Consider the following 113,494-nt stretch of genomic DNA (forward strand, 5'->3'; position numbering starts at 1 on the left):
GCACCGCGTGGTCGATCACCATGGTCGGTCGGGTGGAGCCGGGCGGCAACGGCGGCGCGGCGGGGGCCTCGGCCGCGGCGGGCGCCGGCGGCGCGGGGGGCGGCGGCGCCAGCGGCACGTCCTCATCCTTGCCGCCGGCGGCGCGCAGCGGCGGCAGGCCGGCGCCCTGGGCGGCGGCGCGCAACTCCGGCGTGCCGCCGATGGTGCCGATCGGCGTGATCTCGATGCGGCGCAGTTCCGCGGCGAGGCCGGCGAAGTCGATGTCCTGCGGCGCCGCCTGAAGATCGTCCAGCCCGATGACCAGCGGCGCGAAGCGCAGGAAGCCGGGGGCTCGGCGGAACTGATCGGCGATGGCCGGAACGATGACCTCGGTTCTCGGGTCCAGCAGCCGCAGCACCAGCAGATTGAAATTGGCGCCGCGCAGCCGGAAGGGCTCAAGGCGGGGTGTGGCGGCGGAAGCTGGCATCGGGTGCTGGAGCGATCCTGGCTGGCGGCAACAAGGCCTGGTGGTCGGTCGTGGCTCGCAGGCCGGAAGCGCGAGGGGCGAGGCCGCCCTGCGCAAACACCCTGCCCGCCAGCGATTCTTACCATATACAGAAGCCGCACCGCTTACAGAAGCCGTGCCTTCGCAAACCCGCACCACCGCTGGAGACATCTGCCATGGGAAAGACCCTGCCCCGTCGCGCCGATTACCGATTCTTCATCGAGATCCCGACGCGCTGGGCGGACCAGGATGCCTATGGCCACGTCAACAACGCCGTCTACTACACCTATTACGACACGCTGGTCGCGACCTTCCTGGGCGGCGTGGGGCTGGATGCGCGGGAAGATGGCCTTGGCGTGGTGGTGGAAACCTTGTGCCGCCACCACAGCCCGGCCTTTTTTCCCGACATGCTGAGCGCCGGCCTGCGCGTGGGCCGCATCGGCACCACCTCCGTGCGCTACGAGATCGGCCTGTTCCGCGCCGGCGAGGACACGCCCTGCGCGGAAGGCCATTTCATCCATGTGCAGGTGGAAGCCGACCGGCAGGACCGGACGCGCCCGCTGCCGGAAAAGCTGCGCATGGCGCTGGCGCCGCTCCTGGTGCCGCCTGCGGAGGGTTGAAGGCGGTGCCCGGCCGGGAGAGGCGGGTGCCTCTCCCCCGGTGGTTCAGCCGCGGGTGCCGGCTTCGGCGGATTTCCGCTCGATCAGCTCGATCTTGTAGCCATCCGGGTCCTCGACAAAGGCGATGACCGTGGTGCCGAACTTCACCGGGCCGGGCTCGCGCGTGATCTTGGCGCCTTCGGCACGCAGCTTCTCGCAGGTTGCGTAAACATCGGGCACGCCGATGGCCAGGTGGCCGAAGGCATTGCCCATCTCGTATTTCTCGACGCCGTAATTGTAGGTCAGCTCGATCACGCCGGCGCCGCTGCTTTCCGGGGCGTAGCCCACGAAAACCAGGGTGTACTTGCCGTCCGGCACGTCGTTGCGGCGCAGTTCCTTCATGCCGAGGAGGCGGGTGTAGAAATCGACGCTGCGCTCCAGGTCACCCACACGGATCATGGTGTGCAGAAAGCTGCTCATGCGCGCTGTCTCCTTGTTGAGGCCGGCGGATTCAGGCCGACGGTACCCAGGCGGGATCGTGCGGGTCGAGGGCGATCAGGAACAATCCCGCCGCCTCTGCCGCCGCGACCGTGGCCGCACGATCCACGATGATGGTGCCCTTGGCCTCGATGGCAATACCACGCAACCCGGCTTCGGCGGCGCCGGCCACCGTGACGGGCCCGACGGTGGGCAGGTCGATGCGGCGGTCCTGGCCGGGCTTCAGGATCTTCACCAGCACGCCGCCCGGCCCTTCCCGCCGCTGCTGCCCGGCGCGGGCGAGCATGGCGTCGGTGCCCTCAATGGCTTCAACCGCCAGCACCAGCCCCTGCTGCACCACGCAGCACTGGCCCACATCGACGGCGCCAAGGGCCCGCACCACGGCGATGCCGCGGGCGATGTCCCGGCGTGCCGCCTCGTCCGGCGCGAGGGTGGTGAGCTGCGTCGGCGAGTCGATCAGCAATTCGGACAGCACGGCCTGGGCCGGAACCGGCTCGAAGCCTTCTTCCCGCAGCACGCGCAGAACGGCCTGCAGCAGCGAATCATCGCCGCCAAAGGCCCGCATGCCGATGCGCGGCAGCAGGCGGGCGGCGCCGGCATCCGGGCGCAGGGACAGGAAGCTCGGCCGGGTGACGCGGCCGGCCAGCACCAGGTCCCGCACGCCCGCCGCCCGCAGCCATTCCAGCATCCGCCCCGCGGCGCCAAGGCGGCAGGTGATGGAGGGGTAGGCGGCATAGTCGGCCGGGTTCGCGAAGCCTTCCAGCACCACCACATGCGGGGCGCGGCCGGCGGCGGCGGCGGCGGCGGCGGCGCGCTGCGGCATGTCGCCAGCCCCGACGATCAGGCCAAGCGGGGCGATCATGACGCTCAGGCCTGCGCCTCGGCGTCATCCTCCTCCAGCGGGGCCACACGGCGGGCACGGCACAGGCCGCGCTTGCTGTCGCCACGAATAAAGGCGAGGATTTCCTGCACCGCCGGCTGCGCGCCATATTCGGCCTCGGCCTGGGCCAGGCGGTGCTGGAACACGCCGGCCCCGCGGAACAGCAACCGGTAGACGGCACGCAGCTGGTGGATGTCCGCGCGCGAGAAGCCGCGGCGCTTCAACCCGATCAGGTTGAGCCCGGTCAGGCGCGCGCGGTTGCCCAGCACGGCGCCGAAGGGGATCACGTCGGCCTCGACGCCGCTCATGCCGCCGATCACCGACTGGCGGCCGATGCGGACGAACTGGTGCAGCGCGGCGCCACCGCCGACGAACACCGTGTCGGCGATCTGCACATGCCCGCCGAGCATGACGTTGTTGGCCAGGATCACGTGATGATCCAGCGTGCAGTCATGGCCCACATGGGCGTTCACCATGATCAGGCAATCAGCGCCTACCGTGGTGATGCCATGGCCGCCGACGCTGCCGCGGTGGATGGTGGCGTGCTCGCGCACCATGGTGCGGGCGCCGATCACGGTGCGGGTCGGCTCGCCCTTGTATTTCAGGTCCTGCGGCGCGAGGCCGATGGAGGCGCCATGGCTGAGCTGCACCCCTTCGCCCAGATGGGCGTGGCCTTCGATGACCACATGGGGGCCGACCGAAACGCCGGCTTCCAGCACCGCCGCCGCGCCGACCTGGCTGAAGGGGCCGATGCGACAATCAGGGCCGATCGTCGCGCCGGCGGCCACGATGGCAGTGGGGTGGATCTCGGCCGAGGCGTGGATGCGGCCGTCGCCGGCTGCAAGACGTGAATCAGGCACGGTCATCCGATCAGTGGCCCATGATCATGGCGGAATAGGTGGCCTCGGCCACCGTCACGCCATCGACCCGGACATTGGCGTTGAACTTCCAGACGTTGCGGCGCGCCTGCTCTTTCTTGATGTGGATCCGCAGCTGGTCGCCGGGACCAACCGGGCGGCGGAACTTGGCGTTCTCGACGCTCATGAAATAGACCACCTTGCCCCTGGCATCGGCGCCCAGCGTTTCCACCACCAGCACGGCGGCGGTCTGCGCCATCGCCTCGATGATCAGCACGCCGGGCATCACCGGATGGCTGGGGAAATGGCCCTGGAAGAAGGGCTCGTTGATGGTGACGTTCTTGATGCCGATGGCGCTTTCGCCCAGCACCATGTCCACCATGCGGTCGATCAGGAGGAAGGGGTAGCGATGCGGGATGGCCTGCATGATGCGGGCGATGTCGCAAACTTCCATCATCCGCGGCGCTTCCACCGCCCCGGGGGCGGCCTGTTCCTGCTGATCCATACCCATTAGTCCGTCTGTTCCGGCCGCCCGCGGGGCGGCTCCTTCTGTTCTGCCATGGGCTGCCCGCCTTCCGGCCGCATCGCCTGCGGGCGCCCCTTCCGGGCACCAAGCTGCCGGAGGTGGAGCGCCACGCGCAATGCGTCCTTGACCGGCATGGCAGGCGAGCCCGTCACATCCTGGCCAGCCGGCACATCGCTCTGAACACCGGCCTGGGCGCCGATCCGCGCCTTGGAGCCGATATTGAGGTGTCCTGTCAGCCCGGCCTGCCCCGCGATGGTGACAAAGTCGCCAAGCCGGGTGGAACCGGAAATGCCCACCTGCGCCACGATCACGCAACCCCGGCCGGTCGAAACGTTGTGGCCGATCTGCACAAGGTTGTCGAGGCGCGTCCCCGGGCCGAGAACCGTGTCGCCCAGGGCGCCCCGGTCCACGCAGCTATTGGCGCCGATCTCCACCTCGTCGCCCAGGCGCACGCGGCCCAGCTGCGGAATGGTGACGAAGCGCCCTTCCGGGGTCGGGACGAAGCCATAGCCCTCCTGCCCCACCCGCGCGCCCTCATGCAGGGTGACCCGGTCGCCGGCGAGGCAGAACATGGCGGAGGCGTGGGCATGGACCCGGCAATCATCTCCGAACACACAGCCCGGCCCGATCACCGCATGCGGGCCCACCCGGCAGCGGGCGCCAAGGCGCGCGCCAGCGCCGATCACGGCATAAGGGCCGATCTCGCAGCCTTCCCCCAGCACCGCGTCGGGCGCGACCACGGCGGTCGGGTGGATGCCGGCGGCGAGAGGGGGAAGCGGATGGAACAGGCCGGCGATGCGGGCAAAGGCCAGATGCGGCGCCGGGCTGACCAGGGCGGCGCAGCCGGGCGGAACCTCGGCCGCGAGGTCCGGCGCCACCACCACCGCGCCCGCCCTGGTGGCCCTCAGGGCGGCCAGATGCCTGCGGCCATCAAGGAAGGCCACCTCATCCGGCGCCGCGCCGTCCAGCGGCGCGACATCCCGCAGCAGGCGGGTGCCGTCGCCCACGGCCCCGGCCCCGGCCGCTTCCGCCAGCCGGCTGAGGGTGAAGGGGCCCGCGGCGGGGTGGAAGCGCGGATCGGCGGACAAGCGCTCAGTTCCGCCGCGGCGCCTGATCCTGGGCGGGCCGGGCGGCGGCCGGCGTGGCGCCTTCCGGCGGCAGCGTCACCGACTTCAGGATCTTGTTGAGCTGGGTCGTCACCTCCGGCGAAAGGTCGAAGGGCGGCTCATTGTAGATCACCAGGGGACGCGGCAGCACCAGGTTCACCTTGCGGCTGGCCGCCACCTGCCGGATCACGGTGGCCAGGGCCTGCTCGATCTCCTGCAACCCCTGCTGCGCCGCCTGCTCGATATCACGCGAGCGGTCGCGGAACACGCGCTGGGCGTCCTGCACACGCTCCTGGAGGTCACGCTCCTTGTTGCGCAACTCCTCGGGCGAGGCGGTGCTGCGCTGGTTGGCGAGCTGCTGCTGTTCCTCGCGCCAGCGGGCCTGCTCGCGCTGCAGGTCGTCATTCAGCTTCTGGCGGCGCTTCTCGATTTCCTCGCGCACCGTGTTGAAGGCGGTGGAGTCGCGCTGCACGGCGGGCACATCGACAATGCCGATCACGGCCGCCGGCGGCGGCTCGCCCGGCGGAAGCGGCGCCGGGTTGGGCTGCACCGCGCGCTGCGCCGGGCGCTGCTGCGGCTGCTGCGCCGGGCGCTGCTGCGCGGCGGGCGCCTGCTGGCGCGGCTGCTGCTGGTTGGGGACGAACCATTCCTGCTGCTGCTGGGCCAGCACAGGGCCGGCCGCCAGCAGGGACGCGGTCAGAAAGGTCGCCGCAAGCGCGGTCGGGGCGGCGCGTCGTGCCATGAAACTGAACTCCGTAGATCAGAAGCGCGTGCCGAAGCCGAAGCGGAAGACCTGGGTATCGTCGTAGTCCTCCTTCACCACGGCCTGCGCCAGATCGATGTTGATGAGGCCGAAGGGGCTGCGCCAGGAGATGCCCACGCCGGCGCCGACACGTGGCGCCGAGTCATCCACCACGCCCGCCCCGCGATCGACGCCGCTCAGCGAGCCGACATCCACGAAGGCACGGCCGATCAGCCCCAGCTCGGACGGAACCGGCAGGGGGAAACGCATCTCGGTGCTCTGGGTCCAGATGGTGCGGCCGCCCAGGGAGTCATCCGTTCTGATGTCGCGCGGGCCGGCCCCGGCCACGGCGAAGCCGCGAAGATTCTCGCCGCCCAGGAAGAAGCGGTCGAGAATGCGCTCGCGCTTGTCGCGGTCGCCATAGCTGGCCATGTGGCCGACACTGGCGGAGATCGCCAGCACATAGTCGGGATCGCCCAGCAGCCGCTCGAACGGCACGAAATAGGTCCCGTCCAGGCGGCCGCGAAGGTAGTTCACGTCGCCACCCAGGCCCGCCACATCGGTGGCGAGGCGCAGCACATAGCCGCTGCGCGGATCGAGGCGGGAATCACGGGTGTCATAGGTCAGCGTCTGGCCGATCTGCGACAACACCGTGACGCCCTGCTGGTCCTTGACGTAGATGCTGGCATCGGGGTCGATGTTGAACAGGTTGCGGCGGGACAGGGTGTAGTTCCAGCTCTGCCGCAGCCTTTCGTTGAACTCGTAGCCGGCGCGCAGGCTGAAGCCGGCGCGGCGCTCCTCATAGCCCGAGTAATCGGTCAGGTCGCGGACGATGTAGAACACGTCGGCGCCGACCGACAGGTTGCGGTCCAGGAAGGACGGGTCGGTGACCGACAGGTCCACCTGCGAGCGCCGCTGGGCGATGGTGGTGTTGATGCGGGCATCGACGCCGGTGCCGAGCAGGTTGCGCTCCCGCAGGCCCAGATCGGCCAACGCGCCGGCATCCGTGGAATAGCCGCCGCCCAGCGAGATCTCGCCGGTGGCCCGCTCGCTGACGCTGGTGTTCAGGACCACCCGGTCCGAGGCGCTTCCAGGCACCGGCGAAATCTGCACATCGTTGAAATAGCCAAGGTCGCGGATGCGCTGGCGGGAACGCTGCACCGCGGCGGAGTTGAAGGCGTCGCCTTCCGCCAGGCGCATCTCGCGGCGGATGACGCGGTCCTGGGTGCGGGTGTTGCCGATGATGTCGATGCGCTCGACATAGGAGCGGTTGCCTTCCTTGACATCGAATTCGATGTCCACCCGGCGCTCCGCGGCATTGCGGGTGATGCGCGGCTCCACCTCGACAAAGGGCGCGCCGGCGAGGTTGGCCTGGTCGATCAGCGTCTGGTTCATGGTCTCGACGGCATCGCCATCGTACCAGTCGCCTTGCCGGATGCTCATCACCGGCTGCAGCTGCGCCGCCGTGACGTTGCGCAGGCTGGAGTTGAGCTTCACCTCGCCCACGCGGTAGCGCGGGCCTTCCTTGACCGTGTAGGTCAGGAAGAAGCCGGAACGGTCAGGCGCCAGCTCGGCCGTGGCGTCGGTGATCTCGACATCGGCATAGCCTTCCCGCTGGTAATAGCGGCGCAGCAGCTCGCGGTCGAAATTCAGCCGCTCGGGGTCATAGGTGTCGGCCGAGGAAAACAGCCGGTACCAGGCGGATTCGCGGGACGCCACCACTTCCTTCAGCCGGCTATCGGAGAAATTCTCGTTGCCGACGAAGTTGATGCGGCTGATCAGGGCCGACTCGCCCTCGGTGATCTCGAACACCACATCGACGCGGTTCTGGTCACGCTCGATCACCTTGGGCTCGACCCGCGCGGCGAAACGGCCGCGGCGCGCATACAGCTCCAGCAGGCGCTGCCGGTCGGCCTGCGCCGTGGCCGGAGTGAACACCGCGCGCTCCCGCAGGGTCAGGATCGGGCGCAGCGTGTCGTCCGACAGGGCGCTGTTTCCCTCGAACGCCACCTGATCGACGATCGGGTTCTCCTGCACCTGCACGGCGAGGCGGTCGCCCTGGCGGCTGATGCGCACATCGCGGAACAGCCCGGTCGCGAACAGGGTGCGCAGGCTGCGGTCCACAGCATCGGCGCTGTAGGCGTCGCCCGGCTGCACCAGCATGTAGGAGCGGATGGTGTCCGCCTCGATGCGCTGGTTCCCCGTCACATCGATGCCCGCGACCACCGCATTGCTGGCCGGCCGGGCGCCCTGCGCCGGCGTCCGGCGCGGCTGGGCGGAGGCATCGGGCGGCAGCAGCACGGGCACGAGGCAGGTGGCGGCAAGCAAGAGGGCGCGGGTGGCGTGCAAGGTTCGAATCCGGGCCAGTGGATGGTCGAGCGGTGAAAAGGCCGGAAAGTGCCGGCTGAGACCCCCGAAACCGCGGCGTCTCGGGCGGCGGGAGACTAGCCGGGAACGCCACACCCCGCCACCCCTCAGCGCCCCGCCCCGGCTTTCAGGTGATCGCTTGATGTTTCAGGACGTTGCAAGGCGAAGCATGATCGCCCTGCAAAGCACGCCTCAACCAGCAAACCCGCTGACCCAGCGCACCACCCCGAGGCTCGAAAGATCGTTCCAGGTGGCGAAGACGAACAGGGCGATCAGCAGCGCGAAGCCCGCCCGGAAGCCGTATTCGATGGCGCGCGGCGGCAAGGGCCGGCCCCGGATCGCCTCGGCGGCGTAGAACAACAGGTGGCCGCCATCCAGCACCGGGATGGGGAACAGGTTGATCAGTGCCAGGTTCACCGACAGGATCGCCATGAAGGACACCAGGCTGGCGACGCCGAGCTGCGCCACCTGGCCGGAGATCTGCGCGATGCGCAGCGGCCCGCCCAGTTCCTCCGTGCCACGCTCCCCGGCGATCATCTGCCACAGCCCGGCCAGGGTCTGCACCGTCACGTCCCAGGTCTGCGCCGTGCCAGCGGCCAGGGCGCTGAGCGGGTTCAGCCGCTGGAACTCCACCGCGCCCCCGGCGATGCCCAGGACCCCCGTGGTGGTGGCGCCAGCCTCCCGCGCATCGGGGGTCGCGGTCACCTCCTGCTCCGTGCCGTCGCGCTGGAGGCGGATGACCACCGGCTGCCCGGCGCGCGGCAGGATGTGGCGCTGCACCTCCTCGAAGCGGGTGATCGGCGCCCCGTCCAGGCTGAGGAGGCGGTCGCCCGGCAGCAGGCCGGCGCGCTGGGCGGCGCTGCCTTCCACCACCGTGCCGATGCTGGTGGTGGGCTGCGGCTGGCCCACCGTCATGTAGAGGCCGCCGAACAGCACGGCGGCGAGCAGGAAATTGGCCAGGGGCCCCGCTGCGACCACGATGGCGCGGTCCCGCACCGGCTTGTCGTGGAAGGTCTGGCCCGGCCGCCACCGCGCCCTCACCTCCGGCGCCGCATCCTCCGGCCCTTCCTGGCCATGCAGCTTCACGAAGCCGCCGAGCGGCAGCCAGGACAGCCGCCATTCCGTGCCATGCCGGTCCGTCCAGGCGCGGATCCGCTTGCCAAAGCCGATGGAAAACACTTCCACATGCACGCCGCGCCAGCGTGCCGCCAGGTAGTGCCCCAGTTCATGAATAAAGACGAGCACGCCCAGCACGATGATGAAGGCGAAAATGGAGCGCAGGGGCTCGGGCAGCAGATCCAATGTCATGTTCTCCTGCCCGGCCATTCGGGACCGGGCGTGTTCAACCGCCATCCGGCCGGTTCAGGGGCCACAGCATAGCATATCCGCCACTTCAGGCGGTGCGTCGCGCGGCCCGCTCCGCGGCCACCTGCCGCGCCTCGGCGTCCAGCGCCAGCACGGCATCGAGGTCGGGCGCCGCCGGGGTTCCGAGCGCCTCCAGGCAATCCTCCACCACCGCCGCGATGTCGAGGAAGCCCAGCCTTTCCTGCAGGAACAGGCCGACACCCACCTCATTGGCGGCATTCAGGATGGTGGTGGCCCCCTGCCCCGCACGCAAGGCCTGGCGGGCCAGACGCAGCGCGGGAAACCGGTCCGGCTCGGGCGGGAAGAATTCCAGCCGCGCCAGGGCGGCGAGGTCGAGCCGCGGCACGTCCGCCATCATCCGCTCCGGCCACGCCAGGGCGTGGGCGATCGGGGTGCGCATGTCGGGCGTGCCGAGCTGGGCCAGCAGCGAGCCATCGGCATATTGCACCAGCCCATGCACCGCCGATTGCGGGTGGACCAGCACCTCGATGCGGGCTTCCGGCACCGGAAACAGCCGTGCCGCCTCGATCAGCTCCAGACCCTTGTTCATCATGGTCGCGGAGTCGACGCTGATCTTGGCGCCCATCGACCAGACCGGATGGCGCACGGCTTCCCGCGGGGTGGCGCGGCTCATCGCCTCCCGGGTCGCGGTGCGGAACGGCCCGCCCGAGGCGGTGAGGATGATTTTCTCCACCGCCGCCGGATCGCGCCGTTCCAGCACCTGGAAGATGGCGTTGTGCTCGGAATCGACGGGCAGCAGCGTGGCGCCGGCTTCGCGCGCCGCGGTCAGCACCACCTCCCCGGCGCAAACAAGCGCTTCCTTGTTGGCCAGCGCCAGCGTGCCGCCACGGCGCAACGCGGCCAGGACGGGGCGCAGGCCGGCGGCGCCAACAATCGCCGCCATGGTCCAGTCCGCCGGGCGCGCCGCCGCCTCCAGCACCGCTTCCGGGCCACAAGCCCAGGCGATGCCCGAGCCCCGCAGCCGTTCCGCCAGGGCGGGGCCGGCATCGGGATCGGCCAGCACGGCGATCTCGGGGCGCAGGCGCAGCGCCTGCTCGGCCAGGGCGGCGGCGTCGCGGCCTGCGACCAGCGCCACAATGGCGAAGCGGCCCGTGGGAGCGGCATCCAGCAGGGCAACCGTGCTGCGGCCGACCGATCCGGTGCAGCCCAGGATGCTGACCCGGCGCGGGCTTATCGCCGGCTCGTTCACCGCCACAGGGGCACGCCGTAGCCGACGCTGAAGGCCAGCAGCGCGGCCACCGGCGCGGCCGCCATCAACCCGTCGAGGCGGTCCAGGAGCCCTCCATGGCCGGGGATCAGCATGGAACTGTCCTTCACCTTGAAATGGCGCTTTACCCAGCTTTCCAGGAGGTCGCCCAGCTGCGTCGCGATGCCGAGGATCGCCGCCACCCAGAGCACCTTCAACGCGGGGGGATTGCCCCAGACGAGCCAGTCCGCCGCCAGCCAGCCCACCGCCATGGAGGACAACAGACCTCCAGCCGCACCCGACCATGTCTTGCCTGGCGAGATGGCGGGCGCCAGCTTGGGGCCGCCGAAGATCCGGCCCGCCACATAGGCACCGATGTCGCTGGCCCAGACCACGAAGAACAGGAACAGCACATTGCCGCGCCCGGCATCATTGTCGTGCCGCAGGCTGATCAGGGCGATGCCGGCGATGCCGATATACAGCACGCCCATCGCCAGCCAGGAGGCGGGCGGCGGCGGTCCGGCCCGGCGCCGCAGCCGGGGCGGCGCCAGCCAGGTGGCGACAAAGCCCACCAGCAATATCCCGAGGCCGATCAGCGGCTGGCCGTTCACGGCGGCGGCGCAGGCGAGGAACACCGTGGCGGGAAGGGCCATGCCGGGCCAGAGATGGCTGCGCAGGCCGCACAGCCGCACCCATTCCCAGCACAGCACCGCCACGGCCACGGCCATCAGCGCGGTCCAGGCCTCCGCCCCGAGCCAGGCGCAAAGCAGCGCCCCGGGCCCCAGAACCGCCGCGGAGATGGCGCGCTTCTTCAGGTCACGCCAGCGCTTGCCCGGGCTGGGCGCCGGAACCTCGGTCGCAGTCATCTCAACTGCTGCCGACACCGAAGCGCCGCACCCGGCGGCGATACTCGGCCAGCGCCTGATCCAGATGAGCCGCCTCGAAATCCGGCCACAGGACGTCGAGGAAGACGAACTCGGCATAGGCGGCCTGCCACAGCAGGAAGTTCGACAGCCGCTGCTCGCCGGAGGTGCGGATGATGAGGTCCGGATCCGGCATGTCCTGTGTCGCCAGGTGCCGGGCCAGCATCGCCTCGTTGATGGCATCGGGGGCCAGCCGGCCGGCTGCGACCTCGGCCGCCAGGCTGCGCGCGGCGCCGGCGATTTCCGCCCGGGCGCCATAGGACAGGGCCACGGTGAGGTTGAGGCGGGTGTTGCCGGCCGTTTCGGCTTCCGCGGCCTCGATCGCGGCAACGGTTTCCGGGCCGAAGCGGTGCCGCTCCCCGATCACGCGAAGGCGAACCCCGTTCTTGGCGAGGGTACCGACCTCCCGCCGCAGATAGATGCGCAGCAGGCCGGTGAGGTCCCTCACCTCATCCGCGGAGCGTTGCCAGTTCTCCGAGGAGAAGGCGAACAGGGTCAGCCAGCCAATGCCGGAATCGGCGGCGGCCTGCACGGTGCGGCGCACGGCATCCACGCCGGCCTTGTGGCCGAGGGCGCGCGGCAGCCCACGGGCCTTCGCCCAGCGGCGATTGCCATCCATGATCAGGCCAACATGCAGCGGAGAGGGCTGCGGTCCACCCGGCTCCGGCATCACGGCAAGCGGTTGGTTCAAGGGGGCGACGCTCATCGAGGCGCGGAAAGATCAGACGGCCTTGATATCCTTTTCCTTTTCGGCAAGGGCATCGTCGATCTTCTTGATCGTGGCATCGGTGATCTTCTGCACCTCGTCCGACCAGTTCTTGGCCTCGTCCTTGCCGATCTCGGACTTCTTTTCCCAGGCCTTGATCTGCTCCATGCCGTCCCGGCGCACCGCACGGGCCGCGACCTTGGCGGCCTCGGCGTATTTGGCGGCCTGCTTGGCCAATTCGTTGCGGCGCTCCTGGGTCAGCGGCGGCAGGGGCACGCGGATGGTCTGGCCCTCGGCCTGCGGGTTCAGGCCGAGGCCGCAGTCACGGATGGCGACCTCGACGGCCTTGGCCGCCTGCCGGTCCCAGACCTGCACCGACAGCATGGACGGGCCGGAAACGGACACGTTCGCCACCTGGGAAAGCGGCTGGTTGGCGCCGTACACCTCGACCCGGATCGGCTCCAGCAGCGCCGGAGAGGCGCGGCCGGTGCGCAGGCCGGAGAATTCCTTTTTCAGCGCATCAAGCGCGCCGTCCATACGGCGCGCCAGATCCTGTTTGAGGGTGTTGAGATCCGCGGGAGCTGCCATGGCCAGGCTTCCTTCTTATTGATCCACAACCGTGGTGAAGCGACCCTCACCCTGCATCACCGCGGTGAAGGCGCCCTGCTCGTGGATATTGAACACGATGATCGGCAGCTTGTTCTCCCGCGCCAGGGAAATGGCGGCGGCGTCCATCACCGCCAGATCGCGGGCCAGCATGTCGAGATAGGTGAGCGTGGTGTAACGCTCGGCATTCGGGTTCTTGCGTGGATCGGCGGAATAGACGCCATCCACCTGCGTGCCCTTCAGCAGCACGTCGCAATTCATCTCGGCCGCGCGCAGGGCGGCGGCGGTGTCGGTGGTGAAGAAGGGGTTGCCGGAGCCGGCGGCGAACACCACCACCCGTCCCTTCTCCATGTGGCGCTGGGCCCGGCGGCGGATGAAGGGCTCGCAAACGCTGCTCATGGGGATGGCCGATTGCACGCGGGTATCGACCCCGGCCTTCTCCAGCGCGTTCTGCATCGCGAGGGCGTTCATCACGGTCGCCAGCATGCCCATGCTGTCCGCCTGGGCGCGGTCCATGCCGGCGGAGGCCCCGGCGACGCCCCGGAAGATGTTGCCACCTCCCACCACGACGCAGACCTCGACGCCCAGCCGGACGACGCCACGGATATCCTCGGCGATGGCGCGGACGGTGGCGGTGTCCAGGCCATAATCCCGTTCCCCCATCAGGGCCTCGCCGGAAAGCTTCAGCAGGGCACGCTTGTAGATCGGGGTGGGCATATACGGATTCCGGTAACTAAGGGGGCGTCAGAACAGCGTGCCGCACGATAGGGACGGCACTTCGTCCCGGCAAGCACACGTCCTGGTCAACAGCAGAGCCGGCGCTGCGATTTGCAGCGCCGGCTCCGCGAACCTCGCCCGCCACGGGGCGGGCCCGGCCTGGATCAGGGCGTGCCGGCCACGGCGGCGACCTCGGCGGCGAAGTCGCTGGTTTCCTTCTCGATGCCTTCACCGAGCTGGAACCGCGCGAAGCCGGTCAGCTTGGCGCCCGCCTTCTGCACGATGGCCCGCACGCGGCTTTCGCCGTCATGCACCCAGACCTGCTCCAGCAGCACCACTTCCTCGTAGTACTTGCGGACCCGGCCCTCGACCATCTTCTCGATGATGTTGTCCGGCTTGCCGGAAGCGCGCGCCTGCTCGGTCAGGACCGCCTTCTCCCGCTCCAGCGCGGACGGATCGACAGCCGAAACATCCAGCGCCTCGGGGCGGGTGGCGGCGACATGCATGCCGATCTGCCGGCCCAGGGTTTCCAGGGCCTCCAGCTCGGACGCCGCCTCCAGCGCCACGACCACGCCGATCTTGCCCAGGCCCGGCTTCACCGCCGAATGGACATAGGTGGCGACGGCGCCGGACGGGACGGACAGCCGCTTGGCGCGGCGGATCGTCATGTTCTCGCCGATGGTGGCGATCAGGCGGGTCAGCTCGTCCTGCACCGAATGGCCGGTGCCAGGATAGGTGGCGGCCTTCAGCGCCTCGACGTCGTCGCCGACCGAGAGGGCCAGCCCCGCCACCTCGGCGACGAAGTTCTGGAACATCTCGTTGCGGGCCACGAAGTCGGTCTCGGCGTTCACCTCGACCATGGCCGCGACCTGCGGGCCGGTCGCGGTGCCGATCAGCCCTTCGGCGGCCACGCGGCCGGACTTCTTGGCGGCGGCGGCGAGGCCCTTCTTGCGCAGCCAGTCGATGGCGGCTTCGGCGTCGCCATTGTTCTCCACCAGCGCCTTCTTGCAGTCCATCATGCCCGCGCCGGTCTTCTCGCGAAGATCGCGGACCATCGCGGCGGTCACGTCAACCATGGGATCGCTCCTGTCTCGATGGTTCGGTTCAGGCCTGGGTCGGGGTCACGGGGGCATTCTCGCCCACGATCGCATCGGCCTCGGCCAGGGCAGCGCCCTCGACGCCCTCGGCCGTTTCCACCGGCAGGTCCTCGGCCGGCAGATCCTCAGCAGGCAGGTCCTCGCCCGCGCCGATATCCACGCCGGAGGCCTGCAGCTCGGCGGAGATGCCGTCGAACACGGCGGCGGCCACCAGGTCGCAATACAGGTTGATGGCGCGGATGGCGTCGTCATTGCCCGGAATCGGGAAGGCCACGCCCTCGGGATCGGCGTTGGAGTCGACCACGGCGACCACCGGGATGCCCAGCTTGTTGGCTTCCTCGATCGCCAGCTTCTCCTTCACCACGTCGATGACGAAGATGATGTCCGGCAGGCCGCCCATCTCGCGGATGCCGCCCAGCGCGCGGTCGAGCTTCTCGCGCTCGCGCGTCAGCATCAGGATCTCCTTCTTGGTGAGACCCTGGGTGTTGCCGCCCAGCTGCTCGTCCATCTGCTTCAGGCGCTTGATGGAGCCCGTGATGGTCTTCCAGTTGGTCAGCATGCCGCCGAGCCAACGGTGGTTGACGTAGTACTGGCCGCAGCGGGTCGCGGCATCGGCCACGTATTCGGCCGCGGACTTCTTGGTGCCCACGAACAGCACGCGGCCGCCGCCGGCCACCACGTCACGGATGGTGCGCAGCGCGCGGTCCAGCAGGGGAACGGTCTGCTGCAGGTCCAGGATGTGCACCTGGTTGCGCACGCCGAAGATATACGGCGCCATGCGCGGGTTCCAGCGGCGGGTGTGGTGGCCGAAATGGACACCGGCCTCAAGCAGCTGGCGCAGGGAAACTTCTGGCATCGCCATGGTGGCGGTCCTTCCTTCAATGGCAGTCCGGTTGAGCCTCCGCGGCGCCGTGCCCGATGAACCGGGACCGGACCCTGCACCATGAGGGTGGAAGGGTGCGCCGCGTGCGGATTTGCACGGCGCGAAATCATCCCGCGCCGGACGCGCGCCCTATGCCACAACCCGCCCACCTGGGGCAAGCCCGGGCACAGCATCGGGCCATGGCCTCAGCCGGCTTCCACATGGGCGACGCCCGGCAGCACCTTCATCACCTGGGCCAGCCTGGGCGAAACATTGTAGGTGCCGGGCAGCACCATCTCCAGTTCCCGCCCCGGCCCCAGGCGGGGGACCAGCGACACCCGGCCGCGCGCGGGCGCGCCGCCCTGCGCCGCGCCTTCGCGCCGCAACAGGTCGCGGATCGGGGCAATGGCGCCCTCGTCCTCGATGAACAGGCGCAGCGTCTGGCCCACGCCGGCCGCCGCCTTGTCCAGCCCTTCCAGCCCCTGGGCGGTCAGGCGCAGCGTTTCGCCCTCCATCCGCGCCTCGGCGGTGACCAGGATGGCATGGCCTTCCACCAGCAGGGGGCGGTTCTTGAGCAGCACCTCGGAGAACAGCGTCACCTCGGTGCTGCCGCTGGCATCCGACAGGCGCACCCAGGCCATGCGGCTGCCGGTGCGGGTGGTGCGCTCCTTGCTGTTCACCACCGTGCCGGCGATCTTCAGCACGCCGACCCCGGCCTCCGCCCGCATCTGCAACTGGGCGATGGGCGTGACGCGCAGCTTGGCCAGCACTTCCCTGTAGGTGTCCAGGGGGTGGGCGGAAAGGTGGAAGCCCACCGCCTCCGCCTCCTGCGACAGGCGCTCCAGCTCCGGCCAGTCCGGCACGGCGGGCATGCGCAGCGGCTCGGGGCGGGAATCGCCGCCACCGAACAGGCCGATCTGGCTGGAGGTCCGCTCCTCCGCGCTGGCCTGTGCGCGGCGCAGGATGACCTCGGCGGCCATGGTCATGCGGGCCCGGTTCTTCTCCAGGCTGTCGAAGGCGCCGGCGCGGGCGAGGTTCTCCAGCTGCATCTTGTTCAGCAGCTTCGGATCGACCCGCCCGGCGAACTCCGCCACCGAGGCGAACGGCCCCCGGGCGTCGCGAGCCGCCACCAGGTCCTTCATGGCCTGTAGGCCGACGCGCTTCACAGCGGCCAGGGCGAAGCGGATGGCGGGCTTGCCGTCCTCGGCCACATCCACCTTGAACTCGGCCGCGGAGCGGTTCACGTCCGGCGGCAGCACCGGGATGCCGAGGCGGGCCGCCTCTTGCATGTGGTTCGCCAGCTTCTCCGTCTTGTCCATGTCGAGCGTCATGGAGGCGGCGAGGAAGGCGACCGGATGGTTCGCCTTCAGATAGGCCGTGTGATAGGCGACCAGCGCATAGGCGGCGGCGTGCGACTTGTTGAAGCCGTATTCCGCGAACTTCTCCATCAGGTCGAAGATCTCGCCCGCCTTCCCCTCGGGCACACCGTTCTTCACGGCGCCATCCACGAAGATCTTGCGCTGCGCCTCCATCTCGGAGCGGATCTTCTTGCCCATGGCGCGGCGCAGCAGGTCCGCGCCGCCAAGGCTGTAGCCCGCCACGTCCTGGCTGATCTGCATGACCTGCTCCTGATAGACCAGGATGCCATAGGTCTCCTCGACAAGGTGGCGCATCGCCGGATGCACCGGCTCCCAGGGCTCGCCATGCTTGCGGGCGCAATAGGCCGGGATGTTGGCCATAGGACCCGGGCGGTAGAGGGAGACGGCGGCGATCAGATCCTCGAACCGGTCGGGGCGCATCATGCGGAGGCATTCGCGCATGCCCTGACCTTCGAACTGGAACACCCCGGCGGAATCGCCGCGCGCCAGCATCTCGTAGGTCTTCTGGTCGTCAAGCGGCAGGGTGGCGAGATCGATCTCGGTTCCCTGCCCGCGCAGGATCTCCACCGCGCGCTCCAGCACCGTCAGCGTCTTGAGGCCGAGGAAGTCGAACTTCACCAGCGAGGCGTTCTCGACGTATTTCATCGAGTACTGCGTCACCAGCATGTCGGAGCGCGGATCGCGGTAGAGCGCCACCGTGTCGATCAGCGGCTTGCGCCCGATCACCACGCCGGCCGCGTGGGTGGAGGCGTTGCGGTAGAGCCCCTCCAGCACCAGGGCAGTCTCCATCAGCCGGGCCACCGTCTCGTCGGCCTCGCGCATCTCCTGCAGGCGCGGCTCGCCGTCGATGGCCTGCTGCAGCGTCACGGGCTTGGCCGGGTTGAAGGGGATCAGCTCGGCGATGCGGTTCACCTGGCCATAGGGCATGCCCATGACGCGGCCCACATCGCGCACCACCGCCTTGGCCTGGAGGCGGCCAAAGGTGATGATCTGCGCCACCCGGTCCTCGCCATATTCGCGGCGGACATACTGGATCACCTCGTCCCGCCGGTCCTGGCAGAAGTCGATGTCGAAATCCGGCATCGAGACGCGCTCGGGGTTCAGGAAGCGCTCGAACAGCAGGCCGAAGCGCAGCGGGTCCAGGTCGGTGATCAGCAGCGCCCAGGCGGCGACGGAACCGGCGCCGGAGCCACGCCCCGGCCCCACCGGAATGCCCTGCTGCTTGGCCCACTGGATGAAGTCGGCGACGATCAGGAAATAACCCGAGAAGCCCATCTTCTCGATGATGTCGAGCTCGAACTCCAGCCGCTTGCGGTAAGGCTCGCGCTCGGTGGTGTTCTGGGCATCGAGCCGCGCCTCCAGGCCGCGCCGGGCCATGTCCCGCACCGTCTCGGCCTCGGTCATGCCGGGCTGCACCTTGGGGCAGAGCGGCAGCTCGGGCTTGCGCGTTTCCGCCATGACGGCGCAGCGCCGCGCGATGGCCAGGGTGTTGTCGCAGGCTTCCGGCAGGTCGGCAAACAGGGCGCGCATCGCCTGGGCCGATTTGAAGTAATGCTCGGGCGTCAGCCGGCGGCGATCCGGCTCGGCCAGCGTCCGGCCCTCGGCGATGCAGAGCAGCGCGTCATGCGCCTCGTACATCGCGGCCTTGGCGAAGTAGATGTCGTTGGTGGCGACCAGCGGCAGCCCCGCCTTGTCGGCCAGTGCCACCAGGGCCGGGTCCAGGCTGCGCTCGATCTCGGCGCCGTGCCGCGTCAGCTCCACCGCCAGCCGGTCGCCGAAGCTTTCCTTGAGCGCGTCGAGCAACTGCATGGCCGCGTCGCGCCGCCCTTCCACCAGCAGCCGGGCCAGTGGCCCACAGCCGCCGCCCGTGAGCAGGAACACGCCTTCCGCATGCTGCTGCAGCAGTTCCAGGGTGATGGCCGGCTTGCCACTGGGATCGTCGCGCAGGAAGCCGTGGGAGGACAGGCGCTGCACATTCTCCAGCCCCTGCGCATTGGTGGCGAGCGCCACCACGACATCAGGGGCGAGGCGCGCCACCTCCGGCCGCGGATCGGCCGCCGAGCGGCTGAGCCAGAGCTGGCAGCCCATGATCGGCTGCACGCCCTTGCCGGAACAGGCCTTGGCGAATTCCAGCGCGCCGAACATGTTGGCCGTGTCGGTCAGCGCCAGGGCCGGCATCCCCTCCGCCCTGGCGAGATCGGCCAGCTTGTCCGCCTTGATCGCTCCCTCGGCCAGGGAATAGGCGGAATGGGTGTGGAGATGGACGAAGCTGCCGGTCATGGCCGGCTTCTAGCACGCCGCCGGCCACGCCGCAGCCATCCAGCGGGATTGCCCTGAGCCCGCAGATGGCGGCACCTTCCCTGCTTCCGCCTCCGCGAGGATTTCTGCCATGCGACTCCGTTTCTCCTTTCTGCTCGGCCTGTTGGCGCTGGGCGTGACCGCCCTGCCCGCCACGGCGCATCCGGGCCATGCCGAAGGTTCCTCCCTGGCGCTGGGGCTGATGCACCCGCTGTCCGGCGCGGATCACCTGTTGGCGGCGGTGGCGATCGGCCTTTGGGCGTCCCGCATCGAAGGGCTGCGGGCCTGGGCGCTGCCGGGCGGCTTCCTGCTGGGCATCGTTGGCGGCGCGCTGCTGGGCATGGCCGGCTTCGTGCCGGGCTGGATGGAACCGGGCATCGCCGCCAGCGTGCTGCTGCTGGGCGCCGCCGCCGCGCTGCTGCCGCGCCTGTCCCTGCCGCCGATGCTGGCCGCTGTTGTGGTGTTCGGCGTGCTGCATGGCCTGGCGCATGGCAGTGAGGTGCCGGAAGCGACCAACCCGCTGGTCTATGGCCTTGGCTTCCTGGCCGCCACGGCCGCGGTCCATGCCGCGGCGCTGCTCAGCGCGCGGGCGCTGCGGTGGCTGGCCGTGCCGGGCGGCGCGGCGATCGCGGCCAGCGGGCTGGTGCTGCTGCTGGGCTGAACACGCTCCGGGGAAGCCGAGCTTCCCCGGTTCCTTTCCGGCCAGCGCTCAGCCCGCGACGATGCGTCCTTCGCGCAGTGTCACCACCCGGTCCATGCGCGCCGCCAGATCCGGATTGTGGGTGGCGATCAGGGCCGCCACGCCGGCGCCGCGCACCGCCTCCAGCAATTGCGCGAAAACCCGCTCCGACGTCGCCACGTCGAGATTCCCGGTCGGCTCATCCGCCAGCAGCAGGCCGGGGCGATTGGCCAGGGCACGGGCAATGGCCACGCGCTGCTGCTCACCCCCCGAAAGCCGGCCGGGACGATGGTCTTCCCGCCCCTGGAGGCCGAAGCCCGCCAGCAACTCCCGCGCCCGCGCCGCCGCCGCCTGCTCGGACGCGCCATTCACCATCTGCGGCAGCACCACATTCTCGAGCGCCGTGAATTCGGGCAGCAGATGGTGGAACTGGTAGACGAAGCCGATGGAGCGGCCCCGCAGGCCGCTGCGCGCCTCATCCCCCAGCGTGCCGGCGGCTTTGCCGTCGATGAACACCTCGCCCGCATCCGGCCGCTCCAGCAACCCGGCCAGGTGCAGCAGGGTGGACTTGCCCGTGCCGGAGGGCGCGACCAGCGCGACGATCTCGCCCGCGTTCAGGGTCAGCTCGGCACCGCGCAGCACCGGAAGCTCTCCGGCCTCGGTACGGAACCGGCGCTCGACCTTGTCGAGGCGGAGGCGCGGCTCACTCATTGCGCAGCGCCTCGACCGGGTCGGTCTTCGCCGCGCGCCAGGACGGATACAGCGTCGCCAGCAATGACAGGCCAAGGCCCATCAGCACCACCTGGACCACCTCGTTCGGGTTTACCACCGCCGGCAGGCGGGTGAGGAAATACACTTCCGGGCTGAAAAGCTGGGTGCCGGTCAGCGATTGCAGAAACTGCCGGATGCTCTCGATGTTGAGGCAGAACACCAGGCCGATGATGAAGCCGATCAGCGTGCCGAGCACGCCGATGGAGGTGCCGCACAACAGGAAGATCCGCATGATCGCGCCGGAGGTCGCGCCCATGGTGCGCAGGATGGCGATGTCCCGCCCCTTGTCCTTCACCAGCATGATCAGCGACGAGACGATGTTGAAGGCGGCCACGATGATGATCAGCGTCAGGATCAGGAACATCACGTTCCGCTCCACCTGCACCGCTGCGAAGAAGGAGGAGTTGCTGGCCTGCCAGTCCAGCACGCGGAAGGGCATGGGCTGCAGCGCGCGCACGATCTCCTGCGTCACCGGGCGCACCTGATCGGGGTTATCGACAAACACTTCGATCTGCGAGGCGGCGTCCCGAAGCTGAAAATAGATCTGCGCCGCCGGCAGGGGCAGGAAGACATAAGATGAATCGTATTCGTTCATCCCCGCCTCGAACATGGCCACAACCGTGTAGGCGCGCAGCCGCGGCACGGTGCCGATCACGGTGGCGCGGCCCTGGGGCGACACCAGCGTCACCTTGTCGCCGATCCGCACGCCCAGCTTCTGCGCCAGGCGGGTGCCGATCAGGATGGCGTCCTCGCCCTGGAAATCATCGAGACTGCCAGCGCGGATATTGCCGGCGAGCAGCGGGCGCTGCCGCAGATCCTCCGGCTTGATGCCGCGCGCCAGACCACCGGTGGCGCCGCCGGCCTCGCTGGTCAGCAGTACCTGCCCTTCCACGATGGGCGTGGCGGACAGCACCCCCGCCAGCTTGCGCACCCGCTCGGCAATGTCGTCATAGTTGCGCAGGCCGTTGGAATCCGCGGCATAGATCCCGAGATGCCCGTTCAGCCCGAGGATGCGGCCCAGCAATTCCTGCCGGAAGCCGTTCATCACGCTCATCACGATGATCAGAGTGGCGACGCCCAGCGCGATGCCCACCAGTGAGAAGGTGGCGATCACCGAAACGAAGCGTTCGCCCTTGCGCGCCCGCAGGTAACGGAACGCGACCTTCCGCTCGAAGGCTCCGAACATGCTCAGCGGTCCCTCAGTGCCCCTGGGGCGCCGTGTTGATCCGCCGCAGCGCTTCCTCGACCGACACTTCCTCGCGCTCGCCGGTGGCGCGGCGCTTCAGCTCGATCTTCTCCGCCGCCGCGCCGCGCGGGCCGATGATCGCCTGCCAGGGATAGCCGGCGAGGTCGGCGTCGTTGAACTTGACGCCGGCGCGCTCGTTGCGGTCATCCAGCACGGCATCGCCCGGCAGGGAAGCATAGAGCTTCTCGCACAGCGTGTCGCAGCCCAGGTCGCCCGGCTTCAGGTTGAGGATCGCGCAGCGGAACGGCGCCACGGCATCCGGCCACTTGATGCCGGCCTCGTCATGGTTGGCCTCGATGATGGCGCCAAGCAGGCGGGACACGCCGATGCCGTAGGAGCCCATCTGCGGGGTGACGGGGTTGCCGTCCGGCCCGGCCACGCTGAGGCCCATCGTCTTGGAATACTTGTCGCCGAAATAGAAGATGTGGCCCACCTCGATGCCGCGCGCCGAAACCTGGTTCTCGGCGCCGATGGCGTTCCAGGCGGCCTCGTCATGCATCTCGTCGGTGGCGGCGTAGCGGCTGGTCCAGAAATCGACCACCGGATCGAGGCTGCCCTCGTAATCCGGCTTCTGCGCCAGCACGTCGAAATCCAGCAGGTCCTTGTGCAGGAAGACCTGGCTTTCGCCGGTTTCGGCCAGGATGATGAACTCGTGGCTGAGATCGCCGCCGATCGGGCCGGTATCGGCGCGCATCGGGATGGCCTTCAGCCCCATCCGCGCGAAGGTGCGCAGATAGGCGACGAACATCTTCTTGTAGGAAAGGCGGGCGGCCTCGGCGTCGATGTCGAAGGAATAAGCGTCCTTCATCAGGAACTCGCGCCCGCGCATCACGCCGAAGCGGGGGCGGATCTCGTCCCGGAACTTCCACTGGATGTGGTACAGGTTGCGCGGCAGGTCACGGTAGGACTTGGCGTAGGATTTGAAGATGTCCGTGACCATTTCCTCGTTGGTCGGGCCATACAGCATGTCGCGCTCATGCCGGTCGGTGATGCGCAGCATCTCCTTGCCGTAATCGTCATAGCGGCCGGACTGGCGCCACAGATCCGCGCTCTGGATCGTCGGCATCAGGATTTCCTGGGCGCCGGCGGCGTCCTGTTCCTCCCGCACGATCTGGCTGACTTTTTGCAGCACACGGAGACCGAGCGGCAGCCAGGCATAAATGCCGGCCGAGGTCTGCCGGATCATGCCCGCGCGCAGCATCAGCTTGTGCGAGGCGATGGCGGCCTCGGCGGGAACTTCTTTCAGGGTGGGCAGGAAGGCGCGGGAGAGGCGCAAGGCTCGGGCTCCGGTGAAACAGGCGCGCGGAAGGTAAGGGCGTGGCCCCGGATATGCCAGGGGTGATGCGATCCTCTCGGCGCAGACAAAAAAAGGGCCACACCTGAAGTGCGGCCCGAGTTTAGGGAGGAAACGCCAGTCACACGGCAGGAAGAGAACCAGCTCTCTTCCTGTTCCCGATCCTGCCGCCCAGCCGATTTTGCCGCAATGCAAAAACAGAATATTCAGATGATAAAATGGGCACGGAAATCCACCATGCCCGAGTAAGGGGCAACTCCTGCTCCAGAACGCCTTATTGTGCCTTATCAATGGTCATTGACAGACTGCCGCCGGGACGGAAGCTCAGCCAATCACTGCTCACAAGAGCAAAAATGCCCAGAAAGATCAGCACGGACGCCACGGTGGTCCAGATCAGCTTGCGCCCGATATTCGGTGCGCGCGGCGTGCCGCGCCACCCGCCGGTGGCCGCATCCCCCTCGGCATCCGTCTGCACGCCGATGGGGAGCATGGCGAACAACACCACCCACCACACCATCACAAACACCATCACACCCGTGAACCAGTTCATGGCCTGACCCTCTTTCCACCGCTTGCGGATGGAGATAGGCCTTGCCCGCCGCCCAGGCCAGGGCGGCGCGTGTGTCGCTGCGGCGGCGTCCTGATGGGCGGCACCTTGGCGGCAGGGCAGCGTCAAGGGGCTCCCCGCCACCACGCCCCAGGGCACGAAGACGCGCATGGCGCCGCTCCGGATTCGGGCGGGCCGTCCCTGGCCTCAAGGCGCGGACCGAGGCGGCCATCATCCGCCTGCCGCGCCCTAACCCGGCCGAGGATCTGCCTTCGGGCCCTCCCCGGCCGCCGGAATCGGGATTTCATGACCACCAACTCCTCTCCCCGGCTCGTTGAACTGGATTCGCTGCGCGGCATCGCCGCCATGATCGTGGTGCTGCACCATGCCTATCTCTCGATCCTTGGCGCCCCCTCCTGGCTGCACTGGCTGGTCATGGAAACGCCGCTGCGCCCCGTGGGCACCGGGCGGCAGGCGGTCATCTTCTTCTTTGTGTTGAGCGGCTATGTGCTGACCCTGGCCCTGCAACGCCAGGAGGCGAAGCAGCGGGGCGGTGCCCTGACCCTGCCCGGCTGGGCGCAATATGCCCTTCAGCGGGCGGTGCGGCTGGGCTTGCCGGTGCTGGCAGCGGTTCTGGTGTCAGCCGCGCTGCAATGGGCCTTCTGGCGCGGCCCCCTGCCGGAAGGCACGCCACACATCCTGGGCGGCGCCGGATGGCGGGTCATGTGGAGCTGGTCCGACCTGCTCAGCCAGGTTCTGCTGCTGCGCAGCGGCGATGGCTTTCAGCTCAACCCGGTTCTGTGGTCGCTGGTGCATGAATGGCGGATCGCGCTGCTGCTGCCCCTCGCCTTGCTGTTCCGCGGCCGCGTGGCGCTGCTGCTGGCCGTGGCGCTGCTGGGGGCGGCGGTGGCGCGGCTGGCCGGCATGCCGGAAGGCCAGGTGGCGCTGGGCCAGAGCCTGCCGGGCAGCTTCGCGGCCAGTGCCGGCTTTCTGCCGGCCTTTGCCGCGGGCGCGGCGCTGGCGCTGTGCCCACCGCCGCGGCTCAGCCGCAGCCACTCGCTGGCCGCCGGCATCTCGGTGGCGGTGATGGCGATGGCGGCGCATGACTACGGGATCATCGCCGCCTCGGTGCTGCTGATCCTGCTGGCGCAACGGGGCGCGACCTTGGCACGGCTGCTGCGGCGGCCGGTGCTGCTGTGGCTCGGGCGGATCTCCTTCAGTCTCTATCTGGTCCACATGCCGCTGCTGCTGGCGCTGACGCATCTGTGCTTCGGCGTGCTGCCGCCCTGGCTGATCGCCGCTCTCGCAGTTCCGCTGTCGCTGCCCCTGGCGGAGGCCATGAACCGCCTCGTCGAGCAGCCGGCGCATCGCCTGGCGCGCAGGATCCCGCGCCCAGGCGGGCCGCAGCCGGCGTTGGGGCGCACATAAGAAAAGGGCCGGGGATCGCTTCCCGGCCCTTCGCGTCATTCCGCCGCGTTCAAACGCGCAGCACATGAACCTCCACGCTGGGCCGCTTGCGCAGGCGGCGGCTTACCGCCTTGCGCAACGCGGTGCGCGCGGCATCCCTCAGGAGGTCGTCGGACTCCTTCAGCGGCGCCGGCAGATCGGTCACGGCACGGGCCAGTTCGTCGGCCAGCTGGCCGGGTTCCAGGTCGCCCATCTCGAACAGGCCGGGCGCGGAAAGCTGCGGCGTCCCGAGGACGCGGCCATCCTGGTCCACCGCGAGGGACGCCACCACAACACCGTTGAACAGCATCTTGCGTCGCGCGCCGAGAACCGCGCCTTCCAACGGCAGCAGGCGGTCGCCATCGACCACAAGCTGGCCGGTGGGCACGCCTTCCACCACATCCGGCGCCGCATTGCCGGAAAGCGGCGCCAGGCGCAGCACGTCGCCATCCTCCACCAGGACCGGGGTCGCGCCCATCTCCTTGGCGAGAGCGGCGTGTTCCTGCAGGTGGCGCCATTCGCCATGCACCGGCACGGCGAAGCGGGGCTTCACCAGCGAGTAAAGCCGCTTCAGCTCGTCCCGCGCCGGGTGGCCGGACACATGCACCATGTGGTCATCGGCCGTCATCACGCGGCAGCCACCCCGCGCCAGCTCATCCTGCATGCGCAGAATGGCCTTCTCGTTGCCCGGGATCATGCGGGAGGAGAAGATCACTGTGTCCCCTTCCCCGAGCGAGATGCGCGGGTGGGTGTCGGCGGCGATCTTGGCCATGGCCGACCGTTCCTCGCCCTGGCTGCCGGTGCAGATGATCAGCAGCTGGTCATCCGGCACGTCATCCGCCTCATCCTCGGACAGGAAGGGCGGCACGTTCTGGAGATAGCCGCATTCCCGCGCCGCCGCCTCGGCATTGCGGAGGGAGCGGCCGAACAGGGCAACTTGCCGTCCTGCCGCCTTGGCGGCCAGGGCGATGGTTTCCACCCGCGCCACATTGGTGGCGAAGCAGGTGACGGCAACACGGCCCTTCAACTGGCGGATCAGCGCCGTCATGGAACGGCGCACATCGGCCTCGGAGCCGGAATGACCTTCCACCAGGGCATTGGTGCTGTCGCAGACCATGGCCAGAACACCGTCGCGGCCAAGCTGCGCGAAGGCGGCCTCGTCAGTTGGCTGGCCGATCAGCGGATCGGGGTCCAGCTTCCAGTCGCCCGTGTGCAGCACCGTGCCGTAGCGGGTGGTGATGGCGATGGATTGCGGCTCCGGCACCGAATGGGTGACGCGGATGAAGCGGATGCCGAACGGCCCCAGCTCCAGCGAGCCGCCGAGCGGCACGGTGATCAGCTTCACCTGCCCCATCAGCCCCGCCTCGCCCAGCTTGCGGCGCAGCACGGCCGCGGTGAAGGGGCTGGCATAGATCGGGCAGCGCAGCTGCGGCCAGAGCGGCGCCACGGCGCCGATATGGTCCTCATGCGCATGGGTGATGATCAACCCGACCAGCTTGTCACGCCGGTCGGCCAGCCAACCGGGATCGGGCACCATGACCTCGGCCTCGGGATTGTCGGCGCCGCCGAAGCCCAGGCCGCAATCCACCGCCAGAAGCTGGCCGTCGCAGCGATAGACGTTCAGGTTGAGGCCGATCTCTCCCGTCCCGCCCAGAGGTATGAAGGCGAGGTCGTTGTCACTTTGAATCAGGTTCATTCTTTCTCACTTGTTGTTCTTGTTTCAGTCATGCGGAACGGATGCGGCCCGGACGGGCAAAGGTCATGGCCCTCGCGCCTCGCCGATTGCGGGGCCGGCGCGTCAGGCAAACTTTCACGGTAACAAATAGGATGGTGAGTCCGTTGCGCCAACAGGCGGACCCGAAGGATACTGGGAAATCGTTCCTCCGGCCCGGCCGCCAGAGAAAGGGCGGATGCGATGCCTCAGCCCGCGATCTCCCCGGAAACAAAGGCCCGGGCCGTGCCGCCGACATCCAGCAACAGGCGGCCATCATCGGCCAGGCCCAGGAAGCGGCCGCGATGCGCCTCGCCCCCCCGCCGCAATTCAAGCTCGCCGCCGATGGCCGGGCCATAACCCAGCCAGGCCTGCCTGACGCAGGCGAAGCCCAGCCTCGCCTGCCGCTGCCGCCACTCGGCCAATGTTCGCAGCAATGCACCGGCGAAGCGGGCGGGGTCAGGCGGCGGTAGCCCGGCCTGGGCGAAGCTGGCGGTGGGCCGGTCAGGAAGCTCCGGCGCATGCGCCAGGTTGACGCCCAGCCCGAAGACCACCCAGGCAAGCCCTCCCTCCGCATCGGCGGATGCGTCGGTCAGGATGCCGGCGCATTTGGCGCCCCCCAGCAGCAGGTCATTCGGCCATTTCAGCGCCAGCGGCGCACCGTCCGGCAGAAAGCCGCGGGCGCATTCGGCCAGCGCCACGGCGGCCATCAGCGACCATTGCGGCAGGTCGCGGATGGCGCCACCCGGCCGCCAAAGCAGCGAAAGGTAAAGATTTCCGGGTGGCGAGCGCCAGGAACGGCCCTGGGTGCCGCGGCCGGCGGATTGCCGGCGGGCCAGAATGGCGAGCCCTTCCGGCTCGCCATCGGCCGCCGCGGCCAGCACCGCATCCTGGGTGCTGGCCAGTTCATCATGGACGCTGAGGCGCCACGATCCGGAAGGAAAGCTCAACCCACCAGCGCGGCCACGGCCGCCTGCGCCGCCGCAAGGAAGGGTGCCGGGAACAGGAAGAAGAACACCGTGAACAGCCCCGTGCCGGCCAGCACGATGGACAGGCTGTTCGGGCGCGGGTCCAGCGCTTCCCCGGCATCGAAATACATCACCTTGATGATGCGCAGGTAGTAATAGGCCGACACGGCGGAGGACAGCACGCCGACCACGGCCAGCGTCCAGTAGCCGCCCTGCACCGCCGCCAGGAACACATAAAGCTTGCCGAAGAAGCCAGCCAGCGGCGGGATGCCGGCCATGGACAGCATGAACACCGTCATGGCCAGGGCCATGGCCGGATCGGACTTGCCGAGGCCGGCGAGGTCGTCCACCCCCTCCAGCGCGCGGCCCTTACGGCGCATCGCCACCAACACGGCAAAGGCGCCGACATTGGTGAACAGGTAGATCGCCATGTAGAGCAGCAGGCCGCGGACGCCGAGCTCGCTGCCCACCGCCAGGCCGATCAGCGCGTAGCCCACATGGCCGATCGAGGAATAGGCCATCAGCCGCTTGATGTTGCGCTGCCCGATGGCCGCCAGGGCGCCCAGGATCATGGAGCCCAAGGAGGCGATCAGCAACACCTGCTGCCACTGCACGGCCAGTTCGGCGAAGGGACCGGCCACAACGCGGGTCAGCAGCGCGATGGCGGCCACCTTGGGCGCGGTGGCGAAGAAGGCCGTGACCGGGGTCGGCGCGCCCTCATAAACGTCCGGCGTCCACATGTGGAACGGCACGGCGGAGATCTTGAAGGCCAGGGCCGCCAGCACGAAGACCAGGCCAATCACCAGGCCGAAGGGCGCGGTTTCGCTGCTGGTGATGGCATTCGCGATACCATCGAAATTGGTCGAGCCAGAGAAGCCATACACCAACGAGGAGCCATACAGCAGCAGGCCGGACGCCAGCGCGCCCAGCACGAAGTATTTGAGGCCCGCTTCCGCGGAACGCTCGCTGTCGCGGTTGAAGGCGGCGATGACGTAAAGCGAGAGCGACAGCAATTCGAGGCCAAGATACAGCGCGATCAGGTCATTGGCCGAGACCATGACCATCATGCCGACCGTGCTGAGCAGCAGCAGGACGGCGAACTCGAAGCGCGCCAGGCCTTCCTTGCGGTTCCAGTCCATGGCCAGGAGCAGGCCAAGGGCGGCACCGGCCAGCACCAGCAGCTTCATGAACTTGGTGAAGGCATCGGAAACGTATTGGCCGAGGAAAGCCTCGCCGTCCGGCTGCGCCACCACCAGCACGCCCGCCAGCAGCAGCGCACCCAGCGTCGCCATGCTGGCGGCGAAGTCGGTGTCGCGCTTCGGCAGCACCGCGATGGCCAGGATCACCAGCCCGGCGACCGCCAGAACCAGTTCGGGGAGGATGAGGGTCCAGTTCATGCCACTCACATCCCGGCCAGGCGCGGCAGGGCCATCGCGGCTTCATGCCGCGTGACGAGCGCCGCCACGCTGGCCTCGAAGAAGGAAAGGAAGGAAGACGGGTAGATGCCCATCCACAATGTCAGGAGGATCAGCGGCGCGAAGGTGACGTATTCGCGCGGGCTGAGATCGAGCAGGGCCTTGAGGTCCTCGCGGCTGATGCGGCTGAACACCACCCGCCGGTACAGGTAAAGCATGTAGCCCGCGCCCAGGATCATGCCCAGCGCGCCGCCAAAGGCGACCCAGGGATTGGCCTGCCAGGCGCCGACGATCACCAGGAACTCGCCCGGGAATCCCGCCGTGCCCGGCAGCGCGATGGAGCCCATGGTGAACAGCATGAACACCATGGCGTAGGACGGCATGATCTTGGCAACGCCGCCATAGCGCGCGATCTCGCGGCTGTGGACCCGGTCGTAAAGCACGCCGACGCAAAGGAACAGCGCGCCGGAGACGATGCCGTGGCTCAGCATCTGGAAGATCGCGCCGGACAGGCCCTGATGGTTCAGGGTGAAGATGCCCATCGTCACGATGCCCATATGGGCCACGGAGGAATAGGCGATCAGCTTCTTCATGTCCTCCTGCGCCAGCGCCACCAGGGAGGTGTAGACCACGGCGATGACGGACAGCGCGAAGATCAGCGGCGCGAACCATTCCGTAGCCTGCGGCAGCAGCGGGAGGGAGAAGCGCAGGAAGCCATAGCCGCCCATCTTCAGCAGCACGCCGGCCAGGATAACGGAACCGGCGGTCGGCGCCTCGACATGCGCGTCCGGCAGCCAGGTGTGCACCGGCCACATCGGCACCTTCACGGCGAAGGAGGCGAGGAAGGCCAGGAACAGCCAGACCTGGACGGAGGGATCGAGCTGCAGGTTGAAGATCTCGGGGATCGAGCTGGTGCCGGCCTCGTACCACAGCAGCAGCATGGCCAGCAGCATCAGCAGCGAGCCGAGCAGCGTGTAGAGGAACAGCTTGTAGGCGGCGTAGACGCGCCGCGCCCCGCCCCAGATCCCGATGATCAGGAACATCGGGATCAGCACGCCCTCGAAGAAGATGTAGAACATCACCACGTCGAGCGCGCAGAACATGCCCACCATCATCGTCTCCAGGACGAGGAAGGCGATCATGTACTCACGGACCCGGCTCTGCACCGCCTCCCAGGAGGCCAGGATGCAGACCGGCACCAGCAGGGTCGAGAGCAGCACGAACAGCACCGAGATGCCGTCCACGCCCATGTGGTAGCCGAGGCCGAATTCCGGCATCCAGCTGATCTGCTCGACGAACTGGAAGTCCGCCGTGGTCTTGTCGAACTGGAACCACAGGATCAGCGACAGGCCGAAGGTGATCAGGCTGGTCCACAATGCGGTCCAGCGGGCATTGGAGGCAACCACCGCCTCCTCCCCCCGGATGAACAGGATGATTCCCGCGCCCACCAGCGGCAGGAAGGTGAGCAGCGAGAGCAGGGGAAAACCCGCGGCGTTCATCGGCCGACCCCGAAGACGAAGATGGACACAAACAGGACAAGCCCGATGATCATGGCGAAGGCATAGTTGGCGACGCGGCCCGATTGCAGCCGCACCACCCGGCCGGAGGCATGAACCGTCAGCGCCGCCGCGCCATTGGGCATGCCGTCGATGATCTTGACGTCGCCAACCTGCCATAGCTTGCGCGCCAGGGAGCGGGCCGGGCGGACGAAGATGCGGTCATACAGCTCGTCGAAATACCACTTGTTCAGCAGGAAGCGGTACAGCCCCGGGACCGCCGCGGCGATCCGCCCCGGCAGCTTCGGCATGAACATGTAGAGCGCATAGGCCAGCGCTATGCCGGCGAGGCCAACCACGGTCGGCGCCAACGGCACCCACTCCGGCACCTCATGCGCGTCGTGCATGATGTGGTTGTGCGGGGCATTGACGATGGAGCCGTTCCAGAACTCCGCCCAATGATGGCCGACGAACTGGTCGTAGAAATACGCGCCGGTGAACAGTGCGCCCACCGCCAGGACCAGCAGCGGGATCAGCATGACCGCCGGGCTCTCATGCACGTGCTCCATCGTGTGATGGTCGGCGCGCGGGGTGCCGTGGAAGGTCATGATGATCAGGCGCCAGGAATAGAAGGCGGTCATGAAGGCGGCCAGGATGCCGCAGATGAAGGCGTATTTGGCGGTCCAGCCATGGCCGGCGAAGGCTGCCTCCAGGATCATGTCCTTGGAATAGTAGCCGGCGAAGTAGGGCACGCCGGCCAGCGCCAGGGAGCCGATCCAGAACAGTGCATAGGTGACAGGGATCTTCTTCCAGATGCCGCCCATCTTGCGGATGTCCTGCTCGTCCGACATCGCGTGGATCACTGAGCCAGCGCCCAGGAACAGCAGCGCCTTGAAGAAGGCGTGGGTGAAGAGGTGGAACACCGCCGCCTGATAGGCGCCGACGCCCACCGCAAAGAACATGTAGCCGAGCTGCGAGCAGGTCGAATAGGCGATCACCCGCTTGATGTCGTTCTGCACCATGCCGACCGAGGCGGCGAACAGCGCCGTGGTGGCGCCGATCACGGTGACGAAGCCCAGCACGTTGGGCGCGTATTCCACCAGCGGCGACATGCGCGCCATCAGGAAGACGCCCGCGGTGACCATGGTGGCCGCGTGGATCAGCGCGGAAACCGGCGTCGGGCCTTCCATGGCGTCCGGCAGCCAAGTGTGCAGGCCGATCTGCGCCGACTTGCCCATGGCACCCAGGAAGAAGAACAGCGCGATCAGCTCCAGCACCGGCATGCCGGCGAAGGTGGACTGACGTGCGGCCTCGACACCCTGGAAGATGCCGTTGAACTCGATGGTGCCGAAGGTCCAGAAGGTCAGCGCCATGCCGAGCATGAAGAACAGGTCGCCCACGCGGTTGACGATGAAGGCCTTCATCGCGGCGCGGTTAGCGCTTTCGCGCTCATACCAGTAGCCGATCAGCAGGTAGCTCGCGAGACCGACGCCCTCCCAGCCGAAGAAGAGCTGGAGCAGGTTATCGGCCGTCACCAGCATCAGCATCATGAAGGTGAACAGCGAGAGGTAGGCGAAGAAGCGCGGCTGCGTCTCGTCATGGGACATGTAGCCCACGCTGTAGAGATGGATCATGGTCGAGATCAGCGTGACCATGCCGACCATCATCGCCGCTAGCGTGTCGTAGCGCAGCGCCCAGGAAAGCTGCAGCCCGCCGACATCCAGCCAGGTGACGATATCCACCGTGGCGGGGGCGTGGTTGAAGCCCACCTGGATGAAGGCCGAGATCCCGCACAGCGCGGCCAGCGCCATGCAGACCACGGTCACCCATTGCGCCAGCTTGTCACCCAGCCAGCGGCCGAAGAAGCCGCAGATGCAGGCCCCGAGAAGCGGAAAGAAGACAGCACCGACATACATGGCTTCAGCCCTTCAGGGTGGAAATGTCTTCCACCTCGATGCTGCCGCGGTTGCGGAAGTAGATGACAACGATGGCCAGGCCGATCGCGGCCTCGGCCGCCGCGACCGTCAGCACGAACATGGCGAAGACCTGCCCGGTGAGATCCTGCAGGACGGAGGAGAAGGCCACCAGGTTCAGGTTCACCGAGAGCAGGATCAGCTCGAGCGACATCAGGATGACGATGATGTTCTTCCTGTTCAGGAAGATGCCGAAGATCCCGAGCACGAACAGGATCGCGCTGACCGTGAGATAATGGCCGAGGCCGATGCTCAACATCAGTGATGCCCCCCGTGATGGCCGCCATGGCCGTGGTCATCCTGCGCGACCGCCTTGGGCTTGGGCGGCTCGGGCAGCTTGCGGCGGATGATGCCGAGGGTGCCGAGGCCGGCACCGGCCGGAACCTTGGCCAGCGGCACAGCCTCGGCGCGGGCGATCTGCGTGCCGATGTCCTGGCGCTTGCTGTTGGCCGGCTTGTCGCGCAGCGTCAGCACGATGGCGCCGATCATGGCGACCAGCAGGATCAGCCCGGAGATCTGGAACAGGTAGATGTAGTCCGTATAGACCAGCCGCCCCAGCGCCTCGGTGTTGGTGACGGTGGGGTCCGCCGGCACGGCGTTCATCCGCAGCGTCGCCGCATCCGGCGCGAACTGCCAGGAGCCGTAAACGAAGAGCAGCTCCAGGAACAGGATCGCCCCGATCACGGCGCCCAGCGGCGCGTAGCGCTGGAAGCCCTGCCGCAGCTGCGCGAAGTCGATGTCCAGCATCATGACGACGAACAGGAACAGGACCGCGACCGCGCCCACATAAACGATGACCAGGATCATCGCCAGGAACTCGGCGCCCGCCATCAGGAAGAGCGCCGAGGCGTTGAAGAAGGCCAGGATCAGGAACAGCACACTGTGCACCGGGTTCCGGCTGGTCACCACCATGACCGCGGATGCGATCAGGATGGCCGCGAAGATGTAGAAGGCAAGAGCGGCGATCATCGCGGCCCGCCCGCGTGCAGATGCTGCATCATGGCACCGTTCCAAGAAAAGGGCCGCCCAGGCAGGAGGGCGGGGCCGTGCTGAAAGGCTGCGGGGATGTCACGGCCGGTTCCATGCCCGCAGCGAAGCTCAGCGGTAAGGGGCGTCGAGTTCGAGCCGCTTGGCGATCTCAGGCTCCCAGCGGTCACCGTTCGAAAGCAGGCGGTTCTTGTCGTAGAGCAGCTCGGCCCGCGTTTCGGTCGCGAACTCGAAATTAGGCCCCTCGACAATGGCATCCACCGGGCAGGCTTCCTCGCACAACCCGCAATAGATGCACTTCGTCATGTCAATGTCGTAGCGCGTGGTGCGGCGCGATCCGTCCTCGCGGGGCTCTGCCTCGATGGTGATGGCGAGCGCCGGGCAGACCGCCTCGCACAGCTTGCAGGCGATGCAACGCTCTTCCCCATTGGGATAGCGGCGCAGCGCATGCTCGCCCTTGAAGCGGGGAGACAGCGCCGTTTTCTCGTAAGGGTAGCTGATGGTCGACTTCTTGCTGAAGAAATACTTCAGCGTCAGCGCCATGCCCGAGACAAGCTCGGTCAGCAGCAGGCTGCGCGCCATGCGGTCAAGCGATGCCATCTCTCACCTCGTCGCGCGGGGCAGGCCCGCGCCGATCGTCTTGAAACAGGTCATGCCGGCAGCCACCCCGCGAGCTTCAGCACGGCGGCCGTCAGCACCAGCCAGACCAGGCTGAACGGCAGGAACACCTTCCAGCCCAGCCGCATCAGCTGGTCATAGCGGTAGCGCGGGAACGTCGCGCGCACCCAGACGAAGGTGAACATGCAGAGGCACACCTTCAGGATGAACCAGATGGGGCCCGGCAGCCAGTTGAAGGGCGCGATGTCCATCGGCGGCAGCCAGCCACCCAGGAACAGGGTGGTGGTCATGGCCGACATGAGGAACATGTTGGCGTATTCGCCCAGGAAGAACAGCGCGTAGGTCATGGAGGAATATTCCACCATGAAGCCCGCCACGAGTTCGGACTCGCCTTCCGCCAGGTCAAAGGGCGGGCGGTTGGTCTCGGCCAGGGTCGAGATGAAGAAGATGATGAACATCGGGAAGAGCGGGATGAAGAACCACACCGTCTTCTGCGCCAGCACGATCTCCGTCAGGTTCAGCGAACCTACGCAAAGCAGCACCGTCACGATCACGAAGCCCATCGAGACTTCGTAGGACACCATCTGCGCCGCCGAGCGCAGCGCGCCCAGGAAGGCGTATTTCGAGTTCGACGCCCAACCGGCGATGATGATGCCGTACACGCCGAGCGAGGAAATCGCGAAAAGGTAGAGGATGCCGACATTGATGTCGGCGATCGCCCAGCCCTCATTCACCGGGATCACCGCCCAGGCGATCATCGCCAGGATGAAGGTCAGCACCGGACCGAGGATGAACAGCGCCCGGTTGGCGCCCGAGGGGATGATCGTTTCCTTCAGCAGCATCTTCGCGGCATCCGCGAAGGGCTGCAGCAGGCCGAGCGGCCCCACCATGTTCGGGCCGACGCGCATCTGCATCGCCGCCATGATCTTGCGCTCGGCATAGGTCATGTAGGCGACCGCGATCAGCAGCGGGACCAGCATCGCCAGCGTCTGCAGGACGGTGATGATCAGCACCCCGATCGGGGAGGCAAGGAAGGCTTCCATCGGGGCTTACTCCGCCGCCAGCCGCGGCGCGGGGTCGTTGTAGATGCGGCTGCACTGCGCCATCGTTTCCGAGGCGCGGCTCACCGCATCCGCCAGCCAGTAATCGCTGATCGGCAGGGTGAAGGCGGCCTCGCCCAGGGCGCCGCCGGCCTGCGGGCCGGCGGTGTCGGCGCAACCCCCGGCCATCCGGCCATCGACCGCGCCGAAGATCGGGTTGAAGGCGACCATGCGTTCGCGCAGCGCGTCCAGCGTGTCGAAATCCAGCGCCACGTCCAGCGCGGCGCCGGCGGCGCGAATGATGCGCCAGTCCTCCTTCGCCTCGCCGGGCGGGAACAGGGCCAGGCGGCCCCGCTGCACCCGCCCCTCGGTGGAGACGTAGGTGCCTTCCTTCTCGGTATAGGCCGCGCCGGGCAGGATCACGTCGGCGCGCGCCGCGGCCTTGCCGCCGTGATGGCCCTGATACACCACGAAGGTGCCCGCGGGGATCGCAGATGCCTCGATGTTGTCGGCGCCCAGCAACCACAACGCTTCCAGCCCGCCCTGCAGCATGCCGGCGACGTCGCGCCCCCCCTCGCCCGGCACGAAGCCGGCATCGAGGGCACCGACCTGGCCGCCAAACAGGTGCAGCACGTTGAAGCCGTGCCATTCCGGCGTCAGCCCGCCGAAAGCATTCGCCAGATCCCAGGCAGCGGCCAGCACCGCCGCGCCATCCGGCCGCGCCAAAGCCGCCCGCCCGACGATCACCATCGGCTTGCTGGCGGCCTTGAGCGTTTCGGCGAAGCCGAGGCTGCCATCCATCAGGCCGGCGATCGCCGCCGGCCCCTCGCCCAGATGCTCGGTATTGTAGGTGAGATCGAGGCCCTTCGGTCCGATATGCGCCACCTTCAGCGCGCCGGAGGCCCAGCGCTTGCGGATGCGGGCATTCAGCACCGGCGCTTCCTTGCGCGGGTTGCTGCCGATGATCACCAGCGCGTCCGCCTCCTCGATCCCGGCGATGCCGGTGTTGAAGAGGTAGAAATCGCGGCGCGAGGTGTCGATTGCGGCGCCGTCCTGCCGGCAATCGGTGTTGGCCGAACTGAGGCCGCGCATCAGCGCGCGCAGCGCGAAGGCGCTTTCGGCATCCACCAGGTCGCCGGCAATGGCGCCGACCTGGTCGCCCTTCAGGCCCTGCATCTTCTCGCTGATGACGGCGAAGGCTTCCTCCCAGCTCGCCTGGCGCAGCTTGCCGTCCTTGCGGACCCAGGGGCGGTCGAGGCGCTGCCGCTTCAGCCCGTCAAAGGCGAAGCGGCCGCGATCGGCCATCCATTCCTCGTTCACGTCATCATTGACGCGCGGCAGGATGCGGACCACCTCCGGGCCCCGCGTGTCGACGCGGATATTGGTGCCGGTGGCGTCTAGCACGTCGATGCTGTCCGTCTTCCGCAGCTCCCAGGGGCGCGCGACATAGGCATAGGGACGGCTGGTCAGCGCGCCGACCGGGCAGATGTCGATCAAATTGCCGGACAGCTCGGTGGTCAGCGCCTTCTCGACATAGGTGCCGATCTGCATGTCCTCGCCACGGCCGGTCGCACCCAGCTCCGGCACGCCCGCGACCTCGGTCGCGAAGCGCACGCAGCGGGTGCACTGGATGCAGCGGTTCATGATCGTTTTGACCAGGGGGCCGAGGTACTTGTCCTTGACGGCCCGCTTCTCCTCCCGGTAGCGGCCGCCCTGCCCGCCATAGGCCGTCGCCTGGTCCTGCAGGTCGCACTCGCCGCCCTGGTCGCAGATCGGGCAATCCAGCGGGTGGTTGATCAGCAGGAATTCCATGACGTTGCGGCGGGCGTTGCGGACCATCGGGCTGTCCGTGAACACCTTCATGCCGTCCGCCACGGGATAGGCGCAGGAAGCCACCGGCTTCGGCGCCTTCTCCACCTCGACGAGGCACATGCGGCAATTGCCGGCGACGCTCAGCCGCTCATGGTAGCAGAAGCGAGGGATCTCCTTGGCCGCGGCCTCGCAGGCCTGCAGCACCGTGGCGCCGTTCGGGACCTCGATCTCGATCCCGTCAACCGTGACCTTTGCCATGGCTTACTCCGCCGCCAGCGGAACGGTGCCGCCGGCCCTCTTCGCCTTGTACGCGGCGATGCGCTCTTCCATCACCGGCCGGAAGTGCCGGATCAGCCCCTGCACCGGCCACACGCCGCCATCGGCCAGCGCGCAAATGGTATGGCCCTCGATCTGGCGGGTGACGCTCTCCAGGACGTCGATCTCCTCCAGCTCGGCGCGGCCCTCGACCATGCGGGCCATCAGGCGCTTCTGCCAGCCCATGCCCTCGCGGCAGGGGGTGCACTGGCCGCAGCTCTCATGCTTGTAGAAATCGGCCAGGCGGGCGATCGCCTTGATGATGTCGGTGGACTTGTCCATCACGATCACGCCCGCCGTGCCGAGGCCCGATTTGTGCTCGCGCAGCGCGTCGAAATCCATCAGCACGTCGTCGCAGATGTGCTTCGGCAGCAGCGGGGTCGAGGAGCCGCCGGGGATGACGGCCAGCAGGTTGTCCCAGCCGCCGCGCACGCCGCCGGCATAGCGCTCGATCAGCTCCCGCATGGGGATGCTCATCTCGGCTTCCACGTTGCAGGGCTTGTTCACATGGCCCTGGATGCAGAACACCTTGGTGCCGCTGTTCTTCGGGCGCCCGAAGGAGGCGAACCAGGAGGCGCCACGGCGCAGGATCTCCGGCACCACGGCGATGGTCTCGACGTTGTTCACAGTCGTCGGGCAGCCATACAGGCCCACCGCCGCCGGGAAGGGCGGCTTCAGGCGCGGCATGCCCTTCTTGCCTTCCAGGCTCTCGATCAGCGCGGTTTCCTCGCCGCAGATATAGGCGCCGGCGCCGCGATGCACGTAAAGGTTGAAATCCCAGCCGCTGCCCGCGGCATTCGGCCCGAGCAGCCCGGCCTCATAGGCCTCGTCGATAGCGGCCTGCAGCACCAGGTGCTCGTTGTAATACTCGCCGCGCACATAGATGTAGCCGGCATGCGCGCCCATGGCGACACCAGCGATCAGGCAACCTTCGATCAGCGTGTGCGGATCGTTGCGGATGATGTCACGGTCCTTGCAGGTGCCCGGCTCGGACTCGTCGCAATTGACCACGAGGTAGGAAGGACGCCCATCCGGGCTTTCCTTCGGCATGAAGCTCCATTTGAGGCCGGTCGGGAAGCCGGCGCCGCCACGGCCGCGCAAGCCGGACTGCTTCATCTCCTCGATGATCCAGTCCCGCCCCTTGGCGATGATGCCGGCCGTGCCGTCCCAGTTGCCGCGCCGCCGCGCCTCCTTCAGCCCCCAGTGATGGATGCCGTAGAGGTTGGTGAAGATGCGGTCCTTGTCGCTCAGCGCCATGGCGTCACTTCTCCTCCGCCAGCGGGATATCGAGCAGCGTCTCGGGCCCGCCTTCCGGCGCGCTGCACAACCGCCCCTTGGCGCTGCCCGGCTCCGGCCGCTCGCCGCGCTTCAGCGCCTCGATCAGCTTCACCGCGCTGTCGTAATCCAGGTCCTCGTAATAATCGTCATCCACCTGCAGGATCGGCGCGTTCACGCAGGCGCCGAGGCATTCCACCTCGGTCAGGGTGAACAGCCCGTCCTCGCTGGTGTCGCCATAGCCCTTCAGCCGGCCGGCATCCTTGCAGGCCCGCAACACCTCGTCCGAACCCCGCAGCCAGCAGGGCGTCGTTCCGCAGACCTGCAGGTGGTGGCGGCCGATCGGCTTGGTGTTGAACATGAAATAGAAGCTGGCGACCTCGTAGACGCGGATCGGCGCCATGCCGAGGCGCAGCGCCACCTGGTCCATCGCGACGCGCGGCACCCAGGCGCTGCCGGTCTGCCGGCCCATCTGCTTCTGCACGACGTAGAGCAGCGGAATGACACCGCTGGCCTTCTTGGTTTCCGGATACCGCTTCAGGATCTTGACGATCTGCGCTTCGCTTTCCTCGTCGAAAGCGAAGCTCACGGGCTCCTGGTGCTGCGGGGCGCTCACCGGTCGATCTCTCCGAACACGATATCCAGGCTGCCGATGATGGACACGGCATCGGCCAGCATGTGGCCCTTGGACAATTTCTCCATCGCCTGCAGATGCGCGAAGCCGGGCGAGCGGATCTTGCAGCGGTAAGGCTTGTTGGTGCCATCCGCCACCAGGTGCACGCCGAACTCGCCCTTCGGCGCCTCGACCACCGTATAGGTCGAGCCTTCGGGAACGTGATAGCCCTCGGAATACAGCTTGAAGTGATGGATCAGCGATTCCATCGAGCGCTTCATGTCGGCGCGCGTCGGCGAGGCGATCTTGCTGTCCAGCACCTTGATCGGACCGCGCGGCATCTGCGCCAAGCATTGCTTGATGATCTTATGGCTTTCCCGCATCTCCGCAATGCGGACGAGATAGCGCTCGTAGCAGTCGCCATGGCTGCCGACCGGGATGTCGAACTCCAGCTGGTCGTACACGTCATAAGGCTGCGAGCGGCGCAGATCCCACGCGCAGCCGGAGGCACGCAGGCAGGGACCGCTGAAGCCCCAAGCCATGGCGTCCTCGGCGCTGATGATGCCGATATCCACGGTGCGCTGCTTGAAGATGCGGTTGCCGGTCAGCAGCCGCTCGATGTCATCGACGAATTTCGGGAACTGCTCCGCCCATGCCGCGATGCGGTCGGTCAGGCCGGGCGGGAGATCCTTCACCACGCCGCCGGCGCGGAAATAGTTCGCGTGGTAATGCGAGCCGGAGGTCGCGTCATAGAATTCCAGCAGCGCCTCGCGCTGCTCGAAGCCCCAGAGGCTGGGCGTGGTCGCGCCCACATCCAGCGCATAGGTGGTGATGTTCAGGATGTGGTTCAGCAGGCGGCTGATCTCGGCGAACATCACGCGGATGTATTGCGCGCGGACCGGCACCTCGATGCCCAGCAGCTTTTCCTGCGCCAGGACGTAGGCATGCTCCATGCACATCGGCGCGACGTAATCCAGGCGATCGAAATAGGGGTTCGTCTGAAGATACGTCTTGTACTCGATGAGCTTCTCGGTGCCGCGATGCAGCAGGCCGATATGCGGATCGGCACGCTCCACAAACTCGCCCTGCAACTCCAGCACGAGACGCAGCACGCCATGCGCGGCCGGATGCTGCGGGCCGAAATTGATGGTGTGGCTGTCGATCTCGACCGTGCGGGTGTTGCCGGCGGCCGGGGTGTCTTCGGTGCTGAGGCTCATTCGCGGGTGATCCGGTTGAGATGCACCTTCTCGTCCCCGGGCAGCGTGGTCATGCCTTCCCAGGGGGAGAGGAAATCAAAGTTGCGGAAATCCTGCTGCAGCTTGACAGGCTCATACACCACCGCCTGCCGCTCGGGGTCGTAGCGGACCTCCACATAGCCGGTCAGCGGGAAGTCCTTGCGCAGCGGGTGCCCCTGGAAGCCATAGTCGGTCAGGATGCGGCGCAGATCAGTCTGCCCCTCGAACACCACCCCGTACATGTCCCACGCTTCCCGCTCCCACCAGGTGGCGGACGGCCAAAGATCGGACACGGTGGGGATCGCCTGCACGGCATCCGTCATGGTGATGACGCGGATGCGGTGGTTATGGGTGAGCGAGAGCAGGTTGTAGACCACGTCGAACCGCTCGGCGCGCTGCGGCCAGTCGACGCCGCAGATGTCCATGCATTGCTCGAAGGCGAATTCCGGCTTGTCGCGCAGGAGCTGCAGCACGGCATGCACGGCGCCGCGCCGCACGCGGATCTCGGGCTCGGCACCGCGGGCGAGGCTGGAATCGATCACCACGCCATCCGGAAGCGTCGCGAGCACGGCGCTCAGAAGCGCCTGCTGCGGGCTTGGCCGCGCCGGCTCGGCCGGCAGGTTCTCGGACAGGTCAGCCACGGAGGATGCTCCCGGTGCGGCGGATCTTCTTCTGCAACTGCAAGATGCCGTAAACCAGCGCCTCGGCCGTCGGCGGGCAGCCCGGCACATAGACATCGACAGGCACGATGCGGTCGCATCCCCGCACAACGCTGTAGGAATAATGATAATAGCCGCCGCCATTGGCGCAGCTGCCCATCGAGATGACGTAGCGCGGCTCAGCCATCTGGTCATAAACCTTGCGCAGGGCGGGGGCCATCTTGTTGGTCAGCGTGCCGGCGACGATCATGACGTCCGACTGGCGCGGCGAGCCGCGCGGGATGACGCCGAACCGGTCGAGGTCGTAGCGCGGCATATAGGCATGGATCATCGGCACGGCGCAGCAGGCCAGACCAAAGGTCATCGGCCACAGGCTGCCGGTGCGGGCCCAGTTCACCACCTTGTCCAGGTTGGCGACGATGAAGCCCTTGTCCTCCATCTCCTCGGTGACGCCCTTCACCACGGCGTCCTGCTCCGGCCCGGGTTGAAGCGCCTGCTTGTTCCAGGCAAGGTCGTTGCTGCTGGTGCTGCTCATCGGGCTCACTCCCAGTCCAGGGCGCCCTTGCGCCATTCGTAAAGGAAGCCCACCGTCAGGACCGCCAGAAAGCCCATCATCGACAGGAAGCCCAGCCAGCCGATGTCACCCAGGGCGATGGCCCAGGGGAACAGAAAGGCAACCTCAAGATCGAAGATGATGAACAGAATGGCGACCAGGTAGAAGCGGACGTCGAATTTGCGACGCGTGTCGTCGAAGGGCTCGAAGCCGCACTCATAGGCGGAGACTTTCTCCGCATAGGGCTTCTGCCGGGCGGCAAGCAAGCTGCCCCCCACCATGGCCACAGCGATCACGGCAGCAATCGCCAGGAAGACCAGGATCGGAAAATAGGTCGCCAGCAGGGGCTGGGTCATGATGTGTCCGTCCCTTGGGCCCGGGTGGCCCAGTAAAGCCACGCGCCAGGGAAGCACATGGCGATCGCGCTACGGGGCATGCCGCAATGCAATGTCGCGGCGGACATTACCCCCCCGACGCGCATCCCGCCATAGGCCGCCAGAGGATTCGCGCCACATCCAAAGGGTTGTGGAGCAAAAGCAAGAAAAGCCATCCAGGTTTCCTGGATGGCTTTTCTTGAAGCGCTGTGGCGCGAGTGACGGGGCTCGAACCCGCGACCTCCGGCGTGACAGGCCGGCGCTCTAACCAACTGAGCTACACCCGCTTGCGGCGTGGAGGGGGAATTACGGCGCCTGGATCACCCTGTCAATCGCAGAAAATGGCTTCGGTGAAGATTGTCCGCAGAAGACCAGGGCGGCGCCGGATGGAGGGGCGGAATGGGCACTGACGGATTCGAACCGCCGGCATCCTCGGTGTAAACGAGGCGCTCTACCGCTGAGCTAAGTGCCCTGAGGCGCGGGCGAAGCGATGCCCGCTTGCGCCACGCGGCGCAAGCGGGAAATCAATCCAGGCCGTCGCGCAGCGTCTTGCCCGGCTTGAAGCGCACCGTTGTCGAGGCCGGGATCTCGATCTCCTCGCCGGTCCGTGGATTGCGGCCCTTTCCCGCCTTGCGGCGCGCCGTGGAGAAGGTGCCGAAGCCCACCAGCCGCACCTCCTGCCGGGCCTTGAGGGAGCCGCCAATGGCACCAAACACGGCCTCCAGCACCTCCGCGGCCTTGGCCTTGGAGAGTTCGCCCGTTTCGGCCACCACAGCCACCAGATCCTGCTTGTTCACCCGTTCTCTTCCTGCTCTGTGCTGCCTGGCCGGTCTCCGCTGGGACACCGTGCTCCGACACTAGGCAAGCCACTTTTCGAGCGTCAACGTTTGGGTGCCTCGGTACCGGCCATCGCCATGAAAAAGGGCCGGAGCAAATGCCCCGGCCCAGCTTTCAGCCCGGTTCGGCCAATCAGTGTGGCAGGCTGGCCGCCGTTCCGGCACGGCCATCGGCACCGGCCGGCGGCGCCTCATCCGCCTCGCTCCAGCTGATCGCCTCCGGCGCGCGGGTCAGCGCCTTGGCGATCACCTCATCCACATGGGAGACAGGAAGAATGGTCAGGCCCTTCTTCACGTTGTCCGGGATCTCGGCGAGATCCTTCTCGTTGTCCTTCGGGATGAAGACGGTGGTGATGCCGGCGCGCAGGGCGGCCAACAGCTTCTCCTTCAACCCGCCGATCGGCAGCACCCTGCCCCGCAGCGTCACCTCGCCGGTCATGGCGACATCCTTGCGCACCGGGATGCCAGTGAGCACGGAAACGATCGAGGTCGCCATGGCGATGCCGGCCGAAGGTCCGTCCTTGGGGGTCGCGCCTTCCGGCACATGGACGTGGATGTCCCGCCGGTCGAACAAGGTGGGCTTGATGCCGAAGCTCACCGAGCGGCTGCGGACATAGGACAGCGCCGCAGACACGCTTTCCTGCATCACGTCGCCCAGCTTGCCGGTGGTCTGCACCTTGCCCTTGCCCGGAACCATGACGGATTCGATGGTCAGGATTTCCCCGCCCACCTCGGTCCAGGCAAGGCCAGTCACCACGCCCACCATGTCCTCGGCCTCGGCCTCGCCATAGCGGAACTTCCGGACGCCGGCATACTTCTCCAGGTTCTTGCGGTTGATCGCGACCTTCTTGGCCTTCTTGGCGACGATCTCCGTCACCGACTTGCGGGCCAGGCCACCGATCTCGCGCTCCAGGTTCCGCACCCCGGCCTCGCGCGTGTAGTAGCGCACCAGGTCCAGCAGGGCCTCGTCCGTGACGCTCCATTCCTCCGGCTTCAGGCCGTTCGCCTCGGTCACCTTCGGGATCAGGTGGCGCTTGGCGATCTGCACCTTCTCATCCTCGGTGTAGCCGGGGATACGGATGATCTCCATGCGGTCCAGCAGCGGCTGCGGCATGCGCAGGCTGTTGGCCGTGGTGACGAACATCACGTCCGACAGGTCGTAATCGACCTCCAGGTAGTGGTCACCGAAGGTGGCGTTCTGCTCCGGGTCCAACACCTCCAGCAGGGCCGAGGACGGGTCGCCGCGCCAGTCGGCGCCGAGCTTGTCGATCTCATCCAGCAGGAACAGCGGGTTGGAGGTCTTGGCCTTCTTCATGCCCTGGATGACCTTGCCCGGCATGGAGCCGATATAGGTCCGCCGGTGGCCACGCACCTCGGCCTCGTCCCGCACGCCGCCCAGGCTCATCCGCACGAAGTTGCGGTTGGTGGCCTTGGCGATGGACTTGCCGAGCGAGGTCTTGCCGACGCCCGGCGGGCCGACCAGGCACAGGATCGGGCCACGGATCTTGGGCGAGCGCGACTGCACCGCCAGATACTCGATGATCCGTTCCTTGATCTTGTCCAGCCCGTAATGGTCGGCGTCGAGCACGGCCTCGGCCGCAGCCAGGTCATTCTTGACCTTCGACTTCTTCTTCCAGGGGATGGACAGGATCCAGTCAAGGTAGTTGCGCACCACCGTCGCCTCGGCGCTCATGGGCGACATGGAGCGCAGCTTCTTCAGCTCGCCCAGCGCCTTGTCGCGCGCCTCGGGGGACAGCTTGGTGGCCTTGATCTTGGCTTCCAGCTCGGCCAGCTCGTCCTTGCCGTCCTCGCCCTCGCCCAGCTCCTTCTGGATCGCCTTGAGCTGCTCGTTCAGGTAGTATTCGCGCTGCGTCTTCTCCATCTGCCGCTTGACGCGGTTCCGGATGCGCTTCTCCACCTGAAGAACGCCGATCTCGCTCTCCATATGGGCGAAGACCCGCTCCAGGCGCTGCGAAACACCGGTGATCTCCAGCAGTTCCTGCTTCTCGCTGATCTTCAGGTTCAGGTGGCTGGCCACCGTGTCAGCGAGCTTGGCCGGATCGTCGATCTGGTTGATCGAAACCAGCACCTCGGGCGCGATCTTCTTGTTGAGCTTGATGTATTGCTCGAACTGCGTGACCACGGTGCGCGCCAGTGCCTCGACCTCGGGCGGCTCCGCCTCGGTTTCGTCGATGGGCGCGGTGAAGGCCTCGAAATACTGATCGGTTTCCTTGAAGCCCAGCACGCGGGAACGCTTGCCGCCCTCCACCAGCACCTTGACGGTGCCGTCGGGCAGCTTCAGCAGCTGCAGAACCGTGGAAACGGTGCCCACATCATACAAGTCATCGGCAGATGGATCGTCCTGCGCGGCGTTGCGCTGGGCGACAAGCAGGATCTGCTTGTCTTCCCGCATCACCGCCTCCAGGGCGCGCACGCTCTTCTCCCGACCCACGAACAGCGGCACGATCATGTGGGGGAATACAACAATATCGCGCAGCGGCAGCACGGGCAGCAGCTCACCGCTGGTTAGTTCAGGCTTCTTATCCGCCATTGGGGACCTCACTCAGGACAGCCGGCGTGGACGCGCCCGATGACAGCACGCGCCCTCGCCACGGGGTTCTCCCATGAGATGGGCCCGGCCTGGCGGCAGGGCAAGCCACGCGAGCCTGCCATGCCATCAGGGCCGGGCAGATCTCACGCGGAAGTCTGCTCCGCCGCTCGTTCACCATAGATGAACAATGGGGCGGCACGGCCTTCGGCCACCTCCTTGTTCACGACGACTTCATCGACATCCTCAAGCCCGGGCAGGTCGAACATGGTGCCGAGCAGAATGCTTTCCATGATGGATCGCAGCCCGCGGGCGCCGGTCTTGCGCTGGATTGCGCGGGTCGCGACGGAGCGCAGCGCGTCCTCGGTGAAGGTCAGCTTGGTGGCCTCCATCTCGAACAGGCGCTGGTACTGCTTGACCAGGGCGTTCTTCGGCTTGGTCAGGATCTCGATCAGCGCCTTCTCGTCCAGATCCTCCAGCGTCGCGATCACCGGCAGGCGGCCGATGAATTCGGGGATCAGGCCGAACTTCAGCAGATCCTCGGGCTCGACCTCCCGCAGGATGGCGCCCATGCGGCGCTCATCCGGCCCGCGCACCTCGGCGCCGAAGCCCATGCCGGAACCTTTGCCCTTGGCGGCGATGATCTTGTCCAGCCCGGCGAAGGCGCCGCCAACGATAAACAGGATATTGGAGGTGTCGACCTGCAGGAATTCCTGCTGGGGATGCTTGCGCCCGCCCTGCGGCGGCACGGAGGCGACGGTGCCTTCCATGATCTTCAGCAGGGCCTGCTGCACGCCCTCCCCGCTCACGTCGCGGGTGATGGAGGGGTTGTCCGACTTGCGGCTGATCTTGTCGACCTCGTCGATATAGACGATGCCGCGCTGCGCCCGCTCCACATTGTAATCCGCGGCCTGCAGCAGCTTGAGGATGATGTTCTCCACATCCTCGCCGACATAGCCGGCCTCGGTCAGGGTCGTGGCGTCGGCCATGGTGAAGGGGACGTCCAGGATCCGGGCCAGGGTCTGCGCCAGCAGCGTCTTGCCCGAGCCCGTGGGCCCCACCAGCATGATGTTGGACTTGGCGATCTCGATGTCGCCGGTCTTGCCGCCATGCGCCAGGCGCTTGTAATGATTGTGCACCGCAACCGACAGCACGCGCTTGGCGTGCTCCTGCCCGATCACGTAATCATCCAGCACCTTGCAGATCTCGCGCGGGGTCGGCACCCCGTCGCGGGACTTCACCAGATGCGTCTTGTGCTCCTCACGGATGATATCCATGCAGAGTTCGACGCACTCGTCGCAGATGAAGACCGTCGGGCCGGCGATGAGTTTGCGGACCTCGTGCTGCGACTTGCCGCAGAACGAGCAATAAAGGGTGTTCTTCGAGTCGCCGGACTTGCTCATGCGCGCTCCTGGACCCCCCGGCAACGGGCCGGCGGATCATGCGGGACTGTAGCCCCCCTGCCCTGCAGGGGAAAGCGGGACGGGTGCCGGGCGGCCCGCAGCCGCCGGCCGCCGCTCAGGCGCCGGGAGGAACGATCCGCCCGGCACCGTTTCATGCCTTGGGGGCCTCGGCCGCCGGACCCGCCGGGCGTTCCTCGACCACCTCGTCGATCAGGCCGAAGGCCTTCGCCTCCTCCGCCGACATGTAGCTGTCGCGCTCCAGCTTGCGCTCGATCTCCTCGATCGGCTGGCCGGTGTGCTTGACGTAGATCTGGTTGAGCCGCTTGCGCAGCGACAGGATCTCGCGCGCCTGGATCTCGATATCGGTCGCCTGGCCCTGGGCACCGCCGGAAGGCTGGTGAACCATGATCCGGCTGTTCGGCAGCGCGAATCGCTTGCCCTTGGCGCCGGCGGTCAGCAGCAGGCTGCCCATGGAGGCGGCCATGCCCAGGCAAACCGTGGACACCGGCGCCCGGATGTACTGCATGGTGTCGTACATGGCGAGGCCGGCGGACACCACGCCACCGGGGCTGTTGATGTAAAAGGCGATGTCCTTGTTGGGATTCTCGCTTTCCAGGAACAGCAGCTGGGCGCAGATCAGCGACGACATCTGGTCGTAGACAGGCCCGGTCAGGAAGATGATCCGTTCCTTCAGCAGGCGCGAATAGATATCGAAGGCGCGCTCCCCCCGGGCGGTCTGCTCGATGACCATCGGGACGAGGTTGTTGTAGGTTTCGACCGGATCACGATCCCGCATCTTGCATCCTTCCGCGGTGGCGGGGCTCCCGGGCCACGGAAAAGGCCCCTGCCGATTCCGCCCCGGCCGCTCCCGGCCGCCGTCCACCCTAGACTTCAATTGTTAACATGGTGCAGACGCCGCGCGGGGGAAAGAGGGGGCGCGGAGATGGTTGCGCGGCGGAATCAAGATTCATCCCTGCCGCTGGTCTCCGGGCGGCGACACCCTCCCGCTCCGGGGCGCCCCAGGCGGGCGCCCCGGCAGGCCGGCCTCAGACCGTCGGGTCGGCGGACAGCTCGCCGGCCGGAACTTCCTTTTCGGTGACCTTGGCGAGCTCCAGCATGAAGTCCACCACCTTCTCCTCGAAGATGGGGGCGCGCAGGCCGTCGATCGCCTGCGGGTTCTTCTGGAAGAACTCGAAGACCTGCTTTTCCTGGCCCGGGTAGCGCTGGGCCTCGGCCTGCATGGCGCGGGACAGTTCTTCGTTGGTCACCTGGATGTTGTTGGTGCGGCCAATCTCGCTCAGCAGCAGGCCCAGGCGGATGCGGCGCTCGGCGATGGCGCGGTAATCGGCCTTCAGCGTGTCCTCATCCTTGCCCTTGTCCTCCTCGTCCAGGCGGCCGGCCTTCAGGTCAGCCTCGACCCGCTGCCAGATCTGGGCGAACTCGGATTCGACCATGGAGGCCGGAACCTCGAAGGAAGCCTGGGCGGACAGCGCGTCCAGCAGCTTGCGCTTCACGTTCAGGCGGGAAAGCTGGTCGTACTCGCCCTGCAGGCTCTCAGTGACGCGCTTCTTCAGCTCCTCGACACTGTCGAGGCCGAGCTTCTTGGCGAAGTCCTCATCCACCGGCGAGGGCACGGGCTTCTGCAGCTTCTTGGCAGTCAGCTCGAAGCGGGCCGGCTTGCCGGCCAGCTCGGCGGCGCCGTATTCGGCCGGGAAGGTCACGTCCACATGGCGGGTTTCGCCGACCTTGATCCCTTCCAGGCCCTCGGCGAAGCCGGGGATGAAGCCGGCGCCGCCGATCTCCACCGGCATGTCGGTGCCGGTGCCGCCGGGGAAGGCTTCGCCAACGGTCGCGGCGGCACCACCCTGGCGCAGGCTCGCGCCCGTCACGGTCAGGCTGGTGTCGTCCTTCCGGCCCAGCGTCAGCCGAACGCTGACACGCAGGGCGCCCTTTGCGCCCTCCGGCACGGTCCAAGTGGCATCCACCGCCGATTCGGCCTCAGCCGGGTTGGCGACCGGCACCTCGCCGGACTGCACAGTCTTGCCCGCTTCGTCCAGCAGATCGAAGAACACCACCGCCTTGGCGGCCTCGGCCGGCGCGGCATCGGAGGTCCAGCGGAAAGACAGGGTCAGCGGCTCACCGCCCTCGACCGCCAAGCCTGAGGCGAAGGTCACGCGCGCCGCATCGGCGCCGGACAGCTTCGCCACCGCACCGCCTTCAGCGGCCTCTAGGCTGCCAGTGCCACCGGCCTGCGACAGCTTCCAGGCCTCGGCCGGGGCGCCCGACAACAGCTCCTTGCCTTCCACCAGGCGGCCGATGAAATCCGTCACCACCACATCGCCCTGGGCCGCGGCGCGGTCCTCGGTGACGTCCTCCATGGTGCGGTTGCGGGCGGCGATGCCCTCCAGCGCCTTGGTCACGTCCTCGTCGCCGACCTTCGCCACCGGCTTCTCCAGCTCGATGGCGGCGAAGTCGGGAAGCTGGATCTCCGGCATCTGCTCCAGCTCGATGCGGAACTCGAGGTCGGCATCGTCCTTGAAGGACACCAGCTCGATCTTCGGCTGCATGGCCGGGCGCAGGCCGCGCTCCTCGACCACGGTGCGGGTCACGGACTGGACCTGCTGCTCCAGCACCTCGCTCATCACGGCGGAAGCATAGCGCTGCTTCACCACGGCCATCGGCACCTTGCCGGGGCGGAAGCCCGGCAGGCGGATGTCCTTGGCCAGCGACACCAGGCGCTGATCGCGCGCCGCGGCGATGTCAGCCGCCGGAACCACCACGGTAAAGGCCCGCTTCAGCCCCTCGGCTGCCAGCTCGGTCACCTGCATCGCCACACCAACGCTCCTAGAGAAATCATCAGGTCGTTTGCCGGCACGCTTCGGGGAGGGCCAGGATGGTGCGGGCGGAGGGACTTGAACCCCCACGGCTTGCGCCACTGGAACCTAAATCCAGCGTGTCTGCCAATTCCACCACGCCCGCCCAAGACCCACGACGCCCACGCGCCAGGCGTTCATGAGCCGGCGCGTTTAGCGCAGTGGCGGCCGCATTGAAAGAGCGCAGCCGCCCGCGGGCTGTCTTGCATGCCCCGGGCGGCGGCGTCACACAGGATGCGGCCGGCCCTTCGCCGGCCGTTTCGCGCCCGAGGTTCCCGCCCCCATGAGCGTCACCGCACCCCTCCGCCACACCTTGCCGGCCACCCCGCTCGACGACCTGCCGGACCGGATCAGGGCCCTGTCGCTGAACCAGATCGCGGAGGTGGCGGATCTCGGCCGGGAGGACCCGGACGTCATCAAGCTCTGGATCGGCGAGGGCGACCTGCCGACGCCGCCCTTCGTGGTGGAAGCCGCCGCGGCGGCAATGCGGGCCGGCCACACCCGCTACACCTACGCCCATGGCCTGCCCCGGCTGCGCCAGGCGCTGTCCGACTACCACCGGCGGCATTGGGGGGTGGAGGTGCCGGCGAGCCGCTTCACCGTCACCGCCGGTGGCATGAACGCCATCATGCAGGCGATGCAGGCCGTGCTGAGCCCGGGCGACGAGGTGATCTTTCCCGCGCCGCACTGGCCCAACCTGGCCGCCACGGTGCAGGTGATGGGCGGAGTCGCGGTTCCGGTCGGGCTGGACCGCGGCGCGGATGGCGGCTTCAGCCTGCGCCTGCAGGCGATCGAGGCGGCGATCACGCCGCACACCCGGGTCATCGCCATCAACTCCCCCTCCAACCCCACGGGCTGGGTGATGAGCAAGGCTGAGATGGTGGCGCTGCGGGATCTCGCCCGCGCGAACGGTCTCTGGATCCTGTCAGATGAAGTCTACAACCACTTCACCTATGGCAACAGCATCGCCCCCTCCTTCCTGGAGGTATGCGAGCCGCATGACCGGCTGCTGGTTTCCAACACCTTCTCCAAGAACTGGGCGATGACCGGCTGGCGCGCCGGCTGGCTGATCTTCCCGGAAGGGCTGGCGGAGGTTTTCGACAATCTCAGCCAGTACAACACCACCTCCATCCCGACCTTCATCCAGCACGCCTGCATCGCCGCGCTGGAGGAAGGAGACGACTTCATCCGCGCCATGGTCGGGCGCTGCCGCGAAAGCCGCCGCGTCTTCGCGGAGGGTCTGGCGGCCATTCCCGGCATCACCGTGCGGCCGCCGGAAGGCAGCTTCTACCTGATGTTCTCGGTGGCGGGCGAAACCGACGCCAAGGCCCTGGCGATTCGCCTTCTGCGCGAAGCCAAGGTGGGGCTGGCGCCGGGCACCGCCTTCGGCCCCGAGGGCCAGGGGCAGCTCCGCCTGTGCTTTGCGGTGGACAGGGCGCTGGCGCGGGAAGCCATGCGGCGCCTCGAAACCTATTTCCGGGGCCGCGCGGAAGGTTAGTCCCGCAACCCGAAGCGGCCGATGCCGGCTTCCAGCCGCAAGGCCTGGTTGACCACCGCCGCCTGGACGGGAGCGCAGGGGAAATTGCCCAGGAAGTCGCCGGTCCCGAAGGCGAAGCCCTCGGCATACAGCCCCAGATCATTGGCGCGGCCCAGCAGCCGCTCGAACAGGGCCCTGGCGGCGCGGGTCCGTCCCGACAGGGCCAGGCAGCCTGCCAACCAGAAGGAAGCAGCCACAAAGGCGCCTTCCCGTTCCGGGAGGCCCTCATCGGCGTCATGGGGGCGCATCAGGTCGCCTTCCGCCAGTTCGCGCAGGATGACCTCCAGCGTCGCGGCGATCCGGGGGTCCTGGGGCTCGAAGGCGCCATGCAGCACGGCGCGCAACAACGCGGCATCCAGCCGGTCTGAGCCATAGGCCATGGCGAAGGCGCCGCGCCGGATGCTCCAGCCGCGGCGGTGATATTCCTCGCGGACCCCCGCGGCCACCTCGTTCCAGCCCGCCACGGCCGCCTCATCCTGGCCCAGGGCCCGGGCGCAGCGGGCGGCGGTGTCGAGCGCCCGCCACAGCATGGCCCTGCTGTGCAGATGGTGCAGCGGCGGCCCATCCAGGGCCCAGAAGCCGTGATCCGGTTCATGCCGGGATGCCAGCGCCCGCTCCGCCAAGGCCCGCATCCATTGCTCCGGCCGGCGGCCGAGGCCCTGCGGCACCCTTCCGGCGCGGCCGGCCTGGAGATGCAGCAGAAACAGAAGCTCGCCATGGGTGCCATGCTGCCACCGGTCCTGGTGGACCTCGCCGATGCGCACGGGGCCGGAACCGCGATGGCCTTCCAGATGGGCCAGCACCTCCCCCGCTCCGCCGTGGCCGCCGATCGCATAGCGCGGGAGCGGCCTGGAATCCCCGGTGGCGGCACGCAGGAAGCGGAGGAACTCGGCGGCCTCCCGCCCATAGCCGAGCTCAGCGAAGGCGCTGGCCGTGGCGCTGGCGTCGCGCAGGCAAGCCAGGCGACCATCGCCGCCGCCGCCCTGCACCCCGGGAAGCCCGGCGGTGGCAGCGGCGATCATGGCGCCGCTGGATGCATCGCACAGCAGCTTCAAGCAAAGCGCGCTGCGCAGCACCACTTCCCGGTAGGGGCCATGGCAGCGGCAGCGGGCGCTCCATTCCTCCCAGTAACGGCGCGTCCGCGCCAGCCGGTGCGCCACGCCCTCGGCCGGGGCCGAGGGCTGCCCCGCGGCCAGACCAGGGGTGAGCACCAGAAAGGCTTCCTCCCCCTGGCGCAGGGCAAAGGGGATCCAGGCTTCGTTGCCCCGCTGCTCCGGCGGCGCCGAGCCGGCGGCGTGCAGCCGGTGCCCGCCGGCGGTGAACAGGATGCCCCCGGCATCCGCCTGCGCCCCCGCCTGAAGGCGGCCATAATCAAAGGCGGGACGTATGCGGAACCAACCGCTGACCGTGCCCGAGGCGCAACGCAGCAGCCGGATCAAGCGGCCCTCCGCTTCGCCGTCCGGTCCTTCGGCGGGAAGGAAGGGAACAGGATGAAGCGGCATGAAGTCGGTCAGCACCGCTTCCCCGCCCGCCATGGCCAGCCGGGTTTCCAGGATGTTGGTGCCAGGCAGGTAGCGTCGGCCGGCCGGGCGCGGCTCGCCCTGCCCCGGGCCGCCTTCCAGGGTGCAAAGCCCGCCCCGCAGGTCATCGAGGATGCGCAGGAACAGGGCCGGGCTGTCATGGCGCGGCCAGCACAGCCAGTCCACCGAACCATCCGGCGCGATCAAGGCGGTGCTGCGCGTATCACCCACAATGCCGTAGTCGCTGATTGGCCGGTATCGGCCGCGGGTCGCGCGGGGCATGGGGCCGGCCTAGCCTCCCGCCTCCGGCCCGGCCCCGCGCCCGGCGCCGGATCGGTTGCCGCCGCCGGTCACGTCAGGACCTGGAGCGCCGGAGCCCGGCCAAGGGTGGCGCGGCAGGACCGGCATGGGCGGCCCCCGCCTGCACATCGCTGACCGGCTCGGGCCGGGATGGCTTGCCCGGGCGGCGACACTCCCGGCGACAACGGAAACCGGGGGCGGATCGTCACCCCTGGGGTCGCCCACCCGACCTTCCATGCCTCAGTGCCCGAGCAGGGCCTGGGCGCAGGCATCCAGGATGGCCTCCCTGTCCAACTCGTATTCACGATAAAGATCCGGGATGTCCCCCGCCTGGCCGAAGCGGTCGACACCCAGCGGCACGACCCGGTGGCCATGCACGGCGCCCATCCAGGCATGCGCCGCCGGATGGCCGTCCAGCACGGAAACAATGGCTGCGTCGCGGGCCAGCGGCGCCAGCAGCGCTTCAATGGTTGAGGGCGGGTTGCCCGGGCCACGCCGCGCCGCGCGGCGCGCCTTCAACCATTCGGCATGCAGCCGGTCGGGGCTGGTGATGGCCAGCAGCCCCGCCCCCGGCTCCTCGGCGCGCAGTTCCTCGAAGGCAGCCAGGGCTTCCGGCGCCACCGGGCCCTGATAGGCGATGGCGATGCGCGCGCCTTCCGCTGGCGGCACCGCCCAGTAGCCGCCGGCGATCACCGCCTGCGGATCGAGCCGCCGCTCCGGCTGCGCGATGGAGCGGGTGGACAGCCGCAGCCATACCGCCGAGCCGTCCGGCTGCTGCATGTGGTGGAAGGCATGGCGCAGCAGGATCGCCAGTTCGTCGGCATGCGCCGGCTCATAGGCGGCCAGCCGGTCCTGGGCCATGCCGATCAGCGGCGTGTTGACGCTCTGGTGCTGCCCGCCTTCCGGCGCCAGGGTGAGGCCTGAGGGGGTGGACACCAGCAGAAAGCGCGCATCCTGGTAGCAGGCATAGATCAGCGCATCGAGGCCGCGGTTGACGAAGGGGTCGTACACCGTGCCCACCGGCAGCAGCCGCGCCCCGTGCATGCGGTCGGCCAGGCCCAGCGCGCCCAGCACCAGGAACAGGTTCTGCTCGGCGATGCCAAGCTCGACATGCTGCCCCTTGGGCGACATGCCCCAGCGCTGCGCCGAGGCCAGCTTGGCGTCGCGGAACACGTCGTTCTTCAGGTGGCGGTCGAAGATGCCGCGCCGGTTCACCCAGGGGCCGAGGCTGGTCGACACCGTCACGTCGGGGCTGGTGGTGACCACGCGCGAGGCCACGGCGGACCATTCCTTCTGGCCCCGGCCGATCTCGGCCATCAGCTCGCCAAAGCCCGCCTGGGTGGACAGCATTCGGCTGGGCGGCAGGCGGGGCGCCGGCAGCAGGGGCGGCACTGGCACGGGCGGCGCCACCAGGCTGCGCCCTTCCGGCGCCAGGGGGGCGGCGAAGGGAATCTCCCGGAGAAAGGCTTCCAGTTCCGCCTCGGGCAGGCCCAGCCCCTCGAAGCGGTCCCATTCATGGCCCTCGCGGATGTTCAGTTCGGCGCGGAAGGCTTCCATCTGCTCCCGCGTCATCAGCCCGGCATGGTTGTCCTTGTGCCCGGCGAAAGGCAGGCCCATGCCCTTGACCGTGTAGGCGATGAAGCAGGTGGGCTGGTCGCCCGCCGCCTCCTGGGCGCGGAACGCCTCGCACAGCGTCTCGATGTCGTGGCCGCCGAGATTGGTCATCAGCGCGCCGAGTTCGGCGTCATCCAGCGGATCGATGATGGCGCGGATGCCGGGGATGCGGCCCAGCTCGGCCAGGATGGCGCTGCGCCACGCCGTTCCGCCCTGGAAGGTCAGCGCGGAATAAAGGCTGTTCGGGCAGTCATCGATCCAGCGGCGCAGATGCTCGCCATCGGGGCGCGCGAAGGCGGCTTCGAGCTTGCGGCCATATTTCAGCGTGACGACGTTCCAGCCCATGTCCCGGAACAGCCCCTCGATGCGGCCGAACAGCCGGTCGGGCACCACGGAATCCAGGCTCTGGCGGTTGTAGTCGATCACCCACCAGACATCGCGGATGTCGTGCTTCCAGCCTTCCAGAAGCGCCTCGTAGATGTTGCCCTCGTCCAGCTCGGCATCGCCGACGATGGCGACGTGGCGGCCGCGCGGCATGCCTTCCCGTGCCAGGCCGTGCAGGTGCACGTAATCCTGCACCAGGGAGGCAAAGGAGGTCAGCGCCACGCCCAGCCCGACCGAGCCGGTGGAGAAATCCACCTCCGGCCCGTCCTTGATCCGGCTGGGATAGGGCTGGATGCCGCCGAACTGGCGCAGCGTCGCCAGCTTCTCGCGCGTTTGCCGGCCGAGCAGGTAGTTGATGGCGTGGAACACCGGCCCGGCATGGGGCTTCACCGCCACCCGGTCCTGCGGCCGCAGGATGTCGAAATACAGCGCCGTCATGATCGCCGCCACCGACGCCGAGGATGCCTGGTGCCCGCCGACCTTCAGCCCGTCGCGATTGGGGCGGATGTGGTTGGCGTTGTGGATGGTCCAGGCCGACAGCCAGAGAAGCTTGCGCTCCACGGCACGCAGCAGCTTCAGGCGTCGGGTGGGATCTTCAGCCGGGCGCAGCCCACGCGGGTCGGGAGTGGCGTTCATGAGGGCTTCCTTGCTGCTTCGTTCCTGGACCCGGACAGGCTAGTGAAAACCTGCGCCGGCACCAAGCCGGGCACCTTCACGAGATGGCAATCGATTTGGCGCAACGTCGCCGCTTTCAAGCCGGAGCGTGATCCGATGGCCGTCCCCCCTTCCGCCGGATGCCAGGGCTGCCGAAGGCCGGCATCGGCCCTGCCGCCCCTGTCGATGGCGTTCCAGCCCATCCTGCGCTCGAATGCCGCGGGCCGGCGGGTTTATGCCTATGAGGCGCTGGTACGGGGTCCCGCGGGAGAAGGCGCCGGCGGCGTGCTGGGCACAGTCACCGAAGCGAACCGCTACGCCTTCGACCAGGCCTGCCGCGTCCGCGCCATCGAGATGGCGGCCGCGCTGGGCCTGACCGAAACCGAAGCGCGGCTGTCCATCAACTTCATGCCCAACGCCGTCTACGAGCCACGCGCCTGCATCCGCGCCACCCTGGCCGCGGCCGAGCGCACCGCCCTGCCGCGGGACCGGCTGATCTTCGAGTTCACCGAGAACGAGGCCATGCAGGACCCGGCGCATCTGCTGCGCATCCTGGCCTGCTACCGGGAGATTGGCTTCCGCACCGCCATCGACGATTTCGGCGCCGGGCATTCGGGGCTGACCCTGCTGGCCGACTTCCAGCCCGACGCGGTCAAGCTCGACATGGCGTTGGTGCGCGGCGTGGACCAGGATTCGCGGCGGCGCAGCATCATACGCCACATGGTATCGCTATGCGCCGATCTCGGCTGCGACGTGGTGGCGGAAGGCATCGAAACGGAGGCCGAGTTCCGCGTCCTCCAGGATCTCGGCATCATGCTGTTCCAGGGCTACCTGATCGGCCGCCCCGGCTTCGAAACCCTGCCCCGCCTGGCCCTCGCCGCGTGAGGCGCGTCACTGCGGCCCGCCGCGCGCCAGCCTGCGCAGCGCGGCCGTGGCGGCCCGGCTGCCCTCGCCTACATAGGCCTCGTGGTAATCCTCGATCTTCGCCGGGTCGTAGAGATAGTTCACCATGAAGCCGAGGCTTTCGCGCATCCCCTTCTCGGAGACGTCGCCGCGCCAGCAGATGCGCTCAACCCGCGCGCCGTTGGACAGGTGGAAATGCCCGACCGGATCGCGGGCCCGCTTGCCGCCGCGCCCCGCCTCGCTGATCAGGTAGCGGGCGCAAAGCCGGGTCAGCACGGGCTCTGCCTTCAGGCCCCAGCTGCCGGCGAGCGCGCGTGGTCCGGCCAGCAGCGCGCGCAGCGCCGCGTCGCCGCTTTCGAGCCCTGACCATTCGACGAGTTGCTTCGCTTCCTCCTCCGTCAGCAGCTTCGGCTCGGCCTCGCTGGTGCGCTCCTCCAGCCAGCGGCGGAACCCCGGGATCGGCGACAGGGTGGAGAAGGTCTTCAGGTTGGGCAGTTCCTCCCGCAGCAGCGCCACGACCCGCTTGATCAGGAAGTTGCCGAAGGAGATCCCGTCCAGGCCGCGCTGGCAGTTGTTGATGGAATAGAAGATGGCGGTGTCGGCGCGGCGCGGGTCCTGCACCGGCGCCTTCTCGTCCAGCAGCTTCTGCACCGAGCCGGACAAGCCCTGCACCAGCGCCACCTCGACGAAGATCAGCGGCTCCTCCGGCATGCGCGGATGGAAGAAGGCATAACAGCGCCGGTCGGAATCGAGGCGGTTTTTCAGGTCCCGCCAGGTGCGGATGCGGTGCACCGCCTCATAGCCCACCAGCTTCTCCAGCAGCGCGGCCGGCGAATGCCAGTCGATGCGGCGCAGCTCCAGGAAGCCGATGTCGAACCAGTTGGCCAGCAGGCCGCGCAGATCGGCATCCAACGCTCCCAGCATCGGGTCCTTGCCCATCAGTCGGTTCAGGTCGGCCCGCAGATCGACCAGGAACTTCATGCCATCCGGGATGGTGGTGAACTGCGTCAGCAGGCGCACCCGCGGCGGTTCCAGCGTGCGGCGCAGCTTCGCCTTGGCGCTGGCCCGCGTGGCGGCGTCACGGGCGGCGCTGACCTCGCGCATGGCCATCTCCACCGCCGCGGCATCGGAGTCGAAGCCCGCCAGGGCGCGGAAGAAATCGGCGCGGCCCGCCTCATCCAGCGTCAGGTAGGATTGCGCGAGGCTGGCGGCGCGGTTGCGGGCCGAAACCTCGCCACCGCGTGCTTCCAGGCAGTCGCGCATCCGCGTTTCCCAGGAGGCGTTCTCGGCCGGGCCGCTGACGGAGGCCGCCATGTCGCGCCACAGCAAGGTGACACGCTTCAGCGCCCGGTCGAACAACCCCTCGGATTCCGAAGGAAGAATGGCGATGTCGGACATGCAGTTCCTCGACCCTCGGGCTCGGACCCCAGATTGGTAATCTGCAGAAATATCTGGTGATCAGTTTGGCGCAGTCCAGTCTTATCCGGGAAGTGCCGAAGCGATGGCGGGGCCAATTTCCGGCAACACATCTTCGGCAATCAAAGGTTGATCCGGCGGCCCGCCGCGCAAGGCGCGTGACGCGGCGGCGCCGTGCAGCCATGCGGCGGCGGCGGCGGCCTCGAAGGCCGGCATACCCTGCGCCATCAGCCCGGCCACGAGGCCGGCCAGCACATCACCGCTTCCGGCGGTGGCCAGGGCAGGCGGCGCGTTGCCATTGATCGCCATCCGCCCATCCGGCGCGGCGATGATGCTGTCGGAGCCTTTCAGCAGCACCACCGATCCGCACAACGCCGCCGCCGCGCGCGCGGCTTCGGGCCGGTTATCGCCGATCGGGCCGAAAACCCGGGCGAACTCGCCGGCATGCGGTGTCAGCACCGCGGCGCCCCGCAACCGGTCCGGCGCGCCGGCGGCGGCGGTCAGCGCCCCGCCATCCGCCACCACAAGCCGCCCGGCCCCGGCCAAGTCGCGCAGCAATTCCAGGATGTCCTTCCCCGGCGGGGCGCCGGGGCCAAGCAGCCAGGCATTGCGCCGCGCATCCCCGATCAGCGCGCCGGGCGGATCGTCGCGCACCAGCAGGCCGGGCTCGGCGCCACGCAACAGGGCGGCGGTGGCGCCATCCGGCGCCGCCACCGTCACCAGCCCCGCGCCGGCCCGCCGCGCCGCCGCCGCCGCCAGCCGCGCCGCGCCCGGCATGGCGGCACCGGCCACCAGCGTGACATGGCCCAGGCTGTATTTGTGGCTGCCGGCATCGCGTCGCGGCAGGTGCCACAGCGCCGGACCATTGCCGAAGCTGCGGGGCGCGATGCCCTCCAGCACGGCGTCCGGCAGGCCGATGGGCGCCAGCACCAGTTCCCCGCACAGATCGCGGCCCGGCAGCAGCAGATGCCCCGGCTTGCGGCGGAAGAAGGTGACGGTCAACGCCGCGCGGAGCGCGAAGCCGCGCACCTGCCCGGTGGCGCCGTCAACGCCGGACGGCACGTCCACCGCCACCACAGGGGCGGTGACGCCGCGCAGAAGGTCCACCAAGCCCGGGTCCAGGTCGCGTTGCAGCCCGGCGCCGAACAACGCGTCGATCACCAGCCCGGCCCGGGCGATTTCTCCCGCCGTCAGGGCATGGCGCGGGCCGCGCCAGGCGGCGGCGGCCAGGGCGGCGTCGGTGCCGGGACGCGGCGGCGCCAGGGCGGCCACCGCCACGGGCCAGCCCGCCTGCTCCAGCAGCCGCGCCACCACATAGCCATCGCCGCCATTGTTGCCGGGCCCGGCCAGCACCAGCACGCGGCAGGGCCGGAAACGGGCGCGCACCGCGCGCGCCACGGCGGCGCCGGCGGCATTCATCAGCCCCAGGCCGGACAGGCCGGCGGCTATGGCGGAGCGATCAGCCTCGGCCATCTGGGCCGGGGTCAGCAACTCGGAACCGTTCATCGGATCATGGTCTGCAGGCGGCATCACCGCAGCAACACCCCCCGCGCTGCGCCGTTGCGCGGATGGGCCCCGCAACGGCGCGGAACATCCCTGCGGGCAGGGTCCGGTGCAACCGCCGGACGCTTGCACAGCGGCCTGCGCCCCGCCACGCTGCTGGTGCGGCGATCCGCCGCCTTCGGGGAGGACTCACGAACCATGGTGCAGCGACGCCACCTGCCCGCCCTCGTGGCTGGGATTCTCGCGGCTCCTTTGGCGACGCCACGCATCGCCCGCGCCCAGTCGGCATCGGTGACGCTACGCCTGCATCATTTCCTGCCGGCGGTGTCCAACATCCATCGCAACTTCCTGCAGCCCTGGAGCAAGGAAATCGAGGACGCGACCGATGGCGGGCTGAAGATCCGCCTGTTTCCCTCCATGCAGCTCGGCGGCGCGCCGCCACAGCTCTACGACCAGGCGCGCGACGGCGTGGCCGACATCGTCTGGACCCTGCCCGGCTACACCGCCGGCCGCTTCCCGAAGATCGAGGTGCTGGAGCTTCCCTTCATCGCCAACAAGGACGGCGTGTCCAATGCGCGCGCATGCCAGGCCTTCGCCAGCAAGCATCTGGCCGAGGAATTCGGCGAGGTGCAGCCGCTGGTGTTCTGGGCGCATGATGCGGGGCTGATCCATTCCCGCCGCCCGGTGCAGGCCATGGAGGATCTGCGGGGCATGAAGCTGCGCTTCCCGACCCGGCAGGCGGGCGAAGGGCTGCGCGCGCTGGGGGCGGCGCCCATCGGCATGCCCGTGCCGCAGGTGCCGGAGGCGCTGAGCCAGGGCGTGCTGGATGGCGCCGTGGTGCCGTGGGAGGTGGTGCCGTCGATCAAGCTGCAGGAGCTGGTGAAGAACCACACCAGCATCCCCGGCCGCCCGACCTTCTACACCGCGACCAATGTGCTGGCGATGAACAAGGCGAAATACGCCGCCCTGCCCGATGCCTTGCGCAAGGTGCTCGACGAGCAATCCGGCATGGCCGCCGCCGCGCTGGTCGGCGGCACGCTGGACCAGCAGGCGGTGCAGAACTCCGAGGCCGCCCGCAAGCGCGGCAACACGCTGATCGAGATCACTGCCGAGGAAGCGGCGCGCTGGCGCCAAGCCTGCCAGCCGGTCACCGATGCCTGGCTCGCTCAGATGCGCGACCGTGGCGGCGAGATGCTGCTGGCCAAGGCGCGCGCCACCTTCGACCAGTTCGCCGCCTGACGCCTTGAGCCCGCATCCAGGAGACCCGCCGCCTGATGGCGCCTGATCGTGACGGCGCCATCCCGCGCCTCGCCACCGCCCTGATGCTGGCCGGCAGCGTTCTGCTGCTGGCCACCGCCCTTCTGGCCACGGCCAGCATCCTGCTGCGCTGGATCACCGGCCAGCCGATCCCCGGCGATTTCGAGCTGGTGCAGATCGGCTCCGGCCTCGCCGTGTTCGGCTTCCTGGCCCATGGCACGTTGATGCGCGCCAACATCCTGGTGGACAGCTTCACCGGCTGGCTGCCGGCGCGGATCAACGATGCGGTGGATGCCCTGTGGAACCTGGCCTGGGCGGTGGCGACGGCGCTGCTGGCCTGGCGCATGGCGCTGGGTGCCGCGGATGCGTGGGCCAGCGGCACGCGCTCCATGGTGCTGGGCGTGGCGCAATGGTGGGCCATCGCCCTTGGCGCCCTGGCCTTCGGCGCCACGGCGCTGGCCGCGATCTGGGTGGCGTGGCGGCAGCTCCGGGGGGATCTGCGCGCATGAGCGAGGAATTCTTGCAGGCCGGCACCGCCTTCGCCGGCCTGCTGGCGCTGATCGCGCTGCGTGCTCCGGTGGGTCTGGCCATGCTGCTGGTCGGCGCCCTCGGCTACCAGCACATCCTGGGATGGGAGGCGCTGGGCAATTACCTGAAGGCCACACCCTACCACCTGTTCGCCAACTACACCTTTTCCGTGATCCCGCTCTTTATCCTGATGGGCGCGGTGGCCGAGCGGGGCGGGCTGGCGCGCGACCTGTTCACCGCGGCGCAGGCACTGGTCGGCGGGCGGCGCGGGGGCTTGGCGATCGGCGTGATCGGCGCCTGCGCGGCGTTCGGCGCGGTGTGCGGCTCCTCCGTCGCGACCACCGCGACCTTTGGCCGCGCGGCGCTGCCGGAGCTGCGGCGCTTCCGGTACGACCCGGGCCTCGCCACCGGCACGGTCGCCGTGGGCGGCACGCTGGGCATCCTGATCCCGCCCAGCGTGATCCTGGTGGTCTACGCGATCAGCACGGAACAGAACATCGCCTCGCTGTTCATGGCGGCGCTGGTTCCGGGCCTGCTGGCGATGCTGTTGTACATGCTGGCGGTGGTCATCCTGGCGCGGCTGCGGCCCGGGGCAATGCCGCCCGCTCCCGCCCTTTCCTCCGCCGAGAAGCGCGCCGCCTTCCGCGCCGTGATTCCGGTGCTGCTGATCGCGGTCGCCGTGGTGGGCGGCATCTATGGCGGCGTGTTCACGCCAACGGAAAGCGCCGCCATCGGCGTGGTCGCGACGCTGGCCGTGGCGCTGGCGCGGCGCAGCCTGAGCCGCTCCGGGCTGGTCGAGGCGCTGCGCGGCACCGCCGAGACCACCGCGATGATTTTCGCCATCCTGCTGGGCGCCGAGGTGTTCAACGCCTTCCTGGCGCTGACCCAGGCGCCGGACCTGCTGGCCCTGTGGATCACCGAGCGGGCGCTGCCGCCCCATGGCGTGCTGGCCCTGCTGCTGCTCGCCTATATCGTGCTGGGCGCCGTGATGGACGAGCTGGCGATGATCCTGCTGACCCTGCCGGTGTTCTTTCCCGTGGTGACCGCGTTGGATTTCGGCCTTCCGCCGGATGAGGTGGCGATCTGGTTCGGCATCCTGGTGCTGGTGGTGGTCGGCATCGGGCTGACCGCGCCGCCGATCGGGTTGAACGTCTTCGTGGTGTCGGCGCTGGCGCGCGATGTGCCGATGTCGCGCATCTATCGCGGCGTGATGCCTTATCTGGCGATGGATCTGGTGCGGCTGGTGCTGTGTGTGGCCTTTCCCGGCTTGTCGCTGGGGCTGCTGCGCTGGCTGTCGGGCTAGAGCGCAGGGTTGACCGGCCGCCGCCGCAGGACGAGGCTTCACGTCAGGGTCGTCCGTGCCCCTTCGCACGGCTTGCTGGGATAGCTGAGGAAATGTTCGTCCAGATCGGGGATCACCTGGTTCATTGCGTCGTCGAGGGGCCGGAGAACGCGCCGCCGGTGGTGCTGCTGCATTCCATCGGCACCACCCAGCATGTCTGGGACCCGCAGGCGGCGGCATTGGCGCGGCGCTGGCGCATCATCCGGCCTGACATGCGCGGCCATGGCCTGACCGGCGTAACCCCGGGCGACTACAGCATGAAGGGGCTGGCGCAGGACGTTGTCGCCCTGCTGGATGCGCTGGACATCCCGAAGGCGCATGTCGCCGGCCTGTCGATCGGCGGCCGCATCGCGCAGCAGCTCGCGGCGGACATGCCGGAGCGTGTCGCCTCGCTGATGCTGGTGGACACGGCGATGGAGTTCCCCGATCCGGCCACCTGGCAGGAACGCATCGATGCCGTGCTGGACAGGGGAACGGAGGTGCTGGCCGACATCGTGATGCCGCGCTGGGTGATGGACCCCGCCACGCCCTCGGCGCGCGGCCTGCGCCACATGCTGCTGCGCACCGACCGCGTCGGCTATGCCGCCGCCGCCGCCGCTCTTCGCGACGCGCGGGCCGAGGAGGTCCGCGGCCGCATCGCCCTGCCCTGCACGGTGATCGTGGGAGAGCACGATCCCGCCTCCCCCATCGCCGCCGCGGAAGAACTGCGCGGCAGCATTCCCGGCGCCGCGATGGTGGTGCTGCCCGGCGTCAACCACATTCCGAATTTCGAGGCGGCCGAGGCGCTGAGTGCCGCCATGCTGGCGCATCTGGAAGCGCAGGTCGCGCCGATGGAGGATTTCCTGGCCGCCGGCTCCGCCATGCGGCGCGCGGTGCTGGGGGAGGCGCATGTCGCGCGCGCCGCGGCCAATGTCACGGCGCTCGATCAGCCCTTCCAGGACTACATCACCCGTAATGTCTGGGGGCAGATCTGGACCCGCCCTGGCCTGCCGCGCCACACCCGCAGCCTGCTGACGCTGGCGATGATGGCGGCGCTCGGCCGGCATGAGGAATTCGTGCTGCATGTCCGCGCCACCAAGCAGACCGGCGTGACGCCGGACGAACTGGCGGAGGTGCTGCTGCAGGTCGGCGCCTATGCCGGGGTGCCGGTGGCGAACCACGCGCTGAAGCTGGCCAAGCAGGCCTTTGGCGAGATGCAGGAGCAGACATGAGCCACGCTCCGGGGGAGGCTTGAGCGCCATGCTGTCCGTGAATCCCGCCGATGGCCCCGTGCTGTCGGTCCTGTACGGCACCGACGCGATGCGCTCGGTGATCGGGGAGCGCGCCTTTCTGGCGCGCATGCTGGAGGTGGAGGCGGCGCTGGCGCGCGCCGAGGCCCGCCTCGGCATCATTCCCGCCGAGGCCGCCGCCGCCATCACCGAGCATGCGCTGCTGGAAAAGATCGACCTGCCGGCGCTGGCACGCGCCACGCAGAACACCGGCTATCCCGTGGTGGGGCTGGTGAAGCAGCTCACCGCCCTGGTGGGCCATGAGGCCGGGCGCTGGACGCATTGGGGCGCCACCACCCAGGACATCGTCGACACCGCCATCGTGCTGCAGATGCGGGACGCATTCGCGCTGATCCGCCAGGATCTCGGCCGGCTGAACGCCGCGCTGGCCGCCAAGGCGCGCGAACACCGGGACCTGGTGATGGCCGGCCGCACCCATCTTCAGCACGCCCTGCCGCTGACCTTCGGCTATAAATGCGCCATGTGGCTCTCCCCGCTGATCACCATGCGGGAACGGCTGGACCAGATCGAGCCGCGCATCCTGAAGGTGCAGTTCGGCGGCGCGGCCGGGACGCTGGCATCCCTGGGCGACCAGGGCATCGCGGTGGCGGAGGAACTGGCAAGGGAACTGAACCTCGCCGCGCCCGACGCGCCTTGGCACGTGGCGCGGGACACAGTGACGGAGGCGGTCTGCTTCCTCGGCCTGCTGACCGGCGCGCTGGCGAAGTTCGCGACGGACGTGATCCTGCTGATGCAAACCGAGGTGGCGGAGGTGTTCGAGCCGCACGCGCCCGGCCGCGGCGGCTCCTCCACCATGCCGCAGAAACGCAACCCGATTTCCTGCGAATACGTCATCGCCCAGGCGCGCGGGGTCGCCGCCCTGGTGCCGCAGATGCTGAACGCCATGCCGGTGGACCAGGAGCGCGGCACCGGCCCCTGGCAGGCTGAGCCGCTGGCCGTGCCGCAGGCCTTCACCCTGGCGCATGGGGCGCTGTCCCAGGCAATCACCGTGGCGGAAGGCATGACGGTGGATGCCGCGCGCATGCGGCGCAACCTCGACAGCACCGGCGGGCTGATCGTGGCGGAGGCGGTGATGATGGGCCTCGCGCCGCATCTTGGCCGCGGCGGCGCGCATGACGCCGTGCACCACGCCTGCGACATCGCCCTGGCCGAGGGCGTGCCGCTGGCAGAGGCGCTGGGCCGCGATCCCTGCGTCACCGGCGCCCTCGACACGGCGGCGGTGGCGCGCCTCACCGATCCCGCCAACTATCTGGGCAGCGCGGGCGCCTTCATCGATCGCGTGCTGGCAAGGCTTTGAAGCCGCCGCGTCCGCCAATTCGGACAAGCCAACCCGGGCGAGCCGAGTACGGGGTGCTGTTGAAGGTGACGGCCATTTTGAGCCTTTGATCTCAAAGGTTAATGTTTGTTAAAGACAAGAAACCATTCGGCTTGCCGCGGACGGTATTGAGACGTGGATTCGCTGCGACGCAATGAATCCGCGCCGGTGTCCGCTTCCTTCCTGATCCCGGAACTGCCAGCCATCTTCGGCCGGAATGGAAGGGAACAATCCCATTCCGGCCTGCATACGGCTTTGCCTGCTGCCCACCCTGTGTCAGACAGAATGGAACACAGGGGGGAATGGCCGGATCGCATGAAGCCTGTCGCAATGCTGTTGGCCGCGCTGCTCGCGCTGCCTGGTTGCAATGCCTTCCTCAGTGAAAGCACGGCCGACGTCGCCGGTCTGGCGGGCGCCGCCCTCTCCAGCGCGATCAGCGACAATGGCGCCGTCGCGGCCGGGATCGGCCTGGGCGTCCAATCCCTGGCGCGCGCCGGCCTGGAATACACCCAGCGCGAGCTGCATCAGGCGGAGCAGGACAGCATCGCCCGCGCCGCGGGGGGCCTGCCGATGGGCGCGGTCGCCACCTGGTCGATCACCCACAGCGTGCCGCTGGCCTATGACCAACAGGGTCGCGTCACCGTGTCCCGGGAGATCGGCGCGCTGGGCCTTTCCTGCCGGGAAATCGTCTTCTCGGTCGAGCAACAGGATGACGAGGCGCTGGAGCGGGCGGAATTCTACACCGCCATCATCTGCCGCAGCGGCGATCTTTGGAAATGGGCCAGCGCCGAACCGGCCACGGAGCGCTGGGGCTCCCTGCAATGAGGCACCGGGCGACCTTCGCGCCGGCGGTGCTGGCGCTGGTGCTGCTGGCGGGGTGCGAGAACGGCAGTTCCGGCAAGAATGCCGGCGCCGCTGCGGGCGGCATCGGCGGCATCGCCGTCGGTAGCCTCACCTCCAACCCCGCCGTCGGATATGCCGTCGGCCTCGGCATCCGCACCGCGGTCGATTACGCCTTCTCCTCCTGGTTCCGGTCGCTGCGCACCGAGGAACAGGATGCCATCGCCGCCGAGGCCGGCCGCCTGCCTCCCGGCGAGGCGCAGGCCTGGAAGGTGGAGCATGGCCTGCCCTTCGGCTGGCGCGACGCCGAAGGGCGCATGGAGGTGACGCGGGTGATCGAGACGCCGCTGGCCTCCTGCCGCGAGGTGCTCTTTTCCCTCACGCCGGAAGGAACGGAAAGCCCGCCCTCCGGCGTTTTCGCAGCCACCGCCTGCCGCCGCGCCGGCGGATGGAAATGGGCGGCCGCGGAACCGGCGGTGGATCGCTGGCTCGCGCTGCAATAGCGGGCGGCACGCGGTTCCCCGGAAACGGCCAAGCTTGGCAGGAAAGGGCTGCCGGGCCATATCGCCCTTGCTCATGGGAACATTGCCGGAACCGTTCGCCGGCTGGTTCGCCGCGCGCGGCTGGCGGCCGCGCGCGCACCAGCTGGCCATGTTGGAAGCCGCCGAGGCGGGGCAGTCGGCCCTGCTGGTGGCCCCCACCGGCGGCGGCAAGACGCTGGCCGGCTTCCTGCCCACCCTGATTGGGCTGCATCGCGCCCCGCATTCCGGCCTGCACACCATCTATGTTTCGCCGCTGAAGGCGCTGGCCGTCGACATCGCCCGCAACCTGCTGACGCCGATCGCCGAGATGGATCTCGGCATCACGGTGGAAACGCGCACCGGCGACACGCCCGCCAACCGCCGCGCCCGGCAGCGCGCGGCGCCGCCGCAGATCCTCCTCACCACGCCCGAGAGCCTGGCGCTGCTGCTGTCCCTGCCGGATGCGGGCGAGATGTTCGCCGGGCTGAGATGCGTGGTGGTGGATGAGGTGCATGCGCTGGCCGGAACCAAGCGGGGTGACCAGCTGGCGCTCGGCCTCGCTCGGCTTTCGGCCCTGGCGCCGGGGATGCGGCGGGTCGGGTTGTCGGCCACCGTGGCGCATCCCGAGGCGATGGCCGCCTGGATTTCGCCGGATGCCAGCGCCGCCCCGGTGCGGCTGGTGCGGGAAACCGGCGGCGCGGCGCCGGCGCTGGACGTGATCCTGCCCGCCGGCCGCCTGCCCTGGGGCGGCCATATGGGCCTCGCCTCGATGCCCGAGGTGTATGAGAAGCTGAAGGGCGCCGGCGTCACCATCGTGTTCGTCAACACCCGCGCCCAGGCGGAGCTGTGCTTCCAGGCCCTGTGGCGGCTGAACGACGATAACCTTCCGATCGCGCTGCACCACGGCTCCCTGACCATCGACCAGCGCCGCAAGGTGGAGGCAGCGATGGCGGCCGGCCGGCTGCGCGCGGTGGTGGCGACGGCCTCGCTCGATCTCGGCATCGACTGGGGGGCGGTGGACCAGGTGATCCAGGTGGCGGCGCCCAAGGGCGTGGCGCGGCTGCTGCAGCGCGTCGGCCGTGCCAATCACCGCATGGACGAGGCGTCCTCCGCCTTCCTGGTGCCGGCCAACCGCTTCGAGGTGGTCGAGTGCCGCGCCGCCATCCAGGCCGTCGCCGCGGGCGAGGTGGATGGCGATCCGCCGCGGCCGGGCGGCCTTGACGTGCTGGCGCAGCACATCCTGGCCACCGCCTGCCACGCCCCCTTCCACCCGGACGATCTTTACGCCGAGGTGACGCGCGCCGCGCCCTATGCCGCCCTCACCCGGCGCGACTTCGACGACACGCTGAGCTTTGTCGAGAATGGCGGCTATGCGCTGTCCGCATATGAGCGGTTCCGCAAGCTGTTCCGCGACAGCGAGGGGCTGGTGCATCCCCGCAACGGCCATGTGGTGCGGCAGCTCAGGATGAATCTCGGCACCATCGTGGACACGCCGCTGCTGAAGGTGCGGCTGCGCGGCGGCCCTGTGCTGGGCGAGGTGGAGGAATGGTTCGCCTCCACCCTGGAGCCGGGCGACAACTTCATGTTCGCTGGCCGGCTGCTGCGCTACGAGCGGATGGAGCCGATGAGCGTGATCGTCTCCCCCGGCGGAGATGGCGAGCCGCGCGTGCCCGCCTATGGCGGCAGCAAGATGCCGCTTTCCACATCGCTGGCGCGGCGGGTGCGCGCCATCCTGGCCGATCCGCGGCAATGGCGCGCCCTGCCGGAGCCGGTGCAGGAATGGCTGCGGCTGCAGCGCCACGCCTCCGAGCTGCCCTCCCGCGACGGGTTGCTGGTGGAAACCTTTCCGCGCGACGGCCGCTGGTTCCTGGTGGCCTATTGCTTCGAGGGGCGGCTGGCGCATCAGACGCTCGGCATGCTGCTGACCCGGCGGATGGAGCATCGCGGGCTGGGGCCGATGGGTTTTCTCGCCACCGACTATGTGGTCGCCACCTGGTCGGCCTTTCCGCCGGGAGACATGGGGGACCTGTTCGCCGAGGACCTGCTGGGCGAGGAACTGGAGGAATGGATGGCCGACAGCTCCATGCTGCGCCGTTCCTTCCGCAACATCGCGACCATCGCCGGGTTGCTGGAGAAGAACCATCCGGGCCAGGAGAAGTCGGGCCGGCAGATGAGCATGAGTTCCGATCTGATCTATGACGTGCTGCGCCGCCACCAGCCGGACCACATCCTGCTGCGCGCGACACGGGCCGAGGCCGCCGCGGGGCTGACCGATGTGGGGCGCATCGGCACCCTGCTGGCGCGCATCCGCGGCCGCATCACCCACCGCGCGCTTGACCGTGTTTCCCCCCTGGCGGTGCCCGCGCTGATCGAGGAAGGGCGCGAATGGGTGGCCGGCGGCGCCGGCGACGCCCTGCTCGCCGAGGCCGAGGCGCTGGTCGAGGAAGCCACGGAAGGCGCCGAGCATTTCACCGGCATGCTTGGCCTCGACCCGACCCAGCCACCCCCCGAGCCCCGCCCGAGGCAGGAACGCCGGCGCCGGCCACCGCGTTATGCCTCCCGCCGGCTGCGGCAGGGTGTTTCGTGAAAACAAGCCCTTCCCGGCCCGGCCTTCGTCCGGTAACGCAGTTGAAGCAATGATTTCCGCGCCTTTCCATCTGGCTGGCGAACGCCTGGCCCTCGACCCGGCGGGCGTGCTGTTCTGGCCCGCCCAGCGCCTTCTGGCGGTCGCTGACCTGCATCTCGAGAAGGGCAGCCATTTCGCGGGGCGCGGCCAGCTGGTGCCGCCTTTCGACACCCGCGACACGCTGGCCCGGCTGGCACCCCTGCTGCGTCGCTACGCGCCGGAGCGTATCGTCTTCCTGGGCGATTCCTTTCACGACGGCGGCGGCTCGGCCCGGATGCAAGCCGCCGACCGCGCGGCGCTGCTGCACCTGCTGGCCGGGCGCGAGGTCACCTGGGTCCTCGGCAACCATGACCCGGCGGCGCCCGATGCCCTGCCCGGCGAAGCGGTGGCGGAGCTGCGGCTCGGCCCGTTGGTGTTCCGCCATGAAGGGGTGCCCGGCAACGCGGCGGGCTTCGAGCTGAGCGGCCATTTCCATCCCAAGGCCAGCATGCCGACGCGCTGCGGCCCGGTCACGCGGCCCTGCTTCCTGGCCGATGCGCGGCGGGTGCTGCTGCCCGCCTTCGGCTCCTACACCGGCGGACTGGCCATTACCGCCCCGCCCATCGCGGCCCTGTTTCCCCGTGGCGGCCGCGCCTTTCTGCTGGGGCGGGAGCGTTTGTTCTCCTGCGCCATCGGTCCGATGAAGCACCTGGCGCTGGCCCGGCCTCCGCTGGAGGCCACATCAGCGCCATGAGCGACGCCCCTGCCCCGCCCTGGCCGCTTCAGGACCGGCTTCCGGCCGCCGCGCCGGCGGGAATGGCGTCCGGCATCGCGTTGCCCGGGCGGGCGCCCGGATGACGGGAGCCTCCGCCATTCTGTGGCTGCGGCTGCGCCAGGACTTCGCCGGGCTGCGCGTGGTGGGCGATGTGCATGGCGATGCCGCCGCCTTCGCCGCCGCCATCGCGGGGGCCGAGGAAAAGCGGCTTTTCGTGGTGCAGCTGGGCGACCTGACGGATCGCGGGCCGGACAACCCCGAAACGCTCCGCCTTGCTTTCCGCCTGCGGCAGCAGCGGCGCGGGTTGTTCATCCTGGGCAATCATGACCACAAGCTGCGCCGCGCCCTCACGGGCGCGCTGGTGCGGCCGGACCCGGAAGGGCTGGGCATCACCCTGGCGCAGCTCGATGCCGCGCCGGATGGCGCCGAGCTGAAGGCCCAGGCGATCGAGGAAATCTCCGCCGCGCCGGCCTGGCTGCGGCTGGGCTCCTGGGTTTTCGTGCATGGCGGCTTCCATCCGCGCATGCTGCGCGAACCCTCCCCGCCCGATGCCGGCGCGCACAAGCCCGACGGGCTCGTGCCGCGGGCCCTGTTCGGGCAGGTGACCAGCCGGATGCGCGACGATGGCTACCCCCAGCGCCTGCACAACTGGGTGCACCGCATCCCCTCCGGCATCACCGTCTATTGCGGCCATGAGATGCGCAGCCTGAACGGCCGGCCCTTTGTCGCCGTCTCTGCCGCCGGGGGCCGGGCGGTGTTCCTGGACACGGGCGCGGGCAAGGGCGGCCACCTGTCCTGGATCGACCTGCCGATCTGACGGACGGGTCAAGGCGCCCCGAAGGGCAACCCCGTCCCCGCGCATGCCGTTCCCCTTCAGAACAGCACGACCAGGGAGGGCCCATGACCCACATCATCACCGGCGTGTTCAGGACGCGCGCCACCGCCGAGGCGGTTGTGGCGCATCTGGCCAGCCATGACGGCTTGTCGCGCGACCAGATGCGCATGAGCGCCATGGACCCGGCGGCCGAGGCCGCGCATCGCGGCATCTGGTCTTCCGTGAAGAACCAGCTCCTGCCGGATGCGGATGGCGCCGTGCAGGCGGCCGCCCTGCGCCGCGGCGGCATCCTGCTGTCAGCGCGGGTGGAGGAGGCCTTGGTGGACCATACGCTGGACGTGTTCAGGCGGAACGGCGCCATGGACATCGGCGCCGCGCCCACCGAGGCGGCGCCGACGGAGGCGCCGCCACCTGGTGCCGCCGCCGCCATGAGCAACAGCGACCTGCCCGCCGTCCAGTCGGCGGCCCTGCCGCATCCCCGCCCCGGGCAGGACGGGCCGGGCTGACCCTGACAACCCGGATCGGGGGCATGGCGGCACGGAATGGACCGGGCTAGTTTGCCGCAGATCGCGCCCGGCGGCGAACCGGGCGGCTACCGCCGAGAAGGAGCAGCGTCATGCCACCGGTCACCAATATCGAGGATCTGCGCCTTCGCGCCCGCCGCCGCATTCCGCGCGCCATCTTCGATTACGCCGATCGCGGCTCCTATGACGAGGCAACCTACCGCGCCAACCGCGAGGACCTCGCCGCGCTGAAGCTGCGGCAGCGGGTGATGATCGACGTGTCCGGGCGCTCCACCGCCTCCACCATGCTGGATGAGCCGGTGAGCATGCCGGTGGCCATCGCGCCCACCGGGCTGACCGGCCTGTTCCATGCCGATGGCGAGATCCATGGCTGCCGCGCCGCGCATGCCTTCGGCATCCCCTTCACCTTGTCCACCATGTCGATCTGCTCGATCGAGGACGTGGCCGGCGCGGTGGACAAGCCGTTCTGGTTCCAGCTCTACGTGATGCGCGACCGCGGCTTTTCCCGCTCCCTGGTGGAGCGGGCGATCGCGGCGAAATGCTCGGCGCTGGTGCTGACGCTCGACCTGCAGATCCAGGGGCAGCGCCACAACGACATCAAGAACGGCCTGGCCGTGCCGCCGAAGCTGACGGTGAAGAACGCGCTCGACATCGCGACCAAGCCGCGCTGGGCGCTGGAAGTGCTGCGCGGCAAGCGCAAGACCTTCGGCAACCTGACCGAGGCGCCGGGCGCCCGGGAGGGGCTGAGCACCCTGTCGCACTGGATTGCCGGCCAGTTCGATCCGTCCCTGTCCTGGAAGGACGTGGAATGGATCCGCTCCATCTGGCCCGGCAAGCTGATCCTGAAGGGCGTGCTGGATGTGGAGGATGCGCGCATCGCCGCCGGCCTCGGCGCCTCCGCGCTGGTGGTGTCGAACCATGGCGGGCGGCAGCTCGACGGCGCGCCTTCCTCCATCTCGATGCTGCCCGGCATCGCCGATGCGGTGGGCGACCGGATCGAGGTGCTGTTCGATGGCGGCGTCCGCTCGGGACAGGATGTGGTGAAGGCGCTGGCGCTGGGGGCTAAGGGCTGCATGATCGGCAAGGCCTGGCTGTACGGCCTGGCCGCCGGCGGCGGAGCCGGCGTGACCCAGGCGTTGGAGATCATCCGCAAGGAAATGGATGTCACCATGGCGCTGACCGGCACCAGGAACATCGCGGAGCTGACGCCCGAGATCATCCATGGCCCGCGCCATGGCGAGGAAGTGGCCCGGCCGACCGAATCCATGCGGCAATCGCTGGATGCGCAGAGCATGGCGGTGTGACCGGCCGAACCGCCCGGCAATGCCCACGGGCGGGAGCGGGCTTGCCTTCGCGGTAGCCATCGCCGGTGGGGCTGGGGCAGCGCGCGCGCCGACGTCAGGCCGCTTCGTAGCGCACGGCCGAGCCGTCCTCGCCCCGCATCGAGAAGCCGACCCAGGTGCCGGCGGCATCATACAGGGCCACCATGCCGCGCGGCTTCCATTGCCAGCGGGTCAGGGCGCCCTCGCGGTCGCGCTGCGCGGGTTCGCTCAGCGCCTCGCCGGTGGCGGTGTCGAACAAGGGGCGTGCCAGATGCCTCGGCTCCCACCAGGAAAGCGGCGCCACCGCCGCCGGAAGGGCCACGGGCCCGGCCGGCCCCGCCCCGCGCAGGCCCTCGGCGGTCGCCGCCATCTCCAGGCGGCTTTCCTGGCCGTCCCGCAGGGTGCGCGCGGCAAAGCCGACCAGACGGTCCCCCTGCCACCGCTCGGCATATTCGTGATGCATCCGGAACACAGTGAAGGACAGCAGCTTCACTTCCAGCGCCACGACGCTGCGCACCACCCCGCCCGGCTCCGCCCGCACCGTATGGGTGCCGATGCCGCGGCCCTCGCGCATCACGCGGAAGCGGTAGCCACCTTCCGGCAGCGCCAGGGCCGGTGCGGCGGGCAGCAGCGCGAGGGCGCCAAGCAGCGTCCGCCGCCGCATCAGCCCTTCACCCGCGGCGCGGAAAACCGGCCATCCCCCGCCCTTTCAGCCCGGGGCGGGGCCGTCATCCCGGCCTTCCGTGGCATCAACATGCTTTCCGCCATGACCGAGCCTCCTGTTCAAGCGCCGCAAAGATAGTCCTGGAGCGGAGAAGCGGAAGGTGGCGCGCAGCAGCCGCCATGTCTCCGCTGCCCCGCGACAGCCGCCGTCCGGCGTGCCACACTGTCCGCATGCGGCAATTGCTCCTGCTGCGGCACGCCAAGTCGTCCTGGGATGATCCCGGCCTGCCGGACCACGCCCGCCCGTTGAACGCGCGCGGCAAACGCGCGGCCATCGCCATGGCCGGCGTGATGCACCGGCTCGGGCTGGCGCCCGACATTGTGCTGGTTTCCTCTGCCCGCCGCACCCTGCAAACGTTGGAGGCGCTCGCGCCGCTGCCCGACAGCCCGATGGTCGAGCCGATGGACGATCTTTATCTCGCGCCCTGGCAAAGGCTGCTGGATACGCTGCATGGCGCGCCGGAAACCGCCCGCTCCCTGCTGCTGATCGCCCATAATCCGGGGCTTCACGACCTGGCGCTCGCCCTGGCCGGGCCGGCGGGCATGGCCGGCAAGGCGCCGGGGACCCAGCGCCTGGCCGGCGGCTATCCCACCGGCGCCCTGGCCGAGTTCGCGATCGCATCCTCCTGGCGCCGGCTGGAGCCGGGCGGCGGCCGGCTGGTGCGCTTCGTGGCGCCGAACGACCTTCCCGAGATGGCCAACTGAGGCGGCGATGGAGCTGCTGCACCCCGATCCTCCCGCCGCCGAGGCATCGCTGGTTCTGGAGCTGAGCCTGCCGATGCTCGGCGCCTCCATGCTCTGGCGCCACCCGGCACTGGCCGGCCGCAGAAGGCCGCGTCCCGTTGCCGAAAGCTGGGTATGGCTGGACACGGCCGGCCGCCGCCTGGCGGGCCGCAACCTGGCGCTGCGGGACCCGGCCCGGGGCCCCAGGCGGCTTTGCGTTCTGATGCCGCCCGATGGCTTCAGGCTGCCCGGGATGCCGGCCGCCCCGGACACGGTGTTTCCCCCGGGGAACGAGCCGGAGGGCCTGGAGGACACGCCGCTGGAAACCCTGGCGCGCTGGTCGGGGCGGCTGCAATCGGCGCCCGCGGACGAGGCAGGAGTGGCCTTGCAGCTTCGCTGCGGCCGCATCGAAGCCGGCGCCTCGGGGGCGGAGCTGGCGCGGCTCACGCTTACCGGCCCGCCGGCGGCGGTTCTGGCCCTCGGCACCGCACTGGCCGAGGCGGTGCCGCTGCTGCCGGTGACGGCCAGCCTGGACGAGGCGGCCCGGGCCCTGGCGGCCGGGGTTCCGGCGCGCCCGATCCGGCGCGGCGCCCCCGATCTCGGCGGCGCGAACACGCCGGACGATGCGCTGTCGCTCGCCATCGCCCATCTGACGGAGGTGCTGCTCGCCCAGGCGCCTCTGGCCCAGGCCGGGAGCGGGCCAGAAGGCGTGCATCAGTTGCGGGTCGCCGCGCGCCGGCTGCGTTCCTGCCTGAAGCTGTTCCGAAAGTCGCATCACGGGCCGGAACTCCAGGCGCTGGAAAATGAGCTGCGCACCCTGGCGGGCGGCCTGACCGATGCGCGGGAATGGGATGTCTTCCTGGGCGGGCTGGGGGCCGACCTTTCGGCGGCGGTCGGCAAGGAGCGCCGCTGGCTGCGGCTGCTCCGCGCCGCCGGGCGACGGCGCCAGGAGGCATACGACTCGCTGGCAGCGATGCTGGAGGGTCCCGGGTTCCGTTGCCTGGTGTGGCGGGCCCTTCGTCTGGCCGCGTTGCGGGACTGGGAAGCGGCACCGGAGGCACGCAACGCCCCGCTGCGCCCCTGGGCGGCCCAAAAGCTCCAGAAGCGCCGCCGCCGGCTGAAGAAGGATGCGCGCAGCATCGAGGATGCCTCGGACGCCGCACTCCATGAATTGCGTCTGGAAGCCAAGAAGCTGCGCTATGCTTCGGAACTGTTCGCGCCGCTCTGGCCCGGGCGGACGGCGAAGCGCTTCCTCAAGCGGCTTTCCGCCTTGCAGGAGGCTCTTGGCCTGTCCAACGACGCGGTGGTGGCACGGGAGCGCGTGGCGTCGCTGGCCGGCCCTGGCGGAGCGCCTACCTGGGCGATCGGGCTGGCCGAGGGTTGGGCCCTCGCGGCGGCGCAGGACATGCGGCCACGCGCGCTGAAGACCTGGCGCCGCTTCGCCAGGCGCGACCCTTTCTGGGCCGGGGACCTGCCCTCAAAGGACGCGCCCTGAAACCTGGGGTCACAGAACCGGTCCGGACTTGAAACCGGAGCATGCATTGCTTTAACGCTGCACAACGTGGCTTATCGTCGTCGGATCTTCCGTTCGTCCTTTTCACGCCGTCCTTCCCGGCATTGGCGCGGTGCGGCGCTGGGCATGGCCGGCGTGCTGGTGGCGCTTGCCCTGGGCGGCCTTGGCCTGCCGGCGGCGTTGTTGGGTTCCGCCCCGCGCGACCAGGAATGGAGCGCCGCCGCCCCGTTGGTGCGAGTCGTGGATGGCGACACCCTGCGACTGGGCGAGCGTACGGTCCGGCTGGCGGGGGTCCGGTCGCCGGAACGTGGCCAGACCTGCAGCACGGCGAACGGGGCCGGGTTCGATTGTGGCGCGGCGGCGGCGGAAGCGCTGTCCCACCTGGTGCAAGGCCGCGACCTGACCTGTCGCGTCACCGGACGGGATCATTTTGGCCGCGCCCTGGCGTTTTGCCGCACCGGGGACATGGAAGCGAATGCGGCGCTGGTGGCGGCCGGCTGGGCCCTTGCGGGAACAACGGCGCTGCAGCCGGCTGAGAACTCCGCCCGCGGCGCCGGCCTGGGCCTGTGGTCGCATCCGCCCGGCGCCCCAGCGGAGTGGCGGGCCAGCCGCTAGGCGGCGCCGGCCATCCCACCGCGCGCATGGCGGCCTTGCCCCGATCAGCGGCACCATGTCGCACCCTGGCGGATGGACAATCCGGGGAAGCGCCTTAATCTTGCGCTGCATCATTGACGGCGCCCGCCTCCGGTGGCGCCGCCCCCTGTTCAAGAGGAAGACGCCATGAGCAGCACGGCCAAAGGGTCCGTCACCATCCAGCTCGACGGCAGCAACAAGTCCGCGACCGTGCCGCTGCTTGGCGGCACCATCGGTCCGGACGTGTTCGACATCCGCAAGGTCTACAACGAGTTGGGGGTCTTCACTTTCGATCCAGGCTATGGCGGGACCGCCGCATGTGAAAGCGCCATCACCTATATCGATGGCGATGAAGGCGTGCTGCTCTATCGTGGCTACCCCATCGAGCAGCTGGCGGAGAAGTCGAACTTCCTGGAAGTGTCCTATCTGCTGCTGAACGGCGAATTGCCGACCAAGCAGCAGCTGAAGGATTTCGACCGCGGCGTGACCATGCACACCATGGTGCATGAGCAGCTGCGGCGCTTCTTCGACGGTTTCCGCCGCGACGCCCATCCGATGGCGATACTGTGCGGCGTGGTGGGTGCGCTGTCCGCCTTCTACCATGACAGCCTGGACATCAACGATCCGGCGCAGCGCGACATCAGCGCCTTCCGCCTGATCGCCAAGGTGCCGACCATCGCGGCCTGGGCCTACAAGTATTCCATCGGCCAGCCCTTCATGTACCCGCGGAACGACCTCAGCTACGCCGAGAACTTCCTGTACATGCTGAACGCCGTGCCGGCCGAGGAATGGAAGCCCAACCCCATCCTTTCCCGCGCCATGGACCGCATCCTGGTCCTGCACGCCGACCATGAGCAGAACGCCTCCACCTCCACGGTGCGGCTGGCGGGCTCCACCGGCGCCAACCCCTTCGCCTGCGTCGCCGCCGGCATCGCCGCGCTCTGGGGCCCCGCCCATGGCGGCGCGAACGAGGCGGTGCTGAAGATGCTGGCCGAGATCGGCAGCGTCGAGAACATCCCCTCCTTCATCGAGAAGGTGAAGGACAAGAACTCCGGCGTGAAGCTCATGGGCTTCGGGCACCGCGTGTACAAGAACTTCGACCCGCGCGCGAAGATCATGCAGGCGACCTGCCACGAGGTGCTGAACGAGCTCGGCATCAAGGACGAGCCGCTGCTGGACCTCGCCATGGCGCTGGAGAAGATCGCGCTGGAGGACGATTACTTCGTTTCCCGCAAGCTCTACCCGAATGTCGATTTCTATTCCGGCATCATCCTGAAGGCGATGGGCATCCCGACCCACATGTTCACGGTGCTGTTCGCCGTGGCGCGCACCGTGGGCTGGGTGAGCCAGTGGAAGGAGATGATCGAGGACCCGGCGCAGCGCATCGGCCGCCCGCGCCAGATCTACACCGGCGCCGCCCAGCGCGACGTTTCCTCGATCGAGAACCGTGGCTGAACATTGAGGGCCTGTTGGGGCGTGCCCCGCCAGGCCCGTTCCGCGGCCCGCCATGCTCCGCATGGCGGGTCTTTTTTTATTCCAAATAAAAGCTCAGACCAGACAATAAGAAATCTTTTCAAGACTTTGTCCTTCTTGAAGTAATCTCCCCTTCCTGTAAGTAAATTCATGCATACTGGCGTCTGCACAGACCCGAAATCATGGCATTTATCGGGGGCATCTCAATTTATTTACGGTTTTCACTTGATCACGAATTCGAGATGCTCTTTGTTGTTTTCGGTTCTGCAATGTGTGGACGGAAGCCGCTTTGATGCGCGACATCGGTCATAATCAACTTCCTCATCGTTCGCTCGATGACCTGGTACGGCGGCGACTTCGCACCTGGCCACAGCGCCCTCCTGGAGCCCTGGAAACACTCAAGCAGAACGGCATATGGATGCGGGCACGCCCTGGCGCGGCGGATACCAGTCTTCATCCCTTCCTGCGGCTGCCTGGCTCCAACCGCCTCCGCACCGTGCCCGACGGGTTGTGGCTGCATTTCAGCCCCAACCCCGCCGATCCCTTCGTGGACATCCTGTGCATCGAGGCCTGCGCATCCCTGCAGAACCTGCTGGACAAGCGCTCGCGCTTCGCGCCCTCCACATCCTCCCTGCTGGCGGTCTGCCCGGTTCCATGGCTCCTCGCGCCGCAGGATGCCAAGGACAAGATGCCGCGCTGGCGCCGGATCAAGTTGCTGCGGCAGGAACCTGTTGCGCCGCTGGCCTTGCCGGTCCGTGACGTGCGGGTGCTGTATGGCTTGAAGGACCGGCAGTATGAGGGCTTCGCACGCACGCAAATGCCCCAGGCCCATGAATATTTCTGTCCCATGGACGCGCTGATCGATGAGGAAGGGGCCAGCAATCCCGCCATGCAGGCCCTGATCGCCCGCGCCTCGGGCGCCGCCAATTTCATGCGCCTGCCTTGACGCCGCTCCGCCTGGCGGCGCAGTTCCGAGCTATCATCTTCGGCAATCACAGGTAGCGGTAATTTCCGCATCAGGCTTCCTTCAGGGATGCAACTCTCCTCCGGACCACCATGCGCCGAGCGAGAAACCATATTGCTCAACCGCGAGGCCATGTGCCGACCGAAGGAGAAGCCTGCTTGATCCGACACGCCGACACCGTTCGATGGCAGCATCCTGGAAGCCGATGTGTGCATCGTGGGCGGCGGCGCGGTGGGCCTGCAACTGCCGCGCCAGCTGACGCTGCCCGGCCGCCGCCCCATGCCTTCAAGGAAGCGCCAGCCGCAACGGGCTGAAGAAGGCGGCGTCTGCTTTCCCGCCCTTCCCGAGGCCATAGGGGTTGGTGGCACGTGGCTGCCTTCTTCTCTCCCACAATTCCACTACCCACGTTACAATTTTCATTAATTACCCGCTATGGTAGTATACTTCTCGCGTCATTCCTTAGATCACTGTCCGAGGGAACGGTATTCTCCTATAAGTTGATAGTTACACCAACATACCTCAAGGCTCAGCCGAATGCGCCCGTTGTTCCGCTCATGGCAGTTCCTGCAGCAAGGAGGAGCGGAATTCTTTCCGGCCGGACGCCCTGATGACACGGCCTGGACGAGAATCGCCTAGAACGAACGGGACAAGCTGCGATGTGGCGCATCTATTACAGTCTTGCCTATGAACATGATGTCAGGCTGGTTGCTCTTGCCGCGTTGATCTGTCTGCTTGGCAGCGGCACGACGGTGGCCCTCATCCGGCGCGCCCTGACATCGCCTCTTCCCGGCCGAAAGGAGTGGCTCCTTTTTGCGGGGGTGATCACCGGGCTGTCCGGCTGGACGACCCACTTCGTGGCCATGCTGGGCTTCGCCCCCGACCGCGACCTGCATGCCGGCACGGCGATGGCCGTGTCTTCCCTCCTGGTCAGCATGCTGACGCCGGCGATTGGCTGGCTGGTGGCCTTTGGCGGCCCCCGGCGGCTGGGCCTGGTCGGCGGCGCGATCACTGGCATCGGGCTGGCGCTCACGCATTCCATGGAAACGGTGTCCATGCATGTGGCGGACACCGTGACGTTCGAGGGCAGCCTTGTCGCCGCCTCGCTGCTGGGGGGACTCGGATTCTGCATCCTGGCAGGATGGCTGCTTCAGCGGGACCGCCGTGCCACCACCTCCATTCTTGCCGCCGCCGTGCTCGCCATGGCCACGCTCACCGTCCATTTCCTTGGCATGGCGAGCGCCACGGTGCTCTCCGGCTCCGCCATCCTTGAGGCGCATGAGCATTCGGCCCTTACCGCATTGGGCGGCGTTGTCGTGGCGGGCGCGGTCCTGCTTCTCATCTGCGCCCTGGGCGTCGCCATTCACGGGAACCGGATCGCCGCCGTCACGGCGCGGGAGCGGGAATGCCTGCTGGAAGCGCTGGCGGCCCTGCGGAAGAGCGAGGATCATCACCGCGCTTCCGTGGCGCTGAACCCGCAGATCCCGTGGCTGGCCGATCCGGAAGGCAATGCGACCGAGATCTCGCCGCGCTGGGAGGACCTGGTGGGCCGCCCCGTGGAGGAAGGGCTCGGCCAGGGCTGGATGCGCCACATCCATCCCGACGACCTGCCCCGGGTGCGGGTGGCCTGGCGAAAGGCGCTTGAAACCGGCGATGGCGCGCATGCGGACACCCGCTACCGCCTCCGCCTGCGGGATGGCGGCTATCGCTGGTTCCGCATGCGCACGCGGGCGCGCCAGGACGCGGATGGCGGCATCGTCGCCTGGTATGGCACCCTTGAGGACATCCATGATCAGGTAATGGCGGAACTGGCCCTGCGCGAAAGCGAGGAACGGTATCGCCTCGCCTTCCAGGCCACGCATGACGCCATCGGCGACTGGTCCCGCGCCAGCGGCCGCATCGCCTGGGCAGGCGCCATCGCCACCGTGCTGGGCCATCCTCCGCAGGACCATACGTCTTCGGACTGGTGGCTGGACCAGGTCCATCCCGAGGACAGGGATGGGCTTGAGGCAAGCTTCCGGGCCGCCCTGAACAGCGGAACAAGCCTATGGGGCGGCGAATACCGATTCCGCGCCGCGGACGGCACCTATCGCCACATTTCCTCCCGCGCCCACATCGTCCGGGATGCCAAGGGCAGGCTGGCCCGCGTGATCGGCTCGATGGTCGATGTCACCGCCCGCAAGGCAGCCGAGCAGGAATTGCGCTGGGCGGCCTATCACGACCCCCTGACCAGGCTGCCGAACCGGGCGGCCTATGCCCTCAGGATCGAGCAAGCGATCGCCGAGGCACGAGCCAGCCAAACCTCCTTCGGCCTGATCATCGCGGATCTCGACAACTTCAAGATGCTGAACGACACGCTGGGCCACGCGGCGGGGGACACCCTCCTCTGCCAGCTCGCCTCGCGGCTGCAGGATGGTGTTCCGGCCGGCGCGACCATTGCCCGGCTCGGTGGCGATGAGTTCGCCATCATCCTGCCCGGCCTGACGGAGCAGGACGCGCATTCGGGCGCCGTTCATGCGGTGCTGAGCGGGATCAACGCCTCCTTCTCCATCGAAGGGCTCAGCATCGACGTGAATTTCAGCGTGGGCGCGGCGCTGTGGCCCCGCGATGCGGACAATGCGGCGGACCTTCTCCGCGGCGCCGATCTTGCCCTGCACGCTGCCAAGTCGGAACTGCCGGGGAGCATCCGGCCATTCCAGCCCTTCATGCGGGAAAGGGCGGAGGAACGGAAGCGGGCGCTCGATTCCGCCCGCCTCGCCCTGCGGATGGACCGGATCGCCCCCTTCTATCAGCCCAAGGTCTGCCTCGCGACGGGCATGGTCAAAGGCTTCGAGGCCCTGCTGCGGTGGCATGACCACGGCCTGCGCCTGCAATCCCCTAGCGCCCTTGCCCTGGCTTTCGAGGACGCCGAGCTTTCCATCCAGATCACTGACAAGATGCTGGACAGCGTGATCCGGGACTGCCTGGAATGGAAGGCGGCCGGCATTGAGGTGGGCCGCATCGCGCTGAATGCCTCCAGCGCGGATTTCCGGCGGCGCGACCTGGCCGACCGCATCCTGGCGCGCCTTGGAAAAGCGGGGCTTCCGACCTCCTGCCTGGAGCTTGAGGTCACGGAAACGGTGTTTCTGGGGAAGCACAGCGGGATTGTCGAAAGCACGCTGGAAACCCTGTCCGATGCGGGCATCACCATTGCACTGGACGATTTCGGCACCGGCTACGCATCATTGACCCATTTGCAGCAATTCCCGGTGAATGTCCTGAAGATCGACCGCTCCTTCGTGGCGGGCCTTTCGCAGAAGCGGGCCCCCATCGTGGACGCGCTGCTGCACATGGCGCAGAGCCTGGACATCGAAACCGTGGCGGAAGGCGTGGAAACGCTGGAACAGGCAGCTTATCTGCGGGCCCAGGGCTGTGTCATGGGCCAGGGCTACCTCTTTGGCCGCCCGATCGCCGCGTCCTGCGTTCCGCTCGTTCTGGCCCACCAGGAACGGGATGCCGCGCTTGCCGCCATACGCGTCGGTCCTTGATGGCGGCACCCGCGAGGTTGGTTCCATGCTGCTGGGTTGTGGCTGTCGCGCCACGCCGGGAAGGAGCCAGTGCCAACGGCATCCACAGGAATGGCGCCTGATCGCAACGCCGGGCCAAGCATGGCATGGGACCCCGGCAACAGCGGGCCTGCGGAATGCGTGAACCGCCTCTGATACGACACATCACCGAACAAGAATCATTTGGAGTAGCCAAGGCCAGTGACGCGCAAAAGCGCGCCTGGCGTCCCCTAGGGGATTCGAACCCCTGTTGCCGCCGTGAGAGGGCGGTGTCCTAGGCCTCTAGACGAAGGGGACTAAAGGCGTGGCGGGCTTGTATCCTCGGCTCCGCCCCCGATCAAGGGCCGATCGCCGAATTTCCGCCATCGGCGCGATTTTCCCGCCGATCCGGAACCGTCACACTGCCGGACTACTGCCCGAGGCGGATCTCGCGCACCGGCTGCCGGCCATTCGGGTCCACCATCAGGATGCGCGCGCCATCCGGCCGCTCCACCCACACCGCCAGCCGCCCCTGCAGGGCGGCAATGCCGCCAATGCGCGTGCCGGATGGCTGCCCCAGTTCCAGATCCGTGGTAAGCGCAGGAAGCGGCATGTCCTGGGTTTCGGCGGCTGGCTCCAGTGCCGCTGTGTTCAGCTTCTGCACGATGCCGACCACGAGCCCCACCGTGCCGATGATGATCAGCACCCCCATCACAGCCACCAGAATCTTGAGCCCGCGCACTGAAAACCCCCTGCCGCCAACCGGGACCGCCAACGGCACTCCCGGGGCGGCCACCATCTTCGAGATCACCGCCAGCGCCGCGGATGCGGGCAACCGGCTCGACCGGTTCCTGGCTGGCGCGATAGGCACGGTGTCGCGCTCCCGCGTCAAGGCACTGATCGAGGCCGGCCAGACCAGCCGAGACGGCACGCCTGTGACCGACCCCTCGGAATCGGTCCGCGCCGGCGCCGCTTATCGCCTGGTGCAGCCGGCGGCGGTGGACGCGGCGCCGCAGGCCCAGTCCATGCCGCTTTCCATCCTGTTCGAGGACCGGCACCTGATCGTGCTCGACAAGCCGGCGGGTCTGGTGGTGCATCCCGCCCCCGGCAACCAGGACGGCACGCTGGTGAACGCCCTGCTGGCCCATGCCGGCGACGAGCTGACAGGCATCGGCGGCGAGAAGCGGCCGGGCATCGTGCACCGCCTCGACAAGGATACGTCGGGCGTCATGGTGGTGGCCAAGAGCGAGCCGGCGCATGTCGCGCTGTCGGCCGCCTTTGCCGAGCGCGACCTGGAACGCTCCTATCTCGCCCTCGCCTGGGGTGTGCCCTCCCCCGCGGCGGGAGAAGTGGATGCGCCGGTGGGCCGCCATCCCACCGACCGCAAGCGCATGGCGGTGGTGGCGCGCAACGGCAAGCACGCCCTGACCCGCTACGCCACGGAAAGGGCCTGGGGCACGGGTTGCGCCCTGCTGCGCTGCCGCCTGGCAACAGGGCGCACGCACCAGATCCGCGTCCACATGGCGCATCTGGGCCATCCCCTGGTCGGGGACCCGGTCTACCTGCGGCGCATACCGGCCGCCGCACGAGGCCTGTCCGTGGCGTCCCGGGATGTGCTGCTGGCTTTTCCCCGCCAGGCGCTGCATGCCGAGACACTGGGCTTCCGCCACCCTGTCACCGGCGAGACGCTGCGCTTCTCCGCGCCTTTGCCGCCGGACATGAAGGAATTGCTTGCGTTGCTGGAACGTAACGGGGAGTAACCCGACTATTTCAGTCGGGATTTTCTTGCGAAACCCGCTGCAGCGCGGTAGCGTTCTCCTGTCGCCAACGCCGGGTGCCAACACCAAGGCGCGGCCGTCGAACCTGCGCCCTGCGTGACCAGGGTCAGGACGGCGCGTCAGGGCTCAGCGGAAGCGACCGTGCACATGCCGTGCCGGAAGCTCGCCGTCACAGGGGCTCCCGTCCGGTGCAGGAGGCAGATGCAGACATGGCTTCCACTTCGACTTTCGCGATCCCGATGGCGCCAGAGGGCAACCTTTCCCGCTACCTACAGGAGATCCGCAAATTCCCCATGCTTTCGCCGGAGGAGGAATTCCGCCTGGCGAAGGACTGGAAAGACAATGGCAACCAGCAGGCTGCCCACAAGCTTGTCACCTCCCATCTGCGTCTCGTGGCGAAGATCGCCATGGGCTACCGCGGCTACGGCCTGCCGGTGGGGGAGCTGATCAGCGAGGGCAATGTCGGCATGATGCAGGCCGTCCGTCGCTTCGACCCCGACCGCGGCTTCCGCCTGGCCACATACGCCATGTGGTGGATCCGCGCCGCGATCCAAGAGTACATCCTGCATTCCTGGTCGCTCGTGAAGATGGGCACCACGGCCGCGCAGAAGAAGCTGTTCTTCAACCTGCGCCGGTTGAAGGGCCAGATGGCGGCGCTGGAGGAGGGCGACCTGCAGCCTGAGCAGGTGGCGAAGATCGCCCATGTGCTGCAGGTGCCGGAGCAGGACGTGGTGTCCATGAACCGTCGCCTCGCCTCCCCGGACAATTCCCTGAACGCGCCGGTGCGCGCCGACAGCGAGGGCGAATGGCAGGATTGGCTGGTCGATGAGGGCGAAAGCCAGGAAACCGAGATCGCCGAGCGGCAGGACATGTCCAACCGCCGCCAGCTTCTCGGGGAAGCGCTGAAGACCCTGAACGAGCGGGAGCGCCACATCCTGATCGAGCGCCGCCTCAAGGACGAGCCGACCACGCTGGAGGAACTGTCCCAGCAATACAGCATCAGCCGCGAGCGCGTGCGGCAGATCGAGGTCCGCGCCTTCGAGAAGCTCCAGAAGAGCATGAAGACGCAGATCATGGAACGCCGGCTGGCCGTCGACTGACGGCCAGGGCACAGCCCCGAAAGCATGGCGGCTCCCGCGAGGGAGCCGCTTTTTTCATGCCATCGGAGGGGCCGGCCTCAGGCGAAGATGATGTCGCCATCCTGCAAGGCCCGCACGCCCAGGAGGTTGATCTGCGCCTCCTCGTAGACGGCGTTGAAGTGCAGCTCCGTTCCCCGCGCCGTGCGAAGGATCTGCACATCGGCTTCCGTCAGGGCATAGCCGCTGAGGTCGATCTTGTCCGTGCCGGGCTTGAAGTCGAGGATGGTGTCCGTGCCGTCATTGGCGTCATAGGCCTGCTCGGAAAGAAACGGGTCATAGGCATAAACGAAGATGTCCCGCCCCGCGCCGCCGGCGATGTTGTCCGCCCCCGCGCCGCTGCTGATCACGTCATCCCCTGCCCCGCCGCGGATCACGTCATTGCCGCTGCCGCCGAAGATCATGTCATTGCCTGTGCCGCCCCAGATGCGGTCATTCCCGCCGCCGCCGGCGATGAAGTCATTGCCGGCGCCGCCCCACAGGCGGTCCGCGAGATCGCGCTCGGCATAGGCATTCACGGCGCCCGGCGTCGGCCCGGACGGGCCATATCCGTAGATGGTGTCGTTGCCGGCGCCGCCAGTCACGACATCCCGGCCATAGCCGGCGAAGATGAGGTCGTTTCCGCGCCCAGCATGGATCTGGTTGTGCCCATAGCCAGGATATTCCGCGGTGAGGCCATCGCCATAGATAACGTCGCCTTTCGAATGAAAGGACAGGAAGAAGACGTCGTTCTTCAGTGTACCGTTATAAGTCGCCATTGTGGCCTCTTCTTTCCTGATGCTCTGGAAGCGGAACACCGCGCTTCCTTTTTCAAGAAGACGTCACCATCAAGCCCGCTTCAGCTTAAAAAGAAGAGTCACGATCCCGTGCAACCGTTGTTAAAATTTCCGAGCGACAAGCAATCCAAGATTGCAAGTTCGGATTCGGTATGCGTTTCGGGTTGCGCAACAAAAAACCCTGGAAGATGGCTTCCAGGGTCCGGTTTGATCGCGGGGCCGGTGGCCTAACCGGCGAAGGGATCGCTCACCAGGATGGTGTCGTCCCGCTCGGGGGAGGTGGACAGCAGCGTGACCGGCGCCTCCACCAGTTCCTCGATGCGCTTGACGTATTTGATGGCCGTGGCCGGCAGTTCGGCCCAGGAGCGCGCGCCCATCGTGGATTGCGACCAGCCTTCCAGAACCTCGTAGATCGGCTCGGCCTTGGCCTGGGCGCCCAGCGCCGCCGGCAGCCGCTTCACAACCTCGCCATCGATGCGGTAGCCGGTGCAGATCTTCAGTTCCGTCAGGCCATCCAGAACGTCCAGCTTGGTCAGGGCCAGGCCCTGGACGCCGCCCACCTTCACCGCCTGGCGCACCAGGCAGGCATCGAACCAGCCGCAGCGGCGCGGCCGGCCCGTGACGGTGCCGAACTCCCGGCCCCGCTCGCCCAGGCGCTTGCCCACATCGTCGAACAGCTCCGTCGGGAACGGACCGGAACCGACCCGGGTGGTGTAGGCCTTGGCGATGCCCAGCACCGTGCCAATCCCGTGCGGCCCGATGCCGGCGCCCGCCGCCGCGTTGCCAGCCACAGTGTTGGACGAGGTGACAAACGGATAGGTGCCGTGGTCCACGTCCAGCATCACCGCCTGGGCGCCCTCGAACAGCACCCGCTTGTTGGCGCTGCGGGCCTCATCCAGCCGTTCCCAGACCGCCTCGGCATAGGGCAGCAGCTTCGGCGCCAGCGCCACCAGCTTGTCCAGCAGCTCCTGCTTCTCGAAGGTCGGTGCGCCGAGGCCCTTCAGCAGCGTGTTGTGGTGCAGCAGCAGCTCATCCAGCTTTTGCGACAGCGTTTCCGGCTCGGCCAGGTCGCAAAGGCGGATGGCGCGGCGCGCCACCTTGTCCTCATAGGCGGGGCCGATGCCGCGGCCCGTGGTGCCGATCTTGGCCTCGCCGCGCGCTTCCTCGCGCGCCTTGTCGATGGCGGGGTGCAGCGGCAGGATCAGCGGCACGTTCTCGGCGATGCGGAGGTTGTGCGGGCCGACATCCAGGCCCTGGCCGCGCACGCGCGAAATCTCCGACAACAGCGCGTCAGGATCGAGCACCACGCCATTGCCGATGACGCCCAGCTTGCCGCGCACCACGCCGGAGGGCAGCAGGCTCAGCTTGTAGGTCTGGTTGCCGACGACCAGGGTGTGGCCGGCATTGTGCCCCCCCTGGAAGCGCACCACGATATCGGCGCGGCTGGCCAGCCAGTCGACGACCTTGCCCTTGCCTTCGTCGCCCCACTGGGCGCCGATGATGGCGACATTGGCCATGGCTACACACTCTCCTCGATCGGTGCGGCGGCGGTGCCGCGCAGGATATGGCCGCAGCGCAGGCGTTGCGGCGTGTCGGCGGCTGACAGCGCCGCCACCGTGATGAAACCCTGGGCCCGCAGCCCGGCCGCCGCCGCCTCGTCGGCGCCCAGCGGAATGAACACGCGGGGCGCGGTCGGCGCCACCGGCGCGGCGCGGCGCACCGCGTCCGGATACATGGTCATGCCCGTCGCCGGCTCCTCGCCGGAACGGTAGCGGCCGCCGCGCGCCAGTTCCCCGGTGGCGCCGGGCCCGTACAGGGTGAAGGCCACGCCCACATGGTATTGCAGGCCACGGAACTCCACGGGGTCGAGCGTGATGCGCAGACCCGGCGCGCGGGCGCGGATGGCGGCGACGATGGACGCGGCATTGTCGGCGATGGCGCGCGCATCGGCCGGCAGCTCAGCCTCGCGCAGCGCCGCCAGGGCCCGGTCGGCCGGCCCGGCGGCGGTCAGCAGGGCGGTCAGGCCGATGGCCGGCGGCCCGGCGATGGCGGCCAGCTCGCGCACGGCGGCGGCATCCTTGCGGTCCAGGGCGCGGGCCAGGCGGCGGCGCAGATCCCCGTCCACCCCGGCGGCATCCAGCAGCACGGGCGCCATGCGCGGCAGGGTGATGTCGAGGCTGGGATCGGTGACGCCAACCGCCGCCAGCGCCGCCACGCCGAGCAGCGCCACCTCGGCATCCGCCTCGGGGCAGTCCACGCCGATCAGCTCGATGCCGGCCTGGGCGATCTGCCGCTCCGGCGCCAGCTGGGAGCCGCGCATGCGCAGCACCTGGCCGGAATAGGACAGTCGCAGCGGGCGGGGCACATCGGCCAGGCGGGTGGCGGCGATGCGCGCCACCTGCGGCGTGGTGTCGGAGCGCACCCCCATCATGCGGTGGCTGTCCGGGTCCATCAGCCGGAAGGTCTGGTCGGCCACGGCGGCGCCGGAGCCGGCCAGCAGGCTGTCCTCGAATTCCAGCAAAGGCGGCTTCACCCGCTCATAGCCATGCGTCGCGAAGACCGAGAGCATGCCTTCCACCAGTGCCGCCTCCCGCGCCGCTTCGGGCGGCAGCAGGTCAGCAAGGCCGGAAGGCAGCAGGGCGGGGCTGGGCAGGTCGTCGGTCATGCTTCCAGTCGGGTTCACGGAGGCCGGGGCGCCGCAGGGCGCGCGCAATCGGCGGCTGTGTGGCAGCGCGGCGCGGGCACGGCAAGAGTTTGATCGCACAGGGCAGCGTGAAGCGGAACGCGCGGCGGAACGTTTGAGCCGGCATGAGCACCATTCCCCCGCCCGCTCCCGGCCGCCGCGCCCTGCTGGCCCTTCCGGCCCTGCTGGCCGCCTGCGCCTCCGATCCCGCCCGTTCCTATCTGGGCGGCTGGGGCGTCTCGGTGCGCGGCGCGGCGCTCAACGCCCCCTTCCAGTTCGGCGACCTGTCACGCTGGAACGGGCAGCCGGGGCGGGCCGCCCTCGCGGTGGTGCAGCTTGAATATCTGGCCGACGAGCTGGCCAACAGCAGCTACTGGAACCAGAAGGTTTCCCCCCTGGTCACCATGCAGCTGCAGCAGGCCCGCACCGAGGTGCGCCAGGCGCTCGGCATCGCCGAAGGCGCGCCGCCCGAGGTGGTGATGAACCTGCTGCGGCAGGCGGCCTACGGGCTGGAGAACGGCCCACAGGCCAGCGTCGAGGCAGCGCTGTCCGGCCCGATCTTCGCCTTCGGCCCGGCCGGCACGCTGCGCGCCCTCGGCAGCCTGCCGCGGCTGCGCCGCGCCGCCGAGGCTTCCGGCGCGGTGAACGCGGAGATCGGGCGGCTGGACAACGAGCGCCACAACTGAACCGGGGGCCGTTCCCCGCCACGCGGAACGCGGTCTAAGCTTTATCGCAGGAACGGAGCCTGGAACCCCGCATGCCGGTTCATGTCGCGCTGACCCACCGCACCTCCTACCGCTACGACCGGCCCGTGACCCTGGGGCCGCAAACCATCAGGCTGCGGCCGGCACCGCATGCGCGGACCCCGGTGTTGTCCTATGCGCTGCACATCCGGCCGCAGAACCACTTCATCAACTGGCAGCAGGACCCGCAGGGGAATTTCCTGGCCCGTGTGGTCTTTCCGGAGCCGGTGACGCATTTCGAGGTCAAGGTGGACCTCGTGGCCGACATGGCCACCATCAACCCCTTCGACTTCTTCCTGGAGCCCCAGGCGGAACGCTGGCCCTTCGCCTACGACCCCGTGCTGGAGCACGAACTGGCGCCTTTCCGCCGCGCCGCCCCAGCCGGCCCCTTGCTGTCCGCCCTGCTGGCTGGGGTCCCGCGCGGGGAACAGGGCACCATCGCCATGCTGACCGGTCTGAACGGCCTCGTGAACCGCAAGGTGTCCTACGTCGTTCGGCTGGAGCCGGGCGTCTGGACACCCGAGGAAACGCTTGCCCAGGGCCGCGGCTCCTGCCGCGACAGCGCCTGGCTGCTGGTGCAGCTGCTGCGCAACCTCGGCTATGCCGCCCGCTTCGTGTCCGGCTACCTGATCCAGCTTGTCGCTGACCAGAAGCCGCTGGACGGGCCCCAGGGCCCGGCGGCCGATTTCACCGATCTGCATGCCTGGGCCGAGGTCTACCTGCCGGGCGCCGGCTGGGTCGGCATGGATGCCACCTCCGGCCTGCTGACGGGAGAAGGGCACATCCCCCTCGCGGCCACGCCGGAGCCGCAATCGGCGGCCCCCATCTCGGGGCTGATGAGCAAGGCGGAGGTCAGCTTCGACTTCGGCATGGCTGTCGCCCGGGTGCGGGAAACGCCGCGCGTCACTAGGCCCTACAGCGATGACGCGTGGCGGGCGATCCTGCGGGCCGGCGAAGCGGTGGACACGCAACTGCGCGAAGGCGGCGTCAGGCTGACCATGGGCGGGGAGCCGACCTTTGTGTCCGCCACCGACCTGGAAGGGGAGGAATGGAACACCGCCGCCCTGGGCCCCACCAAGCGGCGGATGGCGGGACGGCTGCTGAAGCGGCTGCTGCCGGAATGGGCGCCGGGCGGCGTGGTGCAGCATGCCATGGGCAAGCATTACCCCAGCGAGCAATTGCCGCGCTGGGCGCTGAACGCCTGTTGGCGCAAGGATGGCGAGCCGATCTGGATAAACCCTGCCCTGCTGTCCGACGATGACCACAGCGACACCGCGACGGCCGAGGATGCCCAGGGCTTCGCCCGCGCCCTGGCGGAGCGGCTGGGCCTCGGCCCGCAATTCGTGCAGCCGGCCTATGAGGACGTCCATTACCATCTCTGGAGGGAAAGCCGCCTTCCCGCCAATGTTCTCACCGAGGCTTCGCGGCTGCGGGACCCGCAGGAGCGCGCCCGGCTGGCGAAGGTGTTCGCGCAGGGGCTGGGCAGCAGCGTCGGCTCGGTCTTGCCGTTGCGCCGCGCGGCCGATGGCGCGCGCTGGGAATCGGACTGGTGGCTGTTCCGCGAAGGCAATCCGATCTTCCTGATCCCGGGTGACAGCCCGATCGGCGTCCGCCTGCCGCTGGAAAGCCTGCCCTGGGCCGATCCGGCCTTGATCCTGGCGCAGTTCGAGCGTGATCCCTTCGCGCCGCATCCCGCCCTGCCACCCGGCAACGCCTTCCGCCAGCCTGTCCTGCGGAGCCATCCCGCCGCTGGAGGAGCGGCCTCTTCCGGACTCCCTCCGCAGCCCCGGTTAAGCACCGCAGCCGCTTCGGCCGGCAGCGAAGGGCTGCTGCCAGCCGCCGCCAGCTTCCGGCGTGGCCCTTCCCGCCCGCCCGCCACGGAGCTGCCGCCCGAGGCCGGGCCGCAGCCCAACCGGCCAGAGCCGGATCTGGTGCGCACCGCCCTCACGGTGGAAGCGCGCGGCGGCCGGCTGCATGTCTTCTTCCCCCTGTTTTATGCCATCGAGGACTGGCTGGAACTTTGCGCCGCCGTGGAGGACACCGCCGCCGCCGTGGGCCGCCGCGTGGTTCTGGAAGGCTATGGCGCGCCCTCAGACCCGCGCATCGAAAGCTTCTCGATCACGCCCGATCCCGGCGTGATCGAGGTGAACATCCATCCCTCCCGCTCCTGGCCGGAGCATGTCTCGCGCACAGAGCGCCTTTACGCGCTGGCGCGCGAGGAAGGGCTGGCGGCCGAGAAGTTCATGCTGGATGGCCGCCATGTCGGCACGGGCGGCGGCAACCATGTGGTGATGGGTGGCGAAAGCGCGGCGGAAAGCCCGTTCCTGCGCCGGCCCGACCTGCTCAAATCCCTGCTCGGCTTCTGGCACAACCATCCCAGCCTGAGCTTCCTGTTCGCCGGGCTGTTCATCGGCCCGACCAGCCAGCACCCCCGCATCGACGAGGCGCGGCAGGACATCCTGAACGACCTGGAGATCGCCTTCGCCCAGGTGAGGCCGTTCGAGCCGGTGCCGCCCTGGAAGACCGACCGGCTGTTCCGCAACATCCTGGCGGACATGACGGGCAACACCCACCGCACCGAATTCTCCATCGACAAGATGTATTCGCCGGACGGGCCGGGCGGCCGCCGGGGGCTGGTGGAGTTCCGCGCCTTCGAGATGCCGCCCAACCCGCGGATGTCGGCGGCGCAGATGCTGCTGATGCGCGCCGCCATCGCCGCCTTCTGGAGAACGCCCTATGAGCGGCGGCTGGTGCGCTGGGGCACCCGCCTGCATGACGACTTCATGCTGCCGCATTACGTGGAACAGGATTTCGCCGACGCCATCGACGAATTGCGCGCTCTCGGCGCGCCGCTGGAGAAATCCTGGTTCGACCCGCACCTGGCCTTCCGTTTCCCGCTGCTGGGGGAAACAACGCTGCGCGGCACCGGCCTGGAGCTGCGCCACGCGCTGGAGCCCTGGCATGTCCTGGGCGAGGAAAGCACCGCCTCCGGCACGGCGCGCTTCGTGGACAGCTCCACCGAGCGGCTGCAGCTGCGCGCCACCGGCTTCGCTCCGGAGCGCTTCGTGCTCGGCGTCAATGGCCGCGCCCTGCCGATGGCCGCCACCGGCCGCGCCGGCGAATATATTGCGGGGGTGCGCTTCAAGGCCTGGGCGCCGCCCTCGGCGCTGCATCCCGGCATCGACGCGCAGGCGCCGCTGACCTTCGACCTGTGGGACAGCTGGACCGGCCGCTCGCTTGGCGGCTTCACGCATCACGTGGCGCATCCCGGCGGTCGCAACTATGAGCGCTTCCCCGTGAACGCCAACGAGGCCGAGGCCCGCCGCCGCGCGCGCTTCTTCCCCTTCGGCCACACGCCGGGGCCAGGCCCGGCGCCGGCGCCGGTCCAGGGGGCGGAATTGCGGCGGACGCTCGACCTCCGCCGGCCCGCGTGAGAATGGCGGGCTGCCATGCCTTCCCCGTCGCCTGAGGCCGCGCCGCTCTCCGGCCATGACGAGATGGTGGATGGCCGGGGCGGGGTCCGGCCGCATTGGCGGGCCCTGCTGGGCGCCTTGTCGGGTGCGATGGGCGAAGGCGGCGGGCTGGCCGAGGCACGCCGCCGGCTGGACCGCCTGTTCGAGGACGAGGCCCCCGCGCCGCGGGACGGCGCCCATGCCACCTGGCGGCTGGACCCGGTGCCGCTGCCGCTGCCGGCGGGCGAGTTCGCCCGGCTGGCGGATGGGCTGTGCCAGCGCGCGCGCTTGCTGGAAGCGGTGCTGCGCGACCTGTACGGGCCGCAGGCCCTGCTGGCGGAAGGCCTGGTGCCACCCGACCTGCTGTTCGCCAGCCCGGCTTTTCTTCGCCCCGCCCGCCTTGCCGGCCGGCCGGCCGCCACGCCCATTCTGAACCTGTATGCCGCCGATCTTCTGCGTGGGCCGGATGGAGAATGGCGCGTGATCGCCGACCGGGCCAACCGGGCCACGGGCATCGGCTTCGCGCGGGAAAATCGGATGATGCTCGCGCGGACCCTGCCTGTTCTGTTCGCCGGGCAGCCGGTGCGGCCACTGCGGCCCTTCTTCGACCGATGGCAGGATTCGCTGCAACGGCTGGCGCCGGCGGCGCATGGCCATGCGGCCACGGCGCTGCTCACGTCCGGCGCACGGGACCCGCTATGGCCGGAAGACGTGCTGCTGGCGCGGGAACTGTCCTGCGCCCTGGTGGAGCCGGGCGACCTCACCATCCGCGGCGGCTCCGCCTACCTCAAGACCATGCGCGGCTTGCAGCCGGTGGACGTGCTGCTGCGCCGGACCGGGCCCGGGCGGATCGACCCGCTGGAGTTTGGCGGCAGCGAAGGCGTGCCGGGGCTGATGGATGCGTGGCGCCATGGCGGGGTGGCGATCGTCAACGCGCCCGGCAGCGATCTGGCGGAATCGCCCCTGCTCGGGACGCTGCTGCCCGGACTTTGCTGTCGGCTGCTCGGGGAAGGGCTTCGCCTGCCCGCCCTGGAAAGCCACTGGCTGGCCGATCCTGGCGCGCTGGCGATGCTGCGGCGGGATCCCTCGCCCTGGCTGCTGCGCCCGGCCGGCGATGCCGACGCCCCCTTGCGCGCCCTGGGCCGCCTGCCGGAGGCGGAGGCGCAAGGCTGGCTCGCCCGGGCCGTCGGCCGCCCGCGCGACTTCGTGGCCCTGCGCGGCCTGCCCCCTTCCGACGCGCCAGTGGCGGAGGGAGAGGCGGAGGGCGGGGGGCTGGAGCCGCGCCCGGTGATCCTGCGCCTGTTCCTGGTGCAGGATGGCGGCGAATGGCATGTCCTGCCCGGAGGGCTTGCACGGGTGCCGGAAGGGGACGCCTTGCCCCTCGGGCCGCTTCCGCCCGCCGGCCTGGCCAAGGATGTCTGGGTGCTGGCGGAGGAAGGCGGCCGCATCCAGGGCCCTGCCGCCCTGCCCCACCCGCCCCTGGCCATCCGCCGCGCCGCCGGTGAGCTGCCGGCCCGCGTCGCCGACAACCTGTTCTGGCTCGGCCGCTATGTGGAACGGGTGGAAGGCTCCGCACGGCTGATGCGCGCCGCATTGAGCCGGATGGAACGCGGGCCGCTGCTGCCGCGGGAGGTGGCGGAGCTGGGCGCCCTGTCCAACGCCCTGCGCCATACCGGGCTGGTGGCGCCGGAGGATATCCCGACCGGCAGCACCAGCGCGGCCCTGCAGGCGGCGCTTTGGCGGGCGCTGCGCGACAAGAGGCCGATCGGCTTCGACCTGGAGGAGATCGCCCGGTTGGTGGAGCGGCTGCGCGACCGCATGACCGCCGACATGCACACGCTGTTCACCCTGCCGCTGCGCGACATGCGCATCCAGGCCGAGGCCCGCCACCGTGGCCTGCGGGGCCTGGAGGACGTGCTGGCCGGGCTGCTGCGCTATTCGGCGGGTGTCGCGGGCGTGGCGGCGGAGAACATGGTGCGGGCCGGCGGCTATGCCTTTCTGGACCTTGGCCGCCGGGTGGAACGTGCCCAGGCCATAGCGGCGCAACTCGGCTTCGCGCTCGACCAGCCGGCGAGCCGCGCGGAAGCGGGGCTGCGCCTGGCGCTGGAACTTTGCGACTCGGTGATCACCTATCGCAGGCGGTGGAAGCCCGCCGGCATGCCAAAGCCGCGGAATTCACCTTCCCTTCCCCCTGCTGCCGGAAACCCCGGAGGCCACCTCCTACGCCGCGGAAAGCTTTCCGCGGGGCCGCCCTGTGCTGGAAGGGTTGCTGGCGCTGAACGCCCGGATCTTCCGCGACTTCAGGTTCCGCAGCGGGGCGACCAGCATCTCCACCCCTGTTTCCGAGGTGCTGGCGAGGCGGGAGGGCGTTTGCCAGGATTTCACCCACCTGATGCTGTGCGGCCTGCGCGGCCTCGGGCTGCCGGCACGCTACATGTCCGGCTATATCCGCACCCGCCCGCCGCCCGGGCAGCAACGGCGCATCGGCGCCGACCAGTCGCATGCCTGGGTTTCGGCATGGGTGGGGGGGGATCGCGGCTGGGTCGATCTGGACCCCACCAACGATGTCATAGTGTCCACCGAGCATGTGGCGCTCGGCTGGGGCCGCGACTTCAGCGACATTTCCCCGTTGCGCGGCATCATCCTGGGGGGCGGCCGGCACAGCCTGCATGTCGGCGTCGATCTGCGGCCTGCCGCGGAGGCAGTGGACGATCATCCTGCCTGAGGCAACGCTTGCGGGGGGTATCCGTTCTTGGAACAGCCTGCCGGGCTCCCCGTGCGGCGAAGGGGAGGGATGGCGTGCGCGCAGCGATGGCGGCAGATGCGGTGACACCGGCGGCCGGGCCCGGACGGGATACGGCGCTCGACGTGTGGCGCGGCCTGGCGCTGATCACCATCTTCATCAACCACGTTTCCGGCAATGTGCTGGAGAACCTGACGCACAAGAATTTCGGCTTTTCCGACGCGGCGGAGCTGTTTGTCTTCTTTGCCGGCTATGCCGCCGCCTCGGCCTATTTCGGCCGTTATGCCTGGGGCCAGAAGCTGTCCATCACCATGAAGGTGGTGAGCCGCGCCGTCAGTCTCTATGTCACGCATCTGGCGCTGGTGGTGCTCGGCGGGGCGGTGTTCTCCATGGGCGTGATCCGCACGGGCGATCTGGGCCTGTTCTCGGTGATCGCGCTGGACCCGCTGATGATGGACCCGGCCGAGGCCCTGGTCTCGGCGGTGGTGCTGCGCTACCAGCCGGGCTTCCTCAACATCCTGCCGCTGTACTTCGTGCTGATTGGCCTGCTGCCGTTGCTGCTGGCGCTGGCCGCGCGCAGCGTGGCCCTGGCGCTTGGCCTGTCGGGGGCGCTCTACCTTCTGGCGGGACTGACCGGCCTCAACTTCCAGACCTACCCGCTGCCGGGCGGCTGGTTCTTCAATCCGCTGTCCTGGCAGTTCCTGTTCGTCCTCGGCTTCGCGCTGGGCGCCCGGCGGCTGCGGCGGGGCCATGCCACCACCTATCGCCGCGGCCTGTGGTGGGCGGCAGTGGCGTATCTGGCGATGGCACTGGTGATGATGCAGGGCACCGGCCTGCCGCCATCCGGCTGGCTGCCCCTGCCCGATTTCTTCACCCTGCCGGAAAAGCAGTTCCTGTCGGTTCCCCGGCTGCTGCATGTGCTGGCGCTTTGCTATGTCGTGGCGCATTCGCCGCTGCAAGCCTGGGCACGACGCCTGCCGGGGCAGAATCCGCTGGCGATGTTGGGCCGGCATTCGCTTCCGGTGTTCTGCACCGGGCTGGTGGTGTCGATCACCGGGGTCGCCCTGAAGCAAACCGGCTTTGACGGGGTGCTGTTCGACATCACCTATGTCACGGCCGGCATCGCGGTGCAGCTCGCGGTGGCGGCGCTGATGACGCTGACGGAAAAGCGCCAGGGCGCGTCGCGGGCCGCCGCGGCGGCCATTCAGCCTTCCTGATGCGCCGCCCGGCCGCGCTGGCCATCCTGGCCCTGATCGTCGCCTTCCCCGCCCTCGCGCAGGAGGAAGCGCCACCGCCCGCCACCGACAACGTGCCGGCCGCCTGCACCGTGCCCGATGACCTGCGGGAGTTGCATGGCTCGCTGCCCCGGATGGCCGATTTGCTGCGCCGGCGGCAGCCGGTTCGCATCCTGGCGGTCGGCTCATCCTCCACGGCGGGAACAGGGGCCTCGAACCCGGCGCGGGCCTACCCGCCACGGCTGGAAACGGCGCTGGAACGGCTGCTGCCGGGCGCCGAGGTCACCGTCCGCAACGAAGGCGTGGGCGGCGAGGTCGCCTCCACGACGCTGGCGCGGATGGAACGCCTGATGGCCGAATGGTCGCCCGACGTGGTGCTGTGGCAGCTTGGCACCAACGATGCATTGCGCGGCGTCACCGCCCAGGCCTTCGCCGGCATCCTCCGCGAAGGCGCCGACGCGGCGCGCGGCCGCGACCTGCTGCTGATCAATCCGCAATTCTACCCGCGCATCCCGGACCAGGGCGTGTACCTGTCCTTCGTGGAAGCCATCCGGCAGGTGGCGGAGGAGCGCCACCTGCCGCTGATGCGCCGCTATGACATCATGCGCTTCTGGGACGGCCTGCCGCGCCCCGCGATCATGCTGTCGGAAGACGGCTTCCACATGAACGACCTTGGCTACCAGTGCATGGCGGAGGTGCTGGCGGGAGGCATGGTGCGGCAGGTGTCGCGCATCAATTCAGCGCGACGCTGACCCGCCCGCGCTCAGTTCGATCCGGCCAGGAAGCGGGCGGCGCCTTCCGCCAGCACGCGCATGCCCATGGCGAGATCCTCATCCGCCGTGTTCTCCGCCCAGTGATGGCTGATCCCGCCGATGGATGGCACGAACAGCATCGCCGCCGGCATGCGCTTGGCGAGGTATTGCGCGTCATGCCCCGCCCCGCTCGGCATGTTCTGCCACTTGCCGGGCGCGAGGGCTTCCGCGGCACCTTGCAGCGCCCGCATCATGGCCGGGTCGCACAAGGCCGGGGTCGCCTTGCTGATGCTGATCAGCTCCGTCTGGCAACGCTCGCGCCGGTTGCTTTCCTGCACAAGCCGGCGCAGCGCGGCTTCCATGTCCTGCAGCTTTTCCAGCGACACGTCGCGGAACTGGAACAGCACATCGGCCTTGCCAGGAATGATGCTGGGCGCGCCGGGCTCCAGCACGATGCGTCCGGTGGTCCAGGTGGAACGTTCCCCGCAGATCCGCGGGAACTCCGCGTCGATGGCGGCCAGCAGGCGCATGGCGGTGAGACCGGCATCCTTGCGCTCCGCCATGGTCGTGCCGCCGGCGTGGTCCTGCTGGCCGGTGACAAGCAGCCGCCACTGCCAGATGGCGACAATGCCGGTCACCACCCCGATCTGCAGGCCCGCCTGTTCGAGCTGCGTGCCCTGCTCGATATGCATCTCCAGGAAGCCCTTGTAGCGGGCGGGATCGACCTGCAGGCGGGGCAACCCGGCCAGCCCCGCTTCCCGCAACGCGTCGCGCAGCGGCGTGCCGTCGGTGCGGTTGCGGGAACGATCGATCTCCTCCTCCGGCAATTCGCCGATGATCGAGCGGCTGCCCAGGAAGCCGCCCTCGAAATGGCCTTCCTCATCGGCGAAGGCGCAAACATCGACAGGCAGCCCGGCGCGGGCCAGCGCCAGTGCCGACACCACGCCCAGCGCGCCATCCAGCCAGCCGGCCTCGTTCTGGGATTCGATGTGGCTGCCGGCCAGCAGATGCGGCCCCTCGCCCCTGTGGCGGCCGAAGACATTGCCGATGCCGTCGATCGAAGCCTCAAGCCCCGCCTCCTCCATCTTCCGCATCAGCCAGCGGCGGGATTCCATGTCCTGCGGCGAATAGGTCGGGCGGTGCACGCCCGTCCTGAAGGCGCCGATCCGGCGCAGTTCATGGAGGTCGCTCAGGAAGCGGCCGGTATCGATCTCGGGCATCGTGTCAGGCTCCATCGGCTTTGCCAGGCGTGGCTTTCCGGGGCGGCGTGCAAACGCCGTGCCGCCGCTTCGTCAGCGCGCTTCCAGCGTCATGCCGCCATCGACCACCACGGTCTGGCCCGTCACCATGGCGGCGCCGGCCAGCAGGAACAGGATCACCTCGGCCAGGTCCTCAGGCTGGCAGCGGCGCTTCAGCAGCGCCTTGGCGGCGGAGTTGGCACGCCGCTCCTCGGTCCATTCCACCATCCAGGGGCTGTCCACGGCGCCCGGCGCCACGGCATTGACGCGGGCTTCCGGCGCCAGGGAGCGCGCCAGGTTCTTGGTCAGGCTGATCACCCCGGCCTTGGTGGCGCCATAGGCCATGGAGCTGCCCGGGCTGTCCAAGCCGGCCACGGAGGCCACGTTCACCACCGCGCCGCGCGCTTCCTTCAGCGCCGGCGCCGCCGCCTTGCTGCAGCGGAACAGGCCGAGCAGGTTCACCTGGAGCACCGTCTGCCACAATTCCTCGGTGATCAGGTCCAGCGCGGATGGCGGGATCAGCTTGGTGGTGCCCGGCGTGCCGGCATTGTTCACGAGGTAGTCGAGCCGCCCGAGATCGGCGACGGCCTGCCGCACCATGCGCGGCCCGTCCTCCGCATCGCCCACATTGCCGGGGGCGGCGATCACGTCGCGGCCAGCCTCGCGCAGCCGCGCCACCGCCTCGCTGCCGCGGGCATCACCCGGCAGGTGGTTGAGGGCGACGCGGCAGCCGGCGGCCGCCAGCGCGGTCGCGGTGGCCAGCCCGATGCCCGAAGCGGCCCCGGTGACCAGGGCAGCGCGCCCCGCGAGCTCATAGCGGATCATCCCGGTTCTCCTTCCCGATGCTTTGGAAAAGGAGCCTGCCCGCCACGCCCGAGCCCCGCAAGCCTCGCCGGGCAGGACTGCGGCGCTTGCCTTTGCCGCCCCCCTCCGCTACCGCCGCGCCATCCCATGACCCAAGCCGCCAACCTTCCCGATCTGCGGGCCGAGGATTTCGACTTCGCCCTGCCCGAGGCGCTGATCGCCCAGTCCCCTGCCCGCCCACGCGACGCCGCGCGGATGCTGGTGGCATCCACGGACGGCCCGCGCGATGCCGGCGTGCGCGACCTGCCGGACTGGCTGCGCCCCGGCGACCTGATGGTGGTGAACGACACATGCGTCATCCCCGCGCGTCTGCGCGCCCGGCGCGGCGAGGCACGGGTCGAGATCATGCTGAACCGCGCCGAGGCGGGCGGCCAGGGGGGCACGGTCTGGCACGCGCTGGTGCGCAACGCGAGGAAGCTGCGGCCGGGCGACATCCTGTCGGTGGAAGGCGCGCCGGAACTCAGCCCGCGCGTGGTGGAGCGGCAGGAAGGCGGCGCCGTGCTGCTCGATTTCGGCCCCGACCAGGGGCTGCTCGCGGCCGCGCTGGAGCGCGCGGGCGAGATCCCGCTGCCACCCTACATCGCCCGCCCCGACGGCCCCCGCCCGGAAGACCGGGACGATTACCAGCCGATCTTCGCGCGGCAGCCCGGCGCCGTCGCCGCGCCGACGGCCAGCCTGCATTTCACCCCGGCCCTGCTGGAGGCGCTGGCGGCGCGCGGCGTCGGCCAGGTGTCGCTCACCCTGCATGTCGGCGCCGGCACGTTCCTGCCGATCCGCGCCGAGAACCCGCGCGAGCACAAGCTGCATGCCGAATGGGGCGAGATCGCGCCGGCGGCCGCGGAGGCCATCAACGCCGCCCGTGCCAAGGGCGGCCGCATCGTCGCCATCGGCACCACGGCGCTGCGGCTGCTGGAAAGCGCGGTGGACGATCAGGGCACGATTCGCCCCTTCCAGGGGCTGACGGACATCTTCCTGCTGCCCGGCCATGTCTTCCACTCGGCCGATCTGCTGCTGACCAATTTCCACCTGCCGAAATCCAGCCTGTTCATGCTGGTCTCGGCCTTCGCCGGCATGGCCCGGATGCGCGATGCCTATGCCCATGCCGTGGCGCAGAATTACCGTTTCTATTCCTATGGCGATGCCAGCCTGCTGTTCCGGGAAGATGCCGCATGACCCTGTCCTGGACCTGCCATTGCCATGACGGCAAGGCTCGCGCCGGCATGCTGCACACCGCGCATGGCGACGTGCCGACCCCGGTTTTCATGCCGGTCGGCACCGCCGGCACGGTGAAGGGCATGACGGCCGACGCGGTGCGCGCCACCGGCGCCAGCATCGTGCTGGGCAACACCTACCACCTGATGCTGCGCCCGGGGGCGGAGCGTGTCGGGCGGCTTGGCGGCCTGCACCGGATGATGGACTGGCAGGGGCCGATCCTGACGGATTCGGGCGGCTTCCAGGTGATGTCGCTGTCCAAGCTGCGGAAGCTGGACAAGGACGGCGTCACCTTCCAGAGCCACATCAATGGCGAGCGCTTCCGCGTGACGCCGGAGCGCTCCATCGAGATCCAGCACCTGCTGGATTCCGACATCACCATGTGCTTCGACGAATGCATCGAATACCCGGCGGCGCATCCGGAAGCCGCGCGCGCCATGCGGCTCTCCATGGACTGGGCCGCCCGCTCCCGCGCCGCCTTCACCCCGCGGGAGGGCTATGGCCTGTTCGGCATCCAGCAGGGCAGCACCTTCGCGGACCTGCGCGCCGAAAGCAGCAAGGCGCTGACCGAGATCGGCTTCGAGGGCTATGCCATCGGTGGCCTCGCGGTCGGCGAGGGGCAGGAGGAGATGTTCCGCACCCTGGATTTCTGCGCCGACATGCTGCCGGAAACGCATCCCCGCTACCTGATGGGCGTCGGCACGCCGAGCGACATCATCGGCGCGGTGCGGCGCGGCGTGGACATGTTCGACTGCGTGATCCCGACCCGCTCCGGCCGCACCGGCCGCGCCTATACCAGCCAGGGCGTGCTCAACATGCGCAATGCGCGCCACGCCGACGACACCGCGCCGCTCGATCCCGAATGCGACTGCCCGGCCTGCACGCGGCATTCGCGCGGCTATTTGCAGCACCTCTTCAAGGCGGGGGAGATGCTGGGGCCGATCCTGCTCACCTGGCACAACATCCGCTACTACCAGCAACTGATGCAGCGGCTGCGGGAAGCCATCCTCGCCGGCCGCCTCGACGCGGAGGCCGCCATCATCGAGGCCGGCTGGAACCGCGCACAGGAGACCGCAGCATGACCCAGCCCTCCCCCGGCCATGATGTGTCCGGCCTGACCATGCTGGGCCAGAACACCAGGCAGCCGCAATCGCCGGAAGAAGCGGTGCTGGAGCGCGTGCCCAACCCGCATCCCGGCCAGAATTACTGCGTGCGCTTCACCGCGCCGGAATTCACCTCTCTCTGCCCCATCACCGGGCAGCCGGATTTCGCGCATCTCGTGATCGACTACGTCCCCGGCGACTGGCTGGTGGAAAGCAAGAGCCTCAAGCTCTACCTCACCTCCTTCCGCAACCATGGCGCCTTCCACGAGGCCTGCACGGTCGGCATCGGGCTGAAGCTCGCCGGGTTGCTGTCGCCGCAATGGCTGCGCATCGGCGGCTATTGGTATCCGCGCGGCGGCATCCCCATTGATGTGTTCTGGCAGACCGGCGATGCGCCGGCCGGCGCGTGGGTGCCGTCCCAGGACGTGCCGAACTACCGCGGCCGGGGCTGATCCGCCCGCCTGCAAGGGAGGACGCCAAACTTGCAGAAGAACGACAAACGAGTGGAAGCCGGCCCGGCATCCCCCGCCCCTTCACCCGATGCGGCCAGCGCCGCCATCCGGGACGAGGCGCTGCGCCTCGGCTTCGACGCGGTGGGCTTCGCGCCCGCGCATCTCGGCCCGGAGGTGAGGCAGCGCCTGGATGCCTTCCTCGCGGCGGGGATGCAGGGCGGGATGGGCTGGCTCGCCGACCGCGCCGAGCAGCGCGCGCATCCCCGGGCGCTGTGGCCCGAGGCGGTGTCGGTGATCGCACTCGGCATGAATTACGGGCCGGAGGAGGACCCGCTCTCCATCCTCGGCCAGCGCGATCGCGCCGCCATCAGCGTGTATGCCCGCAACAAGGATTACCACGACATCGTCAAGAAGCGGCTGAAGGCGCTGGCGCGCTGGATGGTCGATCGCTGGCGCGGCAGCGAATTGAAGGTGTTCGTGGACACCGCTCCCGTGGCCGAGAAGCCGCTGGCGCAGCAGGCCGGGCTCGGCTGGCAGGGCAAGCACAGCAACCTGGTCAGCCGCACCCATGGGTCCTGGCTGTTCCTGGGCGAGATCTACACCACGCTCGACCTCGCGCCCTCCGCGCCGGAGGTGGATCATTGCGGCCGCTGCACGCGCTGCCTTTCCGCCTGCCCGACGGATGCCTTTGTCGGCCCCTACCGGCTCGATGCGCGGCGCTGCGTCTCCTACCTCACCATCGAGCACAAGGGGCCGATCCCGGAGGAGTTCCGCGCCGCCATGGGCAACCGCATCTATGGCTGCGACGACTGCCTGGCCGTGTGTCCCTGGAACAAGTTCGCGCAGGCGGCGCGCGAGCCCGGACTGATGCCGCGGGAGGATCTGAACACGCCGCGCCTCGCGGCCCTGGCCGCGCTGGACGATGCGGCGTTCAGGGCGCTTTTCAGCGGTTCGCCGGTCAAGCGCATCGGCCGTGACCGCTTTGTCCGCAATGTGCTGATCGCCATCGGCAATTCCGGGGATGCCGGATTGCGCCCGGTGGCCAAGCAACTCACGGCCGATCCCGACCCCGTGGTGGCGGAGGCCGCGCAATGGGCGGTTCGCCGGCTGAACACGCCTGCGTGACGTTAGCCCCGGCTTTACCTTGACCAACGACACTGTTCACCAGGCAGCCCGCAACCAGGGCCCTGCCGGTGCTGGAGAGTTGTTTCATGAGTGAGAAGCCGGTCATGGGCTTTGCGTGGTATGACGAGGCCAGCTTCGGCCGGTTGCGTGACGTCATGCCCGACATGAGCGAACGCTACGACGAATGGCGGCATGCCGCCTTGCGCGACGTTCGGCGGGCCGAGGAAGCCGGCTACCGCGTGATCCGCATCGCCCTCCGCCCGGATGAGTTCCTGGCCTGGTGCAGGCAGCACGGCCTCACCTGCATGGATCTGGAAACCCGCCGCGCCTTCGCGCGGGACCGGGCGCAGCTGGTGCTCCGGGCCGAGCGGCTGAACCGCAAATCCTTCTCCTTCTTCTGAAGGGCGGCGCTTGACGCCGCCGCGCGCCGGCGCGATGCCCGGCCGGGGCCAGGGCGCCATGGCACGGCATCGCCGGCCACCGCGCACCGGCCCCTTCAACACGCCAGAGCATCCGGCGCGAAAGCCATTGCCCGTCATGCTCGCGGCCAGACGGGGGCGAGATGCGATGGATGACGGGGCGCTGGTTCTGTTCAGCGGCGGGCAGGATTCCGCCACCTGCCTGGCCTGGGCGCTGAACCGCTTTGGCCGGGTGGAAACGCTGGGCTTCGATTACGGCCAGCGCCACCGGGTGGAGCTGGATTGCCGCGCGGAGTTCCGAGCCGGGCTGAAGCCGGAATGGCAGGCCAGACTAGGGCCGGACCACACCCTGGCGCTGGACGCCCTGGGCGCCGTGTCCGACACCGCCCTGACGCGGGAAACGGAGATCTCCATGGGCGAAAGCGGCCTGCCCAATACCTTTGTTCCCGGCCGCAACATCGTGTTCCTGACCTTCGCCGCCGCCCTCGCCTACCGGCGCGGCCTGCGCCACATCGTCGGCGGCATGTGCGAGACGGATTATTCCGGCTACCCCGATTGCCGGGACGACACCATCAAGGCGCTGCAGGTGGCGCTGAACCTCGGCATCGACCCGGGGGAGAAGAAGCGCTTCGTGCTGCACACCCCGCTGATGTGGCTGGACAAGGCGCAAACCTGGAAACTGGCCGAGGATCTCGGCGGCCCCGCCCTTGTCGCGGACATCGCCGAGAAAACCCACACCTGCTACCTGGGCGAGCGGGGTACGCGGCATGAATGGGGCCATGGCTGCGGCACCTGCCCGGCCTGCGCCTTGCGTGCCAGGGGATGGATGGCGTATCGCTCCGGCTGCTGAACCCTCAGCGCGGATGCTCCCGCCCCACCCCTTGGGAAAACTCGCAAGAATGACCGGACCTCGCCTGGAGGGCCTGCTGGCCCTTGTCGCCTTCGGGCTCACCATTCCCGCGGCCAACTGGCTGATCGGCAATGTCGGCACGGTGTGCCCGCCGCAGAGCCCCTGCCTGATCCCTGTCGCCCCCGCTGCCGCTGGCTTCGTCATGGCGCCTTCCGGCGTGCTGATGATCGGCATGGCCCTGGTGCTGCGGGACCTGGTGCAGCGCCGCCTGGGGGTGGGCTGGGCCTGGGCCGCCATCGTGGCGGGCACGGCGCTGTCAGCGCTGCTGGCGCCACCTTCCCTGGTGCTGGCCTCCGCCGCCGCCTTCCTGCTGAGCGAAACGGCGGACCTGCTGGTCTATACCCCGCTGCAACGGCGCAACCTGGTTGTGGCGGTGCTGGCCTCCGGCGCCGTCGGACTGGTGGTGGACAGCATCTTCTTTCTGTTGATCGCCTTTGGCGACCTCGGCTTCCTGCCCGGCCAGGTGCTGGGCAAGCTGTGGATGGTGCTGCTGGCGCTGCCGCTCACCGCCTGGCTGCGCCGGGCGGATATGCGGCGCGGCCTGGAGCCGGCCTGATGGCCGCGCTTCTGGCAACCTTCCCGCCCCTGCGGCATAGAGGAGGCAATGGATGCCACCCTCCCCGCCGCCACCGATCCCGACGGACCTGACTGGCAGGCGCTGCTGCGCCTGCGGGACGGCGGCGCCGTTCCACCGGCTTCGCCGCTGCGGGATTTGTTCCTGCCGGTCCTGCTGCCCTCTGGCCGGCCGGATGGGTGCATGGTGCTGGGGCGGCTGGCGCAGACCCTGGATGGCCGCATCGCCACCGCCTCGGGCTCCAGCCAGTGGATCGGCGGCCGGGGCGACATTCTGCACACCCACCGGCTGCGCGCCCTTTGCGACGCGGTGGTGATCGGCGCGGGCACGGTGCGGCACGACAATCCACGCCTGACCACGCGCGAGGTGCCGGGGCCCTCCCCGGCGCGGATCGTGCTGGACACCAACCGCCGCCTGGGAACCGATTACGGCCTGTTCGCCGCCGGCGGCCCGCCCACCCTCCTGGTCTGCGCCGAGGATGCGGCGGGCGACGACACGCATGGCGCCGCCGAGGTGCTGCGCGCCCCGCGCGCCGCGATCGGCGGCCTCGACATCGCGGCCCTGCTGCCCATCCTGGCCGCGCGCGGGCTGCGGCGGCTGTTTGTGGAGGGCGGCGGGCTGACCGTGTCCCGCTTCCTGGCGGCGGGCTGCCTGGACCGGCTGCACGTCACCGTGGCGCCGGTGCTGCTCGGCAGCGGCATACCCGCCTTCACCTTGCCGGAGGCGGCGCGCATCGCCGATGGGCTGCGGTTCGAATGGCAGGTGCATCCGCTGGGGCAGGATGTGCTGTTCGACATCGCGCTGCACCGTGCCCGCCCGGCAGTCTGCACGTGACCATCGCCCGCAGCTTCTGGATCACCGCGCCTGGGCGCGCCGAGATCCGCGCCGCCGCCTTGCCGCCCCGCGCCGCCAGCCAGGCCCTGGTCCGCGCGGTGGCCAGCGGCATTTCCCGCGGCACGGAACGGCTGGTGTTCCAGGGCCAGGTGCCGGAAAGCCAGTGGGGCGCGATGCGCGCCCCGTTGCAGGCCGGCGATTTCCCTTTCCCCATCGCCTATGGCTATGCGGCGGTGGGCGTGGCCGAGGAAGCCCCGTCCGAATTGCAGGGCCGGCGCGTCTTCTGCCTCCATCCGCATGCCGACCGCTTCCTGGCCCCCGCCACCATGTGCATCCCGGTGCCGGATGCGGTGCCGGACCACCGGGCCGTGCTGGCGGCCAACATGGAAACGGCGCTCAACATCGCCTGGGATGCGGGAACATTGCCGGGGGAGCGCATCCTGGTGGTCGGCGCGGGCGTGGTCGGGCTGCTTTCCGCCTGGCTGCTGGCGCGCATCCCCGGAACCGAGGTCACGGTGGTGGACACCGACCCCGCCCGCCGCGCGGTGGCCGAGGCACTCGGCGCCCGCTTCGCGGCGCCGGAGCAAAGCCCGGGCGGCCAGGAGCTGATCATCCATGCTTCCGCCAATCCCGAAGGGCTTCGCCACGCGCTGCGCCACGCCGCCTTCGAGGCACGCATCCTCGAAGCGTCCTGGTATGGCGACAAGCCGGTGACGCTGCCCCTGGGCGAGGAGTTCCATGCGAAGCGGCTGACCCTGCGCGCCACCCAGGTCGGCGCCGTGTCGCCGCCGCTGCGCGGGCGGCGCAGCCATGCCGAGCGCCTGGCTTTGGCGCTCCGCCTGCTCGGCGACCCGGCGCTGGACGCGTTGTGCGGGCCGCATGTCCCCTTCGACGAATTGCCGGCCCGCATGGCCAGCCTGCTCGGCCCACCGCCCGCGGGCGAGGCCGCGCCGCTCTGCCCCATTGTCACCTACGAGGATAAGCGATGTTCAGCCTGACCGTCGCCGACCACATCATGGTCGCGCACAGCTTCCGCGGCGAGGCGTTCGGCCCCGCCCAGCGCGTCCACGGCGCCACCTTCGTGGTGGAGGCCGAGTTCCGCGCACCGAAGCTGGATGACGCCAACCTGCTGGTGGACATCGCCGCCGCGCGCGTCGAGCTGCGCCGCATCCTGGACGAGATCGACTACCGCAACCTGGACGAGGAACCCCGCTTCGCCGGGCAGAACACCAGCACGGAGTTCCTTTGCCATCACATCCATGGCGCGCTGGCCGCGGCGGTCAGGGAAGGACGGCTCGGCGAAAGCGGCAGGTCGGTGCGGTCGATCAAGGTTCTGATGCGCGAAAGCCCCCTCGCCTGGGCGGCCTATGAGGCGGATCTGGCATGAAGCTCGCCCTGCTCGTTCCTGGCCCGTTCAGCACGGTGTCGGGCGGCTACGGCTATGACCGGAGGCTGGTGGAGGGCTTCCGCCAGGCGGGCCACGAGGTGCGGGTGGTGGAACTGGATGGACGCCATCCCCTGCCGGACATGGCGGCCCAGGCCGCGGCCCGCGCCGCCCTGGACGCCGTGCCTTCCGATACATGCCTGATCATCGACGGCCTCGGCCTGCCGGCCTTCGCGCCCTTCGCCGATGAGCTGGAGGCGCGTGGGGCCATCGGCCTGATCCATCACCCGACCGCCATCGAGCCCGGCTTCGACGAGGAGGAGCGTGACGACCTGCGCCAGCGCGAAACGCTGCTGTTCCCCCGCATGGCGCGCCTTGTCGCCACATCCCGCCTGACCGCCGACCGGCTTTCCGGCGAGTTCGGCGCCGATGCCGCGCGCATTGGCGTGGTGGAGCCGGGAACCGATCCGGCGCCGCGCAGCCAGGGCTCGGGCGGGCCGGGCTGCGCCATCCTGTCCGTCGCGGTGCTGGTGCCGCGCAAGGGCCATGACGTGCTGATGCGCGCGCTGTCCAAGCTCAGCGACCTCGACTGGAAGCTCACCATCGCCGGCGCCCCGCGCGACCGGGTGCATGCGCAAAGCCTAGCCGCGCTGGCGGAGGAACTCAGCATCGCGCAGCGCGTCACCTTTGCCGGCGAAGTGGCGCAGGACGATCTGGAAGCCCTTTACGCCCGCGCCGACCTGTTCGCCCTGGCGACCCACTGGGAAGGCTACGGCATGGCGGCGGCCGAGGCGCTGGCGCATGGCCTGCCACTGGCCATTACCGCCGGCGGCGCCATCGCCGATCTGGTGCCGCTGCAGGCCGGGGTGATCTCGCCGCCCGGCGACGTTGCTTCCCTGTCCCGCGCCATGCGCCGCCCGATCTATGACACGCGGCTGCGCGCCGAGATGGCGGACGCCGCCTGGGCCGCAGGGCAGAAGCTGCCGCGCTGGAACGACCGCGCCGGCGCCTTCATCGCCGAGATCGAGCGGGCCAGCGCGTGAGCGAGGAATTCGACGGCGACTGGCTCGACCTGCGCGAGCCCTTCGATGCGCGCGCGCGCCATGCGGGCCTCGCCCTGGATCTGGCGGAGCTGCTGCCGCCGCGCCCGCATCTGGTGGATCTCGGGGCCGGGACCGGCGCGCTGCTGCGCTGGCTGGCGCCGATCCTGAACCGTTCGCAGCGCTGGACGCTGGTGGATGCCGATGCCGGTCTGCTGGCACGCGCCTTCGCCACCATCGAGGAACGCGCCATCGGCGCCGGCTGGGCCACCACCTGGCCGCGCCGCGACACCTTGCTGGTGCACACGCCGCAGGGCGTGTGGCGGGTCGATGCGCGCACCGCCGATTTGTCCGGCGGCGCATCCGCATTGCCGCTGGACGGCGCCGATGCGGTGGTCAGCACAGCCTTGTGCGACCTTGTTTCCCGGCGCTGGGTGAACGCCATGGCGGCCACGCTGCGGGTGCCCTTCTATGCCGCGCTCAACGTCAACGGGCAGGAGCGCTTCTTTCCGCCCCATCCCGCCGACCGGCTGGTCGCCCATGGCTTCGCCCGCGACCAGATCCGCGACAAGGGCTTCGGTGGCCGCGCCCTGGGTCCGCGGGCACCGCGTGCCATGGCGGAGGCCTTCCGCGCCATGGGCTTCCATGTGCGCACCGCGCCGAGCCCCTGGCTCGTCGGCGCCAACACGCCTGTCATGGCCGATACCCTGGCGGAAGGCCATGGCCGCGCCGCGCTATCGGCATTGCCGCGCGGCATGGCCCCGTTGATCCGCGGCTGGATGGAAGCACGGCGCGCGCAGGCCATGCGGGGCAGGCTGGGCGCGCGCATAGGGCATACGGATCTTCTGGCTGTTCCAATGGCTGTTCCGACGACCGGAAGAAGCTGAAGGCCGGGAACGATCCGGCCATATTTCTGTTTCGCGCGCGGGCCGCCGCCGCCTTTCCGAAGGGCATGACCATGCTGCTGGGCTGCATCGCCGACGATTTCACCGGCGCCACGGATCTCGCCGCCATGTTGGTGGCCCAGGGCATGCGCACCGCGCAGGTGATCGGCACGCCGGACGGTCCGCTGCCCGAGGCCGACGCGATCGTTGTGGCCCTGCCCTCCCGCGCCGCCCCGGTGGCGGACGCCGTGCGCGACAGCCTGGCGGCCTGCGAAGCCTTGCTGGCCGCCGGCGCGAAGCAGATCTTCCTGAAATACGCTTCCACCTTCGACAGCACGGAAAGCGGCAATATCGGCCCCGTGGCCGACGCGTTGCTGCACCGCCTGCAGGCCGGCTTCGCCATAGCCTGCCCGGCCTTTCCCGCCACCGGCCGCTTTGTCTTCCATGGCCATCTGTTTGTCGGCCATGCGCTGCTGAACGAAAGCGGCATGCAACACCATGCGCCGACGCCCATGCGCGATGCCAACCTGGTTCGCGTGCTGGCGCGGCAAACGGAAGGCGGGGTCGGGCTGATCCCCTTCGCCGTGGTCGAACAAGGCGCAGCCCCGATCCGCGCCGCCGCGTCCCAGCTGGCGGAGCGCGGCCGCCGCTACGCCATCGCCGACGCCGTGACGGACGCGCATCTCCTGGCGCTCGGCGAGGCCTGCGCGGAACACGCCCTGGTCACCGGCGGGTCGGGCCTTGCCATGGGTTTGCCGGAGAATTTCCGTCGCAAGGGCCTGCTGCCGGATCGCGGCGATGCCGACCTGCTGCCGCCGCCCACCGGCGCCATGGCGGTGCTGGCCGGCTCCTGCGCCCGCGCCACCCTGGCGCAGATCGGGCTGGCGCGCGGCCACCTGCCGACGCTGGAACTGGATGTGCTGGCAACGCCGGAGCTGCCCGCCCTGGTCGCTCAGGCCGCCGAATGGATCGAGGGCCGCCTGTCCGGGGAACGCCCCGTGGTGATCGCGACCTCCGCGCCCCCCGAGCGCGTGCTGGCCCTGCGCAGCAGGCTCGGCGCCGAGGCGGCTGACGCGCTGGTGCGGGATGCGCTGGCCGCGGTCGCGCAGCTGCTGACCGAACGCGGTGTGCGCCGGCTGGTCGTGGCCGGCAGCGACACGGCGGAAACGGTGGTGCGGCGCCTCGGCATCGGCATGCTGCGCGTCGGCCCGCAGATCGATCCGGGCGTGCCATGGTGCTTCGCCGAGGCGGAGGAGCTGCACCTGGCCTTGAAGCCCGGCCCTTCCGGCGCGCGCGACTTCTTCCTCAAGGCCTTTGACTGAAGGCGCGTGCCTACTCCGCTTCCTTTTGCGGCAATGGTGCGAACACCGTCAGCGCCTTGGGCAGCGTCCGGTAGCGCAGCGGCGTGCGCATCATCGTGATCTCCCCATCCATCGACACCCGGAGGTAGCGGCGCGAGGAACGGATCTCGGCCTCGCACACCGCGCGCATCTCGAACTCGCGCTCTTCCTTCAGCCGTCCCAGCACGGCGCGCAGCAACATGCGCAGGATGGCCCAGCGGCTGCTGTGGCGGGTGATGCAGAGGCAAAGCTCGCCGCGATCCAGGCGCGGGCGGCGGCCGGCGCGCGGCAACGTCGTCTCGTACATGTTGTTGCCGACAAAGACGAGCGGCGTCATCAGCCGCTCGCCCCATCCCTCGGCGCTGACCGCAAGGCGGTGCCGGGTGAAGCGCGCCAGCGTGCGAACACTGGCCAGCAGCATGGCCGGCATCTTGCGCCAGCCATGCTTCTGCTGCCGTTCCCGCTCCCGCACCATTTCCGGATAAAGCCCGACGGTCGAGTTGTTCAGGAAGACGCGGCCATTCACCTCGGCCAGGTCGATGCGCAGGAGGTGGTGCGCGGCGATCACCGCGACGGCGCCCTTTTCCTCCAGCGGAACGCCGAGGTCGCGGCAGAAATGGTTGCGCGTGCCGAGCGGCAGGACCCCGAAGGGCTTGCCGCTGCCTGCCATCAGCCGGGCCACGGTGCCCAGCGTGCCGTCGCCGCCGCCAGCGACGATGCCATCCCAGTCTTCCGCAAGGGCGGCGCGGACCGCATCCTCCAGCGCCTCCCCCTGCACTTCGGTGACCGAGGCCAGGATGCCGTGCGCGGCGAATTCTTCGGCCAGCCGGGCGGTCACATCCTCTCCTCCGACCGATCCGCCCCAGGCATTGACGATCACCTTCAGCCGCATGGCCATGCACCTCGCTTCATGGCGGGGCAAAGCGCCAGCGGCGGCGGGGTTTCCGCCACGCTGGCGCCAGTCGCTCATGCCAGGGCGGTGAGGTCGATCTCGTCCAGCAGCGCCTCGTCGCGCAGGAACCGGCCGATATTGGCGGTGGCGCCTGCCACCTTGGCCTGCATCGCATCCAGCGTGCCGGCGGCGACATGCGGCGTCAGCACCACGTTCGGCAGGCCAAGGAGTGGGTTGTCGGGGCGCGGCGGCTCCGGCTCGAACACATCGACGGCGGCGGCGCGGATGAGGCCGCCGCGCAGCGCCTCGGCCAGCGCCGCCTCGTCCACCACCGCGCCCCGGGCGCAGTTCACCAGCACGGCGTCGCGCCGCATCTGGCGGAACGCCTCGGCGCCGAACAGGTGATGGGTCTGCGGCGTGGCGGGAAGGTGCAGGGTGATGACCTCGGCTTCCCGCAGCAGCTCCGGCAGCTCGACCCGGCGGAAGTTCAGGGCCAGTTCCAGGCCTTCCGGCAGCTTCTGGTAAGGATCGACATACAGGCCCCTCACCTTGAAGGGCTGCAGAAGCGCCGCAACGGCGGAGCCGATGCGGCCCATGCCGACGATCCCGACGGTGCGGCCGCGCAGGTTGCGGGTTTCGGTGCGGAGCGAGGTGCCCATCCAGTTGCCGTTGCGCATGGCGGCATCGACGCGCGGGATCTGCCGCAACGTGGCGAACATCAGGGCCAGGGCGTGCTCGCTGACCACATCGGCCGTGCCCGATGGATTGATGGCGAGGCGGATCCCGCGCGCCCGCATCTCGGCGATGGGCGTTTCCCCTTCCCAACCGACGCCCTGATGCTGGACCAGCTTCAGCCGCGTCGCATGGGCCACCCATTCGGGGCGCAGCACGGCGGGAGCGACGATCACCACATCGGCGAGCGGCAGCTTCTCCAGCCGCTCCGCATCGTCATTGCTGGACAGGGTCATCAGCTCGGAGCCTTCCGGCATCCGGGCGCGCCACATGTCGTAGACGGATTGCGGTGCGTGGCTGAGATACAGGACACGGCGGATATTGTCGGTCATCATTTCCTCTCCGGCGGCCGAGTTGGCGCTGAGGAGGCAGGCTAAAGCAGAACCGGCCCGCCGGAAATCCGGGAGGATCTCCAACAGGCCGGTTCATCGTCACGGCGTGGCGCGCGTCAGTTGCCCGGCGCGGTGTCAACCGGCATCTCGGGCACCGCCTCGGGCAGCGCTTCCGGCATGTTCGGCACGCTCGGCACGGCTTCCTTTTCGGCCTTGCGGCGGGCGCGGGTGGCCGCCCCCTTCTTCGCGGCCGCGATGCGGGCGGGATCGGAGCCCTTCTCCGCTGGCGCGGCGGCCTTGCGCATGGCGGGCTTCTTCACCGCGGCAGGGCGGGCGGCGCGAAGCGTCGCCGTCGCCTTGGCCCGGCTGGTCGCCGCCTTCTTCGGCGCCGCCGCCGTCTTGCGCGCGGTGCTCGTCCGCG

The 113,494-nt window shown here is 69.0% G+C and carries 96 protein-coding genes, 4 tRNA genes and 5 pseudogenes (1 of these 105 running past the window's edge); 44 read left to right on the forward strand and 61 right to left on the reverse strand.

Annotated elements, in window-relative coordinates:
- Positions 1-466 carry the 5' portion of a septum site-determining protein MinC gene (gene minC / locus F0Q34_RS13460; protein WP_149812743.1) on the reverse strand. 299 nt of this gene lie to the left of the window's left edge, so only the first 466 of its 765 coding nucleotides appear in the window; its start codon is at positions 464-466; its stop codon lies beyond the left edge, outside the window.
- A 194-nt stretch (positions 467-660) separates the two neighbouring features.
- Here minC and F0Q34_RS13465 point away from each other — a divergent pair, with 194 nt between their 5' ends.
- A complete protein-coding gene (locus F0Q34_RS13465; RefSeq protein WP_149812744.1) occupies positions 661-1,104 on the forward strand; it encodes an acyl-CoA thioesterase in 444 nt (147 codons plus the stop codon).
- Between the two features lie 45 nt (positions 1,105-1,149).
- On the opposite strand, the gene gloA is transcribed toward F0Q34_RS13465, so the two are convergent.
- From gloA to dnaE, 16 genes are all read right to left on the reverse strand, one after another.
- A complete protein-coding gene (gene gloA / locus F0Q34_RS13470) occupies positions 1,150-1,563 on the reverse strand; it encodes a lactoylglutathione lyase (protein ID WP_149812745.1) in 414 nt (137 codons plus the stop codon).
- A 31-nt stretch (positions 1,564-1,594) separates the two neighbouring features.
- Positions 1,595-2,443, reverse strand: coding sequence for an LpxI family protein (locus F0Q34_RS13475; RefSeq protein WP_174242047.1), 849 nt, complete (start codon positions 2,441-2,443; stop codon positions 1,595-1,597).
- Between the two features lie 5 nt (positions 2,444-2,448).
- Positions 2,449-3,321, reverse strand: a complete 873-nt coding sequence (gene lpxA / locus F0Q34_RS13480; protein WP_241665478.1) for an acyl-ACP--UDP-N-acetylglucosamine O-acyltransferase — start codon at positions 3,319-3,321, stop codon at positions 2,449-2,451.
- Between the two features lie 10 nt (positions 3,322-3,331).
- On the reverse strand, positions 3,332-3,823 hold the full coding sequence (gene fabZ, locus F0Q34_RS13485; RefSeq protein ID WP_149812748.1) for a 3-hydroxyacyl-ACP dehydratase FabZ: 492 nt from the start codon (positions 3,821-3,823) through the stop codon (positions 3,332-3,334).
- Positions 3,824-3,828: 5 nt separating this feature from the next.
- Positions 3,829-4,932 (reverse strand): UDP-3-O-(3-hydroxymyristoyl)glucosamine N-acyltransferase, encoded by a 1,104-nt coding sequence (gene lpxD / locus F0Q34_RS13490; protein ID WP_149812749.1) that lies wholly within the window; start codon positions 4,930-4,932, stop codon positions 3,829-3,831.
- Between the two features lie 4 nt (positions 4,933-4,936).
- Positions 4,937-5,692, reverse strand: coding sequence for an OmpH family outer membrane protein (locus tag F0Q34_RS13495; protein ID WP_149812750.1), 756 nt, complete (start codon positions 5,690-5,692; stop codon positions 4,937-4,939).
- An 18-nt stretch (positions 5,693-5,710) separates the two neighbouring features.
- On the reverse strand, positions 5,711-8,041 hold the full coding sequence (gene bamA, locus F0Q34_RS13500; protein WP_149812751.1) for an outer membrane protein assembly factor BamA: 2,331 nt from the start codon (positions 8,039-8,041) through the stop codon (positions 5,711-5,713).
- Between the two features lie 210 nt (positions 8,042-8,251).
- On the reverse strand, positions 8,252-9,367 hold the full coding sequence (rseP, locus tag F0Q34_RS13505) for an RIP metalloprotease RseP (RefSeq protein WP_174242048.1): 1,116 nt from the start codon (positions 9,365-9,367) through the stop codon (positions 8,252-8,254).
- 85 nt (positions 9,368-9,452) lie between these two features.
- Positions 9,453-10,640, reverse strand: coding sequence for a 1-deoxy-D-xylulose-5-phosphate reductoisomerase (dxr, locus tag F0Q34_RS13510; protein WP_241665479.1), 1,188 nt, complete (start codon positions 10,638-10,640; stop codon positions 9,453-9,455).
- Positions 10,631-11,497, reverse strand: coding sequence for a phosphatidate cytidylyltransferase (locus F0Q34_RS22345; RefSeq protein WP_149812752.1), 867 nt, complete (start codon positions 11,495-11,497; stop codon positions 10,631-10,633). Before F0Q34_RS22345 ends, dxr begins: the two co-directional genes overlap by 10 nt.
- Before the next feature lies 1 nt (position 11,498).
- The gene (locus F0Q34_RS13520) at positions 11,499-12,260 is read right to left on the reverse strand and encodes an isoprenyl transferase (protein ID WP_149812753.1); all 762 of its coding nucleotides are present in this window, start codon (positions 12,258-12,260) and stop codon (positions 11,499-11,501) included.
- A gap of 15 nt (positions 12,261-12,275) precedes the next feature.
- Complete coding sequence (gene frr, locus F0Q34_RS13525) at positions 12,276-12,848, reverse strand: ribosome recycling factor (protein ID WP_149812754.1); 573 nt, start codon at positions 12,846-12,848, stop codon at positions 12,276-12,278.
- Between the two features lie 15 nt (positions 12,849-12,863).
- Complete coding sequence (gene pyrH / locus F0Q34_RS13530; protein ID WP_149812755.1) at positions 12,864-13,583, reverse strand: UMP kinase; 720 nt, start codon at positions 13,581-13,583, stop codon at positions 12,864-12,866.
- Positions 13,584-13,747: 164 nt separating this feature from the next.
- Entirely contained in the window at positions 13,748-14,659 is a 912-nt protein-coding gene (gene tsf, locus F0Q34_RS13535) for a translation elongation factor Ts (protein ID WP_149812756.1), read from the reverse strand.
- A gap of 28 nt (positions 14,660-14,687) precedes the next feature.
- Positions 14,688-15,542, reverse strand: coding sequence for a 30S ribosomal protein S2 (gene rpsB / locus F0Q34_RS13540; RefSeq protein ID WP_149812757.1), 855 nt, complete (start codon positions 15,540-15,542; stop codon positions 14,688-14,690).
- A gap of 206 nt (positions 15,543-15,748) precedes the next feature.
- Positions 15,749-19,201: a DNA polymerase III subunit alpha gene (gene dnaE, locus F0Q34_RS13545; RefSeq protein WP_149812758.1), complete on the reverse strand. Its 3,453-nt coding sequence runs from the start codon at positions 19,199-19,201 to the stop codon at positions 15,749-15,751.
- A 109-nt stretch (positions 19,202-19,310) separates the two neighbouring features.
- Here dnaE and F0Q34_RS13550 point away from each other — a divergent pair, with 109 nt between their 5' ends.
- A complete protein-coding gene (locus tag F0Q34_RS13550; protein ID WP_149812759.1) occupies positions 19,311-19,880 on the forward strand; it encodes a HupE/UreJ family protein in 570 nt (189 codons plus the stop codon).
- Positions 19,881-19,928: 48 nt separating this feature from the next.
- Here F0Q34_RS13550 and F0Q34_RS13555 read toward each other — a convergent pair whose 3' ends face one another.
- From F0Q34_RS13555 to F0Q34_RS22350, 4 genes are all read right to left on the reverse strand, one after another.
- Positions 19,929-20,609, reverse strand: coding sequence for an ABC transporter ATP-binding protein (locus tag F0Q34_RS13555; protein WP_149812760.1), 681 nt, complete (start codon positions 20,607-20,609; stop codon positions 19,929-19,931).
- Positions 20,602-21,855 (reverse strand): lipoprotein-releasing ABC transporter permease subunit, encoded by a 1,254-nt coding sequence (locus tag F0Q34_RS13560; protein ID WP_149812761.1) that lies wholly within the window; start codon positions 21,853-21,855, stop codon positions 20,602-20,604. The genes F0Q34_RS13555 and F0Q34_RS13560 overlap by 8 nt, the downstream gene beginning before the upstream one ends.
- A gap of 13 nt (positions 21,856-21,868) precedes the next feature.
- Positions 21,869-23,191 carry a proline--tRNA ligase gene (gene proS, locus F0Q34_RS13565; RefSeq protein ID WP_149812762.1) on the reverse strand — a complete coding sequence of 441 codons (1,323 nt, stop codon included), beginning with the start codon at positions 23,189-23,191 and terminating at the stop codon, positions 21,869-21,871.
- Between the two features lie 292 nt (positions 23,192-23,483).
- The gene (locus tag F0Q34_RS22350; RefSeq protein WP_241665480.1) at positions 23,484-23,927 is read right to left on the reverse strand and encodes a DUF1467 family protein; all 444 of its coding nucleotides are present in this window, start codon (positions 23,925-23,927) and stop codon (positions 23,484-23,486) included.
- Between the two features lie 135 nt (positions 23,928-24,062).
- Between F0Q34_RS22350 and F0Q34_RS13575 the strand changes: the two genes are divergently transcribed.
- The gene (locus tag F0Q34_RS13575; protein ID WP_149812763.1) at positions 24,063-25,184 is read left to right on the forward strand and encodes an acyltransferase family protein; all 1,122 of its coding nucleotides are present in this window, start codon (positions 24,063-24,065) and stop codon (positions 25,182-25,184) included.
- A 49-nt stretch (positions 25,185-25,233) separates the two neighbouring features.
- Here F0Q34_RS13575 and F0Q34_RS13580 read toward each other — a convergent pair whose 3' ends face one another.
- From F0Q34_RS13580 to F0Q34_RS13700, 25 genes and pseudogenes are all read right to left on the reverse strand, one after another.
- Positions 25,234-26,898 carry a ribonuclease J gene (locus F0Q34_RS13580; RefSeq protein WP_149812764.1) on the reverse strand — a complete coding sequence of 555 codons (1,665 nt, stop codon included), beginning with the start codon at positions 26,896-26,898 and terminating at the stop codon, positions 25,234-25,236.
- A gap of 224 nt (positions 26,899-27,122) precedes the next feature.
- Entirely contained in the window at positions 27,123-27,863 is a 741-nt protein-coding gene (locus F0Q34_RS13585; protein WP_149812765.1) for a biotin--[acetyl-CoA-carboxylase] ligase, read from the reverse strand.
- On the reverse strand, positions 27,860-29,278 hold the full coding sequence (gene nuoN / locus F0Q34_RS13590; protein WP_149812766.1) for an NADH-quinone oxidoreductase subunit NuoN: 1,419 nt from the start codon (positions 29,276-29,278) through the stop codon (positions 27,860-27,862). The genes F0Q34_RS13585 and nuoN overlap by 4 nt, the downstream gene beginning before the upstream one ends.
- 5 nt (positions 29,279-29,283) lie before the next feature.
- Positions 29,284-30,795: an NADH-quinone oxidoreductase subunit M gene (locus F0Q34_RS13595; protein ID WP_149812767.1), complete on the reverse strand. Its 1,512-nt coding sequence runs from the start codon at positions 30,793-30,795 to the stop codon at positions 29,284-29,286.
- Complete coding sequence (nuoL, locus tag F0Q34_RS13600) at positions 30,792-32,708, reverse strand: NADH-quinone oxidoreductase subunit L (protein ID WP_149812768.1); 1,917 nt, start codon at positions 32,706-32,708, stop codon at positions 30,792-30,794. The genes F0Q34_RS13595 and nuoL overlap by 4 nt, the downstream gene beginning before the upstream one ends.
- Positions 32,709-32,712: 4 nt before the next feature.
- Positions 32,713-33,024, reverse strand: coding sequence for an NADH-quinone oxidoreductase subunit NuoK (gene nuoK, locus F0Q34_RS13605; RefSeq protein WP_149812769.1), 312 nt, complete (start codon positions 33,022-33,024; stop codon positions 32,713-32,715).
- Positions 33,024-33,734 carry an NADH-quinone oxidoreductase subunit J gene (locus F0Q34_RS13610; RefSeq protein ID WP_149812770.1) on the reverse strand — a complete coding sequence of 237 codons (711 nt, stop codon included), beginning with the start codon at positions 33,732-33,734 and terminating at the stop codon, positions 33,024-33,026. Before F0Q34_RS13610 ends, nuoK begins: the two co-directional genes overlap by 1 nt.
- Positions 33,735-33,863: 129 nt before the next feature.
- Positions 33,864-34,352: an NADH-quinone oxidoreductase subunit NuoI gene (gene nuoI / locus F0Q34_RS13615; RefSeq protein WP_149812771.1), complete on the reverse strand. Its 489-nt coding sequence runs from the start codon at positions 34,350-34,352 to the stop codon at positions 33,864-33,866.
- Between the two features lie 50 nt (positions 34,353-34,402).
- Positions 34,403-35,413 (reverse strand): NADH-quinone oxidoreductase subunit NuoH, encoded by a 1,011-nt coding sequence (nuoH, locus tag F0Q34_RS13620; RefSeq protein WP_149812772.1) that lies wholly within the window; start codon positions 35,411-35,413, stop codon positions 34,403-34,405.
- Between the two features lie 6 nt (positions 35,414-35,419).
- Entirely contained in the window at positions 35,420-37,480 is a 2,061-nt protein-coding gene (gene nuoG, locus F0Q34_RS13625; protein WP_149812773.1) for an NADH-quinone oxidoreductase subunit NuoG, read from the reverse strand.
- 3 nt (positions 37,481-37,483) lie between these two features.
- On the reverse strand, positions 37,484-38,794 hold the full coding sequence (gene nuoF, locus F0Q34_RS13630; RefSeq protein WP_149812774.1) for an NADH-quinone oxidoreductase subunit NuoF: 1,311 nt from the start codon (positions 38,792-38,794) through the stop codon (positions 37,484-37,486).
- Positions 38,795-38,798: 4 nt separating this feature from the next.
- Positions 38,799-39,428 (reverse strand): complex I 24 kDa subunit family protein, encoded by a 630-nt coding sequence (locus tag F0Q34_RS13635; protein ID WP_149812775.1) that lies wholly within the window; start codon positions 39,426-39,428, stop codon positions 38,799-38,801.
- On the reverse strand, positions 39,425-40,642 hold the full coding sequence (locus F0Q34_RS13640) for an NADH-quinone oxidoreductase subunit D (protein ID WP_149812776.1): 1,218 nt from the start codon (positions 40,640-40,642) through the stop codon (positions 39,425-39,427). The genes F0Q34_RS13635 and F0Q34_RS13640 overlap by 4 nt, the downstream gene beginning before the upstream one ends.
- Complete coding sequence (locus tag F0Q34_RS13645) at positions 40,639-41,292, reverse strand: NADH-quinone oxidoreductase subunit C (protein WP_370751241.1); 654 nt, start codon at positions 41,290-41,292, stop codon at positions 40,639-40,641. Before F0Q34_RS13645 ends, F0Q34_RS13640 begins: the two co-directional genes overlap by 4 nt.
- Before the next feature lies 1 nt (position 41,293).
- Positions 41,294-41,854 (reverse strand): NuoB/complex I 20 kDa subunit family protein, encoded by a 561-nt coding sequence (locus F0Q34_RS13650; RefSeq protein ID WP_149812777.1) that lies wholly within the window; start codon positions 41,852-41,854, stop codon positions 41,294-41,296.
- Positions 41,855-41,859: 5 nt separating this feature from the next.
- Complete coding sequence (locus F0Q34_RS13655) at positions 41,860-42,228, reverse strand: NADH-quinone oxidoreductase subunit A (RefSeq protein ID WP_149812778.1); 369 nt, start codon at positions 42,226-42,228, stop codon at positions 41,860-41,862.
- 228 nt (positions 42,229-42,456) lie between these two features.
- Positions 42,457-42,533, reverse strand: a tRNA-Asp gene (locus tag F0Q34_RS13660).
- A 113-nt stretch (positions 42,534-42,646) separates the two neighbouring features.
- Positions 42,647-42,718, reverse strand: a tRNA-Val gene (locus F0Q34_RS13665).
- 52 nt (positions 42,719-42,770) lie between these two features.
- Positions 42,771-43,043: an HU family DNA-binding protein gene (locus F0Q34_RS13670; RefSeq protein WP_149812779.1), complete on the reverse strand. Its 273-nt coding sequence runs from the start codon at positions 43,041-43,043 to the stop codon at positions 42,771-42,773.
- 172 nt (positions 43,044-43,215) lie between these two features.
- Positions 43,216-45,633, reverse strand: coding sequence for an endopeptidase La (gene lon, locus F0Q34_RS13675; protein ID WP_149812780.1), 2,418 nt, complete (start codon positions 45,631-45,633; stop codon positions 43,216-43,218).
- A 143-nt stretch (positions 45,634-45,776) separates the two neighbouring features.
- Positions 45,777-47,033: an ATP-dependent Clp protease ATP-binding subunit ClpX gene (clpX, locus tag F0Q34_RS13680; protein WP_149812781.1), complete on the reverse strand. Its 1,257-nt coding sequence runs from the start codon at positions 47,031-47,033 to the stop codon at positions 45,777-45,779.
- Positions 47,034-47,184: 151 nt separating this feature from the next.
- On the reverse strand, positions 47,185-47,829 hold the full coding sequence (gene clpP, locus F0Q34_RS13685) for an ATP-dependent Clp endopeptidase proteolytic subunit ClpP (RefSeq protein ID WP_149812782.1): 645 nt from the start codon (positions 47,827-47,829) through the stop codon (positions 47,185-47,187).
- Between the two features lie 250 nt (positions 47,830-48,079).
- Positions 48,080-48,877: pseudogene (gene tig / locus F0Q34_RS13690) on the reverse strand (trigger factor); the annotation flags it as partial.
- 618 nt (positions 48,878-49,495) lie between these two features.
- A pseudogene (locus F0Q34_RS13695) lies at positions 49,496-49,861 on the reverse strand (trigger factor); the annotation flags it as partial.
- Between the two features lie 66 nt (positions 49,862-49,927).
- Positions 49,928-50,012, reverse strand: a tRNA-Leu gene (locus tag F0Q34_RS13700).
- 177 nt (positions 50,013-50,189) lie between these two features.
- On the opposite strand from F0Q34_RS13700, the gene F0Q34_RS13705 reads away from it, so the two are divergent.
- Positions 50,190-51,404, forward strand: coding sequence for a pyridoxal phosphate-dependent aminotransferase (locus F0Q34_RS13705; protein ID WP_149812783.1), 1,215 nt, complete (start codon positions 50,190-50,192; stop codon positions 51,402-51,404).
- Here the strand turns inward: F0Q34_RS13705 and F0Q34_RS13710 are convergent.
- Both F0Q34_RS13710 and F0Q34_RS13715 read right to left on the reverse strand, forming a co-directional pair.
- Positions 51,401-53,245: a glycoside hydrolase family 15 protein gene (locus tag F0Q34_RS13710; protein ID WP_149812784.1), complete on the reverse strand. Its 1,845-nt coding sequence runs from the start codon at positions 53,243-53,245 to the stop codon at positions 51,401-51,403. The two genes, F0Q34_RS13705 and F0Q34_RS13710, sit on opposite strands and share 4 nt — an antisense overlap.
- A gap of 258 nt (positions 53,246-53,503) precedes the next feature.
- A complete protein-coding gene (locus F0Q34_RS13715) occupies positions 53,504-55,897 on the reverse strand; it encodes a 1-deoxy-D-xylulose-5-phosphate synthase N-terminal domain-containing protein (RefSeq protein WP_149812785.1) in 2,394 nt (797 codons plus the stop codon).
- Positions 55,898-56,101: 204 nt separating this feature from the next.
- Between F0Q34_RS13715 and F0Q34_RS13720 the strand changes: the two genes are divergently transcribed.
- Entirely contained in the window at positions 56,102-56,800 is a 699-nt protein-coding gene (locus F0Q34_RS13720) for an EAL domain-containing protein (RefSeq protein WP_149812786.1), read from the forward strand.
- Positions 56,801-56,806: 6 nt separating this feature from the next.
- On the opposite strand, the gene F0Q34_RS13725 is transcribed toward F0Q34_RS13720, so the two are convergent.
- Both F0Q34_RS13725 and F0Q34_RS13730 read right to left on the reverse strand, forming a co-directional pair.
- A complete protein-coding gene (locus F0Q34_RS13725) occupies positions 56,807-58,216 on the reverse strand; it encodes a malonyl-CoA decarboxylase (RefSeq protein WP_149812787.1) in 1,410 nt (469 codons plus the stop codon).
- Between the two features lie 81 nt (positions 58,217-58,297).
- Positions 58,298-59,740, reverse strand: a complete 1,443-nt coding sequence (locus tag F0Q34_RS13730; RefSeq protein ID WP_241665482.1) for an NAD(P)H-hydrate dehydratase — start codon at positions 59,738-59,740, stop codon at positions 58,298-58,300.
- 123 nt (positions 59,741-59,863) lie between these two features.
- Here F0Q34_RS13730 and F0Q34_RS13735 point away from each other — a divergent pair, with 123 nt between their 5' ends.
- The 12 genes from F0Q34_RS13735 to F0Q34_RS13790 all read left to right on the forward strand — a co-directional run bounded on the left by F0Q34_RS13735 (position 59,864) and on the right by F0Q34_RS13790 (position 72,872).
- A complete protein-coding gene (locus F0Q34_RS13735; RefSeq protein WP_241665483.1) occupies positions 59,864-60,976 on the forward strand; it encodes a TRAP transporter substrate-binding protein in 1,113 nt (370 codons plus the stop codon).
- Between the two features lie 35 nt (positions 60,977-61,011).
- Positions 61,012-61,503 (forward strand): TRAP transporter small permease, encoded by a 492-nt coding sequence (locus F0Q34_RS13740; RefSeq protein ID WP_149812788.1) that lies wholly within the window; start codon positions 61,012-61,014, stop codon positions 61,501-61,503.
- Complete coding sequence (locus F0Q34_RS13745; RefSeq protein WP_149812789.1) at positions 61,500-62,825, forward strand: TRAP transporter large permease; 1,326 nt, start codon at positions 61,500-61,502, stop codon at positions 62,823-62,825. Before F0Q34_RS13740 ends, F0Q34_RS13745 begins: the two co-directional genes overlap by 4 nt.
- Positions 62,826-62,917: 92 nt before the next feature.
- Positions 62,918-64,075, forward strand: a complete 1,158-nt coding sequence (pcaDC, locus tag F0Q34_RS13750) for a bifunctional 3-oxoadipate enol-lactonase/4-carboxymuconolactone decarboxylase PcaDC (protein ID WP_149812790.1) — start codon at positions 62,918-62,920, stop codon at positions 64,073-64,075.
- Between the two features lie 28 nt (positions 64,076-64,103).
- Positions 64,104-65,450: a 3-carboxy-cis,cis-muconate cycloisomerase gene (gene pcaB, locus F0Q34_RS13755; protein WP_149812791.1), complete on the forward strand. Its 1,347-nt coding sequence runs from the start codon at positions 64,104-64,106 to the stop codon at positions 65,448-65,450.
- Positions 65,451-65,783: 333 nt separating this feature from the next.
- Positions 65,784-66,293, forward strand: a complete 510-nt coding sequence (locus F0Q34_RS13760; RefSeq protein WP_206668020.1) for a hypothetical protein — start codon at positions 65,784-65,786, stop codon at positions 66,291-66,293.
- On the forward strand, positions 66,290-66,811 hold the full coding sequence (locus tag F0Q34_RS13765; RefSeq protein WP_149812793.1) for a hypothetical protein: 522 nt from the start codon (positions 66,290-66,292) through the stop codon (positions 66,809-66,811). The genes F0Q34_RS13760 and F0Q34_RS13765 overlap by 4 nt, the downstream gene beginning before the upstream one ends.
- A gap of 73 nt (positions 66,812-66,884) precedes the next feature.
- Positions 66,885-69,416 carry a ligase-associated DNA damage response DEXH box helicase gene (locus tag F0Q34_RS13770; RefSeq protein ID WP_149812842.1) on the forward strand — a complete coding sequence of 844 codons (2,532 nt, stop codon included), beginning with the start codon at positions 66,885-66,887 and terminating at the stop codon, positions 69,414-69,416.
- Between the two features lie 49 nt (positions 69,417-69,465).
- Entirely contained in the window at positions 69,466-70,188 is a 723-nt protein-coding gene (gene pdeM, locus F0Q34_RS13775) for a ligase-associated DNA damage response endonuclease PdeM (RefSeq protein ID WP_149812794.1), read from the forward strand.
- Positions 70,189-70,288: 100 nt separating this feature from the next.
- Positions 70,289-71,026, forward strand: a complete 738-nt coding sequence (locus F0Q34_RS13780; protein ID WP_149812795.1) for a metallophosphoesterase — start codon at positions 70,289-70,291, stop codon at positions 71,024-71,026.
- Positions 71,027-71,109: 83 nt separating this feature from the next.
- Positions 71,110-71,550 (forward strand): hypothetical protein, encoded by a 441-nt coding sequence (locus F0Q34_RS13785; RefSeq protein WP_149812796.1) that lies wholly within the window; start codon positions 71,110-71,112, stop codon positions 71,548-71,550.
- A 110-nt stretch (positions 71,551-71,660) separates the two neighbouring features.
- Positions 71,661-72,872: an alpha-hydroxy acid oxidase gene (locus tag F0Q34_RS13790; protein WP_149812797.1), complete on the forward strand. Its 1,212-nt coding sequence runs from the start codon at positions 71,661-71,663 to the stop codon at positions 72,870-72,872.
- Between the two features lie 94 nt (positions 72,873-72,966).
- On the opposite strand, the gene F0Q34_RS13795 is transcribed toward F0Q34_RS13790, so the two are convergent.
- Positions 72,967-73,554 carry a DUF6134 family protein gene (locus F0Q34_RS13795; RefSeq protein WP_149812798.1) on the reverse strand — a complete coding sequence of 196 codons (588 nt, stop codon included), beginning with the start codon at positions 73,552-73,554 and terminating at the stop codon, positions 72,967-72,969.
- A 179-nt stretch (positions 73,555-73,733) separates the two neighbouring features.
- Here F0Q34_RS13795 and F0Q34_RS13800 point away from each other — a divergent pair, with 179 nt between their 5' ends.
- From F0Q34_RS13800 to F0Q34_RS13825, 6 genes are all read left to right on the forward strand, one after another.
- Positions 73,734-74,318, forward strand: coding sequence for a SixA phosphatase family protein (locus F0Q34_RS13800; protein WP_241665484.1), 585 nt, complete (start codon positions 73,734-73,736; stop codon positions 74,316-74,318).
- 7 nt (positions 74,319-74,325) lie between these two features.
- The gene (locus F0Q34_RS13805; protein ID WP_149812799.1) at positions 74,326-75,831 is read left to right on the forward strand and encodes a CYTH and CHAD domain-containing protein; all 1,506 of its coding nucleotides are present in this window, start codon (positions 74,326-74,328) and stop codon (positions 75,829-75,831) included.
- 144 nt (positions 75,832-75,975) lie between these two features.
- Positions 75,976-76,464: a thermonuclease family protein gene (locus tag F0Q34_RS13810; RefSeq protein WP_149812800.1), complete on the forward strand. Its 489-nt coding sequence runs from the start codon at positions 75,976-75,978 to the stop codon at positions 76,462-76,464.
- Between the two features lie 165 nt (positions 76,465-76,629).
- Entirely contained in the window at positions 76,630-77,937 is a 1,308-nt protein-coding gene (gene gltA, locus F0Q34_RS13815; protein ID WP_149812801.1) for a citrate synthase, read from the forward strand.
- A gap of 436 nt (positions 77,938-78,373) precedes the next feature.
- Positions 78,374-78,901, forward strand: coding sequence for a hypothetical protein (locus F0Q34_RS13820; protein WP_241665485.1), 528 nt, complete (start codon positions 78,374-78,376; stop codon positions 78,899-78,901).
- Positions 78,902-79,737: 836 nt separating this feature from the next.
- The gene (locus tag F0Q34_RS13825) at positions 79,738-82,443 is read left to right on the forward strand and encodes a bifunctional diguanylate cyclase/phosphodiesterase (protein WP_161600876.1); all 2,706 of its coding nucleotides are present in this window, start codon (positions 79,738-79,740) and stop codon (positions 82,441-82,443) included.
- 239 nt (positions 82,444-82,682) lie between these two features.
- Here F0Q34_RS13825 and F0Q34_RS13830 read toward each other — a convergent pair.
- Positions 82,683-82,758 (reverse strand) — tRNA-Glu (locus F0Q34_RS13830).
- A 112-nt stretch (positions 82,759-82,870) separates the two neighbouring features.
- Positions 82,871-83,182 (reverse strand): DUF6476 family protein, encoded by a 312-nt coding sequence (locus F0Q34_RS13835; protein ID WP_149812804.1) that lies wholly within the window; start codon positions 83,180-83,182, stop codon positions 82,871-82,873.
- Between F0Q34_RS13835 and F0Q34_RS13840 the strand changes: the two genes are divergently transcribed.
- Both F0Q34_RS13840 and rpoH read left to right on the forward strand, forming a co-directional pair.
- Positions 83,169-84,200 (forward strand): RluA family pseudouridine synthase, encoded by a 1,032-nt coding sequence (locus F0Q34_RS13840; RefSeq protein WP_241665486.1) that lies wholly within the window; start codon positions 83,169-83,171, stop codon positions 84,198-84,200. The two genes, F0Q34_RS13835 and F0Q34_RS13840, sit on opposite strands and share 14 nt — an antisense overlap.
- Before the next feature lie 227 nt (positions 84,201-84,427).
- Positions 84,428-85,318: an RNA polymerase sigma factor RpoH gene (gene rpoH / locus F0Q34_RS13845; RefSeq protein ID WP_174242050.1), complete on the forward strand. Its 891-nt coding sequence runs from the start codon at positions 84,428-84,430 to the stop codon at positions 85,316-85,318.
- Between the two features lie 77 nt (positions 85,319-85,395).
- Here the strand turns inward: rpoH and F0Q34_RS13850 are convergent, their stop codons facing one another.
- The 3 genes from F0Q34_RS13850 to F0Q34_RS13860 all read right to left on the reverse strand — a co-directional run bounded on the left by F0Q34_RS13850 (position 85,396) and on the right by F0Q34_RS13860 (position 88,795).
- Positions 85,396-86,112: a calcium-binding protein gene (locus tag F0Q34_RS13850; RefSeq protein ID WP_149812805.1), complete on the reverse strand. Its 717-nt coding sequence runs from the start codon at positions 86,110-86,112 to the stop codon at positions 85,396-85,398.
- Between the two features lie 245 nt (positions 86,113-86,357).
- Positions 86,358-87,647: an adenylosuccinate synthase gene (locus F0Q34_RS13855; RefSeq protein WP_149812806.1), complete on the reverse strand. Its 1,290-nt coding sequence runs from the start codon at positions 87,645-87,647 to the stop codon at positions 86,358-86,360.
- A gap of 2 nt (positions 87,648-87,649) precedes the next feature.
- The gene (locus F0Q34_RS13860) at positions 87,650-88,795 is read right to left on the reverse strand and encodes an ATP phosphoribosyltransferase regulatory subunit (RefSeq protein WP_149812807.1); all 1,146 of its coding nucleotides are present in this window, start codon (positions 88,793-88,795) and stop codon (positions 87,650-87,652) included.
- Between the two features lie 143 nt (positions 88,796-88,938).
- Here F0Q34_RS13860 and F0Q34_RS13865 point away from each other — a divergent pair, with 143 nt between their 5' ends.
- The 6 genes and pseudogenes from F0Q34_RS13865 to F0Q34_RS13890 all read left to right on the forward strand — a co-directional run bounded on the left by F0Q34_RS13865 (position 88,939) and on the right by F0Q34_RS13890 (position 97,738).
- Positions 88,939-89,499, forward strand: coding sequence for a hypothetical protein (locus tag F0Q34_RS13865; RefSeq protein WP_149812808.1), 561 nt, complete (start codon positions 88,939-88,941; stop codon positions 89,497-89,499).
- Between the two features lie 71 nt (positions 89,500-89,570).
- The gene (locus tag F0Q34_RS13870; protein ID WP_149812809.1) at positions 89,571-92,990 is read left to right on the forward strand and encodes a transglutaminase family protein; all 3,420 of its coding nucleotides are present in this window, start codon (positions 89,571-89,573) and stop codon (positions 92,988-92,990) included.
- A gap of 129 nt (positions 92,991-93,119) precedes the next feature.
- Positions 93,120-95,096 (forward strand): annotated as a pseudogene (locus F0Q34_RS22355) (circularly permuted type 2 ATP-grasp protein); the annotation flags it as partial.
- Between the two features lie 166 nt (positions 95,097-95,262).
- The gene (locus tag F0Q34_RS13880; protein ID WP_306419392.1) at positions 95,263-95,733 is read left to right on the forward strand and encodes a transglutaminase-like domain-containing protein; all 471 of its coding nucleotides are present in this window, start codon (positions 95,263-95,265) and stop codon (positions 95,731-95,733) included.
- A 137-nt stretch (positions 95,734-95,870) separates the two neighbouring features.
- A pseudogene (locus tag F0Q34_RS13885) lies at positions 95,871-96,968 on the forward strand (OpgC family protein); the annotation flags it as partial.
- Positions 96,968-97,738 (forward strand): SGNH/GDSL hydrolase family protein, encoded by a 771-nt coding sequence (locus tag F0Q34_RS13890; protein ID WP_149812810.1) that lies wholly within the window; start codon positions 96,968-96,970, stop codon positions 97,736-97,738. The pseudogene F0Q34_RS13885 and the gene F0Q34_RS13890, both read left to right, overlap by 1 nt.
- A gap of 11 nt (positions 97,739-97,749) precedes the next feature.
- On the opposite strand, the gene F0Q34_RS13895 is transcribed toward F0Q34_RS13890, so the two are convergent.
- Both F0Q34_RS13895 and F0Q34_RS13900 read right to left on the reverse strand, forming a co-directional pair.
- Positions 97,750-98,958, reverse strand: a complete 1,209-nt coding sequence (locus F0Q34_RS13895) for a Zn-dependent hydrolase (protein ID WP_149812811.1) — start codon at positions 98,956-98,958, stop codon at positions 97,750-97,752.
- A gap of 72 nt (positions 98,959-99,030) precedes the next feature.
- Positions 99,031-99,801, reverse strand: a complete 771-nt coding sequence (locus F0Q34_RS13900; RefSeq protein WP_149812812.1) for an SDR family NAD(P)-dependent oxidoreductase — start codon at positions 99,799-99,801, stop codon at positions 99,031-99,033.
- Positions 99,802-99,927: 126 nt separating this feature from the next.
- On the opposite strand from F0Q34_RS13900, the gene queA reads away from it, so the two are divergent.
- The 13 genes from queA to otnK all read left to right on the forward strand — a co-directional run bounded on the left by queA (position 99,928) and on the right by otnK (position 111,099).
- Positions 99,928-101,013: a tRNA preQ1(34) S-adenosylmethionine ribosyltransferase-isomerase QueA gene (gene queA, locus F0Q34_RS13905; protein ID WP_149812813.1), complete on the forward strand. Its 1,086-nt coding sequence runs from the start codon at positions 99,928-99,930 to the stop codon at positions 101,011-101,013.
- A complete protein-coding gene (tgt, locus tag F0Q34_RS13910) occupies positions 101,010-102,134 on the forward strand; it encodes a tRNA guanosine(34) transglycosylase Tgt (RefSeq protein ID WP_149812814.1) in 1,125 nt (374 codons plus the stop codon). Before queA ends, tgt begins: the two co-directional genes overlap by 4 nt.
- Complete coding sequence (gene queF / locus F0Q34_RS13915; RefSeq protein ID WP_149812815.1) at positions 102,131-102,607, forward strand: preQ(1) synthase; 477 nt, start codon at positions 102,131-102,133, stop codon at positions 102,605-102,607. The genes tgt and queF overlap by 4 nt, the downstream gene beginning before the upstream one ends.
- 51 nt (positions 102,608-102,658) lie before the next feature.
- The gene (queG, locus tag F0Q34_RS13920; protein ID WP_149812848.1) at positions 102,659-103,732 is read left to right on the forward strand and encodes a tRNA epoxyqueuosine(34) reductase QueG; all 1,074 of its coding nucleotides are present in this window, start codon (positions 102,659-102,661) and stop codon (positions 103,730-103,732) included.
- An 86-nt stretch (positions 103,733-103,818) separates the two neighbouring features.
- Positions 103,819-104,133 carry a hypothetical protein gene (locus F0Q34_RS13925; RefSeq protein WP_149812816.1) on the forward strand — a complete coding sequence of 105 codons (315 nt, stop codon included), beginning with the start codon at positions 103,819-103,821 and terminating at the stop codon, positions 104,131-104,133.
- Positions 104,134-104,299: 166 nt separating this feature from the next.
- Positions 104,300-105,001, forward strand: a complete 702-nt coding sequence (gene queC / locus F0Q34_RS13930; RefSeq protein ID WP_149812817.1) for a 7-cyano-7-deazaguanine synthase QueC — start codon at positions 104,300-104,302, stop codon at positions 104,999-105,001.
- A gap of 49 nt (positions 105,002-105,050) precedes the next feature.
- Entirely contained in the window at positions 105,051-105,617 is a 567-nt protein-coding gene (locus tag F0Q34_RS13935; RefSeq protein WP_149812818.1) for a VUT family protein, read from the forward strand.
- Positions 105,618-105,665: 48 nt separating this feature from the next.
- A complete protein-coding gene (locus F0Q34_RS13940; RefSeq protein WP_149812819.1) occupies positions 105,666-106,469 on the forward strand; it encodes a RibD family protein in 804 nt (267 codons plus the stop codon).
- The gene (locus F0Q34_RS13945; RefSeq protein WP_241665488.1) at positions 106,466-107,467 is read left to right on the forward strand and encodes a zinc-dependent alcohol dehydrogenase; all 1,002 of its coding nucleotides are present in this window, start codon (positions 106,466-106,468) and stop codon (positions 107,465-107,467) included. The genes F0Q34_RS13940 and F0Q34_RS13945 overlap by 4 nt, the downstream gene beginning before the upstream one ends.
- A complete protein-coding gene (locus tag F0Q34_RS13950; protein ID WP_149812821.1) occupies positions 107,455-107,856 on the forward strand; it encodes a 6-pyruvoyl trahydropterin synthase family protein in 402 nt (133 codons plus the stop codon). Before F0Q34_RS13945 ends, F0Q34_RS13950 begins: the two co-directional genes overlap by 13 nt.
- Positions 107,853-108,896: a glycosyltransferase family 4 protein gene (locus F0Q34_RS13955; protein WP_149812822.1), complete on the forward strand. Its 1,044-nt coding sequence runs from the start codon at positions 107,853-107,855 to the stop codon at positions 108,894-108,896. Before F0Q34_RS13950 ends, F0Q34_RS13955 begins: the two co-directional genes overlap by 4 nt.
- On the forward strand, positions 108,893-109,780 hold the full coding sequence (locus F0Q34_RS13960) for a class I SAM-dependent methyltransferase (RefSeq protein WP_149812823.1): 888 nt from the start codon (positions 108,893-108,895) through the stop codon (positions 109,778-109,780). The genes F0Q34_RS13955 and F0Q34_RS13960 overlap by 4 nt, the downstream gene beginning before the upstream one ends.
- A 65-nt stretch (positions 109,781-109,845) precedes the next feature.
- Entirely contained in the window at positions 109,846-111,099 is a 1,254-nt protein-coding gene (gene otnK, locus F0Q34_RS13965) for a 3-oxo-tetronate kinase (protein ID WP_149812824.1), read from the forward strand.
- A 10-nt stretch (positions 111,100-111,109) separates the two neighbouring features.
- Here otnK and F0Q34_RS13970 read toward each other — a convergent pair whose 3' ends face one another.
- From F0Q34_RS13970 to F0Q34_RS21820, 3 genes and pseudogenes are all read right to left on the reverse strand, one after another.
- Positions 111,110-112,015, reverse strand: coding sequence for a diacylglycerol/lipid kinase family protein (locus F0Q34_RS13970; RefSeq protein WP_241665489.1), 906 nt, complete (start codon positions 112,013-112,015; stop codon positions 111,110-111,112).
- Positions 112,016-112,083: 68 nt separating this feature from the next.
- Positions 112,084-113,073 (reverse strand): 2-hydroxyacid dehydrogenase, encoded by a 990-nt coding sequence (locus F0Q34_RS13975; protein ID WP_149812825.1) that lies wholly within the window; start codon positions 113,071-113,073, stop codon positions 112,084-112,086.
- A gap of 116 nt (positions 113,074-113,189) precedes the next feature.
- A pseudogene (locus tag F0Q34_RS21820) lies at positions 113,190-113,494 on the reverse strand (hypothetical protein); the annotation flags it as partial.

The organism is Teichococcus oryzae, assembly GCF_008386565.1.
GTDB classification, from domain to species: Bacteria; Pseudomonadota; Alphaproteobacteria; order Acetobacterales; family Acetobacteraceae; genus Pseudoroseomonas; species Pseudoroseomonas oryzae.

Coding starts and splice junctions, on each gene's coding strand:
- F0Q34_RS13795 (WP_149812798.1), bottom strand. CDS start 73,554: ATGCGGCGGCGGACGCTGCTTGGCGCCCTCGCGCTGCTGCCCGCCGCA.
- pcaB (WP_149812791.1), top strand. CDS start 64,104: ATGCTGTCCGTGAATCCCGCCGATGGCCCCGTGCTGTCGGTCCTGTAC.
- F0Q34_RS13495 (WP_149812750.1), bottom strand. CDS start 5,692: ATGGCACGACGCGCCGCCCCGACCGCGCTTGCGGCGACCTTTCTGACC.
- F0Q34_RS13650 (WP_149812777.1), bottom strand. CDS start 41,854: ATGAGCAGCACCAGCAGCAACGACCTTGCCTGGAACAAGCAGGCGCTT.
- F0Q34_RS13575 (WP_149812763.1), top strand. CDS start 24,063: ATGACCACCAACTCCTCTCCCCGGCTCGTTGAACTGGATTCGCTGCGC.
- nuoH (WP_149812772.1), bottom strand. CDS start 35,413: ATGGAAGCCTTCCTTGCCTCCCCGATCGGGGTGCTGATCATCACCGTC.
- F0Q34_RS13770 (WP_149812842.1), top strand. CDS start 66,885: ATGGGAACATTGCCGGAACCGTTCGCCGGCTGGTTCGCCGCGCGCGGC.
- nuoG (WP_149812773.1), bottom strand. CDS start 37,480: ATGGCAAAGGTCACGGTTGACGGGATCGAGATCGAGGTCCCGAACGGC.
- gloA (WP_149812745.1), bottom strand. CDS start 1,563: ATGAGCAGCTTTCTGCACACCATGATCCGTGTGGGTGACCTGGAGCGC.
- F0Q34_RS13655 (WP_149812778.1), bottom strand. CDS start 42,228: ATGACCCAGCCCCTGCTGGCGACCTATTTTCCGATCCTGGTCTTCCTG.
- F0Q34_RS13890 (WP_149812810.1), top strand. CDS start 96,968: ATGCGCCGCCCGGCCGCGCTGGCCATCCTGGCCCTGATCGTCGCCTTC.
- nuoL (WP_149812768.1), bottom strand. CDS start 32,708: ATGTATGTCGGTGCTGTCTTCTTTCCGCTTCTCGGGGCCTGCATCTGC.
- F0Q34_RS13705 (WP_149812783.1), top strand. CDS start 50,190: ATGAGCGTCACCGCACCCCTCCGCCACACCTTGCCGGCCACCCCGCTC.
- F0Q34_RS13865 (WP_149812808.1), top strand. CDS start 88,939: ATGAGCACCATTCCCCCGCCCGCTCCCGGCCGCCGCGCCCTGCTGGCC.
- F0Q34_RS13760 (WP_206668020.1), top strand. CDS start 65,784: ATGAAGCCTGTCGCAATGCTGTTGGCCGCGCTGCTCGCGCTGCCTGGT.
- pdeM (WP_149812794.1), top strand. CDS start 69,466: ATGATTTCCGCGCCTTTCCATCTGGCTGGCGAACGCCTGGCCCTCGAC.
- F0Q34_RS13800 (WP_241665484.1), top strand. CDS start 73,734: ATGTCTCCGCTGCCCCGCGACAGCCGCCGTCCGGCGTGCCACACTGTC.
- nuoI (WP_149812771.1), bottom strand. CDS start 34,352: ATGGCATCGCTTGACCGCATGGCGCGCAGCCTGCTGCTGACCGAGCTT.
- F0Q34_RS13900 (WP_149812812.1), bottom strand. CDS start 99,801: ATGATCCGCTATGAGCTCGCGGGGCGCGCTGCCCTGGTCACCGGGGCC.
- clpX (WP_149812781.1), bottom strand. CDS start 47,033: ATGAGCAAGTCCGGCGACTCGAAGAACACCCTTTATTGCTCGTTCTGC.
- nuoK (WP_149812769.1), bottom strand. CDS start 33,024: ATGTTGAGCATCGGCCTCGGCCATTATCTCACGGTCAGCGCGATCCTG.
- clpP (WP_149812782.1), bottom strand. CDS start 47,829: ATGCGGGATCGTGATCCGGTCGAAACCTACAACAACCTCGTCCCGATG.
- rseP (WP_174242048.1), bottom strand. CDS start 9,367: ATGACATTGGATCTGCTGCCCGAGCCCCTGCGCTCCATTTTCGCCTTC.
- F0Q34_RS13940 (WP_149812819.1), top strand. CDS start 105,666: ATGGATGCCACCCTCCCCGCCGCCACCGATCCCGACGGACCTGACTGG.
- F0Q34_RS13870 (WP_149812809.1), top strand. CDS start 89,571: ATGCCGGTTCATGTCGCGCTGACCCACCGCACCTCCTACCGCTACGAC.
- F0Q34_RS13805 (WP_149812799.1), top strand. CDS start 74,326: ATGGAGCTGCTGCACCCCGATCCTCCCGCCGCCGAGGCATCGCTGGTT.
- pyrH (WP_149812755.1), bottom strand. CDS start 13,583: ATGCCCACCCCGATCTACAAGCGTGCCCTGCTGAAGCTTTCCGGCGAG.
- F0Q34_RS13745 (WP_149812789.1), top strand. CDS start 61,500: ATGAGCGAGGAATTCTTGCAGGCCGGCACCGCCTTCGCCGGCCTGCTG.
- F0Q34_RS13970 (WP_241665489.1), bottom strand. CDS start 112,015: ATGGCCATGCGGCTGAAGGTGATCGTCAATGCCTGGGGCGGATCGGTC.
- F0Q34_RS13895 (WP_149812811.1), bottom strand. CDS start 98,958: ATGCCCGAGATCGATACCGGCCGCTTCCTGAGCGACCTCCATGAACTG.
- queA (WP_149812813.1), top strand. CDS start 99,928: ATGACCCAAGCCGCCAACCTTCCCGATCTGCGGGCCGAGGATTTCGAC.
- F0Q34_RS13560 (WP_149812761.1), bottom strand. CDS start 21,855: ATGTTCGGAGCCTTCGAGCGGAAGGTCGCGTTCCGTTACCTGCGGGCG.
- F0Q34_RS13640 (WP_149812776.1), bottom strand. CDS start 40,642: ATGAGCCTCAGCACCGAAGACACCCCGGCCGCCGGCAACACCCGCACG.
- F0Q34_RS13720 (WP_149812786.1), top strand. CDS start 56,102: ATGGCGTTCCAGCCCATCCTGCGCTCGAATGCCGCGGGCCGGCGGGTT.
- otnK (WP_149812824.1), top strand. CDS start 109,846: ATGACCATGCTGCTGGGCTGCATCGCCGACGATTTCACCGGCGCCACG.
- F0Q34_RS13860 (WP_149812807.1), bottom strand. CDS start 88,795: ATGACCGACGACCTGCCCAGCCCCGCCCTGCTGCCTTCCGGCCTTGCT.
- queC (WP_149812817.1), top strand. CDS start 104,300: ATGGATGACGGGGCGCTGGTTCTGTTCAGCGGCGGGCAGGATTCCGCC.
- gltA (WP_149812801.1), top strand. CDS start 76,630: ATGAGCAGCACGGCCAAAGGGTCCGTCACCATCCAGCTCGACGGCAGC.
- F0Q34_RS13955 (WP_149812822.1), top strand. CDS start 107,853: ATGAAGCTCGCCCTGCTCGTTCCTGGCCCGTTCAGCACGGTGTCGGGC.
- tsf (WP_149812756.1), bottom strand. CDS start 14,659: ATGGTTGACGTGACCGCCGCGATGGTCCGCGATCTTCGCGAGAAGACC.
- lon (WP_149812780.1), bottom strand. CDS start 45,633: ATGGCGGATAAGAAGCCTGAACTAACCAGCGGTGAGCTGCTGCCCGTG.
- rpsB (WP_149812757.1), bottom strand. CDS start 15,542: ATGGCGATGCCAGAAGTTTCCCTGCGCCAGCTGCTTGAGGCCGGTGTC.
- F0Q34_RS13855 (WP_149812806.1), bottom strand. CDS start 87,647: ATGGCCAATGTCGCCATCATCGGCGCCCAGTGGGGCGACGAAGGCAAG.
- queF (WP_149812815.1), top strand. CDS start 102,131: ATGACCCAGCCCTCCCCCGGCCATGATGTGTCCGGCCTGACCATGCTG.
- rpoH (WP_174242050.1), top strand. CDS start 84,428: ATGGCTTCCACTTCGACTTTCGCGATCCCGATGGCGCCAGAGGGCAAC.
- nuoN (WP_149812766.1), bottom strand. CDS start 29,278: ATGAACTGGACCCTCATCCTCCCCGAACTGGTTCTGGCGGTCGCCGGG.
- tgt (WP_149812814.1), top strand. CDS start 101,010: ATGACCCTGTCCTGGACCTGCCATTGCCATGACGGCAAGGCTCGCGCC.
- F0Q34_RS13935 (WP_149812818.1), top strand. CDS start 105,051: ATGACCGGACCTCGCCTGGAGGGCCTGCTGGCCCTTGTCGCCTTCGGG.
- F0Q34_RS13810 (WP_149812800.1), top strand. CDS start 75,976: ATGGCCGGCGTGCTGGTGGCGCTTGCCCTGGGCGGCCTTGGCCTGCCG.
- F0Q34_RS13710 (WP_149812784.1), bottom strand. CDS start 53,245: ATGCCCCGCGCGACCCGCGGCCGATACCGGCCAATCAGCGACTACGGC.
- fabZ (WP_149812748.1), bottom strand. CDS start 3,823: ATGGATCAGCAGGAACAGGCCGCCCCCGGGGCGGTGGAAGCGCCGCGG.
- dnaE (WP_149812758.1), bottom strand. CDS start 19,201: ATGACCGGCAGCTTCGTCCATCTCCACACCCATTCCGCCTATTCCCTG.
- nuoF (WP_149812774.1), bottom strand. CDS start 38,794: ATGGCGCTGAGCGACAAGGACCGCATCTTCACCAACCTCTACGGCATC.
- F0Q34_RS13555 (WP_149812760.1), bottom strand. CDS start 20,609: ATGAGTGAGCCGCGCCTCCGCCTCGACAAGGTCGAGCGCCGGTTCCGT.
- F0Q34_RS13785 (WP_149812796.1), top strand. CDS start 71,110: ATGACCCACATCATCACCGGCGTGTTCAGGACGCGCGCCACCGCCGAG.
- F0Q34_RS13550 (WP_149812759.1), top strand. CDS start 19,311: ATGCGACTCCGTTTCTCCTTTCTGCTCGGCCTGTTGGCGCTGGGCGTG.
- F0Q34_RS13950 (WP_149812821.1), top strand. CDS start 107,455: ATGTTCAGCCTGACCGTCGCCGACCACATCATGGTCGCGCACAGCTTC.
- F0Q34_RS13580 (WP_149812764.1), bottom strand. CDS start 26,898: ATGAACCTGATTCAAAGTGACAACGACCTCGCCTTCATACCTCTGGGC.
- F0Q34_RS13975 (WP_149812825.1), bottom strand. CDS start 113,073: ATGACCGACAATATCCGCCGTGTCCTGTATCTCAGCCACGCACCGCAA.
- F0Q34_RS13610 (WP_149812770.1), bottom strand. CDS start 33,734: ATGATCGCCGCTCTTGCCTTCTACATCTTCGCGGCCATCCTGATCGCA.
- F0Q34_RS13820 (WP_241665485.1), top strand. CDS start 78,374: ATGCGGGCACGCCCTGGCGCGGCGGATACCAGTCTTCATCCCTTCCTG.
- F0Q34_RS13715 (WP_149812785.1), bottom strand. CDS start 55,897: ATGAACGCCACTCCCGACCCGCGTGGGCTGCGCCCGGCTGAAGATCCC.
- F0Q34_RS22345 (WP_149812752.1), bottom strand. CDS start 11,497: ATGACTGCGACCGAGGTTCCGGCGCCCAGCCCGGGCAAGCGCTGGCGT.
- F0Q34_RS13780 (WP_149812795.1), top strand. CDS start 70,289: ATGACGGGAGCCTCCGCCATTCTGTGGCTGCGGCTGCGCCAGGACTTC.
- F0Q34_RS22350 (WP_241665480.1), bottom strand. CDS start 23,927: ATGCGCGTCTTCGTGCCCTGGGGCGTGGTGGCGGGGAGCCCCTTGACG.
- F0Q34_RS13595 (WP_149812767.1), bottom strand. CDS start 30,795: ATGAACGCCGCGGGTTTTCCCCTGCTCTCGCTGCTCACCTTCCTGCCG.
- F0Q34_RS13740 (WP_149812788.1), top strand. CDS start 61,012: ATGGCGCCTGATCGTGACGGCGCCATCCCGCGCCTCGCCACCGCCCTG.
- F0Q34_RS13730 (WP_241665482.1), bottom strand. CDS start 59,740: ATGAACGGTTCCGAGTTGCTGACCCCGGCCCAGATGGCCGAGGCTGAT.
- frr (WP_149812754.1), bottom strand. CDS start 12,848: ATGGCAGCTCCCGCGGATCTCAACACCCTCAAACAGGATCTGGCGCGC.
- F0Q34_RS13790 (WP_149812797.1), top strand. CDS start 71,661: ATGCCACCGGTCACCAATATCGAGGATCTGCGCCTTCGCGCCCGCCGC.
- F0Q34_RS13925 (WP_149812816.1), top strand. CDS start 103,819: ATGAGTGAGAAGCCGGTCATGGGCTTTGCGTGGTATGACGAGGCCAGC.
- F0Q34_RS13520 (WP_149812753.1), bottom strand. CDS start 12,260: ATGAGCGTCGCCCCCTTGAACCAACCGCTTGCCGTGATGCCGGAGCCG.
- pcaDC (WP_149812790.1), top strand. CDS start 62,918: ATGTTCGTCCAGATCGGGGATCACCTGGTTCATTGCGTCGTCGAGGGG.
- F0Q34_RS13850 (WP_149812805.1), bottom strand. CDS start 86,112: ATGGCGACTTATAACGGTACACTGAAGAACGACGTCTTCTTCCTGTCC.
- F0Q34_RS13725 (WP_149812787.1), bottom strand. CDS start 58,216: ATGTCCGACATCGCCATTCTTCCTTCGGAATCCGAGGGGTTGTTCGAC.
- F0Q34_RS13765 (WP_149812793.1), top strand. CDS start 66,290: ATGAGGCACCGGGCGACCTTCGCGCCGGCGGTGCTGGCGCTGGTGCTG.
- F0Q34_RS13475 (WP_174242047.1), bottom strand. CDS start 2,443: ATGATCGCCCCGCTTGGCCTGATCGTCGGGGCTGGCGACATGCCGCAG.
- F0Q34_RS13465 (WP_149812744.1), top strand. CDS start 661: ATGGGAAAGACCCTGCCCCGTCGCGCCGATTACCGATTCTTCATCGAG.